Source organism: Herbaspirillum lusitanum, from assembly GCF_046025995.1.
Taxonomy (GTDB): Bacteria; Pseudomonadota; Gammaproteobacteria; order Burkholderiales; family Burkholderiaceae_D; genus Herbaspirillum; species Herbaspirillum lusitanum_A.
In genome coordinates this window covers 1-115,343 of the sequence record NZ_JAQQFM010000011.1, presented here as the reverse complement: position 1 = coordinate 115,343, position 115,343 = coordinate 1, and the positions used below count along the sequence as shown (strand labels likewise).

Sequence of the window (115,343 nt, the reverse complement as noted above, 5' to 3'; positions counted from 1 at the left end):
CTGATGCTCAGGTGAAGGCAAGATCATCCGGCGCCGACAGCGTAAAATAGCGGGCTTGCCGGGCTGCACCAAGCTGCGCTGCACCGGCCCGGATCAGCAAGCTCGCAAACGCCCGCATCAGCCGAGGTCAAAAATTAACTCCACGCTCGTCTCCATTCTATTGGCCACCACGGTCGCCGGCGTCATCAGCATCACCGCTGCCGCCATATTCTCCTTTGCGCTCCTGTCGCGCATGGTGGAGCGCCTGGTCAGCCTGTCGGTCGGCATCATGCTCTCGACGTCGCTGCTGCATGCGTTGCCGGAGGCTTTCGAATCCGACGCCGATTCGCATACCCTGTTCGCGACCTTGCTGGGCGGCCTGCTGGCTTTCTTCCTGCTGGAAAAAATGGCGATCCTGCGTCATTCGCATCACCACGAGGAAGACGGCCACGGCCATCATCACGGGCATGACAAGAAAGAAGCGGGCAAGGCCGGATGGATGATTCTGGTCGGCGACGGCCTGCACAATTTCACCGATGGCATTCTGATTGCTGCGGCCTTTCTGGCTGATCCGCATCTCGGTCTGGTGACCGGCCTGGCCATCATCGCGCATGAGATTCCGCAAGAGATCGGCGACTTCATCGTGCTGCTCAATGCCGGTTTCTCACGCACCCGCGCCTACGTCTACAACCTGATCTGCAGCCTGATGGCGGTGCTGGGCGGCTTGCTCGGTTACCTGATGCTGGAGCGCGGCATGCAGTGGATTCCCTATGTGCTGGTGTTCGCCTCGTCCGGCTTCATCTACATCGCCGTCAGCGATCTGATGCCGCAGATGCAGCGCCGCGCAAGCTGGCGTGAGACCGTGCCGCAGGTGATTCTGATCGGCGCCGGCGTGGCGATCGTGCTGTTTCTGACGCGTCACGCACATGCGCATTAACTCTGGCTGGAGTCTCAGCGGCGCCGGTTTCCGGATCTCTTCGTATCATGACGGCGCGGCCGGATCGGACGGCACATCAGTTTGACGGCGACGCTGATCACCATTCCCAGCAGACCCAGCAATACCAGTATCGATTCAGACACAATGCTTCCCCTTGAGCGATGAACTTGCAGCAGCTGCAAGCGAGGCCGGCGCACATGATGCGCACGGCGTTGCGGCGAGAGGGACTGTAAGGCTGAAGCGCCAGGCCGCGCCAATATCAAATACGGTCGCGCTCTATCTCGAAACGGCATGACGATGATTTCAATCCGGCAGCTCAGATACTTTGTGGAAATCGTGGCGGCGGGCAGTTACACGCGCGCCGCCGAGCGGCTGTATGTCGCGCAATCGGCCTTGAGTCGCCAGATCAAGGAGCTGGAAGCCGACATGGATGTGCTGCTGTTGCGGCGCGATGCGAAGCAGATCGAGTTGACTCTGGCCGGGCAGGACTTCTACGACAAGGCGCGCAAGATCCTGGACGACATCGAACAGGCGGTCGGCCAGGCGCGGCAGATTGCGGTGGGCGGCAGCGGCGTGATAAGGCTGTTGCATTCGACCTCGGTGCCCTTGACGCCGCCGCTCGGGCCGGGACTGAATCTGGCGCTGCAGGGTTTTCCGGGCGTATCGCTGGAGATTTCGCAGGCCTCCTCGGAACATCAGGCGCAGGAAATCGAAGAGGGGCGCGCCGATCTCGGTCTGGCCCGTCTGCCGGTGCTGCGTACGCACGCGCACGTGGAAATGCTGGAGCTGTACAGCGAACAAATGGTGGTGGCCTTGCCGCAGCAGCATCCGCTGGCGCGCCGACGGGGCCTGGCCCTGGCCGAGTTGCGCGAACAGCGGTTTGTTTCGCTGCCGCACAAGGCGCGCGGCGGCCTCAGCTATCTGGTGGCGCAGCAATGCATCGCCAGCGGTTTCTTCCCGGTAGCGGCGCGCGCGACCTCGCGCAAGGCTTCGTTGCTGAGTCTGGTGAGCGCGGGTTTCGGCATCGCCATCGTACCGCGCAGCATGCGTGAGATTTCGGTATCGGGCGTGCTGTTCGTGCCGCTCAAGGATGAGGATTTCTGTTCGCCGGTGGCATTGATGTATCGCCGTGACGCGCCGGCGCTGGTGGCGAAATTCGTCGCGGCTTTTGTGGCGCAGCAGAAGCTTTTTGCCGACGGCTGATTGCTGCCGGAACGATGGTCTGGGTGCCGATGGATATTAAAAACCGGCGCTATTCTGCAAGGAATGGCGCCGGTTTTTTATGACGCAGCGGGCTGCTGGCTGCAGCTCAAGTCACGGCTGATTCTGACAAGTCAGGCGCCGGTCGCTACCGGACGCGATACATCCGAACTCCATTCGCTCCACGATCCCGGATACAGGCTGGCGCCGGCCAGCCCGGCGACTTCCAGCGCCAGCAGATTGTGGCAGGCGGTGACGCCGGAGCCGCACTGCATGATGGCGGCCTGCGGATCGCCAATCACGCTCAGCCATTCTTCACGCAGTTGCGCAGCCGGCTTGAAGCTACCGTCGGCTTGCAGATTGTCCTTGAAGAAGCGATTGCGCGCGCCCGGGATGTGGCCACCGGTGGCGTCCAGGGTTTCGTTCTCGCCGCGGAAGCGATCGGCGGCGCGGGCGTCGACGATGGTCATCTTCTGCGATGTCAGGTTATCCAGCACCGCTTGCACATCGACGGTCTTGGTGATCGAAGTCAGATCCTGAATATTGCCGGGGTGCGGGAGCGCTGCAGGGCTTTCTTTGCTCAGCGGTTCGCCGAGCGCCTGCCAGGCGGCAAGGCCGCCGTCCAGCACCGCCACATCGCTGTGGCCGATCCAGCGCAGCAGCCACCACAGGCGCGCCGCGAACATGCCGCCGTGCGCATCGTAGGCGACCACCTGGGTGTCGTTGTTGATGCCGAGATGGCGCATCGCGTTGACGAAACTCTGGCGATCCGGCAAGGGATGGCGGCCGTGAAAGCGGCCGTCAGGCGTGGTCTTGGCGCCCGACAGTATCTGATCCAGATGGGCGAAGTGCGCTTGCGGAATATGGCCTTCGGCATAGGCATTGCTGCCGGCCTCGGGATTGGTCAGATCGTGACGGCAATCGACCACCACCAGATTCAGGTATTGCGCGCGGGCCTTCAGTTCTGTTGCGGAAATCAGGGTGTTGTAGATCATGGATCGTTTCTCCTTAGACTTCGGTGGCGATCGGGTCGACCGCCGGTACGTTCTTGGCTGTTTTCTGCGAACGCTGATTGTAAAAAGTGGCCACTATGCCGCTGGCGAGGATGATAGCAAGTCCGGTCCAGCCGACCCAGCCCGGCGCGTCGCTCCAGATCAGCACGCCCCACACGCTGGAAAACACGATCCCGGTGTATTGCAGATTGGCGGTCACCAGCGTGTTGCCGAGACGGTAGGCGCGCGTCATGGCCATCTGCGCCAGCGTGGCGGTGAGACCGACCGTGAATACCAGCGCCAGTCCGGTCGGCGTGTGCGCATGCAGCAGCGGTATTTCGCTGACCGCCACGTTGCCCAGCAGACCGGCCACTACGCCGGTCAGGGAAAAATAAAATACCACGCGATATTCAGGCTCGCCCAGCAGGCCGAGTTTGCGCACCTGCAAATACACCAGCGCGGACAGCACGCCGGAGGACAGCGCAATCGCACCGCCCAGCAACTGGTCGCCATTCAGCGAAGGCCGCATCAGCATGGCGACGCCGATGAAGCTCAGCACCACGGTGCCGGCCAGGCCCCACTCAAAGCGCTTGCCGCCCTTCCACCAGCCGGTGAGAAACAGGATGACCGCAATCCAGATCGAGGACATGTAGTTGAGCGCCGTGGCGGTGGCGACCGGCAGCAGCGAGAAGGAGTAGAACCACATCCACAATGCGGTGACCCCGAAAAAGCCGCGAATCAGGTGATCTTTGGGGAAGGGGGTGCGCAAGCTGCCGCCCTTGATCCGAACCAGGCAAATGATGAAGAAGCAGCCGACCAGGCCCCGGCACAATACGATCTCGGCGGTGGTGTAGTAGTTTCCGGCCAGTTTGGCGCAGACGCCCATGATGGAAAAAAGAAACGAGGCGACGAGCATCCAGAGCGATTGCATGGCGTGAAGATAAGTAAAAGTGGGCGGGATAAGTGCTGCGTATTATTTTTATAAGCGACGCGGACGATGCTGGCAGACCGCGCCAGGGTAAATTGATCAGCGGAATGGCCTGAGCCACGCAAGCGACCACAAAACAAAACGGCGCCGGATCAAAGCACAACAAAGCAAAAGCACAGCGGCAAACACATAAAGCAAAAACGGCAGTGCCCGGCTTGGACTGTCAAGCCGGGCACTGCCGTTTCAGATCAAGTCGGGCGATGCAATTTTTGCAACATTTTGGCCGTCGCCCAACTTCGGTTCGGACTGGGCGGGATATGGCGTGCCCATCACCGGGCCGGCACTTCGATACGTGAGCGATACCATTCATGGAAATGCTGCATGCCGTCTTCCATCGGCGACTGATACGGGCCGACTTCGCTGGTGCCGCGTTGCATCAGGATGCGACGGCCGGCGTCCATGCGCAGCGCGATCTCGTCGTCCTCGACACAGGTTTCCATGTAAGCGGCGCGCTCGGCTTCCACCATTTCGCGTTCGAACAGGGCAATTTCCTCCGGGTAATAAAACTCGACCACGTTGGTGGTTTTCTGCGGGCCGCTCGGCCACAGCGTCGATACCACCAGCACGTGCGGATACCACTCGACCATGATGTTGGGATAGAGGGTGAGCCAGATCGCGCCGTATTTCGGCGGCTTGCCGTTGTTGAACTGCAGCAGTTTTTCCTGCCATTTGCGATAGGTGGGCGAGCCGGACTTAGCCAGGCCGTGGTTTACGCCCACGGTCTGCACGCTGTAGTCCTTGCCGAATTCCCAGCTCAGATCCTCGCAGCTGACGAAGTTGCCCAGGCCCGGATGGAAAGGCTCGACGTGATAGTCCTCCAGATAAACCTCGATGAAGGTCTTCCAGTTGTAGTCGCATTCATGGACTTCGACGTGGTCGAACAGGTAGCCCGAGAAATCCAGGTCCTTGGCCACGCCCAGTTGCCGCAGCTTGTCGGCCACATCGACGCCATTGGCTTCGAACAGCAGGCCGTTCCAGTTCTGCAGCGGCGTCGTGGACAGGTTGAGGCACGGCGTTTCGCCGAAATGCGGCGCGCCGATGAGTTCACCCTTCAGGTCGTAGGTCCAGCGATGCAGAGGACAGACGATGTTGCGCGCGTTGCCGCGGCCGTCAAGCATCTTGGCCTGGCGATGGCGGCAGACATTGGAGACGAGCTCTATGCCTTGCGCATTGCGCACCAGCATGCGGCCTTCGTTTTCCCACGCCAGCGTCGCATAGTCGCCGGTTTCGGGCACCATCAGCTCATGCCCGGCGTAGCGCGGACCCTGAAGGTAGAGCTGCTGGATTTCCCGCTGAAACAGCGGGTCGTCAAAGTAGACGCTGACAGGTAGTTGCGCGTTTGATCGCGCCAGTTTGGCAAAAGTAGCAAGATCGGACATTTCCGCCCCCAAATTAATTCGCACCAACCTAAGAGAGAAAATCCGTAAAAACCTGTGTTCAAATAATATGAAGAGGAAATTTCGGACAGAACGCGAGATTATGCCATAAAGCCCCTGGAACGGGGCTGAGGTGGGGCCGGGCGGCATGTAAATTCGCCATTAATCCGGCATAAATACCTCATATTACGAAGCATTTAAGCGCAGAATCGGGCCTCAGCAGGCTTGAGTCGCTGCGAATCCGATGGTTTGATCTAAAATAGCGGGTTAGTTTTCCAAATTTATCGATATGCCAAAAATTTCCGCGAAATCCGCGACAGAGACCGCGCCCGCTTCCTTCGAAGACGCGATGCAGGAGCTGGAGCAACTGGTGGTACAGATGGAAGCCGGAGAGCTGCCGCTGGAAGCCTCGGTTGCCGCCTACAAGCGCGGTTCGGAACTGGTGAAATTCTGCGCGGCCCAGCTGGACAAGGTCGACAGCCAGGTCAAGGTGCTTGAGGGCGACATGCTCAAGCCGTTCAGCGCCGACCAGACTGCCGGCGAGGACGACTGATGAGCGCACGTCTCGGAGCTTCGCTGTCGTTTCTGGACTGGATGCAGGGCGTGCAGACCGCCATGGAGCAGGTGCTGGATCGCTTCCTGCCGACGCTTACCCAGGTGCCGGCCAAGCTGCATGAAGCCATGCGCTATACCGCGCTGGACGGCGGCAAGCGCGTGCGCCCGCTGCTGGTGTTCGCCGCCGGCGATCTGTTCGACACGCCGCTGCCGCTGCTGGAACGCGCCGCCGCCGCCCTCGAAATGATCCACGTCTATTCGCTGGTGCATGACGACATGCCGTGCATGGACGACGATGCCCTGCGTCGCGGCAAGCCGACCGTGCATGTGAAATACGATGAGGCCACCGCGCTGCTGGTAGGCGATGCGCTGCAGGCGCAGGCTTTTGCGGTGATGTCGGATGCGGTCGGTTTGAGCGAGCTTGATGCCGTAGCCACCATGCAGCGTCAGCTGGGCATGGTGCAATTGCTGGCGCAGGCCGCCGGTTCGGCCGGCATGTGCGGCGGTCAGGCGATCGATCTGGCCAGCGTCGGCATGACCTTGTCGCTGGCCGAACTGGAACAGATGCATAGGCTCAAGACCGGCGCCTTGCTGCGCGCCTCTGTAATGCTGGGGGCGATGGGCGGCAAGACGCTTACGGCGGCGGAAAGCGCGGCTTTGGACGAATATGCAGGCGCAGTCGGGCTGGCGTTTCAGGTGGTGGATGACATTCTCGACGCCACCGCCGACTCGGCCACGCTGGGCAAGACCGCCGGCAAGGATGCGGCAGACAACAAGCCGACTTATGTTTCGATACTCGGCCTGGGCGAATCGCAGGCGCTGGCTGAAAAGCTGCGCGGCAATGCGCACCAGGCGCTTGCGCCCTTTGGCGACAAGGCGCGCCGCCTGCGTGAACTGGCGGACCTGATCGTGCAGCGCAAGGCATGAGGATGCAAAAGATGGTCCGGAAAATATAAAAGCAACATGAACACGGACGATCCGGCGCAAGCCTTCAGACCCAATTAAACGGTAACAGACCAGTATGCTTCTCAAGACCATAAACAAACCGTCCGACCTGCGGCAACTGTCGCGCCTCCAACTCAAGCCGCTGGCTGAAGAGTTGCGCGGTTTTCTGCTCGACTCGGTGTCGCAGACCGGCGGCCACCTGTCCTCCAATCTGGGCACGGTGGAACTGACTATCGCGCTGCATTACGTCTTCAACACACCGGAAGACCGCATCGTCTGGGACGTCGGCCATCAGACCTATCCGCACAAAATCCTGACCGGCCGGCGCGACCGCATGCAGACGCTGCGTCAGCAGGACGGCATTTCCGGCTTCCCGCGTCGCGTCGAGAGTGAATATGACACCTTCGGCACCGCGCACTCGTCGACCTCGATTTCGGCCGCACTCGGCATGGCGCTGGCCGCCAAGACCAAGGGCGAAGACCGCCACGCGATCGCGGTGATCGGCGACGGCGCGATGACGGCCGGCATGGCCTTCGAAGCGCTCAACAACGCCGGCGTGCATGAAGACATCAACCTGCTGGTGATCCTGAACGACAACGATATGTCGATCTCGCCGCCGGTCGGCGCACTCAACCGCTATCTGGCGCGTCTGATGTCGGGGCAGTTCTACGCCAAGGCGCGCAACGTCGGCAAGTCGATGCTGCCGGCGCCGGTGCTGGAGCTGGCCAAGCGTCTGGAAGAGCATGCCAAGGGCATGGTGGTGCCTGCCACCATGTTCGAAGAATTCGGTTTCAACTACATCGGTCCGATCGACGGTCACGACCTCGATTCGCTGATCCCGACGCTGCAGAATCTGAAGAACCTCAAGGGCCCGCAATTCCTGCACGTGGTAACCAAGAAGGGCCAGGGCTACAAGCTGGCCGAGGCCGATCCGGTGCTGTATCACGGCCCCGGCAAGTTCAATCCGCAGGAAGGCATCAAGCCGGCTGCGGCGCCGAGCAAGCCGACCTACACCCAGGTGTTCGGCAACTGGCTGTGCGACATGGCCGCGCAGGACAAGAAGCTGGTCGGCATCACCCCGGCGATGCGCGAAGGCTCGGGCATGGTCGGCTTTGAAAAGAAATTCCCTGATCGTTACTACGACGTCGGCATCGCCGAGCAGCATGCGGTGACCTTCGCCGCCGGCCTCGCTTGTGAAGGCCTCAAGCCGGTGGTGGCGATTTATTCGACCTTCCTGCAACGCGCCTACGATCAGTTGATCCACGACGTCGCCCTGCAGAATCTGGACGTGACCTTCGCGCTGGATCGCGCCGGTCTGGTCGGCGCCGACGGCGCCACGCACGCCGGCAATTACGATCTGGCCTTCCTGCGCTGTATTCCGAACATGGTGGTAATGGCTGCCTCGGATGAAAACGAATGCCGTCAGATGCTGTCGACCGCCTATCAATATCCCGGTCCGGCCGCAGTGCGTTATCCGCGCGGCTCGGGTGTCGGCGCGACCGTGCAGAACGATCTGCAGACGCTGCCGCTGGGCAAGGGCGAGATTCGGCGTGAAGGCAAGGGCGTTGCGATTCTGGCCTTCGGCACCATGCTGGCGCCGGCCTTGGGCGCCGCCGAACAGCTCAATGCCACGGTCGCCAACATGCGCTTCATCAAGCCGCTGGACGTCGAACTGGTGCGCCAGCTGGCCGAGCAGCACGACGCACTGGTAACGGTGGAAGAGGGCTGCATCATGGGCGGCGCCGGCGCCGCCGTGTCGGAAGCGCTGGCCGCTGCCGGCATCGTCAAGCCGGTCTTGCATCTGGGCCTGCCGGATCGCTTTGTCGATCACGGCGATGCCGCGCAACTGCTGGCGCAATGCGGTCTGGATGCGCCCGGCATCGCGGCGTCCATCGTGCAGCGTTTCGGCAAGGACGAGCCGCGTCTGGTGGTGAATAACTGAGTGTGATCTGTTCGCTGCCCAGCGTTTCGCCCCAGTAGAAAAAGCCCGCAAGGATCAACTGTCCTTGCGGGCTTTTTCATGTTGCCGGCGCTGGATCATGCCTCATCGCGCTTGCGGTCCTTCTCCCACAGCACATCGCTGCCGCCTGCTTCGCGGTTCAGCACGCGCGACAGTACAAAGCACAGGTCGGACAGGCGATTCAGATATTGCCGCGCCGGCGGATTCAGGGTTTCTTCCTTGTCCAGCATCACCACGCTGCGTTCGGCGCGCCGGCAGACGGTGCGGCACACATGCGCCAGCGCTGCCGGGCGCGAACCGCCTGGCAGGATGAATTCCTTGAGCGGCGGCAGATCGGCGTTGTAATGCGCCAGCATGCGGTCGAGGCGCAGCACGTGCTGCTCACCCATCATGGTGAAGCCGGGAATGCACAGCTCGCCGCCCAGATCGAACAGATCGTGCTGTATCGTCAGCAACTCTTGGCGCAGACGCTCCGGCAAGACCTCGCACAGCAACACGCCCAGCTGAGAATTGAGCTCGTCGACATCGCCCAGCGCCTGTATGCGCAAACTGTCCTTGCCGACGCGGCTGCCGTCGCCGAGACCGGTGCTGCCGTCGTCGCCGGTGCGGGTCGCGATTTTCGAGAGGCGATTGCCCATGAGATCTCCTTGAAGAATGTTGCTGGTCTGGTCGTGCTCAGGTCGCCGTGCTGGTCGGCATTCATGCCGCACTGCAGTGCGGGCGAAGTCGGCGCATGACACTATTGGTCTGACCAGTTGTAAAATCCCTAAAGCCAGGCCCATGGCGGGAAAGCGCAGAGCATACGCTAAAAAACGGGGTGAAAAATGGCGCAAAACTGCCGTTTTTCAAATTAATTCGCTCCAAAAGAGTAAAATTCATCCACTTTGTAACAGGCGACGGCCAGGCGAAACCCGCTATCAGTGTGCTCCGGAGGGGGCTCAGCGGGGCAGATGCAGACCGCCGGCCTGGTTGTCGCTTTCAACTAAAAAACACAGAGAGACACGAGATGAATCACATCGTTGATGCGCAAAAACTGCGCAAGCCCGTTCCCGAGGCATTGCTGACTTCCCTGCAAGCCCTGTTCGGCAACCGTTTTTCGACCACGCAGGCGATGCGCGAGCATCATGGCCGCGATGAATCCTCCTACGATCCGATGCTGCCGGACGCCGTCGTGTTCGCCCATACCACCGAAGAAGTCGCCGCCTTCCTCAAGCTGTGCAACAGCTACGAAGTGCCTGTGATTCCTTACGGCACCGGCACGTCGCTGGAAGGTCATGTGCTGGCGCTGCAAGGCGGCATCACCATCGATCTGTCGCAGATGAACCAGGTGCTGGCGGTCAACGCCGAAGACCTGACCGCCACCGTGCAGGCCGGCGTCACGCGCAAGCAGCTGAATCTGGACATCAAGGACAGCGGTCTGTTCTTCCCCATCGATCCGGGCGCCGACGCCTCCATCGGCGGTATGGCTTCGACCCGCGCTTCCGGCACCAACGCCGTGCGCTACGGCACCATGCGCGAAAACACGCTGGCGCTGACCGTGGTCACACCCGACGGCAACATCATCAAGACCGGCACCCGCGCCAAGAAATCCTCGGCCGGTTACGATCTGACCCGCGTCTATGTCGGCAGTGAAGGCACGCTCGGCATCGTCACCGAAGTCACGGTGCGGCTGTATCCGCAGCCGGAAGCCGTATCCGCCGCAATCTGTTCTTTCCCGTCCGTGGCCGATGCCGTCAACACCGTGATCCAGGCGATTCAGGTCGGCGTGCCGCTGGCGCGCGTCGAGCTGCTCGATGAAAACGGCGTCAAGGCCATCAACGCCCACGACAAGATGACGCTGCCCGAAAATCCACTGCTGCTGTTTGAATTCCACGGCAGCGAGAACGGCGTCAAGGAGCAGGCCGAAGTCGTGCAGGAACTCGCCAACGACAACAACGCACTCGGCTTCGAATGGGCCACCCGTCCTGAAGATCGCACGCGACTCTGGACCGCACGTCACAACGCTTACTTTGCACTGCTGCAAATGCGTCCCGGCGCGCGCGCGATTTCCACCGATTGCTGCGTGCCGATTTCGCGTCTGGCCGAATGCGTGCTGGAAACCAAGGCCGATTGCGAAGCCAATGGCCTGATCCACGCCATCATTGGCCACGTCGGCGACGGCAATTTCCACGTGCAGATGATGGTCGATCCCAACGATCCGGCCGACGTTGCCCGCGCCGAAGGCGTCAATGCGCGCATGGTGTCGCGCGCCATCGCCATGGACGGCACCTGCACCGGCGAACATGGCGTGGGTTTGCACAAGATGGGATTTCTGGTGGAAGAACACGGCGACGGCGCCATCGATGTGATGCGCGCCATCAAGCATGCGCTGGACCCGAAGAACATCATGAATCCGGGCAAGGTCGTACGCTGGTAGGCGTGTCGGCGTGCTGCATGCAGCGTGTCCGGACATCCGGACGGCGCCTTCCGTTTTTGCTGCCATTGCGGGCCACGCGACAGCGTTGACGCCCGCGATTCGCGCTTCTGCGTTTGCAGTCCAGGTTCAGCTTTAGCCAGGTTTAAGCTCCGTTTCAGTCACATACATAAGAATATTCATGGCAACCCGCCTTCCTCCCGTACACGCCTTGTCCGCATTCGAAGCGGCCGCCCGGCACAATTCCTTCGCCATCGCCGCCGAGGAGCTGTGCATCACTCCTTCGGCGCTGTCGCATCGCATCCGTCTGCTGGAGGAATTCGTCGGCGAACGTCTGTTTCACCGCGACGGTCGTTCCATCGGTCTGTCTGAATTCGGTCGCCGTTATCTCGACGTGGTGCGTTCCGCCTTGCGTACGCTGACCGATTTTCCGATGCCGCATCGCAATGCAGCGGTGCAGCCCAAGGTCAAGATCATGCTGCCGCCGACCTTTGCGCGCCATCTGCTGATGCCGCGCATCGCCGAGTTCACGCAACGGCATCCGGACATCACGGTCGAGCTCTACCTGTCGGTGCCGCTGTACGACCTGAGTTTGTCCGAGAGCGATGTCGAAATCCGCTTCGGCGCCGGCAACTATCCCAACATCATTACCGAGAAGCTGTTCGAAGAACCTGCCTTCGCGGTCGCCAGCCCGGCCTATCTGAAGACCATCGCGCCGCTCAGGACGCCGGCCGATCTGCAGCACGCCAATCTGCTGCGTTCCGCGCTGGAACCGTGGCAGCCGTGGTTCGAAGCCGCCGGTCTGAAAGACTGGGCCGAGCCTGCCACCGGTTTGCGCGTGGACGATCTGGGACTGTTGCTGGAAGCAGTGCGCCACGGTTACGGCGTCGGCCTCACGCGTCAGCATTTCGCCGAAGAGTTGCTGGCGCGCGGCGAGATCGTCGAGCTGTTCGATGTCCGTCTGCGTACCCCGCCGCATGCCTACTACGTCGTCTACGAGCGGCCGGTGCGTGAGCGGCCTGAGGTCGATACCTTCATTACCTGGCTGCAAGGCGCATTCAAGAACATCTGATGCGGCGGCCGTGGCCCTGAAATATATTCATTGAGCGCCGTGAATTCTTTTCAGTGCCCGGCGTCGCACGCCAGCGTCCTTGGCGCCGGCAAACTTCGCTACACTTGAGGCCTTGCGGAATGCTGCACGCATGCAGGTTTCAGGACAGCTCTGAAGCACTGCCGGGAGTCGGAGACCAGACCGCAGAAGCGGCAATATCAAACGATAAATTTTCTTCCCTGTGCAGTACCGCCTTTTAGCCCGAAGCCGATAGAGGTTGAGCATGAATGCGCTTGTCCCCCCCTTAGTTGATCCATCAGTTACTCCACCCGTCGCGCCTTCAGTCGCTCCATTCTTCACGCCCGCGCGTCAGCGCGAAGTAGTCGAGGCCTTGCGCCGCGCGGTGCCTGCGCATTGCGTGCTGGCCGACGAAGAAGATACCCGCCCGTATGAATGCGATGGCCTGGCCGCGTACCGGCAATTGCCGATGGTGGTGGTGCTGCCGGAGAACGAAGTCCAGGTGATCGCCGCGCTCAAGGCTTGCCACGCGCTCAAGGTGCCGCTGGTGCCGCGTGGCGCCGGCACCGGCCTGTCGGGCGGCGCCATGCCGATTGCCGATGGCGTGGTGCTGTCGACCGCCAAGCTCAACAAGATCATCAAGCTCGACAAATATTCGCGGACGGCGGTGGTGCAGCCGGGCGTGCGCAATCTGGCAATTTCGGAAGCTTCGGCGGCGCACGGTCTGTACTACGCACCCGATCCTTCCTCGCAGATCGCCTGTTCCATCGGCGGCAACGTTGCTGAAAATTCCGGCGGCGTGCATTGCCTCAAATACGGGCTGACCATTCACAATGTCCTGCGCGTGCGCATGGTGACCATCGAAGGCGACGTGGTGGAGCTGGGCGGCGGCGCGCTGGATGCACCCGGCCTCGATCTGCTGGCGGTGTTCATCGGCTCCGAAGGCATGCTGGGCGTGGTCACGGAAGTGACCGTCAAGCTGGTGCCCAAGCCGCAACTGGCGCGCGTGATCATGGCCTCCTTCGACGACGTGGTGAAGGGCGGCGACGCCGTCGCCAACGTGATCGCCGCCGGCATCATCCCGGCCGGTCTGGAAATGATGGACAAGACCAGCTCACGCATGGTCGAGCCCTTCGTCAAGGCCGGTTACGACATCGATGCCGAATCGATCCTGCTGTGCGAATCGGACGGCACCAGCGAAGAGGTCGAGGAAGAAATCGGGCGCATGAGCGAGGTGCTGAAAAACAGCGGCGCCACCGCGATTGCGGTCTCGCAATCCGAAGCCGAGCGGCTGCGTTTCTGGTCCGGCCGCAAGAACGCCTTTCCGGCCGCCGGCCGCATCTCGCCCGACTACTACTGCATGGACGGCACCATTCCGCGCAAGCGCCTGTCGGATGTGTTGCTGGGCATCGCCGAGATGGAAAAGAAATACGGCCTGCGCTGCGCCAACGTATTCCATGCCGGCGACGGCAATCTGCATCCGCTGATCATGTTTGATGCCAACATCGCCGATGAATTTCACCGCGCCGAAGCCTTCGGCGCCGAGATCCTCGAGCTGTGCGTGGCGGTTGGCGGCACCATCACCGGCGAGCACGGCGTCGGCATCGAAAAGATCAATTCCATGTGCGTGCAGTTCGCACCGGAAGAGCGCGAAGCCTTCTTCAAGGTCAAGCGCGCCTTCGACATCGCCTTCCTGCTCAATCCGGACAAGGCCATTCCCACGCTGCACCGCTGCGCCGAATACGGCCGCGTGCATGTACAGCGCGGCCAGCTCCGCTTCCCCGAATTACCGAGATTCTGAGAACCATGCACGACACCCCACAGCAACAGAGCAGCGACGCGCTGCAGGCGACTCTGGAAAATTTCCGCAGCCGCATTCAGGCTGCTAGCGCGCAGCGTACGCCGCTGCAGATTCGCGGCGCCGGTACCAAGGACTGGTATGGCCAGACGCTGCAGGGCGAGCTGCTGGACACGCGCGCCTACCGCGGCATCGTCGATTACGAGCCGACCGAGCTGGTGATTACCGCGCGTTGCGGCACGCCGCTGGCCGAAATCGACGCCGCGCTGGCGCAGCACAATCAGATGCTGGCCTGGGAGCCGCCGCGCTTCGGCGGCATCTCCACCGTCGGCGGCATGGTGGCGGCCGGCTTGTCCGGTCCGGCGCGTCAAAGCGCCGGCTCGGTGCGCGATTTTGTGCTGGGCGCGGTGCTGATGGATGCGCAGGGTCAGGTGCTGCATTTCGGCGGTCAGGTGATGAAAAATGTGGCCGGCTACGATGTCTCGCGCTTGCTGACCGCTTCGCTCGGCACCCTGGGCCTGATTCTTGAAGTCTCGCTCAAGGTCTTGCCGCGTCCGTTCGCCTCCAACACGCGGGTGTTTGAAGTCGATCAGGAAAACGCCATCCGTCTGCTCAATGAATGGGGCGGCCAGCCGCTGCCGCTTACCGCCAGCGCATGGGTCAACAATGTCTTGACGATTCGTCTGGCCGGCGCGCAGGCGGCGGTGGACTCCGCCATCAGGAAGCTGGGCGGCAGCGAGCTGTCCAACGGCGACGATTTCTGGCGCGATCTGCGCGAACAGACGCATGCCTTTTTCGCGCAGCCGGAGCAGGCGCTGTGGCGTTTGTCGCTGCCATCGACGACGCCCGCGCTGGGCTTGCCCGGACGTCAATTGATAGAGTGGGGCGGTGCGCAGCGGTGGCTGCGCCCGGACGACGGCAGCCACGGCGATGCGGTGGCGATCCGCGCGGCGGCGATCCAGGCCGGCGGTCATGCCAGCCTGCATCGCGGCGGCGACAAGAGCATAGGCGTGTTTCATCCGCTGCAGCCGGCGGTGGAGCGCATTCACCGCAGACTGAAGGCCGAGTTCGACCCGGCCGGCATTTTCAATCCGGGCCGGATGTATGCCGGCCTTTAAACAAGCCACCCGTCAGACCCGCCAGCAAATAAGCACGCAAACAAGCCCGCGCAGCACTGAGACCGAGACACCATGCAAACCAATCTAGCCGATTTCATCCGCGACACGCACGACGGCCAGGAGGCGGACGCCATCCTGCGCACCTGCGTGCACTGCGGTTTTTGCACCGCCACCTGCCCGACCTATCAATTGCTGGGCGACGAGCTGGACGGCCCGCGCGGCCGCATCTATCTGATCAAGCAGGTGCTGGAGGGCAAACCGGCCACGGCCAGCACGCAGTCGCATCTGGATCGCTGCCTGACCTGCCGCAACTGCGAATCGACTTGCCCCTCCGGCGTGCAATACGGCCGGCTGGTGGACATCGGCCGCAAGGTGGTCGAGCAGCAGGTGCCGCGTCCGCTGTCGCAGCGCGTGGTGCGTACCGCATTGAAAGAAGTATTGCCGCGCAAATGGATTTTCCGCCCGGCCATGAAGCTCGGCCAGATGGTGCGTCCGCTGTTGCCGCAGGCTTTGCGCAACAAGGTGCCGCTGCAGCAGGAGGCCGGCGCGTGGCCGACACGCGTCCATACGCGCCAGATGCTGCTGCTGGACGGCTGCGTGCAGCCCTCGATGTCGCCCAACATCAACAACGCCACCGCGCGCGTGCTGGACAGTCTCGGCGTGCAATTGTTCGTGCCGCCCAAGACCGGTTGCTGCGGCGCGATCCGTTATCACATGAACGACCAGGACGGCGGCCTCGACGACATGCGCCGCAACATCGACGCCTGGTGGCCCTACGTGGAAGGCAAGGACGGCATCAAGGCCGAAGCCATCGTGATGAACGCTTCCGGCTGCGGCGTCACGGTCAAGGAATACGGGCATCTGCTGCAGCACGATCCGGTCTATGCCGAAAAGGCGCGCCGCATCTCGCATCTGACGCGTGACATCAGCGAAATCCTGCCCGAGTTCGAAGCCGAACTGCAGGAAAAACTCAAGGGCCGGGCCGGCAAGCGCGTGGCTTACCATCCGCCGTGCACGCTGCAGCACGGTCAGAAAATCCGCGGCAAGGTCGAGGGCATCTTGCGCGCCGCCGGCGTCGATGTGCAGCTCTGCGCTGATAGTCATCTGTGCTGCGGTTCGGCCGGTACCTACTCGGTATTGCAACCGGAACTGTCTTACCAGCTGCGCGACAACAAGCTCAATAATCTGCAGGCGACGCAGCCGGAGATGATCGTCACCGGCAACATCGGTTGCGTGACGCATCTGCAATCGGGCACCGACACGCCGGTCAGACACTGGGTCGAATTGCTGGATGCCGCCTTGCATCAGTCGGCATAAGATTCGATAAAAGCCAACTTTCTTCATCAGGCTCCGCTAAGGCGGAGCTTTTTTTTATCTTTTTTTATCGTGTTTTTCAAATGCCGGTCCCGCGTCTGCGCCCGCGCTTTGCATGGTGTTTCTCCTCTGAGAAGCCCTCTTGCTGATCCTCAGAAATCCGGCGAAATGCCAGCAGATGCCGCCCGGCAAGGGGCTTGACGGATCACCCTCCAAGTCAATAAGCTTCGCCCCTTTGCCATTTCCGGCAGAAGAATGAGAAATTTCCTTGTGGAAATTATTCGCGCGCGCCAGAACGAAGCGATATCTGCCTGTCTAAAAAACCGATCAGGCTAGGCTTGTCCCTCATGGGATCTGATCATGCGCGCCACGCGCCAACCTTCAATAACGCCCGACGCACAGGCCAGAACTTTCGCCGGCAGCAGGGCAGGAGACCATCTTGAAAAAACGCATTCCACCCGCCTTCTATATTTTCGTCTCGATGCTGCTCGGCATCCTGGTCGGCTATCTGATTTTCTCCCATTACGACAAGGCCGAGGCCAAGGAACTGGCGGGCTATATTTCCATCGCTTCCGACATGTTCCTGCGCCTGATCAAGATGGTGATTGCGCCGCTGGTGTTTTCGACGCTGGTGGTCGGCATTGCGCACATGGGCGATGCCAAATCGGTCGGCCGCATTTTCGCCAAGTCGCTGACCTGGTTCCTGCTGGCCTCGCTGGTGTCGCTGGCGCTCGGGACGATCATGGCCAATCTGCTGCAACCGGGCGCCGGCGTCGCCTTGCCGCCGCCTGATGCGGGTGCGGTCACCGGCCTCGCCACCAGCAAACTGAACGTCAAGGAATTCTTCAACCATCTGGTGCCGAAGTCGGTGGCAGAAGCGATGGCGCAAAACGAGATTCTGCAGATCGTGGTGTTTTCCATGTTCTTCGGCGTTGCGCTGGCGGCACTCGGAGAGCGCGGCAAGAATCTGCTGGCGGTGGTGGACGATCTCTCGCACGCCATGCTGAAGATCACCGGCTACGTGATGAAAATGGCGCCGCTGGCGGTGTTTGCCGCGATGGCGGCGACCGTGGCGGTCAACGGTCTGGAAATCCTGATCAGCTTTGCCGTGTTCATGCGCGATTTCTATCTCTCGCTGGTGTTGCTGTGGGGTTTGCTGGTGCTGGCCGGTTTCGCCTTCCTGCGTCGTCGCATCTTTCACCTGCTGACGCTGATCAAGGAAGCCTTCCTGCTGTCCTTCGCCACCGCCAGTTCCGAAGCCGCGTATCCCAAGCTGCTTGACGCGCTGGATCGTTTCGGCGTGAAGCGCAAGATTTCCAGCTTCGTGATGCCCATGGGCTATTCCTTCAATCTGGATGGCTCGATGATGTATTGCACCTTCGCCACGCTGTTCATCGCGCAGGCCTATGGCATGCATCTGTCGGTGAGCACGCAGATCACCATGATGCTGGTGCTGATGCTGACCTCAAAGGGCATCGCCGGCGTGCCGCGCGCCTCGCTGGTGGTGATCGCCGCCACGCTGCATCAGTTCAACATTCCCGAAGCCGGCCTGCTGGTGATTCTCGGTATCGACACTTTCCTCGACATGGGCCGTTCGGCCACCAATGCCGTCGGCAATTCGATTGCCACCGCCGTGGTCGCCAAGTGGGAAAACGGTCTGCTCAGCGAGCAGGAGGCGGCGGACGCTGCCAACAAGATCGAAGCCGAAGCGGAGCTGAAACTGGGCTAAGTCATCGCCACCTGTCACGTATTTTCTAAACCGCCGGAGCCTGGTGCCCGGCGGTTTTTTTTCGTTCGTTTTCGATTGATGGCATTGAAATTCCCTTCGATTCCATGTGCTGAATCAAGGATTCCTCTTGCAATGGCAAGTGCAACCGTACATTTTTCGCCACATTAAAAAGAGGAGAAATACATCAAAAATAAAAAATCGTAATTATTCGTGACGCGCCGCAACGGTGAATGCTTGCGAGATCGTCATCTCTATTTCCGTGGCGGAAGAATGGCTACGGCATTGCTTGAAGGGCTCGCCTCGCGCAGGATGTTCGGGCTTCCCCAGAACTTGTTCTGGGCGCGTCTGGCGATAGTTTTAGTCATTCAGAAATGTAGCGTGCGTTGCAAAAGATTGCCCCTGCTTTTTCCGTTGACACTGCCTGCTCCAGAAAATAATTTCTCCGCTCATCAAGAAATTTGAAGGGCCGGAGACCAAATGAAAAACAACTACGCTGCGATTGCCGAGCGCATTCTGGAATGCATAGGCGGCCAAAAAAATATCGTGCGCGCCGCCCATTGCGTCACGCGCCTGCGCATCGCGCTCAAGGATGAGGCGCTGATTGAGCGTGCTGCGCTGGATCAGATCGATCTGGTCAAGGGCGCCTTTCAGAGCGACGGCATTCTGCACGTGGTGATCGGCGCCGGCGATGTGGAACGCGTCTACGCTGCGATGCTGGAACTGACCGGCATGCAGGCCGCCACCGTGGCCGACGTGAAGACCGAAGGCGCGTCTAAAGTCGGCCCCTTGCAGCGTCTGGTGCGGGTGTTCTCCGACGTCTTCATGCCCATCCTGCCGGCCATCGTGGTGTCCGGTCTGCTGATGGGCATCAACAATCTGCTCGGCATCGAAGGTCTGGTGCATCCCGGCGAAACCCTGCTGCAAAGCTATCCGGAATTCGGCGGCGTCTGGGACCTGATCAACATGGTCGCCAATACTTCATTCGTATTCCTGCCGGTGCTGGTCGGCTGGTCGGCCGCCAAGCGCTTCGGCGGCAGCGAGGTGCTGGGCATCGTGCTCGGCCTGCTGCTGGTGCATCCGGCGCTGCTCAATGCCTGGGAATACGGCAAGGCGGTGGCCCATCTCGATGGCGCGGTCATGCCTTATTTCAATCTGTTCGGCCTCCATGTCGAGAAGGTCGGCTATCAGGGGCAGATTCTGCCGACGCTGGCGGCCACCTGGCTCATGAGCCAGGTCGAGATCTGGCTGCGTCGCCGGGTGCCGAACGCGATCCAGTTGCTGGTGGTGCCCATCGTCACGGTGATGATCAGCGGGGTGCTGGCGCTGGTGCTGATCGGCCCGATCACGCGCGGCATCGGTAATTATCTGGCCGAAGGCGTCATCATGCTGTTCGATTTCGCGCCGGTGCTGGGCGCGCTGATCTTCGGCCTGCTGTACGCGCCGCTGGTGATCACCGGCATGCATCACCTGTTCATCGCCATCGATCTGCAACTGATCGCCAATCAGGGCGGTGCGGTGCTGTGGCCGATGGTGGTGATGTCGAATCTGGCGCAGGGCAGTGCGGCGCTCGGCATCTATCTCATCGTCAAGCGCAGCAAGGAAAAAGGCATGGCTTCGGCATCGACGCTGTCGGCCTATTTCGGCATTACCGAGCCGGCCATGTTCGGGGTCAATCTGCGCTACAAATTTCCGTTCTACATGGCACTGATCGGCTCGGCTGCCGGTTCCATCTTCATCACGCTGGAGCGCGTACGCGCCACCGCCATCGGCATCGGCGGCCTGCCGGCGTTCATTTCCATTGTCCCGACGCAGATTCCGCCCTTCATGGTCGGCATGCTGCTGGCCTTGCTGCTGCCGGTGCTGCTGACCTGGCTGGTGGCGCGGCGGCTGGTGCTGCGGGCGCAGCCGGCAATGGCGGCCTGAGCGCGCCCGACGGCCGCAATTTCCAGCGGCATGCGCTTATCAGGGCGTGCATTTTACCGAGCAGTACTGATTCCGGAAACCGAGGAGGCACAGCATGTCCGGCACACATCAATGGAAAAATTCGGTGGTCTATCAGATCTATCCGAGGAGCTTTTACAGCAAGCACAATCGCGCCACCGGCGATCTGGCCGGCATCATTGCCAAGCTCGATTATCTGCAATGGCTGGGTGTGGATTACCTGTGGCTGTGCCCGGTCTATCCTTCGCCGCAATGCGACAACGGTTACGACGTCAGCAATTATTGCGATATCGATCCGGCCTTCGGCACGCTGGACGAGTTTCGCGAACTGGTGGCGCAGGCCGGCCGGCGCGGTATCCGCATCATGATGGATATCGTGGTCAATCACACTTCCACCGAACATCCGTGGTTTCAGGCGGCGCGCGCCAGCCGCGACAATCGCTATCGCGATTTCTACATCTGGCGCGACAAGCCGAATCGCTGGCAATCCAAATTTGGCGGTTCCGCGTGGGAGCTTGACGAAGCCAGCGGCCAGTATTACCTGCACCTGTTCGACAAAGGCCAGGCCGATCTCAACTGGGAAAATCCTTGCGTGCGCAAGGCGGTAGTGGAGATCGTGCGCTTCTGGCGCGATCTCGGCGTCAAGGGCTTCCGCTTCGATGTCATCAATCTGATTTCAAAGTGTCCCCTGATGAGCGATGACGACAGCGACGGCCGCGCCTTCTATACGGACGGCCCGCGCGTGCATGAGTATCTGCGGCAGATCTATCAGGAAGTATTTGCCGGCACCGACCTGATCAGCGTAGGCGAGATGTCGTCGACCACGCTGCAGCACTGTCTCGATTACACCCATCCGGAACGCCAGGAACTTTCGATGGCCTTCAGTTTCCTTCATATGAAGGTGGACTATCCGAACGGGCAGAAGTGGGTCAAGGCCGCGCCCGATTTCATCGAACTCAAGCGCGTGATGGGCGAGTGGCAGAACGGCATGCATGCCGGCAATGGCTGGAACGCGCTGTTCTGGTGTAACCACGATCAGCCGCGCATCGTTTCGCGCTTCGGCGACGATGGCCGCTATCGGGTGGAGTCGGCCAAGATGCTGGCGACCGCGCTGCATTGCCTGCAAGGCACGCCCTATGTTTATCAGGGTGAAGAAATCGGCATGGGCAATCCGCATTTCGAAACCATCGAGCAGTACCGCGACATCGAAACCCACAACGCCTATCAGCGCTTGCTGGCCGAGGGCCTGGCGCCGTCGCAGGCACTGGCCGTGATCAGCCAGAAATCGCGCGACAACAGTCGCACGCCCATGCAATGGGACGGCAGTCCGCATGCGGGATTTTCCACCCATGCGCCCTGGATCGACCTCTGCCGCGACTATCGCGAAGTGAACGTGGCGAGCGCCCGGCGCGATCCCGATTCGGTGCTGCATCACTATCGCAAGCTGATCGCGTTGCGCAAGACGCTGCCGCTGCTGGTCAACGGCGCCTATCAGGATCTTTTGCCGGCGCATCCGCAACTCTGGGCCTACCTGCGCTATGACGCCGAATCCGCTTTGCTGGTGCTGAACAACCTGAGCGACGAGGCGTCGGAATTCTTGCTGCCGGACGGCGCAAACGAGCTGTTGCCGCAAGGACGCCCTCATGAAGCGCGTCTGATCATCGCCAACTATCTCGATCGCGAGCATGAGCACGGTCGTGAAAAGAACGCCGGCTTCCATCGCGTGCTACTGCGGCCTTACGAATCGCTGGCCTTGCATTTCACCTGATCGCAGCGCAGCACAGTATTCACGTCGGAAAGCGCAGGCATTTTTTATCAGAGCTGCGGTGCGGCTCATCAGAAACATCGTCTTCAGAATCGGAAACAATATGCAGAACATTCCTCCTCACACAACTGAGCCGCAACAAGCCGCTCGTCATGCCGCAGGCAGCGTGCCGAACCAACTCCGTCGTCGCCGGATGCTGCCGCGGTCGTCGCTTTCGCCGCTGTTTTCAATGCTGTCGCTGATGGCAGGCGGCATGCTGATGCCCCTGTCGGCGGCAGCGCTCGACTTGTCGGATTCGCTGAGCTTCAACGGCTATGCGCGCGCCGGCTTCGGCTGGCTGGATGGCGGCGCCGGGCAGAGCTGCTTTCAACTGCCGGGCGCACCGGGCAAATATCGTCTCGGCAATGAGTGCGAGCAGTACGCCGAGCTGGAACTTGAAAAACGCATCTATCAGGGAGAAGCGGGTTCCAGCCTGAGCATCGTCGGCATGGCCAGCCTGTACAACGCCTACAACCGCGCACCAGTGTTTTCCGGGCAGGACGGCAATGTGCGTCTGCCGCAGCTGTATGTGAAGTACAGCAATATCGCCGCGCTCAACGGCGCCACCCTGTGGGCCGGGCGACGCTATTACAAGCGCCACGATATTCATATCTCCGATTACTACTTCTGGAACCCCAGCGGCACCGGTGCCGGTATTGAAGACGTCAAACTTGGCGAGGTCAAACTGAGCTACGCGTTCTCGCGCAAGGACAACATTTATCAGGAAGCCAGCGCCAACCGCCACGACTTCCAGGTCAATGAGATTCGCACCAATACCGACGGCCTGCTCGATGTCGGCGTCTCCTTCGTCGAGAAGAGCAGCAAGGTGGCCGATGCCACCAGCGGCTGGTCACTGAGCATGCTGCACACGCAGAAGCCGTTTCTGGGCGGCAGCAACAAGCTGGCCCTGCAATATGGCGTCGGGCCCGGCATCGGGCTCGGCGCCACCGGCGATCTGCATGCCGGACGCGACGTCAAACGCTGGCGCGCGCTGGAGTCCTTCGACTGGCAAATCACGCCGGCTTTCGGTGGACAGGCGCTGCTCGGCTATCAAAAGGATCAGGCTCCCGGCGCCGGCCAGAACTGGTGGACTGCAGGTTCGCGCCTGTCATATGCCTTCAGCGACCACTTCAAGTTACAGACAGAAATCGGGCATGACCGCGTCACGCCGGACAACGGCCCAACGCGTTCGCTCAGCAAGCTGACCATCGCGCCGACCTGGGCCATGGCGCGCAGCTTCTGGAGCCGGCCTGAAGTGCGTCTGTACCTGACGCTGGCGCGCTGGAACAAGGCCGCACAGAACGCCGCAGCGTCCGCCACCACCCTGGCTGCCGACGGCGCCTTCGGCAATCGCCTGCAAGGCAGCAGCATAGGCGTGCAGGTCGAAAACTGGTGGTAAGGCGGCTGCAAGCAAGCTCCTTCGACAACGGCCAGCGGCCGGATTCAAGGTCCGGCAATGAATACCTCAGCGAGAAAATCATGGCAGATCAGATTCAAAGCGACATCCTCCGCATCTTCGCTCCCTTGTCCGGGGTGATCGTGCCCTTGCACGAAGTGCCCGACCCCACCTTTGCCGAGAGGCTGGTAGGCGACGGCATTTCCATCGACCCGACTTCCAACGTCATGCTGGCGCCGGTCAGCGGCACCATCGTCCAGCTCAATGCTGCACGTCACGCCGTGATCATCCGTACCGAGAACAAGCTGGACGTGATGGTGCACATCGGGCTCGACACCGTGAACCTGAAAGGCGCGGGCTTCGAGGCCTGCCGCGCGCTGGGCGACAAGGTGCAGGCCGGCGATGAACTGATCCGCTTCGATATCGACAGCATCGCCTGCAACGCGCGCAGCCTGCTGACCCAGATCGTTGTGATGAGCGACGCCGTGGTGCGCCAGATCAGTTTTGCCCCGACTGCCGAAAACGGCCGGGTGCTGGTGCAAGCCGGCGTCGATCACATCCTGACGGTGGAAGCGCCGGTGCAGGCGCTGGCAGGCGGGCAGAACAATGAAGCCGACAGGGCAGACCTGGTCGCCGCCCATCTGGTGATACCCAATCCATCCGGCATGCATGCGCGGCCCTCCGCAGTGCTGGCAGCCAGGGCGCGCCAGTTCAGTTCCGACATCCGCATGAAGCAAAGCAGCGAGGGCAAGCAGGAGCAAATAGCGGGAGGCGGTCGGCAGCCGGTCAATCTGAAGTCTGCCTCGGCCATCATGCAGCTGGGACTGGCGTATGGCGATGCGGTCAGCATCTTTGCCAGCGGCAGCGATGCGCGGGCTGCGGTCGATGTTTTGGCAGAATTGCTGCGCAACGGCTGCGGCGACGACCTGAGTATGCCGCCTCCTAAGATCGAGGCGCCGCGCAACCCACCGCGTTCCGCTGCTGCTTCGCTGGCAGCGCCCGCTTTGAGCGGCTCGGCTGCAGAGCCGGTCGCATACGGTACCCAACTGAGCGGCCAGCCGGCTGCGCCGGGCAAGGCGGTTGGCGCCATCTTCCAGTTCCGCGCCAGCAAGCCGCGCATCGTGGAAAAGGGCGGCGATCCCCGGCACGAACTGAACCGTCTGGAAATCGCCTTGCGCGAGGCCGGTGATCGTCTGCGGCAGATGGCCGATGCCGACGGCACCGCGAGCGAGATTTTTTCCGCGCATCGCGAGCTGATGGAAGACCCCGAGCTGTTGCACGCCGCACGCCGTCTGATCGGAGCAGGCAAGAGCGCCGAATTTGCCTGGAACCATGTCTGCCGCGCCACGGCCGCGGCGCTGGCGCGGCTGGAAAATCAATTGCTGGCCGGCCGCGCCTACGATCTGGAAGACATCGCCGAGCGCGTGGTGCGCCATCTGAGCGGCAGCAGCCTTGCCATCCCGGTGATTCCGGCCGGCAGCATTCTGGTGACTGATAACCTGACGCCGTCGCAGACGGTGATGCTTGACGTGAATGCGCTGGCCGGTTGTTGCCTGAGCGAAGGCGGCGCCACCAGTCATGCCGCGATCCTGGCGCGCTCGCGTAATCTGCCGATGATCTGCGCCATGGACGCCGGCATCTTTCAGCTGGAAGACGGACGCAGCGCCATCATCGACGCCGACGGCGGCGTGTTGCAACTGGATCCCGATGCTGACGCGCGCAATCGCATTGAGGCCGGACAAAAGGTCTTGCAGCAGGAGCAGGCCGACGCACTGGCGCAAGCCGGCGAGCCGGCGGTGACGCAGGACGGCCGCCGCATCGAAGTCGCCGCCAACGTCGCCGGGCTGGACGATACCGAACAGGGCATCGCCTGCGGCGCCGACGGCGTCGGTCTGCTACGCTCCGAATTCCTGTATCTGGATCGCTCCGATGCGCCCAGTCTGGATGAGCAGGCCGCGGCTTACACAGCCATGGCGAAAGCGCTGGGGCCGCAACGGCCGCTGGTGATCCGCACGCTCGATGTGGGGGGCGACAAGCCCCTGGCTTATCTGCGTCAGCCGGCGGAAGAAAATCCTTTCCTTGGTTTGCGCGGCATTCGTCTCTGCCTCGATCAGCCGCAACTGCTGGCGACCCAGCTGCAGGCGATTCTGCTGGCGGCGGGTGAGGGCAATGCGCCTTTGCACATCATGTTTCCGATGATTTCATCGCTGGAAGAATTGCGGCAGGCGCGCGCCATTCTGGAGACCGAACGACGAGCCATCAACCCGGCGCCGGAGGTCAAGATCGGCATCATGATCGAAGTGCCGTCGGCGGTGCTGCTGGCCGACAAGTTCGCCGAAGAAGTGGATTTCTTTTCCATCGGCACCAACGACCTGACGCAATACGTCCTTGCGATGGATCGCGGCAATCCCAAGCTCAGTTCGCAGATCGACGCCTTGCATCCGGCGGTGCTGCGCATGATCGCGATGACGGTGCAGGCGGCGCACGCCAGAGGCAAGTGGGTCGGCCTGTGCGGCAATCTGGCGTCCGATGTCGAGGCGCTGCCGCTGCTGATCGGTCTGGAGCTTGATGAGTTGTCAGCCAGCGTGCCGGTGATTCCTTCCCTCAAGAAGCAGATACGCGCGCTCAGTTACGGCGCCTGCCGCCAGCTGGCGCAACAGGCGCTGAATGCCGCGACGGTAGCGGATGTACGCGCCTTGCTGCGCAGCAAATAGATTTCATATGCGGCGTTTTGGAGATGAGTTTAAGCGCTGTGTGTATAGCCATCGCCACCCAATAGTATTGATCCGGAGAGCAAGATGAAGAGCTTGAACAATTTTCTGCAACGACTGGACCAGATGTTTTTGCCAGGCCCGGACATGATCCGCAATCTGCTCGGCGAGGATGATGATCAGGTGCAGGGCGGCAGCGCTCGGCTTGCGCCAAAGCATGATGGACGCAGTTTCGATGCGGGTGATCTGGCGGCTTGCCTGCGGGCGGTTGGCGGCAAGTCCAATCTGCACTCGGTGCGGCATATCGCGCTGACGCGGGTCAGGCTGGAGTTGAAACAGGAGATCGGCAGCGGCGGCTTGAGCGCGCTGGCGGTGAGCGGCTGGAGTCCGCGTCTGGGCATTGCTGCGAGCATGGCCTGCAGCGAGCGCGTGCTGCATCTGATCGCCGGTGCAGATGCGGCCGCCCTGGCGCAGGCGCTCGGCAGATTTTCAGAGGCGACGGGCGGCGATAACAAAGGAATTAACGTGGGTGACGCTGCCGCTGTCTGAACAGCGGGCAGGGCTGAATGGCCCGATTGAACGACGATTTAACGATGCAACCATACATCCGCTCCGTCACTCAATCAAAAACGAAAACAGCATGCCGGTGGTCATTGCACCGGCATGCTGTTTCAATTGACGAGATCTGCTTAGCTCAGGCGTGCGCCAGTACGGCGGGAGCCTGCGCCGTGCTGGGAATCCATTCCTGCAGGGTAATTTCGATGGTGATGAAGGAGAGATTGGCGCCGCGCACGAAGCGGCCGGCGTAGATCTTGCCGTCGAGGTCGGCAATGACGCCTTGCAGCGGATTTTTCTGCGCCTGCCCAGGACCGCCGAAGCCGATTTCCCCGAATACATTGAGGATCTCGACGCCGGGGCCGTTGACTTCCATCTCGCGCCAGCCGTCGGCGGTGGCGTAGGCCAGGTGGCCGTCGATCAGACTGCCGATCGCGCCGCGCACGATGGCTGTCTGCATACCGTGCTGGCGGCACAGCGCTTCCACGCTTTCGGTCAAGTCCTGGTTGGGCTTGAGCCGCGCCATCACGAGCTTTCCTAAAGTGCCTTCCTGTACCTGAATATCGTTGTCTGTCTCTGTGTTATTGACTGATGTCGTCATCATGATTCCATGGGTGTCGGATGCAATAGACTGAATAGCGTTTCTTCATCGCTGTTGACGACGAAGGCGCCCTGTGAAAACAAGCAAAGGCGGATGATGAGCGGATCGTCGCCCACTTCCACCGTGTCGAGCAATAAATGCCCGCCGTGTATTGTGCCATCGCCGTCGATGAAACCGGAATGGCAATGCAACAATACTTTTCCTTCCTGATTCTGGCCAACCGTGATGGCGCCGGTCACAAACGTGATGACGCCCTCCAGGACAAACGGCGGACCGTAATCGTAAGGACGATTCTTGTCCTTGGTGTTTTCGATGCGGTGATAGTGCAGCTTGCGCGCGGTGCCGCCGCACATGCGGCCGACGCCGCCGCGCTGGCCGTAGCGCGCCAGCACTTCGCGCAAGGCTTCACCGACCCTGGTGCCGGGTTGTAGCGTGATGCGCAGTTCTTCGGCCGGGTTGGCTTCCAGGTCCAGCATGCGCGGGTAGCTCTGCTGGCCGGCGTGAAGAAACTTGCGGACCTCGACAAAGCCCGGATCCCCGTCAGCGGATTTGTTGGAAATCTTCATAAGCGGTATTCACCTTTTTCCTCAAGCAGACTCTTGATCTGCTTCTTGACGATCTTGCCATAGCCGGATTTCGGCATGGTTTCCCAGAACACGAAGCGGCGCGGCCATTTGTATTTGCCGATGCGCTCTTCGAGGTGCGCGAGCAGTGCTTCTGCGCTCACACTCTGTCCCGCCTTGGGCACGATCACGGCCAGGCCGCTTTCGCCCCACTTGGGATCGGGCACGCCCAGCACCGCGACTTCGGAAACGGCCGGGTGAGTCAGCAGCGCCTCTTCGATCTCGCGCGGATAAACGTTGGAGCCGCCGGAGATATACATGTCCGAAGAACGGCCGGTGATGTAGAGGAAGCCTTCCTTGTCCACATGGCCGAGGTCGCCGGTGTGGAACCAGTCATGCTTGAAGGCCTTGGCATTGGCTTCCGGATTGTTGTGATAGCCCATGAACACGGCCAGCCCGCGCACGCAGATTTCGCCGGTTTCAAAGGGCGCCAGCTTCTTGCCGTCGTCATTCAGGATCGCGATTTCCATGCCGGTGCGCGGCATGCCGCAGCTGCCGACGCGCGCCTGGGGATGCTTGTCGTCTTCCTGGTGCATGTAGGGCGGCAGTACGGTGATGTTGCCGGTGACTTCGCCCAGGCCGTAGTATTGCACCAGCACCTTGCCCAGTTTCTTCAGGGCGAACACCTGATCGGCGCGATACATGGGCGCGCCGGCGTAAATCACATACTTCAGCGAGCTGTGGTCGTAGCGGTCCACCGATTCGTCTTCGGTCAGAATCTTGACGATGGTCGGCACCGTGAACATGTTATCGACGCGGTATTTCTCCACCAGCTGCCAGGCTTCTTCGGTCACCAGACGCTCGCCCGACAACAGAATGCTGGCCGCACCGCGCGCGGTATTGATCACGGAATGGATGCCGGCGCCATGCGACAGCGGCGCCACCACCAGCGAGCGCGATGCATGCGTCAGGCCCGGCATCAGGTCGGCGATGTGGTTGGTCACCACAAACGCCATCTGCCCGTGCGACAACATGCCGGCCTTGGGATGGCCGGTAGTGCCGGAGGTGTAGAAGAACCACAGCGGGTCTTCGAAATCGACTTCCACTTCATCGAAAGCCTGCTGGCCGGCTTCAGCCACCAGTGCGTCGTAACTCAGTTCGCCCGGACGTGCATCCTGCAGCGCGATCACATGTTCCAGCGTCGGCGATGCCGCTTTGACCGCATCCACATAGTTGGCAAAGCCGGCGTCGTACATCATCACGCTGGCGCCGCTGGACTGGCCCAGATAGGCTGCTTCCGGCGGCGTGATGCGGAAATTGGTCGGCACCCAGACCACGCCCAGCTTGAACGCCGCCCATGCAGTTTCAACGATCTGCTGGTTGTTGCGCGAGTGCACCAGAAACTTGTCGCCCTTCTTGATGCCGCGTTGCTGCAAGGCATGCGCCAGCGCATCGACGCGATCATTGATCTGCTTCCAGGTAACGATTTTGTCGTCGCCGTCGGCGCCGCCCTTGCTCAGGATCAGGCCAGGCTCATCGGGAATGCGGCGCGCCACGTCGGATAGAAGGCGGCCCAGATTCATCACTTTTTTTAACATCGTCTCACTCGTGCTTTTAATTGATTTTGAAATAGTGCCGGCGGGTACCGCTGACGTCCTGTGGTCCGGTGTTCAGCTTGCCGTTTGCTTGCTGCCTGAATTTCCAGCCGCATGCCGGCGGAAATTCAGGCTCGCTGACCGCGTCCTGCGATCAGGAAATGCGTTCCAGAATGCTCACATAGTTGGCCACTGCCGCGCCGCCCATGTTGAACACGCCGGCATAGCGCGCATTCGGAATCTGCATGTCGCCGGCGTCGTGGCTGACCTGCATCGCCGCCATCACGTGCATGGAAACGCCGGTGGCGCCGACCGGGTGGCCCTTGGATTTCAGGCCGCCGGATGGATTGACCGGCAAGCGGCCTTGCTTGGTCGAGATGCCTTCCAGAATCACGCGTGCGCCCTGGCCGGGTTCCGCCAGACCCATGGCTTCGTATTCCAGCAGTTCGGCGATGGTGAAGCAGTCGTGGGTTTCCACCAGCGACAGGTCGTTGAGCGTCATGCCGGCGGCGGCCAGCGCCTGCTTCCATGCCAGGCTGGCGGCTTCGAACTGGGTCGGGTCGCGGCGGCTCAGCGGCAGATAGTCGCTGGTGTGCACCGCCGAGCGGAACTGCACTGCGCGCGGCATGCTCCTGGCGACATCGGCTGCGCTCAGGATCAGCGCAGCGGCGCCGTCGGATACCAGCGAGCAGTCGGTGCGCTTGAGCGGGCCGGCGACGAAGGGATTCTTTTCGGAAACGTTGCGGCAGAAGTCATAGCCGAAGTCCTTGCGCATGTGGGCATAAGGATTCACGAAACCGTTCTTGTGATTCTTGGCGGCAATCGCGGCCAGCGCATCCGACTGATCGCCGTAGCGGTCGAAGTAGGCCTGTGCGATCTGACCGAACACACCAGCGAAGCCGCCCGGTACACCGGCTTCTTCTTTCGCGTAGCACGCCTTCAGCAGAATCTCGCCGACCTGCGGCGTGGCCAGTTCGGTCATCTTCTCAAAACCGATCACCAGCGCGTGCTTGGAGTGGCCGGCTTCAATGGCGTGCAGACCGGAGTGGATCGCGGCCGAACCGGTGGCGCAGGCATTCTCGATGCGGGTGGCCGGCTTGAAGCGCAGTTGCGGCAGCGTATTGATCACCAGCGAAGAGGGGAAGTCCTGATACAGGAAACCGGCGTTGAACGTGCCGATGTGGATGGAGCTGATGTCTTCCGGCTGCAGGCCGGCGTGTTCGATGGCGGCCTTGGCGACCTGGCCGATCAGAACTTCAGGATCGACGCCGTCGAGCTTGCCGAATTGGGAATGGTGCCAGCCGGTAATGCAAGGTGCGGATGAAGATGAAGAGGCGGTCATTTTATGTCCTTATTAACACGTGTGATTACGGTTTACATGACACCAATATGCAAAATCGATGCCACGCGAAAATGGTCTGCCGCCTGCGACTTTTTGTTGTTGCTTTGTCCAGCGGTGAGGATGCGCGCCACGTTCATATCCGAAAGTTGCGTGCCCCCGTTCTGCTGGCTTCGGGCAGGCCTGGTGATGCTTCGCATGCAGTTGATGTTTGCCTCTGGTCTGTCTCCTGACGGCTGCGTGCGCCGGTCTTGTCTGCCTGCTCCGGCGCTGCTGCAGATGCGCTCCGGCTCAGCCCGACGCATCTTTCAGCCGTGCTCTTTTTTGCTTGGTGTGATCTGCGATCCGACTGCTTTCCGATTGTATTTCGGGGGGCACTTATTTCAGCTTTGCCGCTGTTTCCCTGATCATCGAAATGCGCGCCGACACTCATCGCCGCTGCTGAAGATAGCACGTCCCGCAGACTTGTAAATTTGCTGCAACGCCGCATGAATACTGGGCCGACAACTGTCTACAGTGTCGCTTTGCATGCGACACAAATGCGACACCTGTCGCATCAAAATAAACCAGAGATAAAGCGCCTTGTGCTCTTGTCGAAGAGCGTCTTTATGGCCGAGAATGTAGCCGCAATGCCGTTGACAGGGAGGAAGCGGTCATTGGCCGGCGCAGGGTCGGCCGGTTGGCATCCAAATTGCTCTAAGACGCATAAGCAGTGTTGACACAACGTGGTCAGCGTATTTCACATAAAACTACAATCAGGAGACAAACAGATGGGCAACCCCACTGGTAACATCACTCGCCGTAATTTTCTGAAAGCCACTGCAGTGACTTCCGTGGCAGCAGCGACCGGCATGACTTCGCTGCACGCCAATGCCGCTGCAGAGTTCACGCTGAAGTACGCCAACAATCTGCCGGTCACGCATCCGATGAACACGCGCGCGAAGGAAATGGCCGCCAAGATCGCCGCCGAATCCAAGGGCCGCATCGATCTGCAGATCTACCCGAACAGCCAGCTCGGCACCGACACCGACATGCTGTCGCAGGTGCGTTCCGGCGCCATCGATTTCTTCACACTGTCGCCGCTGATTCTGGGCACGCTGGTGCCTGCTGCGCAGATCAGCGGTATCGGTTTCGCATTCAAGGACTACAGCCAGGTATGGCCGGCCATGGACGGCGAACTGGGTGCGCACGTGCGCAAGCAGATCGACGCCAAGTCGACCCTGTTCGCATTCGAAAAGATCTGGGACAACGGCTACCGCCAGATCACCAACAGCAGCAAGCCGATCAAGACTGCCGACGACCTCAAGGGCATGAAGCTGCGCGTGCCGCCAAGCCCGCTGTGGACCTCGATGTTCCGTGCCGTGGAAGCCGCACCGACCTCCATCAACTTCGCTGAAGTGTATTCCGCGCTGCAGACCAAGATCGTCGAAGGCCAGGAAAACCCGATGGCGATCATCTCCACTGCCAAGTTGTATGAAGTGCAGAAGTTCTGCTCCATCACCAACCACATGTGGGATGGTTTCTGGTTCCTGGGCAACAAGAAGGCCTTCGAAAAGCTGCCCAAGGATCTGCAGGACATCATCACCCGCAACGTCAACGAAGCCGGCCTCAAGCAGCGCGTCGACGTCAAGGCATTGAATGACTCGCTGGTCGGCGAAATGAAGGGCAAGGGTCTGGCCTTCAATGAAACCGACAACGATTCCTTCCGCGCCAAGCTGCGCAGCGCCGGCTTCTACGCCGAATGGCACAAGAAGTTCGGCGATGAGCCTTGGGCCCTGCTCGAGAAGTACACAGGCAAGCTGGCCTAATCCGGGAGCGTGTTATGCACTATTTCAGCCCCCGCGTTCGAATGAGAGGGGATGCAGTGCAAGGCGCGCCGCGCAGCACAGGGCGGTGCCCTGCGCAAGCGTCGCAACGCCGCAATGCGCCGTTCTCACTCGAACCCTTTGGGCAGTCCCGGCAACGGGCCGCCTGCTGCGTTACTCCTTCTTGCCGTGGCACCGCCACGTCGCGTCGTCGCGTCTTGCATCCGGCCCGTTGCCGGGGCTGCGCGGGGGCTGAAAAAGTACATAACACGCTCTACGGAGGATGACGATGGAAGCTGCAATGACTTACCGCGAGCCGGTGAACATGAATCCGCTGGCGCGTCTGCTCACAACGATCAACCGCGTGGTCATGCACGTGGTGGGCGCGGTGGCTGCGGCGCTGGTCGTGACTGAAACAGTGGTGCTGTTCGTCGGCGTGGTCTATCGCTACGCGCTGCACGATCCGCTCATCTGGTCCGATGAACTGGCCTCCATCCTGTTCATCTGGCTCTCGATGCTGGGCTCGGTGCTGGCGCTGGATCGCGGCGAGCACATGCGGCTGACCGCCATCATCAACAAAATGTCCGACAAGGGCCGCGTGTGGCTGGAAACAGTCGCGGCCCTGGTGGTCTGTATCTTCGTGCTGATGATCATCCACCCGGCGGTGGACCACTCGGTCGAACAGATGGCGATTACCACGCCGGCGCTGGAGATTCCCGATGGTCTGCGCGCTGCTGCGCTGCCGGTGGGCGCCATCCTGATGCTGCTGGCGGCGGTGTCGCGCATGGCTGCCATGGCCAATATCAAGCAACTGGCTTCGGCACTGGCGGTCGTGGCCGTGGTGGCCGGCGCCTTGTGGCTGGGCAAGCCGATGCTGCTGGCGATGGGCAACTACAACCTGATCGTGTTCTTCGTGCTGCTGATCGGCGTCTGTGTGGCCGGCGGGATTCCGATTGCGTTTGCCTTCGGCACCGCGACCATGGCCTATCTGGCCCTGGCGACCGGCGCGCCGCTGATGATTGTGGTCAGCCGCATGGATGAAGGCATGTCCAGCCTGATTCTGCTGTCGGTGCCGCTGTTCGTGCTGCTCGGTTCGCTGCTGGAAATGTCTGGCCTGGCCAAGACCCTGATCGACTTCATGGCCTCGCTGCTGGGCCATGTGCGCGGCGGTCTGCAATATGTGCTGCTGGGCGCGATGTTCCTGGTGTCGGGCATCTCCGGTTCCAAGGCGGCCGACATGGCGGCGATTGCGCCGGCGCTGTTCCCTGAAATGAAAAAGCGCGGCTCCAAGCCGGAAGAACTGGTGGCCTTGCTGTCGTCCTCGGGCGCCATGACCGAAACCATTCCTCCCAGCCTGGTGCTGATCACCATCGGCGCAGTCTGTAGCGTCTCAATCACGGCGCTGTTCATCGGCGGCCTGATGCCGGCGGCGATTGCCACGATTGCGATCGGTATTGTCTGCTGGATGCGTGCCCGTCGTGAACCGATGCCGGACGTCAAGCGTGCGCCGATGTCGCTGATCATGAAGACGCTGATTGCGGCGATTCCTGCGCTGGCGCTGCCGATGCTGATCCGCGTGGCGGTGATCGAAGGTGTCGCTACCGCCACTGAAGTCGCCACCATCGGTGTTGCCTATACCATCGTGGTCGGCCTGATCATGCACATGTTCACGCGCCATCTGAACTTCAAGCGCCTGTATCCGATGCTGATCGAATCGGCCGCTTTGTCGGGCGCGATTCTGCTGATCATCGGCATGGCTACCTCGATGGCCTGGGCGCTCACGCAGTCGGGTTTCTCGGCCAAGCTGGTGGCGCTGATGCAAGGCGTGCCGGGCGGCGGTACGGGTTTCCTGCTGATCACGATCGTCATCTTCATCATCCTCGGCAGCCTGCTGGAAGGGATTCCCGCGATCGTGCTGTTCGGCCCGCTGCTGTTCCCGGTGGCGCGTTCGCTGGGCGTGCATGACGTGCACTATGCGATGGTGGTGATTCTGGCGATGGGTATCGGCCTGTTTGCACCACCGTTCGGCGTCGGCTTCTACGCCGCCTGCGCGATCGGCAAGGTTTCTCCGGACAAGGTATTCAATCGTGTCTGGGGCTATCTGGCGGCGCTGGTGGTCGCACTGATCGTGGTCGCCTTCGTGCCATGGATTTCCATCGGCTTCCTGTGATGATCGACTAATCCCATCCAAGTAATTCCAACGGCGGTCCGCGCATTTGTTCCTCAGCGGGCCGCCATCCTCGGAGACAAAAAAATGAATCAGAACAATAGCGGCGCCCGCGTGGCGCTCGTGACGGGCGGAGCCATGGGCATCGGCGCTGCAATTTCCTCGCAACTGGCGGCCAAGGGCTTCCAGGTGCTGGTGGCCGACATTAACGTCGAGGCCGCCCGCAAGACCGCCGACGAGCTGGTCGCCGCCGGCCACTCGGCCGCGCCGCTGCAGATCGACGTGGGCAATTCGGAGTCGATTGCACAGGCCTTCGCCGCCGTCGAAAAGGATTACGGACGTTGCGACGTGCTGGTCAACAATGCCGGCATCGCCAAGACCTTTCCCTTCCTCGAATTCCCGCTCGACAACTGGCTGCTGACCATGAACATCAACGTCACCGGCGTGATGCTGACCGGCCAGCACGCGGCGCGTCTGATGCTGAAGCACAAGTGGGGCCGCATCATCAACATCTCGTCGATCTCCGGCATCCGCGCCGGCGCCGGCCGCACTGCTTACGGCACCTCGAAGTCGGCGGTGATCGGTCTGACCCGTCAGATGGCAATCGAACTGGCGCCGCATGGCATCACCGCCAACAGCGTGGCGCCGGGCCCGGTCGACACCCCATTGACGCGCGCCGTGCACTCCGACGAAACCCGCCGCAGCTACGACCAGACGGTGCCGATGCGTCGTTACGGCAGCACCGATGAAATCGCCGCCGCCGTGACTTTCCTGGCCAGCGATGAAGCCTCGTATATCACCGGCCACACGATTCCGGTCGACGGCGGTTTCGCCGCCGCTGGCGTGCTGAGCATCTAATTCAAATCAGGAGACGGCAATGAAACGCTTGATGGAAGACAAGGTTGTGATCGTGACCGGCGCCGGTTCGGTCGGTGAAGGCTGGGGCAACGGCAAGGCGGCGGCAGCGTTGTATGCGCGTGAAGGCGCCCGCATTCTGGCGGTGGATCGCAGCATCGAGGCAGCGCAGCAGACCCGCGACATCATCCGCGGCGAAGGCGGCGTGTGCGAAGTGATTGCGGCGGACGTGTCGAAGAGCGCAGACGTGCAGGCGATTGCACAGGCGGCGATGGATCATTTCGGCCGCGTCGACGTGCTGCACAACAATGTCGGCATCGCCGAAACCGGCGGCCCGGTCGAGACCAGCGAAGAGAGCTGGAATCGTCTGGTCGCGGTCAATCAGACCAGCCTGTTCCTGACCCACAAGTTCGTGCTGCCGATCATGGAAAAGCAGCGCAAGGGCGCCATCGTCAACATTTCCTCGCTGGCGGCGCTGCGCTGGATTGGCTTCCCCTATCTGGGTTACACCGCAACCAAGGCGGCGATTCTGGCCTTCACCAAGAACGTCGCCATGCAATACGCGCCAATGGGCATCCGCGCCAACTGCGTGTTGCCCGGTTTGATGGATACGCCCATGATCCGCGAGCCGCTCAAGGCTTCTTACGGCGGCGACATTGAAGAAATGCGCGCCAAGCGCAATGCCCAATGCCCGATGGGCTTCATGGGCGACGCCTGGGACGTGGCGCATGCCTCGCTGTTTCTGGCCTCCGACAATGCGCGTTACATCACCGGTCTGGATCTGATCGTGGATGGCGGCTTGTCGTTGCGCTGCGTTTGATGTGTTGACCGCATCGGCCGGCGTCTTGCATGCCGGTCTGATTGCAGTTAAAAGCCCGCTCGTTTCACGCTGCGGGCTTTTTTTATGGCGGACGACTACTTATTTATAAGCAGCCGGCTTCACCTTGCGCCACACCTCGACCGCCGTATCGGCGAAGGTGCGCACGCAGGGGTTGCGATTTTCCTTGTTCCAGATCACCGCCACCTCAACCATGGGCGCCTTGATCAGCGGCTTGAACACCGTGGTGTCCAGATGCATGGCCTGCATCGAAGCGGGCACCAGCGCCACGCCCAGCCCTTCGCCCACCAGATTCACGATGGTCTGCTGCAGATTGGCTTCCAGTTTGATGCGCGGACGAAAGCCGTTGGACTGGCAATGATTGACGATGATGTCGAACACCACCGGCGCAATCGTGCGCGGAATGCTGACGAAGGAATCCTCGGCCAGCTCTGCCACCGAAATCGCGGGCTTGCCGGCCAGCGGATGGTACTTCGGCAGCACCGCCAGCAGCGGCTCGGAAAAGATGGTCAGGCTGTCGAGCCGGCTGCAGTCCTCGGGGCGGTACATGATGCCGACATCCACCTTGCCGTCCTCGATGTCGGTCGCCAGCAGATTCGGCACGTATTCGCTGAGCCGCATGTCGACCTCGGGAAAGGCCGCGGAATAGTGGCGCGTGACCGAGGGCAGGATGTTATACGCCGACGACATCATGAAGCCGACCTTGAGCGAACCGCTTTTTCCGGTGCTGCTGGTGATCACATTGTGTCTGGCGCGCTCCAGTGCCTTGAAGATTTCTGTTGTGTCTCTGTAAAAATTTTTGCCGGCGGCGGTCAGTTGCACGCTGCGTTTGCTGCGGTCGAACAATTGCGCGCCCAGCTCCTTCTCAAGTGCCGCAATCTGGCGTGTGAGCGGAGGTTGCGAGATATGCAACAAGGCCGCAGCGCGACCGAAATGCAGGGTTTCTGCTACGGTGCGGAAATATGTCAGGTGGCGCAATTCGATCATCTGATACCTTCAAGGTATTAATTTCGTCTCTATATTGTATTGGAAGTTATCAGATAAGCTCGTTATTCTCCGATGCACAGGTAGTAAAACTTGCGATTACCTGACAGGCGGACATACGCCACAAGCGTGCAGAATCGCCGCAGATAAGAAAAAAGCAGTTCACGACAGGAGACAATCATGCCGACACAAACGGTAGCCCTACCTTTGGCAAAAAACCACGTCAGAACAGCCAATGCCACCCGCATTTCCCGTACCTCGCGCGGCTCGCGCGCGGCGCGGCAGTCGCATTACCGCGAACTGGATCAGCTGGCCGGCGGCGATGCCGTCATGCAGGATCTGATCGAACGCGGCAAGCGCCTGATCGACCGCGGCATTCCCATTCTTATTCTCGGCGAGACCGGCACCGGCAAGGAGTTCCTGTCGCGCGCCCTGCATGCCTACAGCGAACGCCGTCAGGCCAACTGGATCGCGGTCAACTGTGCCTCGATCCCCGAGAGTCTGGCCGAGAGCGAACTGTTCGGCTATTGCAAGGGCGCGTTTTCCGGCGCGCTGCCGGGCGGCATGAAGGGCAAGGTGCAGCAGGCCGACGGCGGCACGCTGTTCCTCGATGAAATCGGCGACATGCCGTTTTCCCTGCAGACGCGCTTGCTGCGCGTGTTGTCGGAGCGCGAAGTGATTCCGCTCGGCGCTGCTCACCCGGTATCGGTCGATGTGCAACTGATCTGCGCCACCCATCAGGATCTGAAGACGCTGATCGGCGAAGGCCGCTTCCGCGAAGATTTGTATTACCGCATCGCCGGCGGCGTGCTGCGTCTGCCCTCGCTGCGCGACCGCGCCGACCGCCGTGCGCTGATCATGCAGATGATCGCAGACGAGCTGGCGCTGGACGCTGAGGAAGCCGGTGACGAGACGATTGCGCCGGCCGCCTTGGGCGCCATGCTGGCCTATCGCTGGCCGGGCAATCTGCGCCAGATGCATGCCGTGATCCGCTATTGCTGTGCCGTGATGAACGACGGCCGCATCGAGATGCACGATTTGCCCGAAGAATTAATGCAGTTCCAGGCAGTGGAGTTCGACCAACTCGTCGGCCACGCTTCCAATGTCCGTCGCATCGTGCCACAAGCCGTGGCGTCGGAATCACCGTCCCGCCTATCCGGCAATCCGCTCAGGGACGAGCGCGCGCGCGTTATCGATGCGCTGGTCGGCAGTCGCTGGAATATTTCCGCCGCTTCACGGCAGCTGGGAATGTGCCGCGCTTCGCTGTATCGCAAATTGCGTCAGTTGGATATTCCACATGTACGCGATCAGGCGATGCCTGCGTATGCCGCCTGAGTGGTTCGATTAATTGATCTGACCATCTCGACCGCTTAATAAAAATCGCACCTGCAGTCTCGCCGCGAGTGCCGCACCTCAGTTGTTTCCGGGGGCGCGCTCAGCGCTTGCTGCTTGCGCAAGAACAAACCATGCGCTCCGCGCGACACCACCCTATTGAGGAAAAATCATGAAAGTTTTTTACGACAAAGACGCCGACCTGTCCCTGATCAAGAACAAGAACGTGACCATCATCGGTTACGGTTCGCAAGGCCACGCGCACGCGCAAAACCTGAAGGACTCGGGCTGCAAGGTGACCGTCGGTCTGCGCAAGGACGGCGCATCGTGGAACAAGGCCAAGAACGCCGGCCTGAACGTGGCTGAAGTCAACGACGCGGTCAAAGAAGCCGACGTCATCATGATCCTGCTGCCGGATGAAAACATCGGTCAGGTCTATGCAGAAAACGTTGCACCGTTCGCCAAGCAAGGCGCGACCGTCGCGTTCGCACACGGCTTCAACATTCACTACGGCCAGGTCGTGCCGCGCGCCGATCTGGACATCATCATGATCGCGCCTAAGGCTCCCGGCCACACCGTGCGCTCGACCTATACCCAGGGTGGCGGCGTGCCGCACCTGATCGCCGTGCATCAGGACAAGTCCGGCACCGCCCGTGACGTCGCCCTGTCGTACGCTACCGCCAACGGCGGCGGCCGTGCCGGCATCATCGAAACCAACTTCCGCGAAGAAACCGAAACCGACCTGTTCGGCGAACAAGCCGTGCTGTGCGGCGGCACCGTGGAACTGATCAAGGCCGGTTTCGAAACCCTGGTGGAAGCCGGCTACGCGCCTGAAATGGCCTACTTCGAATGCCTGCACGAACTGAAACTGATCGTCGACCTGATCTACGAAGGCGGCATCGCCAACATGAATTACTCGATCTCGAACAACGCGGAATACGGCGAATACGTCACCGGCCCGCGCATCATCAACGAAGAGAGCAAGCAAGTCATGAAGAAGGTGCTGGCGGACATCCAGACCGGCGAATACGCCAAGAGCTTCATCCTGGAAAGCAAGGCCGGCGCGCCGACCCTGCTGTCGCGTCGTCGCATCAATGCTGAGCACCAGATCGAAGTCGTGGGTGAGAAGCTGCGCGCCATGATGCCTTGGATTAAAGCCAATAAGCTGGTCGATCAGTCGAAGAACTAATCGACAATTCACTCCGCAATTGATGAGCGCAAGCGAGTCAACGCAGATTGAAGAGAGAGCAGGGCGATGCAGATGCATCGCCCTGTTTTCGTTTGTGGAATCAAGCTGCACATGGTGTCTTAGCGGTCTCCTGTAACCATCAGGGACAGAAGCCCACGCTTCAAGTAAGATTTCCCCCTCTGCACCCATCCAGAATAATCAGACATTCATCCAACGGGAGATTCTTGTGCAACTGATCGGTATGCTCGATTCGCCATTCGTGCGTCGCGTCGCCATTTCCTTACAACTGCTTGATCTGCGTTTTGAACATCAATCGGTGTCGGTATTCAAAACCTTTCCGCAATTTCAGCAGATCAATCCGGTGGTCAAGGCGCCGACGCTGGTGTGCAGCGATGGCGAAGTGCTGATGGATTCGATTCTGATTCTTGAATACGCGGAAGCGCTGTCGGCTTCGGTGTCGGGCCGTAGTCTGGTGCCGAGCGACCTGCCCGGTCTGCAACGCTCGCTGCGGCTGACCGGGCTGGCAATGGCGGCCTGCGAGAAGAGCGTGCAGATTGTCTATGAGCACAACTTGCGGCCGGCCGAGAAACTGCATGAACCATGGCTGGAGCGCGTCACCGGCCAGTTGCATGCGGCTTACGATGCACTGGAAATGGCATACTCGGAGAGCGGCACGCAGCTGAGCAGCACCAGCATCGATCAGGCGGCGCTGACTACGGCGGTGGCCTGGCATTTTACGCAGAAGATGATTCCGGGCACCGTGGATGCGGCAGCTTATCCGGCCTTGAGTGCGCTGTCGGCGGCAGCAGAAGCCTTGCCTGAATTTATCGCCGCCCCTTATGGCGACAGCACTTATCGTCACACGGTCTGAGCCGGTAAGTCAGCAAGCCAATGATTTTTTGATCGGTGCGGCATGCAATACAAGGTCTTCGTCTACGGCACCCTCAAGAGTGGGCAGTGCAATCACGCCGTGCTGGGGCCGCATGCTTGCCTGATCGGCCCGGCGAGCAGCGTCATCCGCTGGAAATTTATTGCGCTGGATTTTTATCCGGCCATGCTCAGGGCCGACGGCCCTTGCTGCGTGGAGGGCGAAGTGTGGCAGGTCGATGCGGATACGCTGGCGCGACTGGATGTTCTGGAAGAAGTGCCGCATCTCTACACGCGGCATGAGATCGAGGTGCGCTTTGCCGATGGCCGGATCGATCATGCGCTGAGCTATTTCATGCAGCCCGGGTTTGGCGCCGTGGGCGTGGAAATCATGGATGGTCGCTGGCCGTTGCAAGAGGGACAGCGCCGCTAGCGTAGCCATCGCGCCTGTGATATCAGCGGCTCGCTTCCACTCCTTTGCTATGGATTTGCAGTCGTCTCTTGGTGTTTTCGTATCGCAAGGACGAATGCCTGCAAGCCCTGCGTGAGCTGCACCGCGATCTCCGTATCCGCCGCGACCTGTTGTTCATCCATATTCTTCGCCAGCAATTGCACGGTGATCGCCGCTTCGTCTATCAGTTGCGCCGACATGGTGTTGAGCACCAGGCGCAACGCCGCCTGTGCGGCGCAGGCGCGCGGCGAGGCATTGAGCAGCATCACCGGCTTGCCGGGAAAGGTGGTGCTGGCCACCAGCCAGTCCAGCAGATTCTTGAATGAGCCGGGAATGCCGCGCGCGTATTCGGGGCAGGAAATCAGCAGACCGTCGGCCTGCGCGATGCGGCTGCGCAAGTCCGCCACAATCGGCGGCAATTGGTTTTCCAGATCCGGATTGAAGTGTGGCAGCAGACCCATGTCGGTATACAGCATGATCTGCACATTGTCCGGCGCCAGACGCCGGCAGGCTTGCAACAGGATGGCGTTGGAGGAGGCAGCGCGCAGGCTGCCGGACAGGGCGAGAAGTTGCATCGTGTAAAGCAGGGCGCTTCAGGTTGACCGGGCCAAAGTATTGCATAACCGGTGCGAATCCACTGCGCCGGCATCTGCACACAATCAAAAGTTGCTCTTCATGCAAGCGCTTCGGCTCGCTCCGGCGCCAGTCCGGATTTGTCATCAACTTGAAATATTTGCCCTATACCCTGCTTCGACTGCATAGAGCCAACAAGGGCGCAACGCTGCAGAATATTCGCCGGGCAGGCTGCTCCGATGCGAAACAGAACAGCGTGCGCCACTGATCGAAGGGTGGGGGTTTGCGCTCGAAAGTTATTCGCCGGCCGGCCTGGCTTCTGAATGCGATTCAGGAGGGGCGCGGGCTTTCCTATGGGTTCGTGATGCTGGCCGCTTGCCTGCTGGCGGTGCTGTGGATCATCACCTTCACCCGCGTCGACAATGAAAACAAGCTGGCCGTGTCGAGCTCGCTGGCCGACAGCCGCAATGTCGCCGCCATCGTTTCCGCCAATCTGGATGAGGTGCTGAGCCGCACCTTGCTGTATTCGCGCATAGGCCAGTCCTTGCTGGACGGCGATCCGCATGCTTCCGATTACCTCAGTCCGCTGTTCATCGGCGACTCCGCCTATCTGCGCATTGCCGTGTTCGATGCGCAGGCGCGGCTGGTGTATTCCTCGGCGCGTCAAAAGCAGGAGCCTGAATTTGAAAAGCTGATCAACGCCGCCTACGTTGCCTCGCTGCTCGGCTCGCGTCAGCAAAATCCCATGATCATCAGTCCGCCGATCCGGCGCGAGGGTTTCAGCTGGCGCGTGCCGCTGTTGATCCCATTGAGCAAGGGCGATGGCGAGCTGCGCGGATTCTTCAGCGCGATTCTCGATCTCGGCTACTTCCTGAAAACCTATCAGGAAGTCAGCACCAGCGGCGGCAGCCGCATAGAAATTCTCAATGCCGCCGGTCTGCAACTGGCCGATCTGAGCGACGGCAGCCTGAGCGGCGGTTCCAACTACGCCGGCCAGGAGTACGCCACCTTTCTGAAAGAAGCCAAGGGCGGCAGGCAAAGCGCCGAGGGCATGAGCGCGGCCGGCCAGCACGGCGAGCCGCAGCAGTTCATCGGCGTACAGCGCACGCTGGAACATTACCCGCTGGCGGTGGTCGTGAGCCGGCCGCCCGAACGCGTGTTCGGCAAGCTGCAGCAGGCGCACCGCGAATACTATCTGCAGGCGCTGGCGATTTCGGTGCTGGTGATCCTGCTGACCATGGGCTGGATCAATATCGCGCATCGGCGCCGTCGTCTTTATGAGCGCCTGGTGTATTCCGAGCGCGAGAAGAGCAGCCTGATCGCGCAACTGGAAAAAGAAAAGTCGCGCGCCTATCAATTGGCCTCGCACGATTATCTGACCGGCATCCCGAACCGCATGCTGTTCTATGAAATCGCCAGCACCGAGCTGGCGCGCGCGCGCCGCAGCCGCAATCTGTACGCGCTGTTTTTCATGGATCTGGACAAGTTCAAGCTGATCAACGACACCTTGGGGCATGCCGTCGGCGACGCCTTGCTGAAGGCGGTCTCCGAGCGTCTGCGCGCTTCCTTGCGCGAATACGATCTGGTGGCGCGCCTCGGCGGTGATGAGTTCGTGATGCTGGTGTCGGAAATCCATAGCGAGGAGCGCATCGCCGAAATCGCCGCCACGCTGGTGCGCGCCGTCCGTCAGCCCTATCTCGATCTGGAAGGCAAGGACGTCGAGACCAGCCCCAGCATCGGCATCGCGCTCTATCCGCGCGACGGTCAGAGCGTGGACGAATTGCTCACCAACGCCGACGCCGCGATGTATGTCGCCAAGTCCGCCGGCCACGGTTTGTACCGTTTCTATGACGCCTCGCTGAATGCCTCGGCGGCGCGCGGACTGGAGCTGTTGCAGCGTTTCCGTTCCGCCATCAAGGCTGATGAATTTTGCCTGCACTATCAGCTCAAGATGAATCTGCAGACCTTCCGCATCGAGGGCATGGAGGCGCTGATCCGCTGGCAGCATCCCGAGCATGGCCTGATCTTCCCCAATGAATTCATTTCGCTGGCCGAAGAGAACGAACTGATCGTGCCGCTCGGCTACTGGATCATCGGCGCCGCCTGCCGCCAGTTGGCCGACTGGCGGCGGCGCGGCTTGCCGTTGTATCCGGTGGCGATCAATGTCTCGGCGCGCCAGCTGCGCGACGAGCGCCTGCCGCTGATCGTGCGCGATGAGCTGCAGCGGCATGGGCTGACGCCGGAATTGCTTGAAATCGAGGTCACCGAAAGCTGCTTCATCGACGACGTCGAACTGGCGCGCCAGGTGCTGCAAAGCCTCTGTCAGCTGGGGCTGCGGGTGGCGCTGGACGACTACGGCACCGGCTATGCCGGGCTGAGCCACATCAAGGCCTTGCCGGTGTATGCCTTGAAGATCGACCGCAGCTTCATCCGGGATATCCGCAACGACAACAGCGACGCCATGATCGTGGCGTCGACGGTTTCTCTGGCACGCAACCTGGGCCTGAAAGTGATTGCCGAAGGGGTTGAGAGCAAGGAACAATTGATGCATCTGAAAGTGATCGGCTGCGATCAGGTGCAGGGCTTCTATTTGCAGCGGCCTGCAGTGGCCGAACAGCTGGAACCGATGTTGCGCAAAGGGAGTTTCGATATCTCATGAAGACACGCATCTTGCCCGTCTCGATTTTTCTTCTCCGCATCCGGCGTGCCATGCTGGCGTTGGCAATGATGTCGTTGAGTCAGGGCCTGCTGCCTGGGATGGCGCATGCGGAGAATGCGGCGCGCTGCGAACGTCCGGATCGGCTGAAGTTCTCCTTCGTCCCGCAAAGCAACGGTCGCAATGATGCCGAGCTGCTGGCGCCTTTGCTGGAGGAGCTGGAGGAGGCGCTGAGGATGCCGGTCGATGTGGTGCAGCCGTCTTCTTACGGTACGGCCATCGAGGGGCTTCTGGCGGGCATGGTGCATGTGGCGCGGCTGGGGCCGGCATCCTATGTCTCGGCGCACAGAAGCGACCCGGCGGTGACGCCTTTCGCCACCGTGATGTACCGCGATGAATTGACGGGGCAGGAGAGCGCGTCTTACAACTCGCTATTGATTACCCGCCAGAAAGGCCCGGAGCGCAGCATCGAGGCCTTGCGCGGCAAGAGTCTGGTGCTGGTCGACCCCGACAGCACCTCGGGCGCGCTGATTCCGCGCCATGTGTTCAGCCGTCAGCTGGGCTCAAGTCTGGAGCGTTATTTCGGCCGGCTGGGGTATACCGGTACGCAGGAAAGTTCGGTGCTGGCAGTGCTTAATCGCGAAGCCGATGCGGCCTTCGTCGGCAGCTCCAATCTCGCCGCCACCATCGCCAACGGCAAAGTGCGGCGCGATGACATACGCATACTCTGGAAGTCGGAGCCGATTCCCTTCGATCCCTTCGTCTATCGCGGGCAACTGTGCGCCGACATCAAACGCAAGATCAGGAACGTTTTTCTGCAGAGCAAAAGCAGCCGGCACACAGCGCTGCTGACCAATTTGCGCGCCGTGCGGCTGGTGCCGGCCAGGGATGAGGACTATCGCATCATTCGCGATTTGCAGCGCTGATCCGTGCTGCCGATCCTGGCATTTGCGCCGCCAGGCTTATTCCGCCAGCAGCTTCTCGATATCGCTGATCATCTCTTCCGGCTTGGTTTGCGGCGCATAGCGCTTGTAGACCGTGCCGTCCTTGCGCACCAGGAATTTGGTGAAATTCCATTTGATGCGCTTGCTGCCGAGCAGGCCCGGCGCTTCTTTCTTCAGGAACACGAACAGCGGGTCGGCCTGATCGCCGTTGACCTCGATCTTGGCGAACAGCGGAAAGCTGACGCCGTAATTCTTTTCGCAAAAGGCGCCGATTTCTTCCGCGCTGCCTGGCTCCTGCGAGCCGAACTGATTGCATGGAAAACCCAGCACCTCCACGCCCTTGCCGTGAAACTGGCGATGGATGTTTTCCAGTCCGTGATACTGCGGTGTGAAGCCGCACTTGCTGGCGGTGTTCGCGACCAGCAGTACCTTGCCGCGATATTGCGACAACGGCACCTTAGTCTGGTCGGCCAGCGTGGCCTGGAAATCGTAGAGAGTCTTCATGGGAGGTCTTGGATGGGCGGTGGAGCAAACGGATGAAGCCGGACTGCTGACATCATGCGCCATCGCATCAAAAATGGTATGGCGCCATTCTAAACCTGTCGCCCCGGCCGTGCTTGCTGCCGTGCCCCCGCCGTTGCCTGATTCTGTGCCGGCGTTTCGAGCGGAAAGTATTCCGGCGAACGCGCAGCGGCGCGCGCCGTTTCGTATGAAATCGCGCCGGACTGGGCCAGCACGCTGAGGCTGGCTTCCAGCGTCTGCATGCCGGCGCTGCCCGAGGTCTGGATGGCGGAATACATCTGCGGCGTCTTGCCTTCGCGGATCAGATTGCGAATCGCCGCGCTGCTGAGCATGATCTCGTGCGCGGCGATGCGGCCGTTGCCGTCTCTGGTTTTCAGCAGCGTCTGGGAGATCACCGCCAGCAGCGACTCCGACAGCATGGCACGCACCTTGTCGCGTGCACCGGCTTCGAACACATCGATCATGCGGTCTATGGTCTTTGCGGCGGATGAGGTGTGCAGCGTGGCGAAGACCAGATGTCCGGTTTCAGCGGCGGTCAGCGCCAGCTGTATGGTCTCGGCATCGCGCAGCTCGCCCACCAGCAAGATGTCGGGATCTTCGCGCAGCGCGGCGCGCAGGGCGGCATTGAAGGAAGGCGCATGCAGGCCGATCTCGCGCTGGCTGATCAGGCACTTCTTCGACTGATGGATGTATTCGATCGGGTCCTCGATGCTGAGAATGTGCGCCTGGCGCTGCTCGTTGGCATGCTGCACCATGGCCGCCAGCGTCGATGACTTGCCGGAGCCGGTGGGGCCGGTGATCAGCACCAGACCGCGCGCCCGCAAAGCCAGCTCGCCGCAGATGGCCGGCGCCTTCAGTTGCTCCAGCGTCGGCACACGGTCGGGGATATGGCGCAGCACGGCAGCGGCGCCGCGTTGCTGTTGAAAGGCGTTGACCCGGAAGCGCGCCAGCTCCGGCACGCTGAAGGCGAAGTCGCATTGCAGCTCGGTCGCAAACGTCTGGCGCTGCGATTCATTCATGACGCCGGCCAGCAGTTGCTGCATGTGAGGCGGGCTGATTGCCGGCAGATTGATGCGGCGCATGTCGCCATGGACGCGCAGCATGGGGGGCAAACCGGCGGAAAGATGCAGATCGGAGGCCTGATTGCGGACGCAGAATGCAAGCAGTTCAGCAATGTCCATTTATAATCCTTGCGAGGAAAACATCAACACATTCTTTTATTCCCCAGCAGTTTTGCCTCTCCCGGCTTTCGGATTATGTTCTCAATCGCAGAAAAGTTGCAACAAGTACAAGCCCAGATCGCAGCCGCAGCCTTGGCCGCAGCTCGTCTGCCGCAAGAAGTCCGTCTGCTGGCAGTGTCCAAGACCTTCGGCCCGGATGCCGTGCTGGAGGCGGCGCACGCCGGGCAGCGCGCCTTCGGTGAAAATTATTTACAGGAAGCGCTGGACAAGATGCAGGCGTTGCAGCAACGCGATGCTGCCGTGGCGGCCGGGCTGGAATGGCATTTCATCGGTCCCATCCAGAGCAACAAGACGCGGCCGATTGCCGCGCATTTCGACTGGGTGCATTCGGTGGAGCGCGAAAAGATCGCGCAGCGGCTGTCGGAACAGCGGCCGCAGGAACTGCCGCCGCTGAACATCTGTCTGCAGGTAAACATCAGCGGCGAAGCCAGCAAGAGCGGACTGGCGCCGCATGAAGTGGCGACGGCGGCGCAAGCGGTGGCGCAGTTGCCGCGTTTGCGCTTGCGCGGGCTGATGGCGATCCCGGAGCCCACCGCTGATCCGCAGTTGCAGCGGGCCGCCTTTGGCCGCGTGCGCGCATTGTTTGACGAATTGAAGCAGCAAGGTCTGGCGCTGGATACGCTGTCGATGGGCATGTCGGCCGACATGCCGGCGGCCATCGCCGAAGGCGCGAGCATCGTGCGCATCGGCAGCGCGATCTTCGGCGCACGGGATTATTCATCGGCACATTGACATACCGATTTTGGAATCTGGCATACACACTTAAATTCCTAAGCAAGGAGTCGAATTGAAAATTGCATTTATTGGCGGCGGCAACATGGCGACCGCATTGGTCGGCGGTCTGGCGGGCAAGGTCACCGAACGCGGCGCGAATATTCACGTGGTCGACGTCAATCCCGATTCGCTGCAAAAGCTGCAGCAGCAATTCGGCGTCACCACTGCGACCGAGTTCACCGCCAGGCTGTCGCAGTGCGACGTCATCGTGCTGGCCATCAAGCCGCAGCAGGCGCGCGAAGCGGTGGCGGCGTTGCAGCCCTTCATCGGCGCGCATCAACTGATTCTGAGCATCGTTGCCGGCATCCGCATCGCCGATCTGTCGCGCTGGCTGGACGGTCATGAAGCCATCGTGCGTTCGATGCCGAACACGCCGGCGCTGATCGGCAAGGGCATCTCCGGCGTCAGCGCCAGCGACAAGGTCTCGACGCTGCAACGCGCGCAGGCCGATTCGATTCTGCGTGCGGTCGGTTCCACCGTGTGGGTCGACAGCGAAGACAAGATCGACGCCGTGACCGCGGTGTCGGGCAGCGGCCCGGCCTATGTGTTTTATTTCCTGGAAGCGATGGAGCAGGCGGCCCTGGAAATGGGGCTGAGTTCGGACGAAGGCATGGAGCTGGCCAAGGCCACCTTCGCCGGCGCCACCGAACTGGCGCAACGTTCCGACGAACCGGTTTCGTTGCTGCGCGAGCGCGTCACCTCCAAGGGCGGCACCACCTATGCGGCGCTGGTCAGTCTGGAGCAAAGCGGCGTCAAGGCCGCCATCGTGACGGCGCTGAAAGCCGCCGCCGCGCGCGGCAAGGAACTGGGCGACGAGTTCGGCAAGGACTGATGGACAGGGCCGACTTGCTTCCCCTCTTTGCAGACGGCCGGCCACGCCGGCTGATTTCGTCGGCCTTGCTGACGGTCGCGGCGGCGTGCGTCCTGACGCTGGCCGGTTGCGCATCCACCGCCGACAGCGAAGGCTATTACACGGTTCAGCGCGGCGATACGCTGTACAGCATCGGCCGTGATTTCGATCAGAGTCCGGGCGATCTGCGCGCCTGGAATCGTCTCTCCAATCCCAATGATCTTGAAGTCGGCCAGCGCATTCGCGTGCGGCCGCCGGTGGGCGTCGCTGCGCGCACTGCGCCGACGCGCAGCGCCAAGCCGGCAGCGGCTGCCAGACCCGCCGCCAAACCGGCGTCCAAGGAAAAGGAAGAAGCGCCGCTGGCCGCCGACGAAAAGCTGGACTGGATCTGGCCGACGCCAGGCAAATCGGCGCCCAGCGCCGACAGCTACAAGAAGGGCATCGACATCGCCGGCAGCAGCGGGCAGTCAGTGCTGGCTTCGGCTGCGGGCAAGGTGACTTACGCCGGACGCGGCATTCGCGGCTACGGCAACATGGTGATCCTGAAGCACACGCCGACGCTGTTGTCGGTCTATGCGCACAACAAGACGATACTGGTGAAGGAAGGTCAGACCGTCACGCGCGGTCAGCAGATCGCCGAGATGGGCGATACCGACAGCGACAAGGTCAAGCTGTACTTCGAGATTCGCCGCAACGGCAAACCAGTCAATCCCATGGGCTTGCTGCCGCCGCGCTGATGCGGTTCTTGCAAAGCGAAGCGCTGGATGCATGAGCGACTGGCGGTACAAAAGAAAAGGGCGGCGCCGGTAAAGCTGCCGCCCTTCAACTACCTCAGCAAGAGATCGTCAAGGCCTCGCCAACGCATCACCAGCGCATCACCAGCGCATCACCGGAATGCGTAATCCAGCGCCACGCCGGCGAAGATGACTGCGCCCAGCCAGTTGTTGTTGGTGAAGGCGGCCAGACAGCGCATGCGGTCGCGGTCGCGGATCAGGGTGTAGTGATACAGCGCGAAGCCGCAGGCCACCAGAATCGATGCAGTGAACCAGCCGCGCAGGCCATACTGCCAGCCGACCGCCCAGAACAGACTCAGCGCCACCGCGTAGCACAGCATTACCGCGAGTACGTCGTAGCGGCCGAAGGTAATGGCGGAGGTCTTGATGCCTATCTTCAGATCGTCGTCGCGGTCCACCATCGCGTATTCGGTGTCGTAAGCCACCGCCCAGAACACATTTCCGATCAGCATCACCCAGGCTGCCAGCGGCACTTCGTTGGTGAGCGAGGCGAAGGCCATGGGAATGCCGAAACCGAAGGCGATGCCCAGATAGGCTTGCGGGATCGCGAAGAAACGCTTGAAGTAGGGATAGGTGCCGGCGATGATCACGGCCGCCACCGACATCTGCTTCGTCAACCCGTTGAGCGGCAGGATCAGCAGGAAGGACACCAGCGCCAGCACCCCCGCCACCATCAGCGCTTCCCATGACTTGATCTTGCCGGCCGTCAGCGGACGCTGTTCGGTGCGCTTCACATGCTTGTCGAAATCGCGGTCGGCGTAGTCGTTGATGGCGCAGCCGGCAGAGCGCATCAGCACCGTGCCGATCACATAGATGGCGACCACGCCCCAGTCCGGCCGGCCGGCCGAGGCCAGCCACAGCGCAATCATGGTCGGCCACAGCAAGAGCAGAATGCCGATGGGTTTGTGTGCGCGCACCAGCAGCGCGTAAAGCTTGAGCCTGTTCATGCCGGATCCGAAAATCGAAAAGCCGCATTATAAATCTTGCATGCCGGGCTCGCTGCGGGCCGCGATCTGTGGCGGCCTGCTCGTCTGCAGCGCAGTTGACTGACACCTGCCTTGCGCCATGCTTGCAACGCGCTGACAAGCGTTGTCATAAGCACCATGTTCGTTTGCCGCGTGCTTTTTTTCTGCTGCAAAGCAGTACGTATTTCCTTTGCCAGTGCCGTGAATCATCGTTAATGTAACGCCGCTGTCATACATAGTTGTTAGGATCGAGACCCCTTTTTTGGAGTGCCTGATGAAACTGGATATCAAGAAACTGGTCGCGAGCGGTGTGCTGGCGACGATCGCATCTTCTGCGTTTGCCGCTACCGAAATTTCATGGTGGCATTCCATGACCGGCGCGCTCGGCGAACGCGTCAACGCACTGGCCGACGAGTTCAACAAGAGCCAGTCCGACTATAAAGTGACACCGGTCTACAAGGGCACTTACGACGAATCCATGGCCGCCGCGATCGCCGCCTACCGCGCCGGCAATGCGCCGGACATTCTGCAGGTGTTCGAAGTCGGCACCGCCACCATGATCTACGCCAAGGGCGCGGTCAAGCCGGTGTATGAAGTGATGAAGCTGGGCGGCGAGAAGTTCGACTCCAACGCCTACGTGCCCGCCGTTGCCGGTTACTACTCGACCGACAAGGGCATGATGTCCTTCCCGTTCAACAGCTCCACCACCACCATGTTCTACAACAAGGACATGTTCGCCAAGGCCGGTCTGGATCCTGAGAAGCCGCCTGTCACATGGCAGGAACTGGTGGTCATGGCCGCCAAGCTGAAAGCCAGCGGCGCTGCATGTGCATACACGACGACCTGGCAATCCTGGGTGCATTTGGAATCGTTTTCAACCTGGCACAACGTTGAGCTGGCGTCCAAGAACAACGGCTTCGGCGGCCTCGATGCGCGCCTGAAGATGAACAGCCCGCTGCACGTGCGCCATATCCAGAATCTGGCGAACTGGGCCAAGCAAGGTTACTTCACCTACGCCGGCCGCAAGGATGAGGCCAACGCCAAGTTCAACGCCGGCGAGTGCGCGATCATCACGGGCTCGTCTTCCGCCTATGCGGATATCCGCAAGAACGCCAAGTTCAAGTTCGGCGTGGCCGCGCTGCCTTACTACAACGACGTGCCGGGCGCACCGCAGAACACCGTGATCGGCGGCGCTTCGCTGTGGGTCATGAACGGCAAGAAGAACGAGGAGTACAAGGGCGTGGCCAAGTTCTTCGGCTTCCTCTCCAAGCCTGAAGTCGCCGCCAAGTGGCACCAGGAAACCGGTTATCTGCCGGTCACCAAGGCGGCCTATGAAATGACCAAGGCCTCCGGGTTCTACGACCGCAATCCTGGCACCGATGTCGCGGTCAAGCAGATGATCGTCAAGACCACCGAGAAGTCGCGCGGCCTGCGTCTGGGCAACTATGCGCAGATCCGCACCGTGTTCGACGAAGAACTGGAAAACGTCTGGACCGGCAAGAAGACGCCGCAGGATGCGCTGGACAGCGCAGTCAAGCGCGGCGACGACTTGCTGACGCGTTTCGAACGCGCCAACAAGGGCCAGTAAGGCATGCAAGGCCGGCCCGCGCATTCGGCGGGCCGGCTTTTCCGTTTCTGTTTCATGCCAGCGATGGCAGCGGGCGATCTGCATCTGATCGCTTGAGTCAGCTTTCTGCATCAGGCGCACTCCTCGTCCGCATTTAATTTAGCGACGCTGGCCGGCCTGATTCTTTCTGTATTTTCTTCCCACCTGATTGCCGGCCTATCGTGGAAAAACGCGCACGCTTCAAGTCTAAGTACCTTCCCTATCTGCTGGTTGCGCCGCAGATCGCGGTTACTTTGCTGTTCTTTTTCTGGCCGGCCCTGCAGGCGCTGTATCAATCGGTGCTGCTGCAGGATGCTTTCGGCGGCTATTCGGAATTCGTCTGGTTCGACAATTTCAGCGCGCTGTTCGGCGATCCGACGTATCTGCAGGCATTCCAGACCACCGGCCTGTTTTCGCTGCTGGTGGCATTTTTCGGCATGACGCTGTCATTGCTGCTGGCGGTCTTCGCCGACCGCGTGGTGAAGGGCGCCGCCATCTACAAGACCTTGCTGATCTGGCCGTATGCGGTGTCGCCGGTGGTGGTCGGCGTGCTGTGGATGTTCCTGCTAAGCCCTTCGCTGGGCGTGCTGTCGCATGTGCTGGGCAAACTCGGCATCCAGTGGGATTACATGATCAACGGCAATCACGCGATGATCCTGATCGTGATCGCCGCCGTGTGGAAGCAGATCAGCTACAACTTCCTGTTTTTCCTGGCCGGGCTGCAATCGATTCCGAAGTCCTTGATCGAAGCCGCAGCGATCGACGGCGCCGGTCCGGTCAAGCGTTTCTTTACCATCGTGTTCCCTTTGATTTCGCCGACCACTTTCTTTCTGCTGGTGGTCAACGTGGTCTACGCCTTCTTCGACACCTTTGCGATTGTCGAGGCCACCACCCATGGCGGCCCCGGCAAGGACACCGAGATTCTGGTCTACAAGGTCTTCAGCGACGGCTTCAAGGGCGGCGATCTGGGCAGCGCTGCGGCGCAGTCGGTGGTGCTGATGGCGGTGGTCATCCTGCTGACGGTGGTGCAGTTCAAGTACGTTGAAAAGAAAGTGCAATACGCATGAGCGCGAATAGGAACATGAGCATGAACAAGCAGAGAGTCTCCCCATGATAGAGCGCCGCCCCATCCTCGATGCCGTCAGCCATCTGGTGCTGATTCTCGGCGCACTGGCGGTGGTGTTCCCGCTTTACGTGGCGTTCGTCGCCAGCACCCAGACCGCCGAGCAATCCGCCATGTCGCCGCTGTCGCTGTTGCCAGGCAGCGAGATGCTGAACAATTACAGCACGGTGCTGTTTCAGGGCGCCTCCGGCCAGGTCAGCGCGCCGCCGGTGCTCAACATGCTGTGGGTCAGTCTGATGACGGCGCTGATCATCGCCGTCGGCAAGATTTCCATCTCCATGCTGTCGGCGTTTGCCATCGTGTATTTCCGGTTTCCCGGGCGCAACCTGTTTTTCTGGATGATCTTCGTCACGCTGATGCTGCCGGTGGAAGTGCGCATCACGCCGACCTATCAGGTGGTGTCGGACTTCGGCATGCTCAACAGCTATGCCGGGCTGACGGTGCCGCTGATCGCATCGGCCACCGCGACCTTCCTGTTTCGCCAGTTCTTCCTGACCGTGCCCGATGAACTGGCCGAGGCCGCACGCATCGACGGCGCCGGTCCGCTGCGTTTCCTCAAGGACGTGCTGTGGCCGCTGTCGCGCACCAATGTGATTGCGCTGTTCGTGATCATGTTCATCTACGGCTGGAATCAATATCTGTGGCCGCTGATGATCGCCACGCAGCAGAATATGTATCCGGTCGGCATCGGCATCAAGACGCTGATTTCAGGCGGCGACTCGGCGGTGGAATGGAATATGGTGATGGCCACCATGATCCTGGCGATGCTGCCGCCGGGGCTGATCGTGGTGGTGATGCAGAAATGGTTCGTCAAGGGTTTGGTGGATTCGGAGAAGTAAGCGCCGGCTTGCTTCAGGACATGCATGCCGCGCCTTTACCCGGCGCGCAAATTAATACGAGTAAGGTCGAGAGTTCTCATATGGCGAGCATTCAGTTAAAGCAGGTGCGCAAGACTTACGGCAAGGGCGCCAAGGCGGTCGATGTCATTCACGGCATCGACGCCGATATCGCCGACGGCGAATTCATCGTGATGGTCGGGCCTTCCGGTTGCGGCAAGTCGACCTTGTTGCGGATGGTGGCCGGGCTGGAAGAAATCAGCGGCGGCGAGGTCGTGATCGGCGAGCGTGTGGTCAACGAGCTGGAACCCAAGGAGCGCGACATCGCCATGGTGTTCCAGAACTATGCGCTGTATCCGCACATGACGGTGTATGAAAACATGGCTTACGGCCTGAAGATTCAGGGCCTGCCGAAAGCCGAGATCGAAGCGCGCGTGCAGCGCGCCGCCGGCATTCTTGAATTGCAGGCGCTGCTGGATCGTACCCCGCGTCAGTTGTCCGGCGGCCAGCGCCAGCGCGTGGCGATGGGGCGCGCCATCGTGCGCAAGCCGGCGGTGTTTCTGTTCGACGAGCCGCTGTCGAATCTGGATGCCAAACTGCGCGTGCAGATGCGTCTGGAAATCCAGAAGCTGCACGCCAGTCTGCGCACCACCAGCTTGTACGTGACGCACGATCAGGTCGAGGCCATGACCCTGGGCCAGCGCATGATCGTGATGAACAAGGGCGTGGCCGAGCAGATCGGCACGCCGGCGGAAGTGTATGCGCGGCCGGCGACGACCTTCGTGGCCGGCTTTATCGGCTCGCCGCCGATGAATCTCTTGCGCGGTCGTCTGGCGGCCGACGGACGACGCTTCTTGCTGGACGGCGCAAGCGCCGAAGACAGCGGCGTGGTCGAACTGGCCCATGCGCCGACGGCGAATGCAGAGGGGCAGGGCGAGCGCGTACTGGGGATTCGTCCCGAGCATCTGCATATCGGCGGCAGCGGCATCATGCTCGACGTGGAGCTGGTCGAAGCGCTGGGCGCCGAGTTGCTGGTGCATGCGCGCTGCGGCACGCAGATGCTGGTGCTGCGCTGCGCCGCCGGCCTTGAGGTGCAAAGCGGTCAGCGTATCAGCGCCGGCTTCGACGCGGGCGCGGTGCACTGGTTCGATGCACAGACGACGCGTCGTATTGCCTGAGCCTTGCAATCCGGCGGGCGCCGATGATCGGATGCACTCAGATCATCGGCGGCGCCGCGTTTTACTCCTCCAGCGTCGCCACAATATCCAGCTCCAGACAGGCATTGCGCGGCAACTGCGCAACGCCGACGCTGGTGCGCGCATGGCGGCCCAATTCCGGCCCGAACAATTCATAGATCAGGTCTGAAGCACCGTCGGCCACTGCGCTGTGCTCGCTGAAATCCTCGCTGCAATTCACATACATAGTCAGTTTGACGATCTGGCGCACCCGCCGCAGATCGCCCGCCGTGTCGCGCAAGGCCGCCAGTGCACGCAGCAATGCCGCACGCGCCGCGCCTTGTGCTTCGGCGATGCTCACTTCCTTCCCCAGTTTGCCGGAGACCAGCACGCGGTCGCCGTCGCGCGGCAATTGCCCGCTGATCCAGACCACGTCGCGATGCATGACGCCGGCGGCATAGTTGGCGCCGGGCGCGGCCGCAGCGGGCAGGGTGATCGAGAGATCGATCAGTCTTTGTTCCAGGTTCATTGATGCTTTCAAGAAAGGGAAATGGGCTCAGGTGTTGTAGTTTTGTCGGATCTCATTGATGCGAGAAGGAATTATCGAAAAGACAATAGTTTGATTTCTATTTATGGTAAATTTTGCAATGTTTTAATGCAAACCATCTTTTCTCGGCCTGGCCCCAATTTTTCTCATACGGTATGAAAGCGCGTAAATTGCCCTCTCTTAACGCGCTGCGCGCCTTTGAAGCCTCAGCACGTCTGCGCAGCTTCACGCAGGCCGCGCAAGAGCTGTGCGTGACGCAGGGCGCGGTCAGCCATCAGGTCAAGGCGCTGGAAGAATCGATAGGCCTGCCGCTGTTCGAGCGCCTCGCCAATCAATTGCGGCTGACGCCGGCCGGCGCTTCGTACATGAAAGTGGTCGCCGACGCTTTTGACCGCATCGAGATCGGCACCCGCCATCTGCACGAGCAGCGTACGCGCAAGCGTCTGGCCGTGTCGACTTCGCCCAATTTTGCCGCCAAGTGGCTGGTGCCACGCCTGGGTTCATTTTCTGCGCAACATCCGGATCTGGAGATGCGGGTGGAGCAGCGCGAGCAGCGCGCCAATTTCATCCGCGCCGACATCGATATCGCCATTCGCTACGGTGCGGGCATGTGGCCGGGTCTCGCCAAACATCAGCTGGCGCAGGAGTTTCTCTTGCCGGTGGCGGCGCCGGCGCTGGCTCCGGCTCCGGCTCCGGCTTCAGCCCTCAGCGAAGCGGACAGCGTCGCCGGTATCTTGCGCCATCCCCTGCTGCATGCAGGCGAGCGCGCGCCCTGGGAAAACTGGCTGGCGCGTTACGGCAGCAGCAGCGATGCGCGCGCGGCCGAGCATGGCGTCTTGTTCAGTCATGACAGCGCTGCGATTGATGCCGCAGTGGCCGGGCAGGGGGTGGCGCTGGCGCGCGCTTCGCTGGCGGTGGAAGATATCCGGCAAGGAAGATTGATCGTGCTGGCGCGCCAGACATTGCCGCTGGCCGAGCACTACTGGATGCTGCACCCGCAGGACAGTGAACTCGATGAAAACAGTCTTGCCTTCGCCGACTGGCTGCAGCAATCCTTCACCGCCGACCATCAATTCTGGGCCGGACTCAAGCTGCAGAATTGAGTGTGAGAGCCTGAGAAGCGCCATGCCCGAGTCTGCCCCGGGCGCGGATCAGCAGTCCGCGCAATGCTGCGCAGACCAGTCAATCCAGGAGAAATGCAGAGAATCTCGCGGCACGCCGCGGCTGCGCTGTGGCTGAAGAATAATCAGCCAGCCAATGTTTCCGTAGCGTTCAGCATGTCGACGCCTTGCAAATTGCAGGCCAATACGGCTTGATGGATGGTGTCGATGGCGGCCTGACGGGTGAAGCTCTTGCGCCAGGCGATCACCACGCGGCGCGAAGGCGCCGGCGCCACGAAGGGAACATAACGCACCATGCCTTCCTTGGCGTTCATGTCGGGAATGGACGCCTTGGGCAGCACGGTGACGCCGATGCCGGACGACACCATATGGCGTATGGTTTCCAGCGAGGAGCCTTCGAAAGTGCGCGCGATGCCGTCGCCGGTGGTCGAGAAGCGCGACATTTCCGGACACACTTCCAGCACCTGATCGCGGAAACAGTGGCCGTTGCCCAGCAACAGCATGGTTTCGGTCTTCAGATCCTTGGCATCGATTTCCTTTTTGTCCGCCCATTTGTGATGACGCGGCAGCGCCACCACGAATTCCTCGTCGTACAGCGGCAGCACGTTCAGACCATGTTCCGGGAACGGCAGCGCCATGATCGCCGCATCCAGCTCGCCCTGACGCAACAGCTCGATCAGGCGCGTGGTGAAATTTTCCTGCAGGATCAGCGGCATCTGCGGCACCGTATCGATCATGGTCTTGACCAGGGAGGGCAGCAGATAAGGTCCGATGGTGTAGATGATGCCGAGACGCAAAGGGCCCGACAGCGGGTCCTTGTTCTGATTGGCGATTTCCTTGATGGCGGCGGTCTGTTCCAGCACACGCTCGGCTTGCGCCACGATTTGCGCGCCCAGCGGCGTGACTGAAACTTCAGTGCCGCCGCGTTCGAAAATCACCACGCCGAGTTCGTCTTCCAGCTTCTTGATCGCGACCGACAGCGTCGGTTGAGCGACAAAGCAGGCTTCGGCGGCATGGCCGAAATGTTTTTCGCGGGCGACGGCGACGATGTATTTGAGTTCTGTGAGTGTCATGCTGGCCTACAAAAGCGGATTTCGATGACTATAGCTTATTTTGCCGCCGCCGGTTTCGGGCACTCGGATACGTCTTCACCCAGCCTTTGCACTGTGACTCGCGCGCCGTTGATGATTGCGTCGCGCTGCGGGGGCGGCTGCCATTGCAAGCTGCCTTCGGCGGCTGCGCGCAGCAATTCCTCACGACATGTCCCGCGTACCGCAAGACGCCCCTGATATTCCCATTGCCCGGTCGATGAGCGCGCCATCAGCGTCGGAGCCGACAAGGTATCCGTCATCAGCAGTTGTTCGGCGGCGCCGGCTTCCGGGCGAATGAAGTAGGCATCACACTGCCTGCCGCGACTGATCAGGCAGGGCGGCAATTGCCAGCGACGTTCCGATGCATTCCAGTCCTGATTGAGAAAGTCATCGGGCAGGCTGCGCTGTTGCGGATGCACACGGATGCCAGCGCGCAGTTCGGCTGCGGTCAGCCTGGTCTGATGGCGATCCGGACTCTCCCAGCGTTGCCGGGTGCGCAATAGTTTTAGCGCTTCGGAGCGAATGCTGTCGCTGCGCGCATCGCCGCTATCCTTGTTCTGCGCCAACGCCAGCAAAGCCTGGCGGCCGAAGCGTGCGCTGTCGAAACGCAGAAAGGTAAAGTCGAAACGGCTGACTTCGGTCGCCGTATTGGCGAGGCGCCGCAGCTGGCTGTTGACGGCGATCCGGGCCGGATCCAGCAGCGGCGAAAACAGGCCGGCCAGGGCCAGCAGAATCAGCAGGCTGGTGGCGATATTGGTGGTGGCGATCAGCCTGAGGTGTTGAGCACGGCGCAAGGCTGCGAGCGCATAGCCGACGGCGTACATGGCGGCGATCAGAATGCAGGTGGCGCCTGCGATGCGACTGACGGACCAGCCGTAATCGGCGACACGCAAGCTCATCGAATAGGCGGCGATGGCAACCAGGGGCAAGGGCAGCAGGCAGGCCAGCGCGCAGCACAGGCGGAGCAGGCGATTGGTGTGCGGTGCCGCTCCGTTGGTTTCGGTGGCACTGAATTTTTGCATCGGGGCCAGTTGCCGGCCATCCTGAAATACCGTATTGATCAGCAGAATCAGCATGGCGGTGGCGCCCAGCAATACATACGAAGCATGGCCGGTGCCCCACAGCGGTTGCAGGCCGGTCGCCACGATGCTGGCGAGAAAGCCGCAGATCACCAGCGTCGCCAGCGGCAGCAGCCAGGACAGCAGGGTCAGCAGCAGACGGCGAATGCCGGCCACGATTTGCGGACGGGCGTCGCTCAGATGCAGGGCGAAGGAAAACGCCAGCGTGGTGACGGGAATATTGAACCAGCTTTTACCCAGCAGTTCGCCGATCTGGCGCAGCCTGATCAGGGAAAACAGCGCCTCGCTGATGTACAGCACGGCCCACATCAGGCCGGTGAACAGCGTGGCAAACAGCAACTGCACCATCAGCTTCCAGGCGAATTCGAAGTAGCTGCCATAACTGGCGATGCGCTTTCTTTCAGCATCGCCGGCCAGCAGCATGGCTTGTGCAATGAACAGTCCGATTGCGCTGAAACCCACCAGCGCCGGGGATGGGAACCGGCGGCCGCCGTCGTCGTTTCCAGGCGCAGCAGCCTGGGCGATATCAGACAACAGGGCGTCGATGTTCAGACTGTTGCGCCAGGCATCGTAGCCGCCCAGCGCCAGTAACAACAGCGCCAGTCCCACGCCCCAGAGCAACAGATTGCGGCGCGACAGATGGCCCGATGCGGTGATCAGCACCGGCGGTAAAAACAGGGCCAGCATGGTCAGCGGCACGAATAGTTGGGGCGACGTGGCGGGCCAGGCTTTTTCGGCCCAGCTGAAGTACAGCAGATACAAGCTCAGACCTTGCAGTAGCCCGAGCAGCACACGCATGCGGCTGGTTTGCAGGCTGACGGCGTTACGCAGTGATTCTGCGGAATCGTGTGAGTCCGGATGGGCAATGCTGGACATCGGTGCTCCGTTTTTAAAAGGTCCGGCTGCCGGCGAGCGGGGCCGCATGTATCAACAGGTGATCGTGGATTTATCAGCGCTATCTTTGCGGTGCCGCTGCATGCGGCCATATCAATGACGTCAACAGCATCACACCCGCAGAAAATCTTCTCGTCCGGCCAGCCAGCGCGCCAGATGGCGATCCACGATTTCAGGTGCGTTATGCAGCAGCATCTGGGCCGCTTCCTGCGCCGGTTCGATCAGCCATTGGTCGGTGGCCAGATCGGCAAAGCGCAGCATGGCTTCACCCGACTGGCGCGCGCCCAAAAATTCGCCGGGGCCGCGGATGTCGAGATCGCGGCGGGCGATTTCAAAGCCGTCGGTGGTTTCGCGCATGGTCATCAGGCGCTGCTTGGCGGTGCCGCCCAGCGGCCCCTGATACAGCAGCAGACAGACGCTGGCGGCGGAGCCGCGCCCGACCCGGCCGCGCAACTGGTGCAATTGCGAAAGGCCGAAACGTTCGGAGTGTTCGATCACCATCAGCGAAGCATTGGGCACGTCGACGCCGACTTCGATCACGGTGGTCGCCACCAGCACATGAATCGCGCCGCGGCTGAAGCCTTCCATCACGATCTGTTTTTCGACCGGCTTGAGCCGGCCGTGCACCAGGCCGATGTTCAGGCCGGGCAGGGCTGCCGACAGCGTGGCATGGGTGTCGGTGGCGGTCTGCAGTTGCAGCGCTTCGGATTCTTCGATCAGCGGGCAGACCCAGTAAATCTGTTTGCCTTCCAGTGCTGCTGCATGCACGCGCTCGATCACTTCCTCGCGCCGGTTCTGATCGATCACACGCGTGACGATGGGCGAGCGGCCGGGCGGCAGCTGGTCGATCACCGACACTTCAAGGTCGGCGTAATAGGTCATCGCCAGCGTGCGTGGAATCGGCGTAGCCGACATCATCAGCTGATGCGGCACCGTTTGTTGCTGCGCCTGAGCGGCGCTGCCGGGCGGCGTTGCCATGCCCGGTTTCAGGCTCTTGTTGCGCAAGGCCAGACGCTGGCCGACGCCGAAGCGATGCTGTTCATCGACGATCACCAGTCCCAGATTGTCGAACTGCACCGTGTCCTGAATCAGCGCGTGGGTGCCAATCACCAGCCGCGCCGCGCCCGACTCTATGTGCGCCAGCGATTCGGTTTTCTCTTTCTTTTTCTGGCTGCCGGAGAGCCAGGCCACGCCGATCTGCAAGGGCTCCATCCAGGCTGCGATCTTGCGGAAATGCTGCTCCGCCAGAATTTCGGTCGGCGCCATCAGCACCGCCTGAAAGCCGCTGTCGATGGCTTGGGCTGCCGCCAGCGCCGCCACCACGGTCTTGCCGCTACCGACGTCGCCTTGCAGCAGGCGCTGCATGGGGAAGGACTGGCGCAGGTCGGAGCGGATTTCTTCCAGCACGCGCTGCTGGGCATCGGTCAGGCTGAACGGCAGCAGTTTGAGCAAGCCTTCGGTCACCGAGCCGGTGACCGGCAAGGCGCGCGCACTCTTGGCGCGGCGCGCTTCCTGCGCGCGCTTGAGCGACAGCTGCTGCGCCAGCAGCTCGTCGAACTTCATGCGGATCCAGGCCGGATGCGATTTTTCCGCCAGCGCATGTTCGTCGACCTGCGGCGGCGGATTGTGCAGCAGGCGCACCGCCTCCTCAAAGTTGTTCAGCTTGAGCGAATTGAGCAGCGAGGCCGGCAGCGTGTCGTGCAGGTCAATACGTGTGAGCGCATTGGCGATGGCCTTGCGCAGATAGGCTTGCGACAAACCTTCGCCGGCCGGGTAGACCGGCGTCAGCGCATCCGGCAGCGGGGCGCCTTCCAGCACCACTTTATATTGAGGGTGGACCATCTCGGCGCCGAAAAAACCGTGGCGCAATTCGCCGCGCACCCGCACGCGCGTGCCTTCGGCCAGTTGCTTGGCCTGGCTGCCGTAGAAATTGAGAAAGCGCATCACCAGCTGGCCGCTGTCGTCGGCCACCGTCACCACCAACTGCCGGCGTGGGCGGTATTGAATATCGCAGGCGCTGACATGGCCTTCCACCTGCACCATCTGCAAACCGCGCAGGCTGGCGTCGTGGATACTCATCACCGTGGTTTCGTCTTCATAGCGCAGCGGCAGATGCAGCACCAGATCCATGTCGGTATGCAGGCCCAGCTTGGCCAGCTTGTTCTCGCTGGTGACGACGCCGCGACTCGCTGCAGGTTTGGCAGGCTTGCTGCGCGCTTTGCCATCCTTGGCGGCCTTAGTGGCCACAGTGGCTTTAGTAGCGTCAGCGGCTGGCGTGTCGGCGTCGGCGGGCGATTTTTTTCTGGTGACGGGCATGCGGGTCTGGTCGAAAACTCTGGAGGGCAAAACGCGGCACAAATTGCTCGGTTGATCGGGGCGGCAAAGCTTGCTTCATACGGCAGCGGCAACGCTGATGCCGGCTTGCTTTGCTGCGCGCCACTGCACGCTATCAGATTATGGATAGGGGTAAACGACGGCGACAGCGTAAAATAGCGGGTTGGGCGCTATTTTACTGTGTTTAATTACAGTAAAACACATGACGGCGCCGCGAATTTCCCTTTTTGCAAGCATGTACTCTCTTTCCGATTTCGATTTCGAACTGCCCCCCGAGCTGATCGCGCAGACGCCGCTGACCGAGCGCAGCGGCTCGCGCCTGTTGCAAGTGGACGGCGCACAGCTGAGCGACCGTCGCTTCAGCGACATTCTTGAACTGCTCAATCCCGGCGATCTGCTGGTCTTCAACGACACCCGTGTGCTCAAGGCGCGCTTCTTCGGCGTCAAGGAAACCGGCGGCAAGATCGAAGCGCTGGTCGAGCGCGTGCTGGATACGCATACCGTGCTGGCACAAGTGCGCGCCTCCAAGTCGCCGCCGGCCGGCACCCGCATCCGTCTGGCCGATGCCTTCGACGTCATCGTCGGCGAACGCGCCGGTGAATTTTTCACGCTGAAGTTTCCCTCCGACGTGTTCGCCTTGCTGGAGCAATACGGCAGTCTGCCCTTGCCTCCCTACATCGATCACGCCGCCGACGCCTACGACGAAACCCGTTATCAGACCGTGTACGCCAAAGAACCGGGCGCGGTTGCTGCGCCTACTGCAGGCCTGCATTTCGATCAGGAACTGCTGGCGCAACTGGCGCAACGCGGCGTACAACAGGCTTTCGTGACGCTGCATGTGGGCGCCGGGACCTTCCAGCCGGTGCGCGTGGAAGACCTGTCCGAACATCAGATGCACAGCGAGTGGTACACCATCTCGCAAGCCACGGTGGATGCGGTGCACGCCACGCGCGCGGCCGGCCACAAAGTGGTGGCGGTCGGCACCACCAGCATGCGCGCGCTGGAGTCCGGTTCGCAATCCGGCCGCCTGCAAGCCGGCAGCGCCGACACCAGACTGTTCATCACGCCCGGGTATACCTTCAAGAGTGTGGATCGCCTGATTACCAATTTCCACCTGCCGAAGTCGACGCTGCTGATGCTGGTGTCCGCCTTTGCCGGTTACGACAACATCCGCGCGGCTTACGCCCATGCGATCCGCCGGCAATACCGTTTCTTCAGCTATGGCGATGCCATGCTGCTGAGCCGTCAGTGATCCAGATTCAGACCCAGAACCTGTCCCAGAACCGTTAAGACCATCATGCTCGAATTTACTCTGCTCAAGACCGACGGCAAAGCTCGCCGCGGCCGCGTCAAACTGAACCATGGCACGGTCGAAACGCCGATCTTCATGCCGGTCGGCACCTATGGCTCGGTCAAGGCGATGTCGCCGCTGGAGCTCAAGGAAATCGATGCCCAGATCATCCTCGGCAACACCTTCCACCTGTGGCTGCGCCCGGGTCTGGAGGTGGTGTCCAAGTTCGGCGGCCTGCATGCCTTCATGGGCTGGGACAAGCCCATCCTGACCGACTCCGGCGGTTTTCAGGTGTTTTCGCTGGGCGAGATGCGCAAGATCACGGAAGAGGGCGTGCACTTCGCCTCGCCGATCAACGGTGACAAGCTGTTTCTCTCGCCCGAGATTTCAATGCAGATTCAGCGCGTGCTGAACTCCGACATCGTGATGCAGTTCGACGAATGCACGCCTTATGAAATCGACGGCCGCGCCGCCACGCGCGAAGAAGCCGGCAAATCGATGCGCATGTCGCTGCGCTGGGCCAAGCGATCCAAGGATGAATTCGATCAAGGCGAAAATCCGAACGCGCTGTTCGGCATCGTGCAGGGCGGCATGTACGAAGACCTGCGCGACGAATCGCTGGCCGGCCTGAACGAACTCGGTTTCGACGGCATCGCCATCGGCGGTCTCTCGGTCGGCGAGCCCAAGGAAGACATGATGCGCGTGCTGGAACACGTAGGCCCGCGTCTGCCTGCCGACAAGCCGCACTACCTGATGGGCGTGGGCACGCCGGAAGATCTGGTGGCCGGCGTCGCCAACGGCGTCGACATGTTCGACTGCGTGATGCCGACCCGCAACGCGCGCAACGGCTGGCTGTTCACCCGTTTCGGCGACATCAAGATCAAGAACGCCAAATACAAGGACGACACCAAGCCGCTGGACGAAACCTGCGGCTGCTACGCCTGCAAGAACTTCTCGCGCGCCTACCTGCACCACCTGCACCGCACCGGCGAAATCCTCGGCGCCCGCCTCAATACCATCCACAACCTGCACTACTACCTGGAACTGATGCAAGGAATGCGCGACGCCATCGACGCCGGGCAATTCCAGCCCTTCGTCACCAAGTTCAAAGAAGACCGCGCACGCGGCGCCTGAGAGTTTTCTCGCAGTCCGAAGTCAGGATTGTGTAGCGGATCAAAGAAACCAGCATCATCAGCCAATGCCGTTCAGTCAAGACTGAACGGCATTTTCATTTGTGTGCCATGCACTGGCATTGATATGGAGGTAGCCCGAACGGGTGAGAGGATATTCAAGGTCTCTGATCATAGGCGCCATAGCAGCGAATTACGACGCCGCAAGTCAGCAAACAAAAACACCGAAGCCGTAGGCGAGAAGAAAACAGAACGAAGCCGACGGCGAGTAAAAATCCCGAGGCCGAAGGCGAGGCGGTTAAAAGAATTCCCCGTGGGGACGCAGCCGGTGATGTGGTGCAGAAAATGGATCAGAAGTGAAACTTGTCTGAGCGCAGCGAGTTTGTTTCACTTCCCATTTTTTGCTCCACAGCACCGGGAACCCGCAGGGCAAGTCTTCGGGGTCGCCTTCTTTTGCTTACTTTTCTTGGCGAAGCAAGAAAAGTGAGTAGCTGCCGGGCTACCCCCGGCGCTCCCCTCCGCCCGAAGAAAAAACAAAATCAATCAAAGCAAGCAGACAGCAAGATCAAGCCACAGCGACAAACAAGCAAAGCATCAATACATCAACGCATCAACGCATCAACGCATCAACGCATCAAAGCATCAACGCATCAAAGCATCAAAGCATCAAAGCATCAAAGCATCAAAGCATCAAAGCATCAAAGCATCAAAGCATCAAAGCATCAAAGCATCAAAGCATCAAAGCATCAAAGCATCAAAGCATCAACGCATCAACGCATCAACGCATCAACGCATCAACGCATCAACGCATCAACGCATCAAAGCATCAAAGCATCAAAGCATCAAAGCATCAAAGCATCAACCCTTCCTCCACCCGCTCACCAAATCCCTCAACTGCCGCCGAATCACCTTCCCGGTGGTCGTCATCGGCAACTCCTCCACAAAATACACCTCGCGCGGATACTCATGCGCCGCCAGCTGCGTTTTCACATGCTGCTGAATCTCCTGCTTCAACTCATCGCCCGCAACAAAACCCTGATTCAGCACCACAATGGCCACCACGATCTCGGTACGCTCGGCATCCGGCGCACCCACCACCGCCGCCATCTTCACCGCCGGATGCTGCAGCAGATTGTCTTCGATCTCGCCCGGCCCGATGCGATAGCCGGCTGAAGTGATCACGTCGTCATCGCGGCCGACGAAGCGGATATAGCCGGCCTCGCCCATCACGCCGGTATCTCCGGTCAGCAACCAGTCGCCGGCAAACTTGGCGGCGGTGGCCTCAGGATTTTTCCAGTACTGAAGAAACATGACCGGGTCCGGCCGTTGCACGCCGATGTTGCCCTGCGCACCGGGCGGCAGCACCGCGCCCTGATCGTCGACGATCGCCAGCGTGTGGCCCGGCGCAGCGCGGCCGATGGCGCCGGCCTGCGTGTTCATCACGGCAGCGTTGGCGGAGATCGTCATATTGCATTCGGTCTGGCCGTAGAACTCGTTGATGGTGAGGCCGAAGGTCTTGCGGCCCCAGTCCAGCAACTCCGTGCCCAATGACTCGCCGCCGCTGGCGACCGAGCGCAGCCGGAAGCGCCAGCGCCGTTCAGGCTCGGCGACGGTGCGCATCATTTTCAGGGCGGTCGGTGGCAGGAAGGTATTGCGTACGCCCTGATCCTGCAGCAACTGAAACGCCGCCTCCCCGGTGAATTTTTCGAAACGATGCGCCACCACCGCCACGCCGTGGTGCCAAGCCGGCAGCAGCACATCCAGCAGGCCGCCGATCCAGGCCCAGTCGGCCGGGGTCCAGATGCGATCGCCTTCGAATGGAAAAAAATTATGCGACATCTCGATGCCCGGCAGATGGCCCAGCAACACGCGGTGCGCGTGTAGCGCACCCTTGGGCTGACCGGTGGTGCCGGAGGTATAGATGATCACGGCCGGATCGTCGGCGCGGGTCCTGAGCGGCGTCAGGTCGGCCGGGTGCTGCGCCATCGCCTGCTGCAGATCCTGCACGCCCGGGCCGGCGCCGTCGATGCTGAACACCGCCCGCAGTTGCGGCAGACGTTCGCGGATGGCAGCCAGCTTGGCGGCGCCGTCGGCATTGGTGATCACCACGCGGGCGCCGCTGTTGTGCAGGCGATATTCCAGCGCTTCGCTGCCGAACAGCGCAAACAGCGGGATCGCAATGCAGCCGATCTTGTAGGAGGCGACGTGGGCCATGGCGGTCTGCGGCGCCTGCGGCAGCAGGATGCCGATGCGCTCGCCCGGTGCCAGGCCGAGCGCCAGCAGCATGCGGCCGAGGCTATCCGAGCCTTCCTTGATTTCGCCGAAGCTGTATGCGCGGCTGGCGCCGTCGCGCCCGACGTGGATCAGCGCCAGCCGGCCGGGATCGCGCTCGGCCCATTTGTCGCAGACGTCGACGCCGATGTTGTAGTACTCGGGGATGTTCCAGGCAAAGTCGGAGCAGAGCTGTTCATAGCTCTGCGCGTGGGTGGGCAGCATGCAGGTCTCCATCATTCTTGTAATTAATTTCCACTGTACAAGTTTGAGGCGCTTGTGACGATGCCGGATTGACAAGTCCGGGTGTAAAAAAGCCCGATCCTGCGCTGACCGGCAGCGGATTCTTCTCCGATCTGCCCTTGATGTTCGGCAAGCCATCCCGATTTGCGGGGATAGTGCTCGCAGAATGCTAAAATGCGGGGCTATTTTTTAACAACCTTTGGAGCGCCACGTGTTTATTTCCGATGCATTCGCACAAACCGCAGCAGCAGGCCCGGCCGGCATGATGGGCAACCTGACCAGCTTCCTGCCTATCATCCTGATGTTCGTGGTGCTGTATTTCCTGATGATCCGTCCTCAGATGAAGCGCCAGAAGGAACAGAAGTCCATGATGGAAGCGCTGGCCAAGGGCGATGAAGTGGTGACGTCGGGCGGTGTTCTGGGCCGTATCGTCAAGGTGGCTGATGCTTACATCACCATCGAAGTTTCCGAAGGCAATGAAATGGTCGTGCAGAAGGCCGCTGTGACCACGCTGCTGCCAAAGGGCACGCTGAAGGGTCTGTAATCTGCCGGTTCCGGCTGCAATGGGCGCATCGTCGATGCGCCCATGTGTTTTACAAGCCCGCGACCGTCGCGGCATTCAGCCTGAATGCCGGTGCGGGGTCGTCGGCCTGATCATGCTGCATGTTTCTGATCTCTTTGTTTTTTGCAGTGTGAGCATGTCCATCCAAGAAGCTGAATCAATATGAATCGTTATCCTCTCTGGAAGTACGTCTTAATCGTCATTGCCCTGCTGTTCGGCGTACTTTATACGCTGCCGAACTTCTTCGGCGAATCGCCGGCCGTGCAGATCAGCAGCGCCAAGTCCACCCTGAAGGTGGAAAGCGATCTGGTTGATCGCGTGCAACAGATCCTGCAACAGGGCAATCTGGCTCCGGAGAGCATGGCATTCGACAACACGGCGGCGCAGCCTTCGGTGCGCGCGCGCTTTGCCAACACCGATGCGCAGTTCAAGGCCAAGGCCTTGCTCGAGCAGAAACTGAACGCCGATCCCAGCGATCCGACTTACATCGTCGCCTTCAATCTGTTGCCGAACACGCCGCAATGGATGCAAAACCTGCACGCTTTCCCCATGTATCTGGGTCTGGACTTGCGCGGCGGCGTGCACTTCCTGATGCAGGTCGACGTCAAGGCTGTGACCGCCAAGCGTCTGCAAGGTCTGCAGTCGAGCGTGCGCAGCCTGCTGCGCGACAAGAACATCCGTCATAACGGCATCACCCGCAACGGCGACGCCATCGAAGTCGCGTTCCGCGATACCGATACCCGCGACAAGGCCAAGGCAGCGCTGGCTGAATTGCAGGAAATGGCATTGACAGACGCCGGCAGCGGCGAAGACCTGAAGCTGGTCGCCACCTTGCGTCCGGAAGCGCTGAAGCAAACGCAGGAAGACGGCGTCAAACAGAATATCTCGACCCTGTCCAAGCGCGTCAATGAGCTGGGCGTGGCCGAGCCGCTGATCCAGCGCCAGGGCGCCGACCGCATCGTGGTCGAGTTGCCGGGCGTGCAGGACGTCTCGCGCGCCAAGGACATCATCGGCCGTACCGCCACGCTGGAAGTGCGCATGGTTGACGAGACCGTGGCGCGCGGCACTGAAGAGTCGTCGGCGATTCCATTCGGTTCCGAACTGTTCAAGGTCGGCAAGAATGCGCCGGTGGTGCTGTACAAGGATCCGGTGCTGACCGGCGACTACATTTCCAACGCCTCGGCCAGCTTCGACGAAAACCATCAGCCTGCGGTCAGTATCGACCTCAACGGCGACGGCGGCCGCAAGATGCGTGAAGCGACCCGTGAAAAGGTCGGCAAGGCGATGGCCATCGTGCTGTTCGAAAAGGGCAAGGGCGAAGTGCTGACCGTGGCGACGATTCGCTCCGAACTGGGTTCGCGCTTCCAGATCACCGGCATGGGCTCGGCTGAAGCCTCGAGCGATCTGGCGCTGCTGCTGCGTGCAGGTTCGCTGGCGGCGCCGATGGACATCATCGAGGAACGCACCATCGGCCCGCAACTGGGCGCCGACAATATCAGGAAGGGCTTCGACGCGACGCTGTACGGCTTCGCTGCGATGGCCGTGTTCATGATCGTCTACTACCAGTTGTTCGGTTTCTTCAGCGCGGTGGCCTTGTCGGTCAACGTGCTGCTGCTGATCGCGGTGCTGTCGACGCTGCAGGCCACGCTGACGCTGCCGGGTATTGCGGCGATTGCGCTGGCGCTGGGTATGGCGATCGACTCCAACGTGCTGATCAACGAGCGCATCCGCGAAGAACTGCGTAACGGCAATTCGCCGCAGGCCGCGATTGCGATCGGTTTCGACCGCGCCTGGGCCACCATTCTGGACTCCAACGTGACCACACTGATCGCCGGCCTGGCGCTGCTGATCTTCGGTTCCGGCGCCATCCGCGGTTTCGCGGTGGTGCACTGCCTGGGCATCCTGACCTCGATGTTCTCGGCCGTGTTCTTCTCGCGCGGCATCGTCAACCTCTGGTACGGCCGCAAGAAAAAGCTGACCAGCCTGGCCATCGGACAGATCTGGAAGCCCAGCGGCGACAAGTCTGCTGCGCCTGCCGCACCAGCAACACCGTCGGCGCCTGCAAGCAAGCGCGGCAAATAAGCGCAAGCAAACGGAGCAGCAGTCAGGTAAGTGATCAGACACCGCAAGGCGGCGCCACATAAAAGGCCCGCCGCTTTGCACTGAAAGGATAGTGATGGAATTTTTCCGGATTAAAAAAGACATTCCGTTCATGCGCCATGCGTTGATTTTCAACGTGATTTCGGCGCTGACATTTGTCGCGGCAGTGTTCTTCCTGCTGACCAAGGGTTTGCATTTCTCGATCGAGTTTACCGGCGGCACCGTGATGGAAGTGGCGTACAGCAAGCCGGCCGATCTGGAGAAGATACGCAAGTCGATCGAAGGTCTGGGCTACAAGGACACCCAGGTGCAGAGCTTCGGCACCGCGCAGGACGTGATGATCCGCCTGCCGGCGCAGCATGGTGTGAATGCCACCCAGCAAAGCGAAAAGGTGGCGACTGCGCTCAAGACCGACGACGCTGATCTGAAAGTGCAGCGGGTTGAGTTCGTCGGGCCGCAGGTGGGCGACGAACTGGCGCACGATGGCCTGATGGCGCTGGCGATGGTGGTGATCGGCATCGTGATCTATCTGGCCTTCCGCTTTGAATGGAAATTCGCGGTGGCGGCAGTGATCGCCAACTTGCACGATGTGATCATCATTCTCGGCTTCTTCGCCTTCTTCCAGTGGGAGTTCTCGCTGACCGTGCTGGCGGCGGTGCTGGCCGTGCTGGGTTACTCGGTCAATGAATCGGTGGTGGTGTTCGACCGCGTGCGCGAAGCCTTCCGCGATCGCCGCTACAGCAAACTGAGCGCGCCGGAAGTGCTGAACCACGCGATCACCAGCACCATCTCGCGTACCATCATCACTCACGGCAGCACCGAAATGATGGTCTTGTCGATGTTCATCTTCGGCGGCCCGTCGCTGCATTACTTTGCGCTGGCGCTGACCATCGGTATTCTGTTCGGCATCTATTCTTCGGTGTTCGTCGCCGCCGCGATTGCAATGTGGCTGGGTGTGAAGCGCGAAGACATGATCAAGCCGGTCAAGCCCAAGGATGAAACCGGCGGCGCGGTGGTTTGATCTGCCGGATATTTTTCCGCAGACGGCAGCAACAAGTATCAGGCAACAAGAAGGTCGCACCGCCGGTGCGGCCTTTTGCATTTTGAGGCGGCCGCGTTTTGTACTGGTCTGCAGTCTGATTCTGCCGTCCGCTTCTGCAGCGCAGCCGCAAAGCTAAGATAATGCGGACATTGCATTTTTTGCCGACAGGGCATCTTGATGAGCATCACGACACATTCCGAGGCGCCGGCTTCAACACCCGCTTCCATCGAGCACGATATCGACTTCGACCGCCGTTTCGGCGGCATCGCCCGTCTGTACGGCGCACAGGCCTTGCAGAACTTTCGCAAGGCCCACGTCTGCGTGATCGGCGTCGGCGGCGTCGGCTCCTGGGTGGTGGAAGCGCTGGCGCGCAGCGCCATCGGCCGCATCACCATGATCGATCTCGACAATCTGGCTGAATCCAACGTCAACCGTCAGATCCATGCGCTGTCCGATACCCTGGGCAAGGCCAAGGTGACTGCGTTGCACGAGCGCATCATGCAGATCAATCCGACCTGTGTGGTCACCGAGGTGGAAGATTTTCTGACAGAAGACAACATCCCGGAAATGATAGGCGAGGGCCGTTTCGATTACGTGATGGACGCCATCGACAATGTGCGCGCCAAGGTCGCCCTGATCGCCTATTGCCGTGCGCATGGCGTGCCGCTGCTGACCTCGGGCGGTGCCGGCGGCCAGATCGATCCGACCCAGATCGAGATTCGCGACCTGTGCCGCACCGAGCAGGAGCCCTTGCTGGCCAAGGTGCGCAAGCGCCTGCGCGCGCAGCATCGTTTTCCGCGCGGCACCAAGAACAAGTTCGGCATCGATGCGGTGTTCTCGACCGAGCCGCTGCGTCTGCCGGAAATGGCGGAGGGTGAAGTCTGCCTGATCGAGGAGGCCGACGCCGACGACATGGATATCGGCGGCGACGCGGCCGATATGCGTGCGGCTGAAGAGGTCACGCAAGCCGGCGTCACCGGTCTCAACTGCGCCGGCTTCGGCTCTGCCATGGTGGTCACGGCTTCCTTCGGTCTGGTGGCGGCGGCGCACGTGCTCAAGAAGATTGCTGCGCGCAAGTAAGCGGAGCCCGCTCCGCAGTCTCCGCACATCGCCGCACATCACCGCACATCATCAATATCATCTGCAGTTGATTGAGGAAATTCCATGCATCTGAATCGCGCCATCCCCATTCTCCGCATCTTCTCGGAAGACAAGGCGCGCGAGTTCTATCTCGATTTTCTTGGCTTCACGCTGGAGTGGGAACATCGTTTCGAACAGAATTTTCCGCTCTACCTGCAGATCAAGCGATCCGATCTGGTGCTGCATCTGAGCGAGCACCATGGCGACGCCACTCCCGGTTCGGCCATCTTCGTGCCGATGACCGGCGTGGATGAGCTGCAGCAGGAACTCAGCGCAAAAGACTATCGTTACGCCAAGCCTGCGGTGCAGGATCTGCCATGGGGGCGGGTGCTGGAGCTGAGCGACCCCTTCGGCAACCGTCTGCGCTTCAGCGAATCGACCTGACTCGCTGGATTTACCCGATCTGCCTGAGCGACGCCATGCCGGGGCGCCTCAGGGCGTCAGATCCTCGATAAAGAAGCGCAGATACTTGTACGCGCAGCCATACTCGCCGCGGCCGATGACCTTCATGATGCGCTCGGTCTCGTCGTCGGTGTAGGCAAACACCATCAGGCCGCAATGGCCGTCGAGCGCCAGCGCCTGATAGCGGCGCAATACGGATGCATCGATACCTTCCGCCGGCGGCAGCGCCTGGTCGGCGGAGATCTGCGCCATGATCTCACCGGCGGGAAAGATCACGATTTCACTTTCATCGTAGCCCCCCTGCAAAAGCGATTGCCGCACCTGCAGCACCGAGGCCTTTTGCGCAAACATGGCACTCACATAAGCGCGCGGATAGAACTGTCCGCTGAAGGTCTTGAGCAAGATCGGATAGTTCAGCTTCATCGCAGACTCCCCCTGGAATTCGTGGGGCCGGTTTCCCCTGCCTCTTCCGTGCAGTCGGAACCGGTCTTGTTTTTAATTTAATGCAGGCGCTATTTTCCATGTGAAATTTGCACGGACTTGACTGCGCGTCTCATTTTTTGAAAATAATCTCCGATAAGATAGAGGAGGGAGACATCGCGCAAATTCAGATCGGGCTTTGCTGAAGCGGCATAGTTGCTTTGCTTTTTTGCGATATTTCCACGGGGAAATCAAGGTGCTGCGGATGCCCATTTCATCGGTCCGCTATCCGGCCTGCGAAGGCAGAACAAAAGCAAAACAAAAGTAGAAGCAAAAAACATCAGAAGCAGACGTTGAGCAAAAGCACTGGGGAAGGGCTTGATGCAATTTATTTTCTTTGCCGCACTATCGTTGGCCCGCCGTATCGGAAAGGGCTGAGACCGCATGCCCAAACAGTATTCGGAAGAAGTGCTGCGCCTGATCGAGGCGCACAAGCAACGCTATGCGTATCCCACCGTCGTCGCCGGCCAGCCGGCTGCTGCGCCGCTGGTGTTGCACCAGCATTTCACGGTCGCCAAGGAAGCGCGCAACATGCAGGCATCGGCCTGGAGCGATTACGTCAGCCGCATTCTTGACACCCCGGTGTCGCACGCGCAACGCGCGAATGGATTTCGCGGCGAGATCGACAGCTATGTGCTGAAAGAAATGGTTTATCTCGACAGCCGCACCGACCCGCTGGTGCAGGCGCGCACCACCGCGCGCATCTCCCGCGACAGCGTACGCGATTACGTATTCCACGTGGCGGTGGAGGGCGTCATGGAAACAGCAACCGATGGCGCCCGCCAGCGCAAGTCGGCACAGTATCTGCCCGGCATTCTGGCGCTCGACCTCGGTCAGCCCATGCGCATGGTGAGGCCGAGCTACGCACGTGTGCTGGCCTTCTTCATGCCGCGCGCGCGGGTCGAGGCAGCGATTCCCGATCCCGAAGCACTGCATGGCGCGGTGGTCGCCTACACCTCGCCGCTCACACGTTTGCTGTGCGATCAGTTGCAAGTCATGTGCGACCGCTTGCCGCATCTGCCGCCCGATGAAGCGCAGCACGCCATCCTCACTTGCGCCGATCTGATCCTCGCTGCTTTTTCGAAGCAGCAGCGGCTGGAGGGCGGCGCCCGTGCCGCAGTGCGTGCGGCGATCCAGATGCAGGTAAAGCAATACATCGAAGCCAATCTGCATCACAAGGAACTGTCGCCGGAAAGCATCCTGAAGGTGTTTCCGATTCCGCGTCCCAGTCTGTACCGCATGTTCGAAGCCGAAGGCGGGCTGGCGACCTACATCCGCAACTGCCGCTTGCGCGAAGCCGCCGACGAGCTGATCCGGCTGCCGCGTACACCCGTGATGGAAATCGCCTACGGCATGTGCTTCAGCAGCGCCTCCGATTTCACGCGCGCCTTCCATCGCACTTACGGCATGGCGCCGCAGGATTTCAGGGCGATCGGGCAGGATGTGATGAAGTTCTGATGCGGCCGGCCAACTGCCGCGATGGATAAGCGCACGGCGCCCATCAGCGGATTCGAGTAATTTACGCAGACATGAAAAAGCCGCCTCTCGGGCGGCTTTTCTCCAGAGACATCAGGCCCGGCTTACTGCATGAACCAGCCATGACTGACCACCACCGATTGACCGGTCAAGGCATTGGTCGGGAAGGCCGCCAGGAACACGGCGGTCTGCGCCACGTCCTGGGTGGTGGTGAACTCGCCGTCGACCGTGTCCTTCAGCATCACTTTCTTGATCACGTCGTCTTCGCTGATGCCCAACTCCTTGGCTTGCTCTGGGATCTGTTTTTCCACCAGCGGCGTGCGCACGAAGCCGGGACAGATGACGTTGGAGCGGATCTTGTCCTTGGCGCCTTCTTTGGCGACCACCTTGGCCAGACCGATCAGGCCGTGCTTGGCGGTGACGTAAGGCGCTTTCAGCGGCGAGGCTTCATGCGAGTGCACCGAGCCCATGTAGATGATGGAGCCGCCCTTGCCGCCCTTGACCATGGCGCGCATCGCGGCGCGTGTGGTGAGGTAGGCGCCGTCCAGATGGATCGCCAGCATCTTGCGCCAGTTGTCCAGCGTGCTGTCGACGATGGGGCTGATGATCTGAATGCCGGCATTGCTGATCAGCACATCGATGCCGCCGTAGGCCTTGACCGCTTCGGCCACGCCCTGATCGACCTGCGCTTCGTCGGTGACGTTCATGGCGACCGCCATCGCGGTGCCGCCGCTCTTGCTGATTTCATCGGCGGCAGCCTTGGCTGCATCCAGCGCCAGGTCGGCGATCACAACCTTGGCGCCCTGTTTCGCGTATTCGATGGCGATTTCCTTGCCGATGCCGCTGGCGGCGCCGGTGATCAGCGCAACTTTGTCCTTGAGTAGCATATGTTTCCTTTATTGATTTGAGTTGATGAACATGCGAAACAAAAAATTCACATCGAAAAAAATTCACAGCGAAAATTCTGCCTGATTGCCTGCGGGAGCAACGCGCTTGCATGCTGTTCGTCGCGGCCTGCAAAGGCTTGATGTTCTGCGCCGCCGGCATCGCTGTCTCTGTACTTTGCCGACGCTGCTGCGGTGCTGCATCCGGTGTTGCATCTTATCCTGATATTACGGCGACTTCATCTGCGCGCTGTGCCAGCGAGACCGGGCAAAGCCTGTCGCAATTCCAGGTTCTGATGCGGCTCTCGCGCCAAAGTTCGTGGGCTCGCTTTCATGTCTGCCGGCCGGCGTCGGCGCTATCGCATTTCTGTATTTCCACTGCTGTGCTCAGGGCCGTGTCAGCTTTCTGTCATGCCTCTGTTATGCCGGCGTCACATGCATGTCATGCCATTGTAACGCCGCGTACTGGCTGTTGTTGCGTGGCCATGTAGCATCAAAAAAGTCATTCGCATGAAATAATCGGTCGTTAGTCTCTGCATCGTTATAACCCAACAAGGATGATGCATGAGACTGCTTACCATTCCTGCCGATGCGAGCCCGAGTTTCTCCAAGCTGACCTTGAGCCTCGCGAGCACCCCGGAAGAAGTGCGTGAAGTACAACGCCTGCGTTACAAGGTTTTTATCGAAGCCATGAGTCTGTCGGCACTCGCCAATGCAGACGGCCTCGATAAGGACGACTTTGATAACTACTGCGATCACCTGATCGTGCGCGACAGCAAGACCCTCAGCGTGGTCGGCACCTACCGCGTGATGAGCCCGCACGCCGCGCGTCGCATGGGCAAGTTTTACTCCGAACAGGAATTCGATCTCTCGCGTCTCGACAATATCCGCGGCGTGATCGCCGAAGCCGGACGCGCCTGCATCCACCCCGATTACCGCAGCGGCGGCGTGATCATGCTGCTGTGGGCCGGCCTGGCCGCCTACATGCGCAAGGAGCGCTGCGAATATCTGATGGGCTGCGCCAGCGTCAGCCTGGCCGACGGCGGTCACAACGCAGCGGCGCTGTTCCATTCCTTCCAGGAAAAAAACATGGCGCCGGCCGACTACAGCGTCACGCCACTGCTGCCGTTCCCGATCGGTGAGCGCGAAGCCGGCCATGCGCCGCAAGTGCCGGCCTTGCTCAAGGGCTATCTGCGCAGCGGCGCATGGGTATGCGGCGAGCCGGCCTGGGATCCTGATTTCCACTCGGCCGATTTCTTCCTGCTGCTGCCGCTGGCCAAGCTGGACAATCGCTATGCCCGCCACTACCTCAAAGAGACGAGAACAGCATGAAGCCGCGCGATCCGTTTCTGGATGTGAATAGCCTGCTGGGCGACATCGGCGATGAGGACGATTTCAACGCCGGCGCGCCCGCAGAAAAGAAACGCAATCCTCTGCATTTCAGAACCATCTGGATTTCGGATGTGCACCTGGGCACCACCGGCTGCCAGGCAGAACGTCTGCTGGAATTCCTGCGCGCCACCGAATCCGAATCGCTGTATCTGGTCGGCGACATCATCGACGGCTGGCAGCTCAAGCGTCGCTGGTACTGGCAGCAAAGTCACAACAACGTGGTGCAGACGGTGCTCAAGAAAGCCAAGAAGGGCACCAACGTGGTGTTCGTGCCCGGCAATCACGATGAAGTGGTGCGCCAGTTCATCGACCTCGATTTCGGTGGCATCAAGATCCGTGACGAACTGGTGCACGTGACGGCCGACGGCAAGCGCATGCTGGTGCTGCATGGCGACCGCTTCGACGGCGTGATCGCCTGCGCCAAGTGGCTGGCCTATGTCGGCGATTCGCTGTACACCATGATTCTCAAGTTCAACCAGTGGTTCAACAGCTGGCGCGCGCGCGCCGGTCTGCCTTACTGGTCGCTGTCGCAATATCTGAAGTCCAAGGTCAAGAACGCGGTCAACTACATCTCATCCTTCGAGGATGCGCTGGCGCAGGAAGCACGCAAACGCGGCATGGACGGCGTGATCTGCGGCCACATTCACAAGCCGGAGATTCGCGACATCGGCGGCATTACCTACTGCAACGACGGCGACTGGGTGGAAAGCCTGTCGGCGCTGGTGGAAGAGCCGAGCGGCGAATTGCGTCTGGTCACCTGGCAGGAAATCATGCAAATCAAGCAAGGCCAGAAGGCCGCAACAAGGGAATTATGCGCATTGCCATCGTAAGCGACGCGGGCGAGCCGCAAGTCAACGGCGTCGTCAATACTTTACGTTCCACCACGGCCTGCCTGCGCAAGCTGGGACACGATGTGCTGATGCTGGCGCCGCGCGAGTTCCGCACCTTTGCCTGCCCGACCTATCCGGAAATCCGTCTGGCCTACAAACCATATGCACGGATTGCGGCTGCGCTGGATGCCTTTCAGCCCGACTGCGTACACATTTCCACCGAAGGTCCGATGGGCCTTGCGGCGCGCCGTTACTGCCTGCGCCGCAAGCTCAATTTCACGACCGCCTATCACACCCGCTTTCCGGAATATCTGGCGGCGCGCAAGCTGTTGCCGCGCGCGCTGACCTATCGTCTGCTGCGCTGGTTCCACGGACCGTCGCAGGCCATCATGGTGCCGACCCCGGCCATGAAACTGTCGCTGGAGCAGCACGGTTTCCGCAACGTGGTGTTGTGGGGACGCGGCGTCGATACCGAAAACTTCAAGCCGACCGTGGAGGATCATGCCTGCATAGAGCGGCCGCTTTTTCTGTATGTCGGCCGGGTGGCGGTAGAAAAGAATATCGAAGCCTTCCTCAAGCTCGATCTGCCCGGCAGCAAATGGGTCGTCGGAGATGGCCCCTTGCTGGAAGAGCTGAGCAGGCGTTATCCGGAGGTACGTTTCCTCGGTGGCAAGCAGCATGACGAATTGCCGGCCTATTACAGTTGCGCCGACGTCTTCGTGTTCCCCAGCCGTACCGACACCTTCGGCCTGGTCTTGCTGGAGGCGATGGCCTGCGGCGTGCCGGTGGCGGCGTTCCCGGTCGAAGGGCCGATCGACGTCGTCAATAACGGTGTCTCCGGCATCTTGCGCGAGGATTTGCGTCAGGCTTGCATCGAGGCGCAAGCGCTCGATCGCGACGCGGTGCGGGCGCATGCCGAGCGCAATTCGTGGGAGGCTTCGACCCAGCAATTCCTGCAGCATCTGCATCCGGCCAAGCGGCACGAGTCGCTGCGTATCGCCGCCATCGGTCCTGTCTCCAAGTCGCGCTGAGCGCCACCTCCCTCCTCGCTTCCAGACAATAGCGGCGCCGCGGCCGCTATTGCTTTTTCATGTCTGCGATGGCTTCGTTCCTCTGTCTCCAGTTGTCTTCAGCTTGCAACAATAGCTGAGCGCCTTCATTTTCCGATGCGGATATTTCTGCGTTTTGCAGCGCCCAGCATTGGCGCGGGATTACGGCCGGTTTTTTGTAACTTGGAACAAAATTTGCTAAACAGGAAACTCTGATCCGGGCTTTGGAAAGCCCGGATTGATGTCAAAAATACAAATATCGGGTTTCAGCAGTCGGGTTCTATTCCATCAATTTGACGGGGGAGTGCGATGAAAAACATATTTGCCAGTCTGGTGCTGTGGAAAAAGTTTGCCTTGCTGGGCGTAATCGGTCTGATCCTGTTTGGCGTGCCGACCGCGCTGTATCTCAGCAGTACCGAGCAGATCATCGCGCACAAGAAGCTGGAGATGGCGGGCGTCAACCCGGCGCGTCTGCTGTTGCGCACAGTGCAGATGATGCAACAGCATCGCGGCATGTCGGCGGTGATGCTGGGCGGCGATGCCGGCGTCGCCAGCGCGCGTGAAGGCAAGGCGGCCGATGTCGACAAGGCCTTGCAGGCGCTGCGTCAGGCGCTCCAGCAAATCCATGTCCGCGATCCCAAAATACTGTCGCAGCTCGATGTCCAGCAAGCCGACTGGAGCAAGCTGCGCGATGCCATCGGCGCACGCCAGCTGGCGCCGCCGCAAAGTTTCGCCACCCATAGCGGCATCATTGCGCATCTGTTCGAACTGAACGATCTGCTGCTGGACGAGTTCATGCTCAGTCTTGATCCCGATTTCGACAGCAGCCAGCTGATCGAAGGCGCCTTCGTGGCTTTGCCGCAATTGACCGAAGAACTCGGCAAGTCGCGTGCGCGCGGCGCTGCGGCGCTGCTCAAGAAGGACATCACGCAGAATGAGCGGGTGGAAATCATCGCCTTGCTGCAACGCGCGCAGGAGCGCCTGTCGCAGACCAACAAGGCCTTCCGGAAAGCCTTCCAGTTCAATGCCCCGCTCAAGGACAGGCTGGGAGCGGCGGTCGGCAACGCCGATCAGTTGTCGCAGGGGGTGATCAGACTGGCCAATGAGCAAATCATCCAGGCGCAGGACTTGTCCTATTCCTCGCCGGATTACTTCAAGGCCTTCACGGTCGCCATCGACGAGCAGTTCAAGCTGGTCGATCAGGTGATTGCGGCGCTGGATGGCCAGCTCGGCGCGCAGACTGCCTCCTTGCGCCGGCAACAGCTCACGGTGCTCGGTTCGATATTGCTGCTGGCCTTGCTGGCGGCCTGGGTCGGCACCATGCTGACGCGCTCGATCACTTTGCCGATGTCGGAATCGGTGCAGATGGCGCAACGCGTGGCTGCCTGCGATCTGACCTCGCGCGCGGAGGTGGTCGGCAAGGACGAGTCAGCGCAACTGCTGCACGCGCTCAACGGCATGACCGGCAGTCTGGTGCACATAGTCGGCGACGTGCGTTCCAGCATAGACGTGATCCATGTCGCCTCGCAGGAGATCGCCACCGGCAACAGCGACTTGTCCAGCCGCACCGAATCGCAGGCTTCCAGTCTGGAGCAAACCGCCAGTTCAATGGAGCAGCTGACCTCGACCGTCAAGCAGAATGCCGAGAACGCGAACGAAGCCAATCAACTGGCCAATTCAGCGGCTCAACTGGCGGTGCGCGGCGGTGAAGTGGTCGGTAGCGTGGTGCAGACCATGGGCTCGATCAAGGCAAGCTCGGGCAAGATCGTCGACATCATCAGCGTGATCGACGGCATTGCCTTTCAGACCAATATTCTGGCGCTGAATGCGGCGGTGGAAGCGGCGCGTGCCGGCGAGCAAGGACGTGGTTTTGCGGTGGTGGCGTCGGAAGTGCGCAGCCTGGCCCAGCGCAGCGCCAGTGCCGCCAAGGAAATCAAGGAGCTGATCAGCGACTCGGTCGGCAAGGTCGATGCCGGCGGCAAACTGGTGGACGAGGCCGGCGCGACGATGGAGGAGATCGTGACCTCGGTCAAGCACGTGGCGCACATCATGAGCGAGATCACGGTGGCCAGTCAGGAGCAGAGCGCCGGCATCGGGCAGGTCAACGATGCCATCACGCAAATGGAAGCGATCACCCAGCAGAATGCGGCGCTGGTGGAGCAGGCTGCGGCTGCGGCCGAAAGCCTGCAGGAACAGGCCGATCTGCTGGCCAGGACGGTCAGCGTGTTCAAGATCCAGGCGGGATCGTCCGGCCCCTCGGGTTTTGGCGAATTCAGCGCGGCAGTGCCGGTCGCGCCCGTATCTGCCGCCACCTCACCGGCGACCAGGGCCGCCGCCCTGCCCAAGCAGGCGGTACCGGTCAAGAAAGAAGCCAGGTCTCCGGCCAGGGCCAACGGCCCGGACGACTGGGAAGAATTCTGAGTCGTTGTTTTTTGGTTGCAGTCAGTCCGCCGGGCGATCCCTCTGCATAAAACGGATCGCCCGCGTCATTTCACGCGGCGCCCTGAATCTGCATCTTTGTCGCGCATTTTCAATGGTTTGCAGCGATTGCCGCGCACATCTCTGCCCTTATTCGGGGCGAGCGCCCCGCTTTGAACAGACTATGCAAAATGCGTATAAATGCATGCCAACAAAGCATTGGCTAGCGCTGCATGCGCTCTTCTAAGATTCGCGCTTGCCCCTTCTCCGGCGCTTGACTTGTCGTCTGGCGGAGAGGGTGTTGCCAGATTAATTTCAGCCGACGGCGATTGCCGGAAATACAAAAAAGAACACGGCGCATTCGGAGATCGCACCTGAGTTTTTGCAGTAATCACTTAAAGAAGAACTGAGCGGCTGCCGTCATCAGCATGGGCGGGCGCAGTCGTGCCCGCTCTGTTTCATGCGGTGAATTGTGCTGGCTGATGCGGCGATTTGCCGGCGCCCGGCGATCGCTGTTGACGGGTTTGCAAGATGCGGCTGACTTGCCATTGATGCTGTCGGGTGTGGGTGGCAGGCATGAATTGTGCTGAGCAAATGTGCTTGATCATAAGCGCGTTCGTTATGTTTTATCGTGAGGCCGGTCTGGGCTCACGCGCTGCATCGCGGGTCTTGCAAAGCGCCTTATCTAGGCTTTGTATGTTTGTTATACGGGTGCGTATATTGCACTCGCGCCACATTTGGGAAGACTGCGATTCTTTATCGGGGAAGGTGGAATTAGATGATCAAAAATATCAAGATCGGTGCGCGTCTCACACTGGGATTTTCCGTTGTTCTGGCCTGCGCGACCGTGATTCTGCTGATAGGCCTGTGGCGCATGGCCGAGCTTGAAGGCAGCAGCGAATATGTGATCGATGAAAAGGTTGCCGCCATGACGGCCGCCATGAACATGCGTGAAGCCGGCGGCGAGCTGGCGCTGGCGCTGCGCAAGGTGGTGACACCGACCGATGCCGCCGAAGGCAAGACCGAAAACGAACATCTGGGCAAGATCCTGCAAGCCTACACCGCGTTTGAAGGCAAGCTCGCAGCCTTGTCCACCAGCGCCCAGGGCAAGGCTTTGCTCGATGCTTCCATCGTGCAGCGCAAGCAGCTGTTCCCGGTGGTGGAAGCGATTCGCCAGCAGATTACCGGCGGCAATTACTTCGACGCCGCGCAGCAACTGAAGTCCGACTTCCTGCCGATTCATGAAAAGTGGATGAGCGGCGTGGCCGCGCTGGCCAGCTATCAGCAGGACGACATGAAAGCGGCACATGCCGACGCCCAGGCCAGCTATCGCCAGGCGCAGGTGGGCATGGTGGTGATCGGCGTGCTGACGCTGGCGCTGGGTCTGTTCCTGAGCTGGTATATCACGCGCACCATCATTGCGCCGCTCAAGCGCGCCGGCAGCATCGCGGACACTATTTCCAGCGGCGATCTGACCCAGATCATTGAAGAAAACGGCAAGGATGAAGCGGCTGCGCTGGTCAATTCGCTCAGCGGAATGCAGACCAATCTGGCCGCCACGCTGAATGAGGTAAAAGAAAGCGCCGCCATCATTTCGGTGGCCTCGCGTGAAATCGCGCGCGGCAACGTTGACCTGTCGAACCGCACCGAATCGCAGGCGTCCAGCCTGGAAGAAACCGCCAGTTCGATGGAACAGCTGACCTCGACCGTGCAGCAGAATGCCGAGAACGCACGCCAGGCCAATCAATTGGTCGTCTCCGCGTCGGACTATGCGATCAAGGGCGGCCGCGTGGTGGGCGACGTGGTGACGACGATGGGCTCGATCAAGGAAAGCTCGCGCAAGATCGTCGACATCATCGGCGTGATCGATGGCATTGCCTTCCAGACCAATATTCTGGCGCTCAATGCTGCGGTGGAAGCGGCGCGCGCCGGTGAGCAGGGCCGCGGTTTCGCGGTGGTGGCGTCGGAAGTGCGCTCGCTGGCGCAACGCTCGGCCAGCGCCGCCAAGGAAATCAAGACCCTGATCGGCGACTCGGTAGACAAAGTGGATGCCGGCGGCAAATTGGTCGATGAAGCCGGTGCGACCATGAATGAGATCGTGACCTCGGTCAAGCATGTGGCCGACATCATGGGCGAAATTACCGCCGCCAGCCAGGAGCAAAGCTCGGGCATCGCCGAAGTCAACAACGCGATTGCGCAGATCGATGAAATCACCCAGCAGAATGCCGCGCTGGTGGAAGAAGCCGCCGCCGCCGCCGAAAGTCTGCAGGAGCAATCGGAAGCGCTGGCGCACGCGGTCAGCATCTTCAAGCTGCATGCGCAGCAGGCTTCGGCGGCGCAAGCTGCACCGGCCAGCATCAAGCCCGCGCCGGCGATGACGCGTACGGTGAACCCGCCGCTGGAGATTCATGCTGCTGCGGCGCCGGCCAAGGCCAGCTTGCCCCATCAGGTAGCCAGGCCGGCTGCATCGGCCAAAAAAACGGCCGCCACTGCTGCGCGTGACGATGAGTTCGAAGAGTTCTGAGCGATGAGGGCGCCGCTCCCGTTTGAGCGGCCTTCTCCGGCAGACGGTCCCTGTATCTGCTGTACGTAAAAAAAGCCGCTACCCGATTCCGGAAGCGGCTTTTTTCATATTGCTGTGTTACCCGGGGCTTGCCGGGCGGCGTTTATTTGCCGTGGCTGCCGTGGCCGCCGTGGCTTTTGCCGGTGCTGGCAATCAGCTCCGGCGCAATCACCGCACGCAGATAATTGCTGGTGATGTCGCCGCGTTCGCGTTGAGCGATCCACCAGACATTGGCCTTGCGCAGCGACCATTCCTGTTGCTGGCCGCAGATCAGTTGCGATGCCACCAGACCGAGCGTCGGCTGATGGCCGATGATCAGCACCGGTTCGCGGCTGTCCGGCCAGTTGGCGGCGCGCAGCAGATCTTCGGCCGATTTGTCGGGCGCCAGATCGGGATGCACCTTGAACTTGCGGCCCATGGCTTCGGCGGTCTGCATGGTGCGCGTGGCCGGGCTGACCAGAATACGGCAGCTTTCCGGCAGATTGCGATCCAGCCAGTCGGCAATTTTCCAGGCCTGCTTGTGGCCCTTGCTGGTCAGGGCGCGTCCTTCATCCGGTTCGCCCAGCTCCGCTTCCGCGTGCCGCCATAAAATCAGCTCCATGTCAGGCTCCTTGTTTGTTGCTGTCTGCGCTCATATCAAATTTCATCTGCCGTGATGCTCAGACCGGTTCATCCGGCGGCACCGCAGGAATGCCCAGCGTGGTCATCAGATGCTGTTGCGCGCTGAAGGCGAGCTGTTTGCTACGCGCCTTCTTCAGCGTGTAACTGCCGTCGGCGCCCAGATGCCAGGCGTGAGTATTGTCTTTCAGGTAAGGGTTCAGGCCCTCGGTGATCACGCGCTTCTTCAATGCCTTGTCCAGCACAGGGAATGCGACTTCGATGCGGCGGAACAAGTTCCGGTTCATCCAGTCGGCGCTGGCCAGATACACATCATGCGCCAGATCGTTGCGGAAGTAATAGATGCGCGAGTGTTCCAGATAGCGGCCGATGATGGAGCGCACCTTGATGTTTTCCGACAGCCCGGCCACGCCCGGACGCAGGGCGCAGGCGCCGCGCACGATCAGATCGATCTTGACGCCGTCGGCCGAGGCCGCGTACAGCGCGCGGATCACCGACTCGTCCAGCAGCGCATTCATCTTGGCGATGATGCGCGCCGGCCGGCCTTCACGCGCGATCTGCGCTTCGTTGCGGATGGCGCGGATGATTTCCTTTTGCAGCGAGAACGGCGCCAGCCACAGGTGCGTCAGATTGCGCGGCTTGGTCAGGCTGGTCAGGTGAATGAAGACTTCGTTGACTTCGGTGGTCAGCTCGCGGTTCGAGGTCAGCAGGCCGAAGTCGGTGTAGAACTTGGTGGTGTTGGGGTGATAGTTGCCGGTGCCGAGGTGGGCATAGAAGTGCAGGGCTTCGGCCTCGCGCCGGATCACCAGCGCCAGCTTGGCATGCGTCTTCAGGCCAACCACGCCGTACACCACCTGGGCACCGGCCTGTTCCAGCTTGACCGCCCAGTTGATATTGGCTTCTTCGTCGAAGCGCGCCATCAGCTCCACGATCACGGTCACTTCCTTGCCGTGATGGGCGGCGTAGATCAGCGCTTCCATCAGATCGGAATTCATGCCGGTGCGATAAATGGTCTGCTTGATCGCCACCACGTCGCGGTCGTGCGCAGCGGTGCGGATGAAATCCACCACCGGCTGGAACGACTGGAAGGGGTGATGCAGCAGTACATCCTTCTTTTGCAGCACGCTGAAAATGTTTTCGTTCAGCAGCTGATGCGGCAGTGTCGGCGAAAACGGCGTGAAGCGCAGCGAAGGCTGCGACACCAGATCCACCAGCTCGGACAGGCGCACCATGTTGACCGGGCCATCCACCGCATACAGGCGGTTGCGCTCGATGCCGAACTGGTTCAGCAGGAACTGCGCCAGATGCTCGGGGCAATTGCTGGCCACTTCCAGCCGCACGGCGACGCCGAACTGGCGGCTTTGCAGTTCGCTTTCCAGCGCCTGCCGCAGATTCTTCACTTCTTCTTCATCCACCCACAGATCGCTGTTGCGGGTCACGCGGAACTGCGAATAGGCGGTGATTTCGCGGCCCGTGAACAATTCGGCAATATGCGCGTGGATCACCGAGGACAGCAGGCAGAACGAGACGCCGCCCTTGGGCGACAGGTGATCCGGCAGCCGGATCACGCGCGGCAGCACGCGCGGCGCCTTGACGATCACGATGCCGGTGCCGCGTCCAAAGGCGTCCTTGCCAGACAACTCGATGATGAAATTCAGGCTCTTGTTGAGCACCTGCGGGAATGGGTGGGCCGGATCGAGGCCGATCGGCGTCAGCAGCGGCCGCACGTTCTGTTCGAAATAGCCCTTGACCCACGCCCGCTGTGCTTCGTTGCGGTCTTCATGGCGCAGCAGATGGATGCCCTGTTTCGCCAGATTGGGCAGGATGTCGTCGTTGAGCAGTTGATACTGACGCGCCACGATGCGATGGCATTCGGCGCTGGTGTGTTCCAGCGCAGCGCGCAGTTCGGGCGGATCGATGTGTTCGCCTTCGATGCGGTTGGCCAGCAGGCTGGCAATGCGCACTTCGAAAAACTCGTCCAGATTGCTGCTGCAGATGCACAGATAGCGCAGCCGCTCCAGCAACGGCACGTTCTTGTCTTCGGCTTGCGCCAGCACGCGGCGGTTGAACGCCAGCTGCGACAGTTCGCGGTTCAGATAAATCGTGGTCGGGGGCAGTTCGGGCGGTGTGATGATGCTTTCCGGCTTGATTTTTTTGTTCATGCGTCGATCTCGGTTCCCAGGGCCACTTGGTTTTCCTGTCATGGTCGGCGTTCGCATACGGCGTCGACATGCGTGGCGCACCATGAGGCTTGTGTAAGTGGGCGCAGTGTAAGTGTGCTCTATGACGAGTTTATGACAAGCGTTATCGGCGCTTGTCATAAATCTACATGGCATTTTTACGGCAATGGCGGACTATTTTTCATCCAAACGGTTGTGAATCCAGCCGGTCGGTGCCGATCTTGTGTCGTTTATGACAGCTGTTACCCCTTTTCCGCTCCTTTTCGCGGTGCTCTCTATATTAGATTGCCATCTGGCAATTTCGGGCTTTCCGACAGTGGGCGGCTGCCGGCCGCGCTTTTCCATCCTTTCACCCGGCCGCCGGGCCACGTTGCGCACGATGCGACAAGCCTGCTGTAAAAATTTTCGCGCTCCGGACGCCGTCATAAACTCGTCACAATTGCTGGTTAAAGTTCGCCCTGTCTCAAAGGACACATTCTCTTCAAACAAAGGAGTAAGACATGGGGTTTAACCAGTTGATCAAGTCTGTTGCAGTTGCCGTGGCCGGTACCTTCGCATTCTCGGGCGCAGTGCACGCAGCAGAAATCACCGGCGCGGGCGCTTCGTTCCCGTACCCGGTGTATGCCAAATGGGCCGAATTGTACAAAGCAGCAACCGGTAACAGCCTGAACTACCAATCCATCGGTTCCGGCGGCGGTATTAAGCAAATCAAGGCCAAGACTGTCGATTTCGGCGCGTCGGATGCACCTCTGAAGCAAGAAGAACTGGAAGCCGACGGCCTGACCCAGTTCCCGGCAGTGGTCGGCGGCGTGGTGCCGGTGATCAATCTGGACGGCATCACGCCAGGCCAGGTGAAACTGTCCGGTCAAGTGCTGGGCGATATCTACGCCGGCAAGATCACCAAGTGGAATGCACCTGAAATCGCAGCCCTGAACAGCGGCGTCAAGCTGCCGGCGGAAGACATCACTGTCGTCTACCGTTCGGATTCGTCGGGTACTTCCTACGTGTTCACCAGCTACCTGTCGAAGGCTAACGCCGACTTCAAGTCCAAGATCGGAGCAGGCACAGCAGTCAAGTGGCCAGTCGGTGTGGGCGGCAAGGGTAACGAAGGCGTCGCCGCCAACGTGCAAAAGGTCAAGGGTTCGATCGGCTATGTGGAATACGCATACGTCAAGAAGAACAAGCTGAACTTCACGCAACTGAAGAACAAGGACGGCGCTTTCGTGTCGCCTGACGACGCAGCGTTCAAGTCGGCTACATCGGCGGGCGACTGGGCCAAGACTCCAGGTTTCGCAGTTGACTTCACCGACGCCGCAGGCAAGGGCAGCTGGCCAATCAGCAGCGCAACATTCATTCTGTTGCACAAGGCACAGGCTGGCGATGGCGCCAAGGGCAAGGAAGTCCTGAAATTCTTTGACTGGGCTTACAAGAACGGCGCAGCTGCTGCAGCTGATCTGGACTACGTCCCACTGCCAGCCAACGTCACCAAGCTGGTTGAAGATTCGTGGAAGTCGAACGTCAAGGATAGCAGCGGCAAGGCTATCTGGTAAGCACGCGGATCTGCACGATTCACCGTCGGTGAATCAGGCAATCAAATGAAGTACGGGGCGTCGTCCGGCAAGAAATCCAGGCCGGCGATGCCCCAAACTCAATGGTGAAATCGAATGAGCGCAAATATCTCCACCACGGCTATGTCGAATTCCAATCTGAACAAGCCCGCGATAGAAAGTGATAGCGCGCAAATGGCGCATCAGAAGTTGCTCGCCACCATGCGCAAGCAACGTATCCAGGATTTTCTGTTTCATAAAGTGACGCTCATCTTCGCACTGACCGTGCTGTTGATGCTGGGCGGCATTATCGTTTCTCTGTTCATCGGCGCCTGGCCTGCCTTTCATGAGTTCGGCCTGGGCTTCATCACCCGCGTTGAGTGGGACCCGATGAATGACCAGTACGGCGGCATGATTGCCATCGTCGGTACGCTGGTGACTTCCTTCATCGCCTTGCTGATCGCGTTCCCGGTCAGCTTCGGCATCGCCCTGTTCCTTACTGAAATCTGCCCGGCCCGTCTGCGTCGCCCGCTCGGCACCGCCGTTGAGCTGCTGGCCGGCGTGCCCAGCATCATCTACGGTATGTGGGGCCTGTTCGTGTTTGCGCCGCTGTTTGCCGAATACGTGCAACCGGCGCTGAAGGCGACGCTGGGTCAGGTGCCGGTCATCGGCATGCTGTTCCAGGGTCCGACCATGGGTATCGGGATTCTGACTGCAGGCCTGATCCTGTCGGTCATGATCATCCCCTTCATCGCCTCGGTGATGCGCGACGTCTTCGAAGTGGTGCCGGCAGTGCTCAAGGAATCGGCATACGGTCTCGGCTGCACCCGCTGGGAAGTGGTGCGCAAGGTGGTGCTGCCTTACACCAAGACCGGTGTGGTCGGCGGCGTCATGCTGGGCCTCGGCCGCGCACTGGGCGAAACCATGGCGGTCACCTTCGTGATCGGTAACTCGCACCGTCTGTCGTGGTCGCTGTTCGCCGCCGGCAACAGTATCGCCTCGACGCTGGCCAACGAAATCGCCGAAGCTTCCAGCAAGCTGCACGTGTCGTCGCTGTTCGCCCTCGGTCTGATTCTGTTCGTGATCACATTCATCGTGCTCTCCATCGCCAAGCTGATGCTGATGGGCATGGCACGCCAGGAAGGTAGCAAATGAGCACCCAACACACTCCAACAGCGGCTGCGTCCGCGACGGCGCCGGAAGCGGTAATGAACCCGGTCTATCGTCGCCGTCTGCTGCAACACCGTATCGGCATGCTGTTTTCCTTCCTCGCGATGGGCCTCGGCCTGTTCGTGCTGGCCTGGATTCTGCTGACGCTGATCGTCAAGGGTTTCAGCGCCATCAACCTCGGCATGCTGACGGAAAACACGCCAGGTCCGGGCGGCGAGGGCGGTGGTCTGCTCAATCCCATCATCGGCAGTCTGATGATGGTCGGTATCAGCACCCTGATCAGCACCCCGATCGGCATTCTGGCCGGCATCTATCTGGCCGAGTACGGCGAAGAAAGCAAGCTGGCGCAGGTCACCCGTTTCGTGACCGACATCATGCTGTCGGCGCCATCGATCGTGATCGGTCTGTTCGTCTATGCGATCTACGTCGCCAACGTCGGCCACTTCTCCGGCTGGGCCGGCACCTTCGCGATTTCGCTGATTGCGATTCCGGTGGTGGTGCGTACCACCGACAACATGCTCAAGCTGGTGCCAAGCGGTTTGCGCGAAGCCGCGTTCTCGCTCGGCGCACCGCGCTGGAAGGTCGCTGTCACGGTGCGTCTGCGTGCGGTCAAGGCCGGCGTCGTCACCGGTGTGCTGCTGGCGGTTGCACGTATCTCGGGTGAAACCGCGCCGCTGCTGTTCACTGCGCTCAACAACCAGTTCTTCAGCACCAACATGAACCGTCCGATCGCCAACCTGCCGGTGGTGATCAACCAGTTCGCGATGAGCCCTTACGACAACTGGACTGCGCTGGCATGGGGCGGCGCACTGCTGATCACCTTCAGCGTGCTGGCCCTGAACATTCTGTCGCGCACCCTGTTCAAGCAACAAATCCCCGGCTAATTTTTCAAGTGAACGATATGACTACGCAAACTGCATCGGCGGCATCGGCAACAGACAAAAAGGCCACCATCGAAATCTCGAATCTGAATTTCTATTACGGCGGATTTCAGGGGCTCAAGAACATCAATCTGAACATTCTCGAAGGCAAGGTGACTGCGTTCATCGGTCCTTCGGGCTGCGGCAAATCGACACTGCTGCGCACCTTCAACCGCATGTACGACCTGTATCCGGGGCAGCGCGCGGAAGGCAAGATCATGTACGCCGGCAACAATATTCTGGATGCCGGCCAGGATCTGAACATGCTGCGCGCCAAGGTCGGCATGGTGTTCCAGAAGCCGACGCCGTTCCCGATGTCGGTCTACGACAACATCGCCTTCGGTATCCGTCTGTACGAAAACCTGCCCAAGGGCGAGATGGACGAGCGCGTTGAATGGGCCCTGAACAAGGCGGCGCTGTGGGGTGAGGTCAAGGACAAGCTGCACAAGAGCGGTCTTTCGCTCTCCGGCGGTCAGCAGCAACGTCTGTGCATCGCACGCGGCGTGGCTGTGAAGCCTGAAGTGCTGCTGCTGGATGAGCCGACTTCAGCGCTGGATCCGATCTCGACCGCCAAGGTGGAAGAGCTGATCGGCGAGCTGAAGAACGACTACACCATCGCCATCGTGACGCACAACATGCAACAGGCCGCACGCTGCTCCGACTACACCGCCTACATGTACCTGGGCGAGCTGGTCGAGTTCGGCGAGACCGACCAGATTTTCATGAATCCGGTGCGCAAGGAAACCCAAGACTACATCACCGGCCGCTTTGGCTGATGAATGGCCGGATCGGCTACTGCGCACTCCAGTCTCCGGTCTGCGATGCTCACCGTACCTGCGTACGGCTGCGCTTCTTGACCAGAGCTTGAAGCGCTCGCTACGCCGCTACGGCCATTCGGCATGTAGTCAATGATGTGTATGAAACCGAATACAGCTGCATAGATAACAGCAAAGGAAATGACATGACAGGCGATCACTCTTCTAAACAGTACGACGCTGATCTGGAAACCATCCGTTCCAAGGTCTTGGGCATGGGCGGTATGGTGGAGCGCCAGTTTCAGGACGCGATTGCTGCTTTCCGCACCGGTAATGTCGAGCTCGCCAAGCGCGTGATGAATGACGACGAAGCCGTCAACCGCCTGGAAGTCGAGCTGGACGATGCGTGCAGCCATCTGATCGTGCGCCGTCAGCCGACCGCCAACGATCTGCGCACCACCATGGCGACCATCAAGATCATTACCGATCTGGAACGCGTGGGCGACGAAGCCACCAAGATTGCGCGTACCGCGATTCATCTGCACAAGCGCGGCGTCGGTCTGATCGATCACTACGAAACCGTGCGTCTGATCGCTGAAGAAGCTTCCGATCTGCTGCGCAGCGCGCTGGATGCGTTTGCCCGTCTGGACGACAAGCAGGCGCTGGAACTGATCGTGAAGGACGCCAGCATCGATCACGGCTTCCGTTCGATTACCCGCAGCCTGATTACCTTCATGATGGAAGATCCGCGCACCATTTCCAACGCCATCGACACGCTGTGGGTGGCCAAGGCCATCGAGCGTATCGGCGACCATGCCAAGAATATCTCCGAGTATGTGATCTTCGTGGTCGGCGGCAAGGACATCCGTCATACCGATATCGGTTCGGCCAAGGTGGTTGACGACGAAGAGGATTGATTTCGTCGCAGCCAAGCACGCTGCCGCTGCAATACGGCGCCGGACGGAGACCCGGCGCCGCTTTATTAAGACCAAGTCATCAGATGACCACTATCCTGATCGTAGAAGACGAACCATCGATTGCCGAACTGATTGCCTTCACGCTGAAGGAAGCCGGCTGGTCCAGTTTCGTTGTGTCGAATACCGCCGCCGCCTGGGACTTCGTCCAGCACCGCGCACCGCAGCTGGTGTTGCTGGACTGGATGCTGCCCGATCGCAGCGGCCTGCATCTGCTGTCGCGCATCCGCGGCGACCGCCAGTTGCAGCAAATGTCGGTGATCATGCTCACCGCCAAGAGTATGGAAGAAGACAAGATCGCCGGCCTCGACAACGGTGCCGATGATTACATCACCAAACCTTTCTCCCCGCGCGAACTTACTGCGCGCATCAAGGCGCTGCTGCGCCGCAAAAGCCCCGAGCATGCACAGGAAGTGATGCAGGCCGGGCCGGTCACCCTTGATCCCGCCAGTTGCTCGGTGATGATCAATGAGGACAAGATCGACATCGGCCATGCCGAATACAAGTTGCTCAAATTCTTCCTGGCGCACCCGGATCGGGTATTCTCGCGCAGTCAGTTATTGGATAGAGTGTGGGGCGACCATGTGGTCATCGAAGAGCGTACCGTGGATGTTCACGTATTGCGTCTGCGCAAGGCATTGCGCGACGCCGAACACCTGATCAAGACCGTACGCAGCGTCGGCTACATGCTCTCGGCGAAGTAATCGCCACCGGCAGCAACAGCCATCCCGTCAGCGATTGTCGTGTGCAGCAGACCCATAGCGGTCGCGCGCGTCCGATAATGCGCAGACGGCATGCTGAAATGCCGGCACACTCCGGGCCCCGTTTTTAAGATCGTTTTCAATGAATCCACAATTGCTGTTCTGGATTCCGGCCGTCCTGCGCATCGTCTTGTGTGTGGCAGGCGCCGGACTCGTCTGGTTTTTCTTCGGCGCCATCGCCGGGCTGGCGGTGGCATTTCTGAGCATGCTGGGCATGGTGCTTGGACAGTTGTACTGGCTGTTCCGCCTCGGCAGCTGGCTCGATGATCCGGCGCAATCGCGTTCGCCCGACGGCTGGGGCGCCTGGACCGATGTCTTCGCACGGCTGTATCGCATGCGCCGCGACGATGAAAAGCATCAGGCCGAACTGGCCGAATGGCTGGCGCGTTTTCGTCAGGCCATGAGCCTGTTGCCGGATGGTGTGGTGATCATGGACGACGTGCTGTTCCTCGAATGGTGCAATCCGGCAGCGCAACGCCATCTGGGTTTGCAGCAGGAGCGCGACAAGGGCATGCGCGTCACCAACCTGATCCGCAATCCCTCGTTCATCGATTACATCATTCTCGGCCGCTACGAGCAGCCGCTCACGCTCAGCCTGCAGGAACGCAAGCTGATCGTGCAGATCATTCCCTTCGAAAACCGGCGTCAGATCCTGGTGACGCACGATGTCACCGAAACCGAACGCATCGACATGATGCGGCGCGACTTCGTCGCCAATGCTTCGCATGAACTGCGCACGCCGCTGACGGTGATCAACGGTTTCCTGGAAATCGCGCTGGCGCAGCCCGGTCTGGATATGGAGATCCGCACCTCGCATCTGAAGCTGATGACCGAGCAGGGCCAGCGCATGCAGAACCTGATCAACGACATGCTGACGCTGACGCGGCTGGAGTCGGTCGATTATCCGCTGCGTGCCGAGCTGGTGCACGTGCGGCCCTTGCTGGAAGGCATTCTGGAAGAAGCGCGCGCCTTGTCGGCCGGCAAGCACAAGCTCACGCTGGAAATCGAAGGCCCCAATCTCAAAGGTAATCTGGATGAGTTGCGCAGCGCCTTCAGCAATCTGGTGACCAATGCCATTCGCTACACGCCGGAAGCCGGCAGCATCAGCTTGATCTGGAAGTCGCATGAGCGCGGCGCCAAGTTCGTGGTCAAGGACACCGGCATCGGCATCAGCCAGGAACATATCGCGCGGCTGACCGAGCGCTTCTATCGCGTCGACAAAAGCCGTTCGCGCGAAACCCAGGGCACCGGTCTCGGCCTGGCGATTGTGCGCCACGTGCTGCTGCGCCATCGCGCCACGCTGGAAATCGCTTCGGTGCCGGAGCAGGGCAGTACCTTCAAGGTGGTGTTTCCTGCCAGCCAGACCGTGATCCCGGCATAGTTTCCGCCGGGCTTTGCTGTCCCACTTGAAAATAATGCCGCATCGAAACAGCCGAGCTGTCGCTCAAGCCTGTACGCGAGCATGGGTGCGATAAAACCTGTCGATGCGTGTGCGGCTGCGTACTTTCCGGGCAGCCATGTTGCCGTACAGATCGCTTGCATGCTGCCGTTGGTCAACAGCGGGTCTCAGATAAATAACTGATGGTAAATAGCCTTTTATATGCGAGGGGCTTTACACATCTTCCACCCTCTTTTCTTCTTTTTGGTTTTTTGCGGCGACTGTCAAACTGCTGACGTGGTTTGAGATTGTTGTCTTTTGGCTCTGCTAGGTAGAACTACCAATACCTGAACAGTCCGCTTCATGTTGACAATGCGACCACATGGAATCGGCGGCGGGAGCCGCCACGAACGCAAGGGCGCAACAGATCGCCAGGGAGAGTCAGAGCAATGGGTATCTTCACCAATATGAAAATCGGCCGCCGTCTGGGCCTCGGGTTTGCAGTCATTTTGTCAGGAGCAGTGGTCATTACCGGTTTCGGCGTCTGGCGTCTGCAAAGCGTGGCCAGCGCCACCAGCGTCATGATGCAGCAGCCGCTGGCCAAGGAACGCCTGGTCTCCGACTGGTATCGCACCATCCACACCAGCGTGCGCCGCACCACCGCCATTGCCAAGAGTGCCGACCCCAGCCTGACCACTTTCTTCGCGGAAGAAGCGGCTGCCGCCAGCAAGCTTTCCAGCCAACAGCAGAAGGATCTGGAAGCCTTGCTCAGTTCCGACAAGGAAAAAGAATTGTTCGCCCAGCTCGGCGAAGTGCGCAAAAAGTACATCACCGCGCGCGATGCGATCTCCAAGGCCAAGGCCGATGGTCAGGTGGAGGAAGCCAATCGGATCCTCGATCAGGGCTTTGCCACAGCGTCCAAGGGCTATCTCGACTATCTCCAGCAATTGCTCGATCTGCAGCGCGCCAACATCGACCAGAGCGCGCGCGACGTGCAGCAGACCTATGAACAGGGGCGCAATCTGATGGTGCTGCTGGCGGCGCTGATGCTGGCACTCGGCTGGTTGCTGGCATGGCGTCTGGCGCTGGGCATCACGCGGCCGCTGACGCGCGCGGTGGATACGGCGCAGGCCGTCGCCGCCGGTGATCTGAGCGGACGCATCGAAGTCGCGTCCGGCGATGAAACCGGCAAGTTGCTGCAGGCGCTCAAGGTGATGACCGCCAACCTGGCCGCCATCGTTTCGCAGGTACGCAGCGGCACCGACTCGATCACCGTCGCCTCGCGCGAAATCGCCAGCGGCAATATGGATTTGTCGGCGCGCACCGAACATCAGGCCGGTTCATTGGAAGAGACTGCGTCTGCGATGGAAGAGCTGACCTCGACCGTGCAGCAGAATGCCGAGAATGCGCGCCAGGCCAATCAACTGGCGGTATCGGCTTCCGACGTCGCGCAGCAGGGCGGCGATGTGGTGCAGCAGGTGGTCGGCACCATGGGCGCGATCAATGAATCTTCGCGCAAGATCGTCGATATCATCGGCGTGATTGACGGCATCGCCTTCCAGACCAATATCCTGGCGCTGAACGCTGCGGTCGAAGCCGCGCGCGCCGGCGAGCAGGGCCGCGGCTTCGCGGTGGTGGCCTCGGAAGTGCGCAGCCTGGCGCAACGCTCGGCCGCTGCCGCCAAGGAAATCAAGTCCCTGATCGACGATTCGGTGAGCAAGGTCGATGTCGGCAGCAAGCTGGTCGAGCAGGCCGGCAGCACCATGAACGAAGTGGTGACCAGCGTGCGTCGCGTGACCGACATCGTGGCCGAAATTACTTCTGCCAGTCAGGAGCAGAGCGACGGTATCGGCCAGGTCAATCTGGCGATTACCGAAATGGACAACGCCACACAACAGAATGCCGCCTTGGTGGAGCAAGCCGCCGCTGCGGCGCAGGCCATGCAGGATCAGGCCGCCAAGTTGGGCGAAGTGGTGAGTCAATTCAAGCTGGCGGCGCATGAAGCCGGCTTGGGGGCCGCCGCCACAGCTGCGCGCAGCGTGGATATCACGCCGGGCAATCCGGCTCTGGGGCGTTAAATCCGAGGCGGACCGGTTTTGCTGACTGGTCCGCTGCTGTGTTTTCAGCCTGGCCTTTGCTCCGGAGTTGAAGGCTCAGGATGATTTGGCTTTACTGATTTCCGGTACGCCAACAGGCCGTCGCTCGTATGCTTTTGCAGCGCCTGCCAGGCTTCGATGGATGATGCCATTGCCGTTGCGCTCATCATGCTCATGGCAGTCGGGAGCATCAAGCACGCCGCCTTTGCCGTCAGAGGTGGCGGGCTTGAACGTTGTCGATTTCAGACGGATTTTCATCACAACTCCCTTTCTTTGGTTGACGCCGGCGCGCATCGTCAGAGCAGTGCGCCTGCTTTTTAGCCAGCCAGGATCTGCCGCGCATCAGGGAAACCCCTATAGAAAAAGCGATTTGAACTGAGCAAAATCGACTTATCAGGATGAAATAACTTTTTAGCAACAAAAATAGTTAAACTTTTAACAACTTATGGAAAAATAATTGACGTATTGATAATATTATTGTGATGCAGCCTTAGTGGTTTTACGATGTAAAACTAGGTCTAATTTAGTTGGTGCAAGGTAATATTGTGCTTTCCGGAAATTTTCATCGATTGGCACCCAGCGTTGCAGCCCAATCCGTTCAAGCGCCCGCAAGGCAGGCTCGCCCGGGAGCATGGGTCTGCAGCAACTGAGCCGCATATGAATCCGGGATCGATGGTGTGGAGCCATCTCTCTGAATGCCTGAATCGGAATACCTGAGAAAGAACCGTACGTAATGCCTATCTCATCCAGCCGCCCCGATCCCGCAGCGAAGGTGAAGCTTGCACCGGCGCAGCCGCGCCGTACGTGGATGGAACGCGTCGGCCTGGCTGCGACCTGGATCGTGGTGGGCCTGATCCTGCTGGCGGCGATTTCGATCCGGCTTGATCTGCATGCGCAATATGTGCTGTCCGGCGGCATCATCCTCATCATGCTGCTGCTGCGCGCCTTCGGTTATATCAATCGTTTCCGTGTGTTCTTCCTGCTGTTGTCGAGTTTTCTGCTACTGCGCTACATGTGGTGGCGCACCTTCCATACGCTGGGTTTCGAAGGCGTGCTCGACGCGATTTTCATGATTCTGCTGTACATCGCCGAGGTGTATGGCATCACCATCGCGTTGCTCAGTCTGTACGTCAACGTCTATCCGCTCACGCGCACTTCGCCGGTATTGGATCTGACGCCCGGCAAGCTGCTGCAGGTCGACGTGTTGATTCCGACCTACAACGAGCCCACCGATATGCTGGAAATCACGCTGCGGGCAGCGCTCGACATGCGCTACCCCGGCACTCATTTCAAGGTTTATCTGCTGGACGACGGCGGCACCGTGCAAAAGCGCACCCAGGCCTCGCCGGCCAAGGCGGCCGAAGCGCAGCAGCGGCATATCGACTTGCAGGAACTGGCAGCACGCCACGGCGGGATCTACCTGACGCGCGAAAAAAATCTGCACGCCAAGGCGGGCAACGTCAACGAAGCGCTGGCGCATTGCAGCGGCGATCTGGTGCTGATACTCGATGCCGATCACGTGCCCACCGTGGATTTTCTGGAAAAGACCGTCGGCTTTTTCCAGCGCGATGAAAAACTGTATCTGGTGCAGACGCCGCACTTTTTCACCAATCCTGATCCGGTGGAAAAGAACCTCGACATGTTCGGCCGCATGCCGCCGGAAAACGAAATGTTTTACGCTGTCATCCAGCGCGGGCTGGATTTTTGGGACGGTGCCTATTTCTGCGGTTCGGCCGCCGTGATCCGGCGCAAACATCTGGATGAGGTCGGCGGCATCGGCGGCGTCTCGATTACGGAAGATGCGGAAACTGCGATGAAGCTGCACGCCAAGGGCTATCGCAGCGCCTATCTGAACGAACCGCTGATCTCCGGCCTGCAGCCGGAAACCTTCGCCAGCTTCATCGTGCAACGTCTGCGCTGGGCGCAGGGCATGGTGCAATTGTTTTTGCTGCGCAATGTGTTCAGCATGAAGGGCCTGTCGATTCCGCAGAAGCTGTGCTACTTCTCCAACACTTTTTACTGGTTCTTCAGTTATGCGCGCGTGATGCTGCTGCTGGCGCCGATGGCTTATCTGGTGTTCGGCCTGCGCTTCTACAACGCCAGCATTCCCGAGTTCTTTGGTTACGGCTTGCCGGCCATGGTGGGCGCGATACTGACTTCGGATTATCTGTTCGGCCGCTACCGCTGGACGCTCATTTCCGAAGTCTACGAAATGCTGCAATCGCTGTTTTCGCTGCAGGCGATTTTCCAGGTGCTGCGCAATCCGCGCGCACCTGGTTTCAATGTCACGCCCAAGGGCGAGCATCTGGAACAGGACACCATTTCGCATCTGGCCGGTCCTTTCTATTTTGTCTATGCGATGGTGGTAGTGACCATGATCGTCGGCGTCTGGAGGCTGGTGCATGACAGTGCTCATGCCGATGTGATCGCCTCGGCGCTGGGCTGGAATACGCTCAATCTCATCATCCTCAACGCGTGCATCGGCGTACTGTATGAGCGCAAGCAAAGGCGCGCGACTGCACGCGTGCCGGTCGACCTGCTTGCTGAAGTCGTCAAAATCACTGTGTCCGAGGCCACGCCGAAGGAACTGACGGACGCCATCGAAGAGGGCCCGACCGTGCGCCTGCAGGGCGCCGTGAAAGCCGCCGCCGAGGCGGTCTGGCATGCGCCCCTGGAATGCCGAGTGATCGACATTTCGGCCGGCGGCGCGCAGCTGCAGTTCGATATCGCGGTGGCGCAGCAGGTCGACCTGCAGATGAATCACATGCACATCTACAACCGGGCGATGGGTTACGACAGCCTGGTGCCGATCGAAGTGCGCAATACCTTTGTGTCGGCCGACAAACGCAAGGTGGTGGTCGGTGTGCGTTTCACCGATCGCAGCGTGGCGGGTTTGTCGGAAACCGTGTCGCTGTCTTCGGGCGACAGTCAGCGCTGGGCCGATTACCGCGCCAAACGGAATCGTCGTCAGGGTATCTTCAGCAGCGTGCTGCTGATCGTCAAGCTGGGCACCGTGCATGTCAGCGCCCAGTACGTCATGTTCTTCAAGGGTCTGGGCATGTACCTGAACCGCCGCGTGTTCCAGCCTATGGTTTCTTCCCGTTTTTTTGCATCGCTTCCTTACAAGATCAAAAAATTCTATGACTACATTTTCTATCAGCACTGAAGCGATGCTTGCATCTGCTCCGCCCCGCACTTCGCCGGCCTTGTTGAACGGCCTGCTGCTGGCCGGCCTGCTATTGAGCGCCACCTTAGGCATGGCGCCGGTCTCGGCGCAAGCGCTGACGCCGCTTGCACCGGCTGCCAAACCTGTCGTTGCGATGCCGCCGGCTGCCGTGGCTGTGAGCAATCCGGCCAAAGACAATGGCTTGCGCATCGTGCCGCTGGCCAATCTGAGCGCCAAGGGCGGTCCGCTGCATCTGACGCGACTGGACGGTGCTGCGATGCTCAGCATTCCAGTGTCGCGCCGCGAAAACATCAAGTCGGCGGTGCTGCATCTTGTGTCGACCAACTCCATCGCGCTGAGCGACCGTTCGCAACTGGTGGTGCGCCTCAACGGCCGCACCATCGCACAATTGCAATTGTCCTCGCGCCAGCCGGAAATCACCGCCGATATCCGCCTGCCGACCGAGCTGCTGCAACCGGGCTACAACCAGTTGCTGTTCCGCGTCGCGCAGCACAGTCAGGATAGTCAGTGCGAAGATCCGAACGCGCCTGAACTGTGGACCGAGATTGATACCACCGCGTCCACCTTGCGCCTGCAGACCGAGCTGAAAGCCTTCGCGCCGCAACTGGACGATCTCAACGATCTGTTCGATCCCAAGCAGCAGGCGCCGCAAAAAATCAACATCATCACCGCCGCGCATCCCGGTTCGGACGAAGCACTGAGCACCGGCGGCATGCTGGCGCAAGGCATCGGCCTGAAGATGCGCTACACGCTGCCGACGATACGTCAGGTGGATGCGCAAGCCAGCAGCGGCGGCAACGGCAACGGCGGCGTGGCGCCGGGGCTGGCGCTCAACGCCTTGAGCGGCGCCGACAACCTGCTGGTCGGCACGACTGCCGCCTTGAAGCCTTACCTCGATCCCAAGATCCTGGCGCAGATCAAGGACAGTTTCCTTGGCGTGTATCCGATGCCCGATGGCCAGCATTTCATGATGGTGGTGTCCGGCCGCACCGACAAGGAAGTGCAGCGTGCGGCGGAAGTATTTGCCTGGCAGCATCTGGAATTCCCGCAGCAGAATCAATGGAATATTTCCAGCTTCACACCACCGGCTTTGCCGGCTTATCTGCCGCAGGCCAACATCGCGGCGCAGGGGATCTACAGCTTCAAACAGCTTGGCTTCAATACCTCGGCGATCACCACCGTGAAGCCGGCCGAAATCAATGTGAATCTGCCGCCTGACGTGTATGCGCAGGAAGATGCGCAGATGGAGTTCCATCTGAATTTCTCGCAGGGCGCCAAGATCAATTCCAACATGGTGATCAACCTGTATCTGAACGACGTGTTCCAGCGCGCCATTTCAGTGGAAGACCGCCAGGGCGGTTTCTATGAAAACTACCGTCTGAATCTGCCGCTGCGCAATTTCCGTCCGGGTAATAACGTGCTGTCCTTCCGTCCGCTGATCATGCCGAATCGTCTGTGCGATCAGACCGGTCCGCTGCAGATGAGCATGTTTGACGACTCCTCGGTGAAGGTGCCTTACATCTATCGCTTCGCGCAGTTGCCGGATCTGGCGCGTTTCGCCAGCAATGCATTCCCTTATGTCACGCAAAGCGATGGCGGCCGTCTGAGCCTGCAAGTGGCCGACAAGGACAGCGCCACCATCGGCGCCGCATGGACGCTGATGGCCAAGCTGGCGCAAAAGCAGACCGTGCCGCTGGGCTCGGCACAGATGACCTACGGCGTGCCGTCCGCCAATCGCAATGTGATCGTGGTCGGCACCGTCGGTACCTTGCCCAAGGACTTGCTGGCTGATGCGCCCTGGAAGCTGGATGGAAATCTCAGCTTCGCCGGTGCTTCGATTGCGATGGCCAGCCCGTCGCAGGAGTCCAACTGGTTCCGTCAGCAGTTCCAGACGCTGGCCGGCACCAACCGCAGCAACACCGATTCCGGCTATCTGAATACCGGCGTCAGCGGCGACGTCAAGCTCAACAAGCAGATGCTGGTGATGCAGTTCCGCTCCGAGAAACTCAATGACGTCACCACCACCGTGTTTGCGTCATCGAGCCCGGCGCAACTGCAGGAAGGCATGAACCAGCTGGTCACGCCGGCTTACTGGAACAACATGGCCGGCGACGTCACGCTGCTGTCCTTCGGCAAGCCTGAAGTGGCTACGCAGCGCATCGGTCCGACCTACGATGAAGGTCATATCGGCAAGGCCGAGTATCTGGGCTACGTCGCCTCCAAATATCCTTGGTCCTGGTATGGCGTGGTGGTGGTCGCGCTGATCATTCTGGCCTTGTTGTGCCTGCGTCTGCTGCGAATCTATCTGCGTCGCCGCCAGGCTCAGCAGGATGTCTGAGCAGGCGGTGGATGAAATGAAACCAGTACGCGTGCGCAGTACCATCGGCCTCGGTCTCGCGGCGCTGCTGGGCACAGGCTGCGGCCTGATTGCGCAGACCTCGCTGGCGCAGCAGAGCAATGTCAGCGGCGTACAGCGGCAGGCGCAAGGCATCTCGGTGCAGCGGGGCGACGCCGATGCGCAAATCACGCAGCGCAGCGGCGAGCAGGTGCAACGCAAGGTGCAGCAGGATTTGCTGCGGCGTCAGCGCGATGTGCAGGCGGCGACGCTGGCTGCACGCCAGCGCGCCCAGTACGCGCTGCAGCGCGAGAACGTGCAGCAGCAAGTTGCGGGCGCCGATGCCAATCTGCAAGCGAACCAAGGCAAGCCCGGCGTCGACGACCGGCCCTTGTGGAATCTGCTGCGCGCCAAACGGCTGACGCAGTTCGATCAGCAACTGCTGCGCACACGTCAACAATTTCCCGACTGGGCGCCGCCTGAGGGCTTGCTGGCGGAACGCGTGCGACAGCAGCAGGATCTGGATATCGACCAGGCCTTGGCCAAAGCCGGCAATGCAAAGGCCGGCGATGCTGCGGCATCGTCAGCTTCTCTGGAGCCGCTGTTGCAGGTGATACAGCACTATCCGGAACAATTTTCCTGTACCCGCATCGACCGGTTATGGCGTGGCGCCGAGTTGCTGGCCAAGGCCGGCCGCGGCGATCAGGCTTTGACACTGTATCGCAGCGTATTTCCGGATTGCGCACCGTCGGGCAATCGCATCGCCACCTTGTACATGGCGCAGCAAAGTCTGGGTGCCGACAGCGCCGCGATGGAACAGCTGATTGCACTGGAAGCGGCCGGCGGCAAACGCGATGCCGACAGCGAGACAAAATTTGTGCGTCTGCAATACGACCGCAGCCTCACGCGCATGGCGGCGGCCACGCCGGATAGCGACACCGCCTTGCAACTGACACAGCAGCTCGCGCCGCAGATCGAGAACTATCGTGATGGCGCGGCGGCGACATTGAGCGGCTGGATCATGCTGGCGCATCGGCGCAGCGATGAGGCTGAAATCTGGTTCCAGCGTGCCTCGGGATGGATGCCGGCAGCGGTGGATGCCCAGCTCGGTCTGTTGCAGATCAGGCTGGAGCGCAAGGACATCGCCGGCGCTGAACAACTGCTCGCGCAGCCGGGCGTCGCCGCCGATCCGCGCGCCCGCGCGCAGCGCGCGCGGCTGAGCATGTTGCGTGCCGATGAATTGAATCTGCAAAAGGATTACGCCGCCAGCCTGCGCGCCCTGGACGAAGCCGAGCGCTTCGGAGCGACGCCGCAGCAGACCGGCCAGTTGCGCGGATGGAATCTGTACGGCAGCGGTCGTTATGAACAGGCCTCTGCCTTGTTCGCCGCGCAGTACCGCAGCAAGCACGAAGCGCGCACGGCGGAAGGCTGGGCCCTGAGCGAAAGCGCGCGCGGCCGCTTGCCTGAGCTGAGCATCATGCCCGAGGCGCAAGAGGCTCCGCTGCAAGCCTATGTCAGCGCACTCGAAAGCCAGCAGCTGTATTACCGCAAGCAATTCATCGAAGCCTATGCGCTGCAAAAGCAGGCCGAACAGAATGTGACGCAGACCGCGCTGAGCGACGGTGTGGCCGCACAGGAGCTCGGCAAAAGCCTGCAATCCTATTTGCCGAAGAATCTCAAGGGCATCGACTCGGCCTCGATCAGCACCGGCTTCACCTTGTCGAATCATGCCGGCGCCAACGGCCAGGGCCATCTGGAAACGCTGGCGCCTGCGGTGCGCGCCGAATGGATGGATGGCACGCGGCAATACAACCTGCGTTTGCGCCAGCTGACGCTGAATGCCGAAACCATACGCGCCGATCAGGTGGCGCAGGCGATCGGTGTGCCGGCTTCTTATCAGGCATCGGGCCGCGTCAATGCGCAGGAGCTGTGGTTCAGCGTCGATGACAGTCTGTGGCTCACCAGCCTCGGCCGCATCAGTTGGCAAGCAGCGCTCGGCGCCACCGATGGCGGCGCCGGCGGCAGCGATGTCTACGGCCAGTTGAGCGCCGGTCAGCAAACGGCGTGGGGCAGCTGGTCGGCCTATGCCGGCAGCAATCCGGTGCGCGATTCGCTGTTGTCGTGGCGTGGGCTGAGTTTGCCGGGCAGCGGCGATTATTGGGGCGATGTGCGGCGCAATACGCTGGGCGTACGCAGCCTGATGCAATTGAGCAAGGATTGGAGCATGTCGGCCAATGCCGAGCTGGCGGGTTTCAGCGGCCACAATGTGCAAAGCAATCGTTCGGTGGCCTTGGATCTCGGCGCCGGTTACAACTTCAAGCTGGCCGGCTTCGATTATTTCAATATCGGTCCGGCCCTGCACTATCTTCACTTCGACAACAACCAGAATCAATATAGCTGGGGCCTCGGCGGCTATTACAGCCCGCAACGTTCGCTCAGCACCGGCATCGCCTCGCAGTTCATGACGCTGGAAGGGCAGAGCAGCCAGCTCTCCGGCAATCTGGAGCTGGGCTGGAACAGTTCCGGCGAGTCGGCGTCATCCTGCCTGCCGGTCGGTTTGCCGGCGGCGTTTGCCTCGGTCAATCGCGCTGCCGTCAATTGCGGTTACAGCGGTAGTCGCGACAGCGGCATGTACGCGCATGTACAACTGGCGATGGTCAAGCGCCTGAGCGAGCGCTGGCAGATCGGTGCGCTCGGCGACCTGAATGTGACGCCGGGGCGCGACCGGCAATATGCCGGTATGCTGTTCGTGCGTTACTTCTTTTCGGCGCGCGATGCGGTGTTCAGTCGCGACTTGCCGAAGAACACGCGCGACTTTTACGGACAAATGGATGATGGCCGATGAAATCAGCAAGCGCATTGCCCCGCTTCAGCACCACGCGTTTTTTCACACTGACTGCACTCGCGCTGTTGGCGGGTGCGGGCAGCGCCATGGCGGCGGAACCGAGCGGGCCTGAGGTCGGCCAGCCCCCGCCGGCCTGCGCCGAACTCGATGCCCGGGTCACGGCCTGGCCGCAGTGGGATCGCTTCAAGCAAGGTTTTCTGCAAGCCGACGGCCGCGTGATCGATTACGCCACGGAGATCCAGCAAACCACGTCCGAAGGCCAGTCCTACGCCATGTTCTTCGCGCTGGTGGCCAACGATCCGGCGCGCTTTGCCACCTTGTGGGCCTGGAGCCGCGCCAATCTGGGTTTGGGCAGCGACAAGCTGCCGGCCTGGCAATGGGGCAAACGCACCGACGGCAGCTATGGCGTGGTCGATGCCAATTCGGCGGCCGACTCAGATCTGTGGATTGCGTACGCCCTGGTGGAAGCCGGGCGTCTGTGGGCCAAGCCTGAATACGACGCCGCCGGCATGAAGTTGCTGGAGCAGATCAAGCAAAAGGAAATCGTGGATTTGCCCAAGCTGGGTTCGATGCTGCTGCCGGGGGAAGTCGGCTTTGTGCTCGGCCCCAAGCAATGGCGTCTGAATCCGAGTTATTTGCCGCTGCCGCTGTTGCGCCGCATGGCGGCGGTGGATGCATCCGGGCCGTGGAATGCCATGGCCAGTTCCACCGTGCAGCTGATCCGGCAGGCGGCGCCACATGGTTATGCGCCGGACTGGTTGTTGTACGACGGCGCGCGCGGCGCCTTGCCCGATACCGAAAAGCCGGGCGTCGGCAGCTACGATGCCATTCGCGTGTATCTATGGGCCGGCGTGACGGCTAACGGCGATCCTTTGGCGCAACCATTGCGGCAGGCGGTCGGCGGCATGGGGCGCTATGTCGCGGCGAATCAGGACAAGAGCGGTTTGCCGCCGGAAAAGGTGGATACCCGCAGCGGCGCAGCCGAGGGCAAGGGGCCGGTCGGGTTTTCCGCCGGTCTGTTGCCGTATCTGAAAAACTCCGGCCAGGACAGCAGTTTCAAGTCGCAGCAGCAACTGGTGCAGGAGCGCTGGAATCAGGCCACCCAAAAGCCGGTGCATGCAGCCGACGGCTCGCCGACGGATGGCAAGGGCGAATTCAATTACTACAACAGCGTGCTGACGCTGTTCGGTCTGGGCTGGGCGCAGGGACGTTATCGTTTCGATACTGATGGTAAGCTGCTGCCGGCCTGGGTGTGCAATTGAGGCGCAGTTGATCAGGCCGTACCGATGCAGCACTCAGGAAGCACTAAAAGAAAAAACGCCGGATGGCGTAATGCCGTTCAGTGAAGAAAAGATTTCCCGGCCAAGCCGTGCGGGCTGAGTAGGTAAGCAGGGCTGTGTCCAAGCCAGCCGGCGACGTCCACAGCGTTTGCTTGCCCTTTGATACGCTGCTTGGCAGCTACTCAGGGCGACCGGAGTGGAAATCAAAAAGAAAAACCCGCCAGATGGCGGGTTTTTCTTTGTCTGCGGCAATTGAGCTTACTTCTGCGCAGGTTCGCGGAAGTAAATGCGCTTCGGCAGCGCCCACAGCAACAGCGCGGCGCCCAGCAGGCATTCCAGCGCAACCACGTACAGGCCGATGGCGGCGCTGCCGGTCAGATCGCGGATCTTGCCGACCATGTAAGGGGTGATGATGCCGCCCAGTTGGCCGACCGAGTTGATCAGCGCGATGCCGCCTGCCGCTGCGGCGCCGGACAGCACGCGCGGCGGCAGAATCCAGAACAGGCCGATGCCCGAGATGATGCCGGTGGCGGCGAACGACAGGGCGATCACCAGGATCAGCGTGTTGTTGCCGAAATAGGCGGCAGCGGCATAACCGACGGCGCCGGCGATGGCGCATGCGGCCAGGTGCCAGCGACGTTCGCCGGTGCGGTCGGAACTGCGGCCGATGAGGATCATGCCGAGGCCGGCGCAGAGGTAGGGCACCATGGTGATCAGACCGATGATGAAGGTGTCATCGGTGCCGGCAGTCTTGATCAGCTGCGGCATCCAGAACACCAGACCGTAGATGCCGGAAGCCAGCACCAGATAGATCAGCGACATGGTGATGGTGGACGGCTGCTTCAGCGCATCGCGGAAGGAGTGCACGGCTTCGCTCTTGGGCTCTTCAGCCAGGCGTGCCAGCAACAGCTTCTTTTCATCATCCTGCAGCCAGCGCGCATCCTGGATGTTGTCGTCGATGACGATCCAGCACACCACGCCCAGCACGATGGACGGAATACCTTCCAGCAAAAACAGCCATTGCCAGCCGTGCAGCGAGCTGACGCCGTGGGTGAACTTCATAATGCCGCCCGAGATCGGGCCGCCGATGATGCCGCACACGGCAATCGCCGCCATGAACAGCGAGTTGATGCGACCGCGACGCACCGACGGAAACCATTTGGTGAAGAAGTACAGCGCGCCCGGCACGAAGCCGGCCTCCAGGCTACCGATCAGAAAACGCAGCACATAGAAGCTGGTTTCGCTGGTGACGAACATCATGGCCGCCGAGGCGATACCCCAGGTCACCATGATGCGGGCGATCCAGCGTTTCGGACCGACCTTGTGGAGGATCATGTTGCTCGGAATTTCGAACAGGAAGTAGCCGACGAAAAAGATACTTGCGCCGAGGCCGTAGACGGCATCGGAAAAACCCAGATCGCTTTGCATCTGCAGCTTGGCGAAACTGATGTTGACGCGATCCAGATAGGCGAACACGAAACAGATCATCAACAAGGGCACGAAGCGCAAGGTGATTCTGCGATACAGATTGCTTTCTTTCAGATCCTGCGCGGCGGCCGGATAGGGGACTGCTGACATTGTTATCTCTCCTCTTTGTAAAAACGAAGGCGCAAAAGTCCGCCCGCCGCGGGTGCCACGGCAGGAAACTAATGAAAATTAATTATTGTTATGAAGGGCGGCGAGAGAATTCCGCCGCCTTTGCTGCTCGGATCGCTGATCCCTGACCTGGCCGGACGCCAGCTGCAGTGTTTGCTGCTGCAGCCAGCGTTGCAGCCGGGATCAATAGGTCGCGCGTCCGCCCGACAGATCGAACACCGATGCGGTGGTGAACGAGTTTTCTTCCGACACCAGCCAGGTCACCATGGCGGCGATTTCTTCGACCTTGACGAAACGACCGCGCGGGATCTTCGACAGCATGTAGTCGATGTGCGCCTGACTGCACTGTTCCAGAATCTTGGTCTGCGCCGCAGCCGGAGTAATGGCGTTGACGGCGATGTTCTTGGTGGCGGTTTCCTTGCCCAGGCTCTTGGTCAGAGCAATCAGGCCGGCCTTGGCTGCGCTGTAGGCGGAGGCCGTCGGGTTGCCTTCCTTGCCGGCGATCGACGCGATGTTGACGATGCGGCCGTAGTTTTGCTTGATCATGCGTTGCACGACCACCTGATTGACGTAGAACGCGCCGTTCAGATCGATGTCGATGACGCGACGCCATTCTTCGGCCGAGTACTCGGCGACCACGTTGTTCTGGCCGGCGATACCTGCGCTATGCACCAGCACGTCAATCGATTGTGTGACTTTTTCGGTTTCTTCAATGGCGCGCTGCACGGCAGCCTGATCGGCGATGTTGACTTGCACGATCTCGACATTGCCCAGCGGCTCCAGCTTGGTGCGCGCTTCTTGCAGGACCTTGGCGTCCATATCCCACAGCACGACCTTGGCCTTGCCTTGCAGCAGACGTTCAGCGATGGCGAAACCGATGCCTTGTGCACCGCCGGTGACGATCGCACTGCGACCCTGGAAATCATAGTGATTCATGTTTGCTCCATTCTCTGTAACTCTTGAGGAAATCTTTGGTGTCCGCCTTTTCTGTGAGGCGGTTTGCAGACTGTTCGATCCGGCTGCGCGGCTGTCCGTTATGAACGGAGCAGGTCGGCGCAGCCGGAGCGGGCAACGCTATCAGGCGTCGATGGTCTTTTGCTGTTGTTCACCCAGGCCGTCGATGCCCAGACGCATGGTCTGGCCGGCGCGCAGGTAGACAGCTTCAGGCTTGACGCCCATGCCGACGCCCGGAGGCGTACCGGTCGAGATCACGTCGCCAGGCTGCAGGCTCATGAACTTGGACAGGTAGGCGATGACATGCGCCACGCCGAAGATCATGGTGTTGGTGTTGCCGTTCTGATAGCGCTTGCCATCCACTTCCAGCCACATGCCCAGCTTTTGCGGATCGGTGATTTCGTCGCGCGTCACCAGCCATGGACCGATAGGACCGAAAGTGTCGCAGCCCTTGCCCTTGTCCCAGGTGCCGCCGCGTTCGATCTGGTATTCGCGTTCGGACACGTCGTTCACCACGCAATAGCCGGCCACGTGCGACAGCGCATCTTTTTCGTCGATGTAAGTACCGCCCTTGCCGATGACCACGCCCAGTTCCACTTCCCAGTCGGTCTTCTTGGAGCCGCGCGGGATTTTGACGTTGTCGTTAGGACCCACCACGGCCGACGTCCACTTGTTGAACACCACAGGTTCGGCAGGGATAGGCAGGCCGGATTCAGCTGCGTGGTCGGCGTAGTTCAGGCCGATGCAGATGAATTTGCCGATATTGCCGACGCAGGCGCCGATACGGGGATTACCTTCCACTACCGGCAGGCTTTGCAGATCCAGCGCGCCGATCTTGGCCAGCGTTGCATCATCCAGCGCAGCGCCATTGACGTCCTTGATATGAGCCGACAGATCGCGGATCTTGCCGTTTTGATCGAGGATGCCCGGTTTTTCTTGGCCGACTGGGCCGTAGCGGAGTAATTTCATGACGTAATCCTTTGATTTGAATAGGTTTGTCTCAAACATCGGGTGGTGTTATAGGCTGCCAGCCGACTCTTTCTTGTTTTTCGAGTTTCGGATATTACCAGTTTATTGGTAAGACCACCAAACAAGTCGCATAAAAAAAGGGCGTTTGAGGGGTGTGTATTTACCTCTTTTGAGTTGTGCTGAGGCGTTGTTGAGCGTGCGAGAACAGGCAGATTCGGTATCGTAAATCGTATCCGGCAGGCCGCTCTGCAGTTGTAGGCGAAAAGTCGAGTCTGTACCCCCGGCGCGGTTGCAGTGGGCACAGCGATCGAGGTGGGCATTGTTCAAGAGCGCCATTTGCGCGGACGTCGACTGGTAACAATCGCTTGTGCCGCGGCTGATTGGCGCCGTTCTTTTCAAGCAGCGTTGCAAGTGCGTTTTGCGCCTCCAGTGAAGGTGCACTCACCGCGCTTGAATCAAATCGAGGGCATGTCGAGGACGTCTCGTTATAAAGAAAAACAAAATTATTTCAAAAGTAACTAGACGACCGGTCTATTCGTTGTTATAGTCCGGTCCATGAACACAGCAAACAACTCCGCAAACCTTGATGTCCGCGAGAATATTCTGGCTACCGGGCAGCGCCTGATGGCCGGCAAGGGATTCTCCGCCGTCGGTTTGAGCGAGATACTGGCGGAAGCCGGTGTTCCGAAGGGTTCTTTCTATCATTACTTCGGTTCTAAGGATGCCTTCGGTGAGGCGCTGTTGGATAACTACTTTGAGGACTATCTGGCCGATCTGGATAGCACGCTGGCGCAACCCGGCCTCACCATGGCGCAGCGCTTGCTGAACTATTGGCAGGCCTGGCAAGACACCCAGTCCTTCCTCGACTGCCAGGGAAAATGCCTGGCCGTGAAATTGGCGGCAGAAGTGGCCGACCTGTCGGAAGCCATGCGCCTCGCAATCCGGCGCGGCACGTCGGGTATCGTCTCTCGTCTGGCCGGGGCCATAGAGGCGGGTGTGACTGAAGGTTCCTTGAGCATCGAAGGCGATGCAGAGAGTGTTGCGCAAAGCCTCTATCAGTTGTGGCTGGGCGCAAGCGTCATGGTCAAGATCGGGCGAAATACCGAACCCTTCGACACCGCCATGCTGACCACGCAACGAATTCTTCATCTTTCCGCCCATTAAGGCGGCGATGAACGGGCATTTCTGAAGAGATGGTTTTTTTTGCCACGTTAATAGACGACCGGTCTATTAGTGGCTTTGATTTTTAACTTCATCCAGGAGCAACACCATGAAAAAAGTACTGATCGTTCTGACTTCCCATAGCGTACTTGGCAACACCGGCCGCAAAACCGGTTTCTGGCTGGAAGAGCTGGCCGCGCCTTATTACGTGTTCAAGGATGCCGGCGTGGAAATCGTTCTGGCGTCGCCACTGGGGGGCCAGCCGCCGCTGGATCCGAAGAGCAACGAACCCGACTTCCAGACCGAGATGACCCACCGTTTCGAAGCGGATGCGGAAGCGACTGCGCAACTGGCCGCCACCGTGCGTCTGGACTCGGTCAATCAGGCCGATTTCGATACGGTCTTTTATCCGGGCGGTCACGGCCCGCTGTGGGATCTGGCGGAAGACCCGCATTCGATCGCCCTGATTGAAGCCTTCATCGCCGCCAACAAGCCAGTCGCGCTGGTGTGTCATGCGCCAGGCGTGTTGCGCCATGTCAAAACGCCAGCCGGACGTCCGCTGGTCGAGGGGAAGAAGGTAACCGGCTTCACCAACACCGAGGAGGAAGGCGTCGGGCTGACCAAGATCGTGCCTTTCCTGGTGGAAGACGAACTCAAGGCCAAAGGCGGTTTGTACTTCAAGGGCGATGACTGGGGTTCGTATGTCATCAGCGACGGTCTGCTGATTACCGGCCAGAACCCTGCGTCGTCGTCGGCTGCCGCCGTCGAACTGTTGCAGCGTATTGCCTGAGCCAACGGCTGAACAGGCACGCAAAACAAGCGTAAGTAGTGCCCTCGCCAGCCTGACGGCTCAGACAACGTCCCGAGCAAACCGTCGTGCTGGCGAGCGCTAATCAATTATCGAATACAGAAAGGTAGTGCCATGCTGGAACGAATCAAAGCCTCAGGTTGGCTGCAAGAGCGCAACTTCATTAACGGCACATGGGTCGCCGCCGACGATCAGAGCACCCGAGGTGTGGATGATCCTGCCAGCGGCACACCGATAGGATCGATTGCATGGTCGGGCGCGGCCGAAACCAGGCGCGCGATTGTAGCTGCGCAGGCTGCATTCACGGATTGGTCTTTGACCACTGCCGCGGAACGGGCAAACTTGCTGTTGAAGATGGCGGCTATCGTGCGCGAGAATCTGGACGATCTGGCCAGCCTGCTCACGCTTGAGCAGGGCAAGCCGCTGGCCGAGGCGCGCGCTGAAATGAAGCTGGGCGCCGACTACATCCAGTGGTTTGCGGAAGAAGCTCGCCGCATCAACGGCGAAATCATCCCCTCGCCATGGAAGGGCCGTCAGATCATGGTGACGCGTGAGCCGGTCGGCGTCGTCGCCGCAATCTCTCCCTGGAATTTCCCCTTCTCCATGTTGGCGCGCAAGATTGCGCCAGCCCTTGCTGCCGGCTGCACGGTGGTCGCCAAACCATCGGAGTTCACCCCATATTGCGCCTTGATCTGGGGTGTGCTGGCAGAAAAGGTGGGTTTGCCTGCCGGCGTGATCAATGTAGTGACCGGCGACGCCGTGGCCATCGGTGGCGAATTGGTAGCGGATGCGAGAGTGCGCAAACTTACCTTCACTGGCTCGACCCGTGTCGGCAAGCTGCTTTATGGGCAGTCTGCTGCGACCATGAAAAAGCTCTCGCTGGAACTGGGTGGTAATGCCCCCTTCATCGTGTTCGACGATGCCGATATCGAGCAGGCCGTTGAAGGCGCGGTTGCCGCCAAATTCCGTAACAGCGGACAAACCTGCATCTGCGCCAATCGTTTCTATGTCCAGGACGGCATTTATGATGAGTTCGCACGCCGGCTGGCGGAGCGCGTATCCAGATTGAAAGTCGGTAACGGGTTCGGTGCAGACGTTCAGCAGGGACCGCTGATCAACGCCGCTGCGGTGGAAAAAGTCGAGGCGCACGTCGCCGACGCACAGGCCAAGGGCGGCAAGATTCTGTCTGGCGGCCGGCGCCACGTGCTGGGCGGCACGTTTTTCGAACCGACCGTCATCGTCGACGCCACTTCCGACATGCTGATTGCGCATGAAGAAACTTTCGGTCCGGTTGCCGCCCTGTTTCGTTTCGAGGAAGAGCAGGATGCCATCGAAGCCGCCAACGCAGAGCCATTCGGCCTTGCTGCGTACTTCTACAGCCGCGATCTGGCTCGTGCGTTTCGTGTCTCGCGGGCGCTGCAGAGCGGCATGGTCGGCATCAATGAGGGCATCGTCACGACTGAAGTCGCCCCCTTTGGCGGCGTCAAGGATAGCGGCATCGGCCGCGAAGGTTCGACTCACGGCATCGACGAATACCTCAACCTGAAGTACATGAGTCTGGGCGGGCTGTAAGCCGTTCATCTTTCCAGCCCACCCGGAAAATCCACATCTCTATGAAAAACACATCACTTTTTACGCCCATTGCACTGGGGCGATACACGCTGAAGAACCGCATCGTTCTGCCGCCGCTCACGCGTCAGCGCGCCGCGCAGCCCGGCGATATTCCTACCGGACTGATGGCCTTGTATTACAGCCAGCGTGCCACGGCAGGTTTTATGATCAGCGAAGGTACGCAGATCGAAGCGCGCGGCCAAGGCTATGCATGGACGCCGGGTATATACAGTCAGGCGCAGATCGACGGATGGCGCAAGGTCACCGCTGCAGTACATGCGGAAGGCGGCATCATCTTTGCGCAGTTATGGCATGTCGGTCGCGTTTCGCATACAGCCTTGCAGCCGGACGGCGCGGCGCCGCTTGCTCCATCTGCGGTGCAGGCGCAGAAGGTGAAAGCCTTCATCGAAACCGAGCCGGGTAAAGGAATGCTGGTGGATCCGTCGATGCCGCGCGAATTGAGCGTGGCGGACATCGGGCAACTTGTTGCGCTTTACGCGCAAGCGGCGCAGAACGCGCTGGATGCCGGATTCGATGGGGTGGAGATTCATGCTGCCAATGGCTACCTGATCAATCAGTTCATATCGACCCATTCGAATAAGCGCACCGATGACTATGGCGGTTCGCTGGAGAAGCGCTTGCGCTTTCTGCGCGAGGTCGTCGAGGCAGTCGCCGCAGTGGTCGGGCCGGACAGGGTGGGCGTGCGCTTTACGCCTTTGTTTACCGGCACCGATGAGGACCGTGTGTATATCGGCTTCGTCGAAGAGGATCCGCATCAGACTTACATCGAGGCGATCAAGGTGCTGGAACAAGCCAGGGTCGGCTATCTGTCGATCGCCGAAGCGGACTGGGACAACGCGCCCGATTTGCCCGAAGCATTCCGGCATGCTGTGCGCCAGACATTCAGCGGTCGCATCATCTACGCCGGTCGTTACACGGCGGAACGCGGTGCACGCCTGATCGATGCGAAGCTGGCCGACCTGATCGCTTTCGGTCGCCCCTTCATTGCCAATCCGGACCTGCCTCAGCGGCTCGCCAACGATTGGCCGCTGAACCCTGTAAATACCGCCACGCTGTATGGCGGCGCGGAGCAAGGGTTCACGGATTACCCCCGGCATGCGGAAACGGCTGCCAGCTTTTCTGCTCAGTGCGAATCGTAAAGTTTCATCCTTTGATTTTTCTCACTTATATATACATCACTTTCCGGAGTATCAAAATGCACTCAACCAAACGTATCGCTTCCTCACTCGTCATGGCTCTCGCAGCGACCTTCTCCCACGCGGCCATGGCCGAGCCGGTCAAGAACATTGTTCTGGTTCACGGCTTTTTCGCCGATGGCTCCGGGTGGCAGGGCGTGGCCAACATCCTGACGCGCGATGGATTTAATGTATCTGTCGTACAAGAACCGGAGACTTCGCTGGCCGACGATGTGAAAGCCACCACGCGAGCGGTCGAGGCCATGGACGGTAATAGCATCCTGGTCGGGCACAGTTATGGCGGGATGGTGATTACCGAGGCTGGCAATAATCCGAAGGTGGCCGGCCTGGTCTACGTTGCTGCGTTCCAGCCCGATGCCGGAGAAAGCCTGCTGGATCTGGTCAAGAAGATGCCGCCGGCAAGCGAGGCGATCAAGGCCACCGCCGATGGCCACCTGTATTTCGACCAGGCGCTGTTCCATGCCGACTTTGCTGCGGATCTGCCGGCGGCTGACGCGAAATTCATGGCGATCTCGCAAGTCATGCCGGCAGTCCAGGCTGCGCAGAGCCCCGTAACGCAGGCGTCCTGGAAGAGCAAGCCGAGCTGGGCGATCGTCTCGACCGCCGATCGCACCGTCAATCCTGGGTTGGAGCGCTTTATGGCCAAACGTGCGAATAGCAAGACCGTAGAAATCAATGGCAGCCACGTCGCTTTCATTGCGCACCCTGCCGAAGTCGCGAAGGTAATCGAGCAAGCTGCCGCGATGTCCGTCAAATGACAAGGGGGCAGGCAGATGTGGTGCGGCCGGGGCGTGTTGTATGACCCTCGCAGGATCTTGGATATAGATGGCAGCCTGAACAGGCGCTGCACTTGCCTTATATGTAAGGGAATGATTTTGCCAGGTGCCCAGTAACGCTTGGGATTGATAGTGGCCGTCCTAACGGGCTACGTTGAAATTTTCGGCTGACTCTGGTTCAACTTTCTGGTGAGATGTTGCGGAGATTCTTGAACTGGCGCTAGCGCCGCATTCACTTCTTGCGTGTTGCAAGGGTTTCTCTAGTCAATGTAGCGAGTGGTTTGCTTCTTTGGACGTGCTCTGAATGCGTGGGCAAATAACAAAAGCCCATCCCGGTAGGGATGGGCTTTTTGTTTTGGTTGTTGGTTTTGTTGGTGTTGAATTCATCCGTGACGCAGAGTGGGCGTGGCTTTGATGGGGTTTGCCGTGGAGCTGTGTGTG

89 protein-coding genes and 1 pseudogene are annotated in these 115,343 nt (G+C 60.5%); 64 read left to right on the top strand and 26 right to left on the bottom strand.

Features of this window, described 5'->3' with window-relative positions; translation table 11 throughout:
* Positions 1-154 precede the first annotated feature (154 nt).
* Together PQR62_RS22170 and PQR62_RS22165 are read left to right on the top strand one after the other, a co-directional pair.
* Positions 155-916: a ZIP family metal transporter gene (locus tag PQR62_RS22170; RefSeq protein ID WP_408160271.1), complete on the top strand. Its 762-nt coding sequence runs from the start codon at positions 155-157 to the stop codon at positions 914-916.
* 297 nt (positions 917-1,213) lie between these two features.
* The gene (locus PQR62_RS22165) at positions 1,214-2,119 is read left to right on the top strand and encodes a LysR family transcriptional regulator (protein WP_408160270.1); all 906 of its coding nucleotides are present in this window, start codon (positions 1,214-1,216) and stop codon (positions 2,117-2,119) included.
* A 131-nt stretch (positions 2,120-2,250) separates the two neighbouring features.
* Here the strand turns inward: PQR62_RS22165 and PQR62_RS22160 are convergent, their stop codons facing one another.
* From PQR62_RS22160 to PQR62_RS22150, 3 genes are all read right to left on the bottom strand, one after another.
* A complete protein-coding gene (locus PQR62_RS22160; protein WP_408160216.1) occupies positions 2,251-3,111 on the bottom strand; it encodes a sulfurtransferase in 861 nt (286 codons plus the stop codon).
* Between the two features lie 13 nt (positions 3,112-3,124).
* On the bottom strand, positions 3,125-4,039 hold the full coding sequence (locus PQR62_RS22155; protein WP_408160215.1) for a DMT family transporter: 915 nt from the start codon (positions 4,037-4,039) through the stop codon (positions 3,125-3,127).
* Positions 4,040-4,365: 326 nt separating this feature from the next.
* Entirely contained in the window at positions 4,366-5,475 is a 1,110-nt protein-coding gene (locus PQR62_RS22150) for an aromatic ring-hydroxylating oxygenase subunit alpha (protein WP_408160214.1), read from the bottom strand.
* 286 nt (positions 5,476-5,761) lie between these two features.
* Between PQR62_RS22150 and PQR62_RS22145 the strand changes: the two genes are divergently transcribed.
* From PQR62_RS22145 to dxs, 3 genes are all read left to right on the top strand, one after another.
* Positions 5,762-6,025, top strand: a complete 264-nt coding sequence (locus PQR62_RS22145) for an exodeoxyribonuclease VII small subunit (RefSeq protein WP_408160213.1) — start codon at positions 5,762-5,764, stop codon at positions 6,023-6,025.
* Positions 6,025-6,954, top strand: a complete 930-nt coding sequence (locus PQR62_RS22140; protein WP_408160212.1) for a polyprenyl synthetase family protein — start codon at positions 6,025-6,027, stop codon at positions 6,952-6,954. The genes PQR62_RS22145 and PQR62_RS22140 overlap by 1 nt, the downstream gene beginning before the upstream one ends.
* 94 nt (positions 6,955-7,048) lie before the next feature.
* Positions 7,049-8,914: a 1-deoxy-D-xylulose-5-phosphate synthase gene (gene dxs / locus PQR62_RS22135; protein ID WP_408160211.1), complete on the top strand. Its 1,866-nt coding sequence runs from the start codon at positions 7,049-7,051 to the stop codon at positions 8,912-8,914.
* 95 nt (positions 8,915-9,009) lie between these two features.
* Here the strand turns inward: dxs and PQR62_RS22130 are convergent, their stop codons facing one another.
* A complete protein-coding gene (locus tag PQR62_RS22130) occupies positions 9,010-9,570 on the bottom strand; it encodes a cob(I)yrinic acid a,c-diamide adenosyltransferase (protein ID WP_408160210.1) in 561 nt (186 codons plus the stop codon).
* A gap of 368 nt (positions 9,571-9,938) precedes the next feature.
* On the opposite strand from PQR62_RS22130, the gene PQR62_RS22125 reads away from it, so the two are divergent.
* From PQR62_RS22125 to PQR62_RS22075, 11 genes are all read left to right on the top strand, one after another.
* Complete coding sequence (locus PQR62_RS22125; RefSeq protein WP_408160209.1) at positions 9,939-11,348, top strand: FAD-binding oxidoreductase; 1,410 nt, start codon at positions 9,939-9,941, stop codon at positions 11,346-11,348.
* A gap of 178 nt (positions 11,349-11,526) precedes the next feature.
* The gene (locus PQR62_RS22120; RefSeq protein ID WP_408160208.1) at positions 11,527-12,417 is read left to right on the top strand and encodes a LysR substrate-binding domain-containing protein; all 891 of its coding nucleotides are present in this window, start codon (positions 11,527-11,529) and stop codon (positions 12,415-12,417) included.
* 262 nt (positions 12,418-12,679) lie between these two features.
* Positions 12,680-14,215: an FAD-linked oxidase C-terminal domain-containing protein gene (locus PQR62_RS22115; RefSeq protein WP_408160207.1), complete on the top strand. Its 1,536-nt coding sequence runs from the start codon at positions 12,680-12,682 to the stop codon at positions 14,213-14,215.
* A 5-nt stretch (positions 14,216-14,220) separates the two neighbouring features.
* Positions 14,221-15,330: a glycolate oxidase subunit GlcE gene (gene glcE / locus PQR62_RS22110; RefSeq protein WP_408160206.1), complete on the top strand. Its 1,110-nt coding sequence runs from the start codon at positions 14,221-14,223 to the stop codon at positions 15,328-15,330.
* A gap of 72 nt (positions 15,331-15,402) precedes the next feature.
* Positions 15,403-16,647 (top strand): glycolate oxidase subunit GlcF, encoded by a 1,245-nt coding sequence (gene glcF, locus PQR62_RS22105; RefSeq protein WP_408160205.1) that lies wholly within the window; start codon positions 15,403-15,405, stop codon positions 16,645-16,647.
* A 436-nt stretch (positions 16,648-17,083) separates the two neighbouring features.
* Entirely contained in the window at positions 17,084-18,373 is a 1,290-nt protein-coding gene (locus PQR62_RS22100; RefSeq protein ID WP_408160204.1) for a dicarboxylate/amino acid:cation symporter, read from the top strand.
* A 477-nt stretch (positions 18,374-18,850) separates the two neighbouring features.
* Complete coding sequence (treP, locus tag PQR62_RS22095) at positions 18,851-20,296, top strand: PTS system trehalose-specific EIIBC component (protein WP_408160203.1); 1,446 nt, start codon at positions 18,851-18,853, stop codon at positions 20,294-20,296.
* Between the two features lie 94 nt (positions 20,297-20,390).
* Positions 20,391-22,082, top strand: a complete 1,692-nt coding sequence (gene treC, locus PQR62_RS22090; protein WP_408160202.1) for an alpha,alpha-phosphotrehalase — start codon at positions 20,391-20,393, stop codon at positions 22,080-22,082.
* 163 nt (positions 22,083-22,245) lie between these two features.
* Positions 22,246-23,517, top strand: a complete 1,272-nt coding sequence (locus tag PQR62_RS22085) for a maltoporin (RefSeq protein ID WP_408160201.1) — start codon at positions 22,246-22,248, stop codon at positions 23,515-23,517.
* A gap of 80 nt (positions 23,518-23,597) precedes the next feature.
* A complete protein-coding gene (gene ptsP, locus PQR62_RS22080) occupies positions 23,598-26,228 on the top strand; it encodes a phosphoenolpyruvate--protein phosphotransferase (RefSeq protein ID WP_408160200.1) in 2,631 nt (876 codons plus the stop codon).
* A gap of 84 nt (positions 26,229-26,312) precedes the next feature.
* Positions 26,313-26,774: a hypothetical protein gene (locus PQR62_RS22075; RefSeq protein ID WP_408160199.1), complete on the top strand. Its 462-nt coding sequence runs from the start codon at positions 26,313-26,315 to the stop codon at positions 26,772-26,774.
* A gap of 145 nt (positions 26,775-26,919) precedes the next feature.
* On the opposite strand, the gene PQR62_RS22070 is transcribed toward PQR62_RS22075, so the two are convergent.
* From PQR62_RS22070 to PQR62_RS22055, 4 genes are all read right to left on the bottom strand, one after another.
* On the bottom strand, positions 26,920-27,381 hold the full coding sequence (locus PQR62_RS22070) for a PCC domain-containing protein (RefSeq protein WP_494410469.1): 462 nt from the start codon (positions 27,379-27,381) through the stop codon (positions 26,920-26,922).
* Positions 27,381-27,947, bottom strand: a complete 567-nt coding sequence (locus PQR62_RS22065) for a PCC domain-containing protein (protein ID WP_408160197.1) — start codon at positions 27,945-27,947, stop codon at positions 27,381-27,383. The genes PQR62_RS22070 and PQR62_RS22065 overlap by 1 nt, the downstream gene beginning before the upstream one ends.
* A complete protein-coding gene (locus PQR62_RS22060; RefSeq protein WP_408160269.1) occupies positions 27,944-29,563 on the bottom strand; it encodes an acyl-CoA synthetase in 1,620 nt (539 codons plus the stop codon). The genes PQR62_RS22065 and PQR62_RS22060 overlap by 4 nt, the downstream gene beginning before the upstream one ends.
* A gap of 130 nt (positions 29,564-29,693) precedes the next feature.
* Positions 29,694-30,881 (bottom strand): acetyl-CoA acetyltransferase, encoded by a 1,188-nt coding sequence (locus PQR62_RS22055; protein WP_408160196.1) that lies wholly within the window; start codon positions 30,879-30,881, stop codon positions 29,694-29,696.
* A gap of 767 nt (positions 30,882-31,648) precedes the next feature.
* Here PQR62_RS22055 and PQR62_RS22050 point away from each other — a divergent pair.
* The 4 genes from PQR62_RS22050 (at position 31,649) to PQR62_RS22035 (ending at position 36,525) form a co-directional block, all read left to right on the top strand.
* Positions 31,649-32,686 carry a TRAP transporter substrate-binding protein gene (locus PQR62_RS22050; RefSeq protein WP_408160195.1) on the top strand — a complete coding sequence of 346 codons (1,038 nt, stop codon included), beginning with the start codon at positions 31,649-31,651 and terminating at the stop codon, positions 32,684-32,686.
* Between the two features lie 298 nt (positions 32,687-32,984).
* Positions 32,985-34,853: a TRAP transporter large permease gene (locus PQR62_RS22045; protein WP_408160194.1), complete on the top strand. Its 1,869-nt coding sequence runs from the start codon at positions 32,985-32,987 to the stop codon at positions 34,851-34,853.
* Positions 34,854-34,937: 84 nt separating this feature from the next.
* A complete protein-coding gene (locus PQR62_RS22040; RefSeq protein ID WP_408160193.1) occupies positions 34,938-35,708 on the top strand; it encodes an SDR family NAD(P)-dependent oxidoreductase in 771 nt (256 codons plus the stop codon).
* A 19-nt stretch (positions 35,709-35,727) separates the two neighbouring features.
* Positions 35,728-36,525, top strand: a complete 798-nt coding sequence (locus PQR62_RS22035; protein WP_408160192.1) for an SDR family NAD(P)-dependent oxidoreductase — start codon at positions 35,728-35,730, stop codon at positions 36,523-36,525.
* A 99-nt stretch (positions 36,526-36,624) separates the two neighbouring features.
* On the opposite strand, the gene PQR62_RS22030 is transcribed toward PQR62_RS22035, so the two are convergent.
* Positions 36,625-37,530: a LysR family transcriptional regulator gene (locus PQR62_RS22030; protein WP_408160191.1), complete on the bottom strand. Its 906-nt coding sequence runs from the start codon at positions 37,528-37,530 to the stop codon at positions 36,625-36,627.
* Between the two features lie 177 nt (positions 37,531-37,707).
* Here PQR62_RS22030 and PQR62_RS22025 point away from each other — a divergent pair, with 177 nt between their 5' ends.
* The 4 genes from PQR62_RS22025 to PQR62_RS22010 all read left to right on the top strand — a co-directional run bounded on the left by PQR62_RS22025 (position 37,708) and on the right by PQR62_RS22010 (position 41,348).
* Complete coding sequence (locus PQR62_RS22025; RefSeq protein ID WP_408160190.1) at positions 37,708-38,862, top strand: sigma-54-dependent Fis family transcriptional regulator; 1,155 nt, start codon at positions 37,708-37,710, stop codon at positions 38,860-38,862.
* A 169-nt stretch (positions 38,863-39,031) separates the two neighbouring features.
* A complete protein-coding gene (gene ilvC / locus PQR62_RS22020; RefSeq protein WP_408153607.1) occupies positions 39,032-40,048 on the top strand; it encodes a ketol-acid reductoisomerase in 1,017 nt (338 codons plus the stop codon).
* Positions 40,049-40,274: 226 nt separating this feature from the next.
* Positions 40,275-40,919 carry a glutathione S-transferase family protein gene (locus tag PQR62_RS22015; RefSeq protein WP_408160189.1) on the top strand — a complete coding sequence of 215 codons (645 nt, stop codon included), beginning with the start codon at positions 40,275-40,277 and terminating at the stop codon, positions 40,917-40,919.
* 42 nt (positions 40,920-40,961) lie between these two features.
* Positions 40,962-41,348, top strand: a complete 387-nt coding sequence (locus PQR62_RS22010) for a gamma-glutamylcyclotransferase family protein (RefSeq protein WP_408160188.1) — start codon at positions 40,962-40,964, stop codon at positions 41,346-41,348.
* A 47-nt stretch (positions 41,349-41,395) separates the two neighbouring features.
* Here the strand turns inward: PQR62_RS22010 and PQR62_RS22005 are convergent, their stop codons facing one another.
* Positions 41,396-41,941 carry an NADPH-dependent FMN reductase gene (locus PQR62_RS22005; protein WP_408160187.1) on the bottom strand — a complete coding sequence of 182 codons (546 nt, stop codon included), beginning with the start codon at positions 41,939-41,941 and terminating at the stop codon, positions 41,396-41,398.
* 281 nt (positions 41,942-42,222) lie between these two features.
* Here PQR62_RS22005 and PQR62_RS22000 point away from each other — a divergent pair, with 281 nt between their 5' ends.
* Both PQR62_RS22000 and PQR62_RS21995 read left to right on the top strand, forming a co-directional pair.
* Complete coding sequence (locus tag PQR62_RS22000) at positions 42,223-44,598, top strand: bifunctional diguanylate cyclase/phosphodiesterase (protein WP_408160186.1); 2,376 nt, start codon at positions 42,223-42,225, stop codon at positions 44,596-44,598.
* 50 nt (positions 44,599-44,648) lie between these two features.
* The gene (locus PQR62_RS21995; protein ID WP_459251866.1) at positions 44,649-45,521 is read left to right on the top strand and encodes a phosphate/phosphite/phosphonate ABC transporter substrate-binding protein; all 873 of its coding nucleotides are present in this window, start codon (positions 44,649-44,651) and stop codon (positions 45,519-45,521) included.
* A 36-nt stretch (positions 45,522-45,557) separates the two neighbouring features.
* On the opposite strand, the gene PQR62_RS21990 is transcribed toward PQR62_RS21995, so the two are convergent.
* The gene (locus tag PQR62_RS21990; RefSeq protein WP_408160184.1) at positions 45,558-46,043 is read right to left on the bottom strand and encodes a glutathione peroxidase; all 486 of its coding nucleotides are present in this window, start codon (positions 46,041-46,043) and stop codon (positions 45,558-45,560) included.
* 164 nt (positions 46,044-46,207) lie between these two features.
* Positions 46,208-47,242: pseudogene (locus PQR62_RS21985) on the bottom strand (type IV pilus twitching motility protein PilT); the annotation flags it as partial.
* 75 nt (positions 47,243-47,317) lie between these two features.
* On the opposite strand from PQR62_RS21985, the gene PQR62_RS21980 reads away from it, so the two are divergent.
* The 3 genes from PQR62_RS21980 to PQR62_RS21970 are packed head-to-tail and all read left to right on the top strand — an operon-like array spanning position 47,318 to position 49,663.
* A complete protein-coding gene (locus PQR62_RS21980; protein ID WP_408160183.1) occupies positions 47,318-48,034 on the top strand; it encodes a YggS family pyridoxal phosphate-dependent enzyme in 717 nt (238 codons plus the stop codon).
* A 55-nt stretch (positions 48,035-48,089) separates the two neighbouring features.
* Positions 48,090-48,908, top strand: coding sequence for a pyrroline-5-carboxylate reductase (proC, locus tag PQR62_RS21975; protein WP_408160182.1), 819 nt, complete (start codon positions 48,090-48,092; stop codon positions 48,906-48,908).
* Positions 48,909-48,922: 14 nt separating this feature from the next.
* Positions 48,923-49,663 (top strand): peptidoglycan DD-metalloendopeptidase family protein, encoded by a 741-nt coding sequence (locus PQR62_RS21970; RefSeq protein WP_408160181.1) that lies wholly within the window; start codon positions 48,923-48,925, stop codon positions 49,661-49,663.
* Positions 49,664-49,812: 149 nt separating this feature from the next.
* Here PQR62_RS21970 and ubiA read toward each other — a convergent pair whose 3' ends face one another.
* Entirely contained in the window at positions 49,813-50,667 is an 855-nt protein-coding gene (gene ubiA / locus PQR62_RS21965) for a 4-hydroxybenzoate octaprenyltransferase (protein WP_408160180.1), read from the bottom strand.
* 292 nt (positions 50,668-50,959) lie between these two features.
* Between ubiA and ugpB the strand changes: the two genes are divergently transcribed.
* From ugpB to PQR62_RS21945, 4 genes are all read left to right on the top strand, one after another.
* Positions 50,960-52,273 (top strand): sn-glycerol-3-phosphate ABC transporter substrate-binding protein UgpB, encoded by a 1,314-nt coding sequence (gene ugpB / locus PQR62_RS21960; protein WP_408160179.1) that lies wholly within the window; start codon positions 50,960-50,962, stop codon positions 52,271-52,273.
* A 200-nt stretch (positions 52,274-52,473) separates the two neighbouring features.
* Entirely contained in the window at positions 52,474-53,358 is an 885-nt protein-coding gene (gene ugpA / locus PQR62_RS21955) for a sn-glycerol-3-phosphate ABC transporter permease UgpA (protein ID WP_408160178.1), read from the top strand.
* 43 nt (positions 53,359-53,401) lie between these two features.
* The gene (gene ugpE / locus PQR62_RS21950) at positions 53,402-54,253 is read left to right on the top strand and encodes a sn-glycerol-3-phosphate ABC transporter permease UgpE (protein ID WP_408160177.1); all 852 of its coding nucleotides are present in this window, start codon (positions 53,402-53,404) and stop codon (positions 54,251-54,253) included.
* A gap of 80 nt (positions 54,254-54,333) precedes the next feature.
* Positions 54,334-55,428 carry a sn-glycerol-3-phosphate import ATP-binding protein UgpC gene (locus PQR62_RS21945; protein WP_408160176.1) on the top strand — a complete coding sequence of 365 codons (1,095 nt, stop codon included), beginning with the start codon at positions 54,334-54,336 and terminating at the stop codon, positions 55,426-55,428.
* Between the two features lie 61 nt (positions 55,429-55,489).
* Here PQR62_RS21945 and PQR62_RS21940 read toward each other — a convergent pair whose 3' ends face one another.
* Positions 55,490-55,954 (bottom strand): RidA family protein, encoded by a 465-nt coding sequence (locus tag PQR62_RS21940; protein WP_408160175.1) that lies wholly within the window; start codon positions 55,952-55,954, stop codon positions 55,490-55,492.
* A gap of 173 nt (positions 55,955-56,127) precedes the next feature.
* Here PQR62_RS21940 and gcvA point away from each other — a divergent pair, with 173 nt between their 5' ends.
* The gene (gene gcvA, locus PQR62_RS21935) at positions 56,128-57,075 is read left to right on the top strand and encodes a transcriptional regulator GcvA (RefSeq protein ID WP_408160174.1); all 948 of its coding nucleotides are present in this window, start codon (positions 56,128-56,130) and stop codon (positions 57,073-57,075) included.
* Between the two features lie 143 nt (positions 57,076-57,218).
* Here gcvA and PQR62_RS21930 read toward each other — a convergent pair whose 3' ends face one another.
* From PQR62_RS21930 to recG, 3 genes are all read right to left on the bottom strand, one after another.
* On the bottom strand, positions 57,219-58,166 hold the full coding sequence (locus PQR62_RS21930; protein WP_408160173.1) for a LysR substrate-binding domain-containing protein: 948 nt from the start codon (positions 58,164-58,166) through the stop codon (positions 57,219-57,221).
* Between the two features lie 35 nt (positions 58,167-58,201).
* A complete protein-coding gene (locus tag PQR62_RS21925) occupies positions 58,202-60,139 on the bottom strand; it encodes a DUF4153 domain-containing protein (RefSeq protein ID WP_408160172.1) in 1,938 nt (645 codons plus the stop codon).
* 129 nt (positions 60,140-60,268) lie between these two features.
* Positions 60,269-62,473 carry an ATP-dependent DNA helicase RecG gene (gene recG / locus PQR62_RS21920; RefSeq protein WP_408160171.1) on the bottom strand — a complete coding sequence of 735 codons (2,205 nt, stop codon included), beginning with the start codon at positions 62,471-62,473 and terminating at the stop codon, positions 60,269-60,271.
* Positions 62,474-62,726: 253 nt separating this feature from the next.
* Here recG and queA point away from each other — a divergent pair, with 253 nt between their 5' ends.
* Positions 62,727-63,743 (top strand): tRNA preQ1(34) S-adenosylmethionine ribosyltransferase-isomerase QueA, encoded by a 1,017-nt coding sequence (queA, locus tag PQR62_RS21915; RefSeq protein ID WP_408160170.1) that lies wholly within the window; start codon positions 62,727-62,729, stop codon positions 63,741-63,743.
* A 45-nt stretch (positions 63,744-63,788) separates the two neighbouring features.
* On the top strand, positions 63,789-64,916 hold the full coding sequence (tgt, locus tag PQR62_RS21910) for a tRNA guanosine(34) transglycosylase Tgt (protein WP_408160169.1): 1,128 nt from the start codon (positions 63,789-63,791) through the stop codon (positions 64,914-64,916).
* A gap of 854 nt (positions 64,917-65,770) precedes the next feature.
* On the opposite strand, the gene PQR62_RS21905 is transcribed toward tgt, so the two are convergent.
* Positions 65,771-67,408 carry an acyl-CoA synthetase gene (locus PQR62_RS21905; protein WP_408160168.1) on the bottom strand — a complete coding sequence of 546 codons (1,638 nt, stop codon included), beginning with the start codon at positions 67,406-67,408 and terminating at the stop codon, positions 65,771-65,773.
* A gap of 229 nt (positions 67,409-67,637) precedes the next feature.
* Here PQR62_RS21905 and yajC point away from each other — a divergent pair, with 229 nt between their 5' ends.
* From yajC to PQR62_RS21880, 5 genes are all read left to right on the top strand, one after another.
* Positions 67,638-67,970, top strand: coding sequence for a preprotein translocase subunit YajC (gene yajC, locus PQR62_RS21900; protein ID WP_408160167.1), 333 nt, complete (start codon positions 67,638-67,640; stop codon positions 67,968-67,970).
* A 180-nt stretch (positions 67,971-68,150) separates the two neighbouring features.
* Entirely contained in the window at positions 68,151-70,070 is a 1,920-nt protein-coding gene (gene secD / locus PQR62_RS21895) for a protein translocase subunit SecD (protein WP_408160166.1), read from the top strand.
* Between the two features lie 94 nt (positions 70,071-70,164).
* The gene (gene secF, locus PQR62_RS21890; protein WP_408160165.1) at positions 70,165-71,109 is read left to right on the top strand and encodes a protein translocase subunit SecF; all 945 of its coding nucleotides are present in this window, start codon (positions 70,165-70,167) and stop codon (positions 71,107-71,109) included.
* Positions 71,110-71,307: 198 nt separating this feature from the next.
* Positions 71,308-72,210 carry a tRNA threonylcarbamoyladenosine dehydratase gene (locus PQR62_RS21885; protein WP_408160164.1) on the top strand — a complete coding sequence of 301 codons (903 nt, stop codon included), beginning with the start codon at positions 71,308-71,310 and terminating at the stop codon, positions 72,208-72,210.
* Between the two features lie 84 nt (positions 72,211-72,294).
* Positions 72,295-72,654, top strand: a complete 360-nt coding sequence (locus PQR62_RS21880; protein WP_408160163.1) for a glyoxalase superfamily protein — start codon at positions 72,295-72,297, stop codon at positions 72,652-72,654.
* A gap of 48 nt (positions 72,655-72,702) precedes the next feature.
* On the opposite strand, the gene PQR62_RS21875 is transcribed toward PQR62_RS21880, so the two are convergent.
* Complete coding sequence (locus PQR62_RS21875) at positions 72,703-73,095, bottom strand: hypothetical protein (RefSeq protein WP_408160162.1); 393 nt, start codon at positions 73,093-73,095, stop codon at positions 72,703-72,705.
* A 441-nt stretch (positions 73,096-73,536) separates the two neighbouring features.
* On the opposite strand from PQR62_RS21875, the gene PQR62_RS21870 reads away from it, so the two are divergent.
* Positions 73,537-74,610 carry a helix-turn-helix domain-containing protein gene (locus PQR62_RS21870; RefSeq protein ID WP_408160161.1) on the top strand — a complete coding sequence of 358 codons (1,074 nt, stop codon included), beginning with the start codon at positions 73,537-73,539 and terminating at the stop codon, positions 74,608-74,610.
* Positions 74,611-74,732: 122 nt separating this feature from the next.
* On the opposite strand, the gene PQR62_RS21865 is transcribed toward PQR62_RS21870, so the two are convergent.
* Complete coding sequence (locus tag PQR62_RS21865) at positions 74,733-75,515, bottom strand: 3-hydroxybutyrate dehydrogenase (protein ID WP_408160160.1); 783 nt, start codon at positions 75,513-75,515, stop codon at positions 74,733-74,735.
* A 561-nt stretch (positions 75,516-76,076) separates the two neighbouring features.
* Here PQR62_RS21865 and PQR62_RS21860 point away from each other — a divergent pair.
* The 5 genes from PQR62_RS21860 (at position 76,077) to PQR62_RS21840 (ending at position 83,725) form a co-directional block, all read left to right on the top strand.
* On the top strand, positions 76,077-76,844 hold the full coding sequence (locus PQR62_RS21860; RefSeq protein WP_408160159.1) for a GNAT family N-acetyltransferase: 768 nt from the start codon (positions 76,077-76,079) through the stop codon (positions 76,842-76,844).
* Complete coding sequence (locus PQR62_RS21855; protein WP_408160158.1) at positions 76,841-77,734, top strand: UDP-2,3-diacylglucosamine diphosphatase; 894 nt, start codon at positions 76,841-76,843, stop codon at positions 77,732-77,734. The genes PQR62_RS21860 and PQR62_RS21855 overlap by 4 nt, the downstream gene beginning before the upstream one ends.
* Complete coding sequence (locus PQR62_RS21850; RefSeq protein WP_408160157.1) at positions 77,716-78,765, top strand: glycosyltransferase family 4 protein; 1,050 nt, start codon at positions 77,716-77,718, stop codon at positions 78,763-78,765. Before PQR62_RS21855 ends, PQR62_RS21850 begins: the two co-directional genes overlap by 19 nt.
* Positions 78,766-79,092: 327 nt before the next feature.
* The gene (locus PQR62_RS21845; RefSeq protein WP_408160156.1) at positions 79,093-81,204 is read left to right on the top strand and encodes a methyl-accepting chemotaxis protein; all 2,112 of its coding nucleotides are present in this window, start codon (positions 79,093-79,095) and stop codon (positions 81,202-81,204) included.
* Positions 81,205-81,979: 775 nt separating this feature from the next.
* The gene (locus tag PQR62_RS21840) at positions 81,980-83,725 is read left to right on the top strand and encodes a methyl-accepting chemotaxis protein (RefSeq protein WP_408160155.1); all 1,746 of its coding nucleotides are present in this window, start codon (positions 81,980-81,982) and stop codon (positions 83,723-83,725) included.
* Between the two features lie 142 nt (positions 83,726-83,867).
* On the opposite strand, the gene PQR62_RS21835 is transcribed toward PQR62_RS21840, so the two are convergent.
* Together PQR62_RS21835 and ppk1 are read right to left on the bottom strand one after the other, a co-directional pair.
* Entirely contained in the window at positions 83,868-84,365 is a 498-nt protein-coding gene (locus tag PQR62_RS21835) for a SixA phosphatase family protein (RefSeq protein WP_408160154.1), read from the bottom strand.
* Between the two features lie 58 nt (positions 84,366-84,423).
* Positions 84,424-86,544 (bottom strand): polyphosphate kinase 1, encoded by a 2,121-nt coding sequence (gene ppk1, locus PQR62_RS21830; RefSeq protein WP_408160153.1) that lies wholly within the window; start codon positions 86,542-86,544, stop codon positions 84,424-84,426.
* 518 nt (positions 86,545-87,062) lie between these two features.
* Here ppk1 and pstS point away from each other — a divergent pair.
* From pstS to PQR62_RS21790, 8 genes are all read left to right on the top strand, one after another.
* Positions 87,063-88,112 carry a phosphate ABC transporter substrate-binding protein PstS gene (gene pstS, locus PQR62_RS21825; RefSeq protein ID WP_408160152.1) on the top strand — a complete coding sequence of 350 codons (1,050 nt, stop codon included), beginning with the start codon at positions 87,063-87,065 and terminating at the stop codon, positions 88,110-88,112.
* Positions 88,113-88,226: 114 nt separating this feature from the next.
* Positions 88,227-89,264 (top strand): phosphate ABC transporter permease subunit PstC, encoded by a 1,038-nt coding sequence (gene pstC, locus PQR62_RS21820; protein ID WP_408160151.1) that lies wholly within the window; start codon positions 88,227-88,229, stop codon positions 89,262-89,264.
* Positions 89,261-90,163: a phosphate ABC transporter permease PstA gene (pstA, locus tag PQR62_RS21815; RefSeq protein ID WP_408160150.1), complete on the top strand. Its 903-nt coding sequence runs from the start codon at positions 89,261-89,263 to the stop codon at positions 90,161-90,163. Before pstC ends, pstA begins: the two co-directional genes overlap by 4 nt.
* A gap of 17 nt (positions 90,164-90,180) precedes the next feature.
* The gene (pstB, locus tag PQR62_RS21810) at positions 90,181-90,975 is read left to right on the top strand and encodes a phosphate ABC transporter ATP-binding protein PstB (protein ID WP_408160149.1); all 795 of its coding nucleotides are present in this window, start codon (positions 90,181-90,183) and stop codon (positions 90,973-90,975) included.
* Between the two features lie 185 nt (positions 90,976-91,160).
* Positions 91,161-91,871, top strand: coding sequence for a phosphate signaling complex protein PhoU (gene phoU / locus PQR62_RS21805; RefSeq protein WP_408160148.1), 711 nt, complete (start codon positions 91,161-91,163; stop codon positions 91,869-91,871).
* An 83-nt stretch (positions 91,872-91,954) separates the two neighbouring features.
* Positions 91,955-92,632, top strand: coding sequence for a response regulator (locus tag PQR62_RS21800; protein WP_408160147.1), 678 nt, complete (start codon positions 91,955-91,957; stop codon positions 92,630-92,632).
* A gap of 139 nt (positions 92,633-92,771) precedes the next feature.
* Positions 92,772-94,070 carry a phosphate regulon sensor histidine kinase PhoR gene (gene phoR / locus PQR62_RS21795; RefSeq protein WP_408160146.1) on the top strand — a complete coding sequence of 433 codons (1,299 nt, stop codon included), beginning with the start codon at positions 92,772-92,774 and terminating at the stop codon, positions 94,068-94,070.
* A 446-nt stretch (positions 94,071-94,516) separates the two neighbouring features.
* Positions 94,517-96,145: a methyl-accepting chemotaxis protein gene (locus tag PQR62_RS21790; protein ID WP_408160145.1), complete on the top strand. Its 1,629-nt coding sequence runs from the start codon at positions 94,517-94,519 to the stop codon at positions 96,143-96,145.
* Positions 96,146-96,220: 75 nt separating this feature from the next.
* Here PQR62_RS21790 and PQR62_RS21785 read toward each other — a convergent pair whose 3' ends face one another.
* A complete protein-coding gene (locus PQR62_RS21785) occupies positions 96,221-96,421 on the bottom strand; it encodes a hypothetical protein (RefSeq protein ID WP_408160144.1) in 201 nt (66 codons plus the stop codon).
* A gap of 475 nt (positions 96,422-96,896) precedes the next feature.
* Between PQR62_RS21785 and bcsA the strand changes: the two genes are divergently transcribed.
* From bcsA to bcsZ, 4 genes are read left to right on the top strand one after another with little or no spacing between them, the layout of a single operon-like run.
* Positions 96,897-99,329: a UDP-forming cellulose synthase catalytic subunit gene (gene bcsA, locus PQR62_RS21780; protein ID WP_408160143.1), complete on the top strand. Its 2,433-nt coding sequence runs from the start codon at positions 96,897-96,899 to the stop codon at positions 99,327-99,329.
* Complete coding sequence (locus PQR62_RS21775) at positions 99,304-101,688, top strand: cellulose biosynthesis cyclic di-GMP-binding regulatory protein BcsB (RefSeq protein WP_408160142.1); 2,385 nt, start codon at positions 99,304-99,306, stop codon at positions 101,686-101,688. The genes bcsA and PQR62_RS21775 overlap by 26 nt, the downstream gene beginning before the upstream one ends.
* A gap of 16 nt (positions 101,689-101,704) precedes the next feature.
* Positions 101,705-104,530 (top strand): cellulose synthase subunit BcsC-related outer membrane protein, encoded by a 2,826-nt coding sequence (locus PQR62_RS21770; protein WP_408160141.1) that lies wholly within the window; start codon positions 101,705-101,707, stop codon positions 104,528-104,530.
* Positions 104,527-105,792, top strand: coding sequence for a cellulose synthase complex periplasmic endoglucanase BcsZ (bcsZ, locus tag PQR62_RS21765; protein ID WP_408160140.1), 1,266 nt, complete (start codon positions 104,527-104,529; stop codon positions 105,790-105,792). The genes PQR62_RS21770 and bcsZ overlap by 4 nt, the downstream gene beginning before the upstream one ends.
* Positions 105,793-106,068: 276 nt before the next feature.
* On the opposite strand, the gene PQR62_RS21760 is transcribed toward bcsZ, so the two are convergent.
* The 3 genes from PQR62_RS21760 to PQR62_RS21750 all read right to left on the bottom strand — a co-directional run bounded on the left by PQR62_RS21760 (position 106,069) and on the right by PQR62_RS21750 (position 109,329).
* The gene (locus tag PQR62_RS21760) at positions 106,069-107,388 is read right to left on the bottom strand and encodes an MFS transporter (RefSeq protein WP_408160139.1); all 1,320 of its coding nucleotides are present in this window, start codon (positions 107,386-107,388) and stop codon (positions 106,069-106,071) included.
* A 201-nt stretch (positions 107,389-107,589) separates the two neighbouring features.
* Positions 107,590-108,342, bottom strand: a complete 753-nt coding sequence (locus PQR62_RS21755; protein ID WP_408160138.1) for an SDR family oxidoreductase — start codon at positions 108,340-108,342, stop codon at positions 107,590-107,592.
* 141 nt (positions 108,343-108,483) lie between these two features.
* Complete coding sequence (locus PQR62_RS21750) at positions 108,484-109,329, bottom strand: ureidoglycolate lyase (protein ID WP_408160137.1); 846 nt, start codon at positions 109,327-109,329, stop codon at positions 108,484-108,486.
* A 555-nt stretch (positions 109,330-109,884) separates the two neighbouring features.
* On the opposite strand from PQR62_RS21750, the gene PQR62_RS21745 reads away from it, so the two are divergent.
* The 5 genes from PQR62_RS21745 (at position 109,885) to PQR62_RS21725 (ending at position 114,884) form a co-directional block, all read left to right on the top strand.
* Positions 109,885-110,493, top strand: coding sequence for a TetR/AcrR family transcriptional regulator (locus PQR62_RS21745; RefSeq protein WP_408160136.1), 609 nt, complete (start codon positions 109,885-109,887; stop codon positions 110,491-110,493).
* A 106-nt stretch (positions 110,494-110,599) separates the two neighbouring features.
* Positions 110,600-111,280 carry a type 1 glutamine amidotransferase domain-containing protein gene (locus PQR62_RS21740; RefSeq protein ID WP_408160135.1) on the top strand — a complete coding sequence of 227 codons (681 nt, stop codon included), beginning with the start codon at positions 110,600-110,602 and terminating at the stop codon, positions 111,278-111,280.
* A gap of 132 nt (positions 111,281-111,412) precedes the next feature.
* Positions 111,413-112,870: an NAD-dependent succinate-semialdehyde dehydrogenase gene (locus PQR62_RS21735; protein ID WP_408160134.1), complete on the top strand. Its 1,458-nt coding sequence runs from the start codon at positions 111,413-111,415 to the stop codon at positions 112,868-112,870.
* Positions 112,871-112,911: 41 nt separating this feature from the next.
* Complete coding sequence (locus PQR62_RS21730) at positions 112,912-114,069, top strand: alkene reductase (protein ID WP_408160133.1); 1,158 nt, start codon at positions 112,912-112,914, stop codon at positions 114,067-114,069.
* 56 nt (positions 114,070-114,125) lie between these two features.
* Entirely contained in the window at positions 114,126-114,884 is a 759-nt protein-coding gene (locus PQR62_RS21725) for an alpha/beta fold hydrolase (protein WP_408160132.1), read from the top strand.
* The last annotated feature ends 459 nt before the right edge of the window (positions 114,885-115,343 follow it).

What these genes read in the sequence shown, in the direction of transcription:
- PQR62_RS22165 (WP_408160270.1), top strand. Translation starts at nt 1,214, where the DNA reads ATGATTTCAATCCGGCAGCTCAGATACTTTGTGGAAATCGTGGCGGCG.
- PQR62_RS22160 (WP_408160216.1), bottom strand. Translation starts at nt 3,111, where the DNA reads ATGATCTACAACACCCTGATTTCCGCAACAGAACTGAAGGCCCGCGCG.
- PQR62_RS22155 (WP_408160215.1), bottom strand. Translation starts at nt 4,039, where the DNA reads ATGCAATCGCTCTGGATGCTCGTCGCCTCGTTTCTTTTTTCCATCATG.
- PQR62_RS22150 (WP_408160214.1), bottom strand. Translation starts at nt 5,475, where the DNA reads ATGTCCGATCTTGCTACTTTTGCCAAACTGGCGCGATCAAACGCGCAA.
- PQR62_RS22145 (WP_408160213.1), top strand. Translation starts at nt 5,762, where the DNA reads ATGCCAAAAATTTCCGCGAAATCCGCGACAGAGACCGCGCCCGCTTCC.
- PQR62_RS22140 (WP_408160212.1), top strand. Translation starts at nt 6,025, where the DNA reads ATGAGCGCACGTCTCGGAGCTTCGCTGTCGTTTCTGGACTGGATGCAG.
- dxs (WP_408160211.1), top strand. Translation starts at nt 7,049, where the DNA reads ATGCTTCTCAAGACCATAAACAAACCGTCCGACCTGCGGCAACTGTCG.
- PQR62_RS22130 (WP_408160210.1), bottom strand. Translation starts at nt 9,570, where the DNA reads ATGGGCAATCGCCTCTCGAAAATCGCGACCCGCACCGGCGACGACGGC.
- PQR62_RS22125 (WP_408160209.1), top strand. Translation starts at nt 9,939, where the DNA reads ATGAATCACATCGTTGATGCGCAAAAACTGCGCAAGCCCGTTCCCGAG.
- PQR62_RS22120 (WP_408160208.1), top strand. Translation starts at nt 11,527, where the DNA reads ATGGCAACCCGCCTTCCTCCCGTACACGCCTTGTCCGCATTCGAAGCG.
- PQR62_RS22115 (WP_408160207.1), top strand. Translation starts at nt 12,680, where the DNA reads ATGAATGCGCTTGTCCCCCCCTTAGTTGATCCATCAGTTACTCCACCC.
- glcE (WP_408160206.1), top strand. Translation starts at nt 14,221, where the DNA reads ATGCACGACACCCCACAGCAACAGAGCAGCGACGCGCTGCAGGCGACT.
- glcF (WP_408160205.1), top strand. Translation starts at nt 15,403, where the DNA reads ATGCAAACCAATCTAGCCGATTTCATCCGCGACACGCACGACGGCCAG.
- treP (WP_408160203.1), top strand. Translation starts at nt 18,851, where the DNA reads ATGAAAAACAACTACGCTGCGATTGCCGAGCGCATTCTGGAATGCATA.
- treC (WP_408160202.1), top strand. Translation starts at nt 20,391, where the DNA reads ATGTCCGGCACACATCAATGGAAAAATTCGGTGGTCTATCAGATCTAT.
- ptsP (WP_408160200.1), top strand. Translation starts at nt 23,598, where the DNA reads ATGGCAGATCAGATTCAAAGCGACATCCTCCGCATCTTCGCTCCCTTG.
- PQR62_RS22075 (WP_408160199.1), top strand. Translation starts at nt 26,313, where the DNA reads ATGAAGAGCTTGAACAATTTTCTGCAACGACTGGACCAGATGTTTTTG.
- PQR62_RS22070 (WP_494410469.1), bottom strand. Translation starts at nt 27,381, where the DNA reads ATGACGACATCAGTCAATAACACAGAGACAGACAACGATATTCAGGTA.
- PQR62_RS22065 (WP_408160197.1), bottom strand. Translation starts at nt 27,947, where the DNA reads ATGAAGATTTCCAACAAATCCGCTGACGGGGATCCGGGCTTTGTCGAG.
- PQR62_RS22055 (WP_408160196.1), bottom strand. Translation starts at nt 30,881, where the DNA reads ATGACCGCCTCTTCATCTTCATCCGCACCTTGCATTACCGGCTGGCAC.
- PQR62_RS22050 (WP_408160195.1), top strand. Translation starts at nt 31,649, where the DNA reads ATGGGCAACCCCACTGGTAACATCACTCGCCGTAATTTTCTGAAAGCC.
- PQR62_RS22045 (WP_408160194.1), top strand. Translation starts at nt 32,985, where the DNA reads ATGACTTACCGCGAGCCGGTGAACATGAATCCGCTGGCGCGTCTGCTC.
- PQR62_RS22040 (WP_408160193.1), top strand. Translation starts at nt 34,938, where the DNA reads ATGAATCAGAACAATAGCGGCGCCCGCGTGGCGCTCGTGACGGGCGGA.
- PQR62_RS22035 (WP_408160192.1), top strand. Translation starts at nt 35,728, where the DNA reads ATGAAACGCTTGATGGAAGACAAGGTTGTGATCGTGACCGGCGCCGGT.
- PQR62_RS22030 (WP_408160191.1), bottom strand. Translation starts at nt 37,530, where the DNA reads ATGATCGAATTGCGCCACCTGACATATTTCCGCACCGTAGCAGAAACC.
- PQR62_RS22025 (WP_408160190.1), top strand. Translation starts at nt 37,708, where the DNA reads ATGCCGACACAAACGGTAGCCCTACCTTTGGCAAAAAACCACGTCAGA.
- ilvC (WP_408153607.1), top strand. Translation starts at nt 39,032, where the DNA reads ATGAAAGTTTTTTACGACAAAGACGCCGACCTGTCCCTGATCAAGAAC.
- PQR62_RS22010 (WP_408160188.1), top strand. Translation starts at nt 40,962, where the DNA reads ATGCAATACAAGGTCTTCGTCTACGGCACCCTCAAGAGTGGGCAGTGC.
- PQR62_RS22005 (WP_408160187.1), bottom strand. Translation starts at nt 41,941, where the DNA reads ATGCAACTTCTCGCCCTGTCCGGCAGCCTGCGCGCTGCCTCCTCCAAC.
- PQR62_RS21995 (WP_459251866.1), top strand. Translation starts at nt 44,649, where the DNA reads ATGCTGGCGTTGGCAATGATGTCGTTGAGTCAGGGCCTGCTGCCTGGG.
- PQR62_RS21990 (WP_408160184.1), bottom strand. Translation starts at nt 46,043, where the DNA reads ATGAAGACTCTCTACGATTTCCAGGCCACGCTGGCCGACCAGACTAAG.
- PQR62_RS21980 (WP_408160183.1), top strand. Translation starts at nt 47,318, where the DNA reads ATGTTCTCAATCGCAGAAAAGTTGCAACAAGTACAAGCCCAGATCGCA.
- ubiA (WP_408160180.1), bottom strand. Translation starts at nt 50,667, where the DNA reads ATGAACAGGCTCAAGCTTTACGCGCTGCTGGTGCGCGCACACAAACCC.
- ugpB (WP_408160179.1), top strand. Translation starts at nt 50,960, where the DNA reads ATGAAACTGGATATCAAGAAACTGGTCGCGAGCGGTGTGCTGGCGACG.
- ugpE (WP_408160177.1), top strand. Translation starts at nt 53,402, where the DNA reads ATGATAGAGCGCCGCCCCATCCTCGATGCCGTCAGCCATCTGGTGCTG.
- PQR62_RS21945 (WP_408160176.1), top strand. Translation starts at nt 54,334, where the DNA reads ATGGCGAGCATTCAGTTAAAGCAGGTGCGCAAGACTTACGGCAAGGGC.
- PQR62_RS21940 (WP_408160175.1), bottom strand. Translation starts at nt 55,954, where the DNA reads ATGAACCTGGAACAAAGACTGATCGATCTCTCGATCACCCTGCCCGCT.
- gcvA (WP_408160174.1), top strand. Translation starts at nt 56,128, where the DNA reads ATGAAAGCGCGTAAATTGCCCTCTCTTAACGCGCTGCGCGCCTTTGAA.
- PQR62_RS21930 (WP_408160173.1), bottom strand. Translation starts at nt 58,166, where the DNA reads ATGACACTCACAGAACTCAAATACATCGTCGCCGTCGCCCGCGAAAAA.
- PQR62_RS21925 (WP_408160172.1), bottom strand. Translation starts at nt 60,139, where the DNA reads ATGTCCAGCATTGCCCATCCGGACTCACACGATTCCGCAGAATCACTG.
- recG (WP_408160171.1), bottom strand. Translation starts at nt 62,473, where the DNA reads ATGCCCGTCACCAGAAAAAAATCGCCCGCCGACGCCGACACGCCAGCC.
- queA (WP_408160170.1), top strand. Translation starts at nt 62,727, where the DNA reads ATGTACTCTCTTTCCGATTTCGATTTCGAACTGCCCCCCGAGCTGATC.
- tgt (WP_408160169.1), top strand. Translation starts at nt 63,789, where the DNA reads ATGCTCGAATTTACTCTGCTCAAGACCGACGGCAAAGCTCGCCGCGGC.
- PQR62_RS21905 (WP_408160168.1), bottom strand. Translation starts at nt 67,408, where the DNA reads ATGCTGCCCACCCACGCGCAGAGCTATGAACAGCTCTGCTCCGACTTT.
- secD (WP_408160166.1), top strand. Translation starts at nt 68,151, where the DNA reads ATGAATCGTTATCCTCTCTGGAAGTACGTCTTAATCGTCATTGCCCTG.
- secF (WP_408160165.1), top strand. Translation starts at nt 70,165, where the DNA reads ATGGAATTTTTCCGGATTAAAAAAGACATTCCGTTCATGCGCCATGCG.
- PQR62_RS21885 (WP_408160164.1), top strand. Translation starts at nt 71,308, where the DNA reads ATGAGCATCACGACACATTCCGAGGCGCCGGCTTCAACACCCGCTTCC.
- PQR62_RS21880 (WP_408160163.1), top strand. Translation starts at nt 72,295, where the DNA reads ATGCATCTGAATCGCGCCATCCCCATTCTCCGCATCTTCTCGGAAGAC.
- PQR62_RS21875 (WP_408160162.1), bottom strand. Translation starts at nt 73,095, where the DNA reads ATGAAGCTGAACTATCCGATCTTGCTCAAGACCTTCAGCGGACAGTTC.
- PQR62_RS21870 (WP_408160161.1), top strand. Translation starts at nt 73,537, where the DNA reads ATGCCCAAACAGTATTCGGAAGAAGTGCTGCGCCTGATCGAGGCGCAC.
- PQR62_RS21865 (WP_408160160.1), bottom strand. Translation starts at nt 75,515, where the DNA reads ATGCTACTCAAGGACAAAGTTGCGCTGATCACCGGCGCCGCCAGCGGC.
- PQR62_RS21860 (WP_408160159.1), top strand. Translation starts at nt 76,077, where the DNA reads ATGAGACTGCTTACCATTCCTGCCGATGCGAGCCCGAGTTTCTCCAAG.
- PQR62_RS21855 (WP_408160158.1), top strand. Translation starts at nt 76,841, where the DNA reads ATGAAGCCGCGCGATCCGTTTCTGGATGTGAATAGCCTGCTGGGCGAC.
- PQR62_RS21850 (WP_408160157.1), top strand. Translation starts at nt 77,716, where the DNA reads ATGCGCATTGCCATCGTAAGCGACGCGGGCGAGCCGCAAGTCAACGGC.
- PQR62_RS21845 (WP_408160156.1), top strand. Translation starts at nt 79,093, where the DNA reads ATGAAAAACATATTTGCCAGTCTGGTGCTGTGGAAAAAGTTTGCCTTG.
- PQR62_RS21840 (WP_408160155.1), top strand. Translation starts at nt 81,980, where the DNA reads ATGATCAAAAATATCAAGATCGGTGCGCGTCTCACACTGGGATTTTCC.
- PQR62_RS21835 (WP_408160154.1), bottom strand. Translation starts at nt 84,365, where the DNA reads ATGGAGCTGATTTTATGGCGGCACGCGGAAGCGGAGCTGGGCGAACCG.
- ppk1 (WP_408160153.1), bottom strand. Translation starts at nt 86,544, where the DNA reads ATGAACAAAAAAATCAAGCCGGAAAGCATCATCACACCGCCCGAACTG.
- pstS (WP_408160152.1), top strand. Translation starts at nt 87,063, where the DNA reads ATGGGGTTTAACCAGTTGATCAAGTCTGTTGCAGTTGCCGTGGCCGGT.
- pstC (WP_408160151.1), top strand. Translation starts at nt 88,227, where the DNA reads ATGAGCGCAAATATCTCCACCACGGCTATGTCGAATTCCAATCTGAAC.
- pstA (WP_408160150.1), top strand. Translation starts at nt 89,261, where the DNA reads ATGAGCACCCAACACACTCCAACAGCGGCTGCGTCCGCGACGGCGCCG.
- pstB (WP_408160149.1), top strand. Translation starts at nt 90,181, where the DNA reads ATGACTACGCAAACTGCATCGGCGGCATCGGCAACAGACAAAAAGGCC.
- phoU (WP_408160148.1), top strand. Translation starts at nt 91,161, where the DNA reads ATGACAGGCGATCACTCTTCTAAACAGTACGACGCTGATCTGGAAACC.
- PQR62_RS21800 (WP_408160147.1), top strand. Translation starts at nt 91,955, where the DNA reads ATGACCACTATCCTGATCGTAGAAGACGAACCATCGATTGCCGAACTG.
- phoR (WP_408160146.1), top strand. Translation starts at nt 92,772, where the DNA reads ATGAATCCACAATTGCTGTTCTGGATTCCGGCCGTCCTGCGCATCGTC.
- PQR62_RS21790 (WP_408160145.1), top strand. Translation starts at nt 94,517, where the DNA reads ATGGGTATCTTCACCAATATGAAAATCGGCCGCCGTCTGGGCCTCGGG.
- PQR62_RS21785 (WP_408160144.1), bottom strand. Translation starts at nt 96,421, where the DNA reads ATGAAAATCCGTCTGAAATCGACAACGTTCAAGCCCGCCACCTCTGAC.
- bcsA (WP_408160143.1), top strand. Translation starts at nt 96,897, where the DNA reads ATGCCTATCTCATCCAGCCGCCCCGATCCCGCAGCGAAGGTGAAGCTT.
- PQR62_RS21775 (WP_408160142.1), top strand. Translation starts at nt 99,304, where the DNA reads ATGACTACATTTTCTATCAGCACTGAAGCGATGCTTGCATCTGCTCCG.
- PQR62_RS21770 (WP_408160141.1), top strand. Translation starts at nt 101,705, where the DNA reads ATGAAACCAGTACGCGTGCGCAGTACCATCGGCCTCGGTCTCGCGGCG.
- bcsZ (WP_408160140.1), top strand. Translation starts at nt 104,527, where the DNA reads ATGAAATCAGCAAGCGCATTGCCCCGCTTCAGCACCACGCGTTTTTTC.
- PQR62_RS21760 (WP_408160139.1), bottom strand. Translation starts at nt 107,388, where the DNA reads ATGTCAGCAGTCCCCTATCCGGCCGCCGCGCAGGATCTGAAAGAAAGC.
- PQR62_RS21755 (WP_408160138.1), bottom strand. Translation starts at nt 108,342, where the DNA reads ATGAATCACTATGATTTCCAGGGTCGCAGTGCGATCGTCACCGGCGGT.
- PQR62_RS21750 (WP_408160137.1), bottom strand. Translation starts at nt 109,329, where the DNA reads ATGAAATTACTCCGCTACGGCCCAGTCGGCCAAGAAAAACCGGGCATC.
- PQR62_RS21745 (WP_408160136.1), top strand. Translation starts at nt 109,885, where the DNA reads ATGAACACAGCAAACAACTCCGCAAACCTTGATGTCCGCGAGAATATT.
- PQR62_RS21740 (WP_408160135.1), top strand. Translation starts at nt 110,600, where the DNA reads ATGAAAAAAGTACTGATCGTTCTGACTTCCCATAGCGTACTTGGCAAC.
- PQR62_RS21735 (WP_408160134.1), top strand. Translation starts at nt 111,413, where the DNA reads ATGCTGGAACGAATCAAAGCCTCAGGTTGGCTGCAAGAGCGCAACTTC.
- PQR62_RS21730 (WP_408160133.1), top strand. Translation starts at nt 112,912, where the DNA reads ATGAAAAACACATCACTTTTTACGCCCATTGCACTGGGGCGATACACG.
- PQR62_RS21725 (WP_408160132.1), top strand. Translation starts at nt 114,126, where the DNA reads ATGCACTCAACCAAACGTATCGCTTCCTCACTCGTCATGGCTCTCGCA.